The sequence below is a fragment of the Flavobacterium sp. LK-23 genome (assembly GCF_058135255.1).
On record NZ_JBYUVT010000007.1, the window covers coordinates 1 to 115,343 of the forward strand.

The 115,343-nt window shown below is 34.9% G+C and carries 103 protein-coding genes (1 of these 103 running past the window's edge); 53 read left to right on the forward strand and 50 right to left on the reverse strand.

Annotated features, from left to right (window positions below):
• Positions 1 to 110: 110 nt before the first annotated feature.
• Together AC3Y25_RS12230 and AC3Y25_RS12235 are read right to left on the reverse strand one after the other, a co-directional pair.
• Complete coding sequence (locus AC3Y25_RS12230; RefSeq protein WP_489902928.1) at positions 111 to 872, reverse strand: alpha/beta hydrolase; 762 nt, start codon at positions 870 to 872, stop codon at positions 111 to 113.
• A gap of 103 nt (positions 873 to 975) precedes the next feature.
• Positions 976 to 1,392, reverse strand: a complete 417-nt coding sequence (locus tag AC3Y25_RS12235) for an OsmC family protein (RefSeq protein ID WP_095929114.1) — start codon at positions 1,390 to 1,392, stop codon at positions 976 to 978.
• 479 nt (positions 1,393 to 1,871) lie between these two features.
• On the opposite strand from AC3Y25_RS12235, the gene AC3Y25_RS12240 reads away from it, so the two are divergent.
• From AC3Y25_RS12240 to AC3Y25_RS12270, 7 genes are all read left to right on the forward strand, one after another.
• A complete protein-coding gene (locus AC3Y25_RS12240) occupies positions 1,872 to 4,430 on the forward strand; it encodes a hypothetical protein (RefSeq protein ID WP_489902929.1) in 2,559 nt (852 codons plus the stop codon).
• Between the two features lie 452 nt (positions 4,431 to 4,882).
• Complete coding sequence (locus AC3Y25_RS12245; RefSeq protein WP_489902930.1) at positions 4,883 to 5,296, forward strand: cupin domain-containing protein; 414 nt, start codon at positions 4,883 to 4,885, stop codon at positions 5,294 to 5,296.
• A gap of 397 nt (positions 5,297 to 5,693) precedes the next feature.
• Positions 5,694 to 6,680 carry an alpha/beta fold hydrolase gene (locus AC3Y25_RS12250; protein ID WP_489902931.1) on the forward strand — a complete coding sequence of 329 codons (987 nt, stop codon included), beginning with the start codon at positions 5,694 to 5,696 and terminating at the stop codon, positions 6,678 to 6,680.
• 109 nt (positions 6,681 to 6,789) lie between these two features.
• Positions 6,790 to 7,200, forward strand: coding sequence for an organic hydroperoxide resistance protein (locus AC3Y25_RS12255; protein WP_489902932.1), 411 nt, complete (start codon positions 6,790 to 6,792; stop codon positions 7,198 to 7,200).
• 102 nt (positions 7,201 to 7,302) lie between these two features.
• On the forward strand, positions 7,303 to 8,040 hold the full coding sequence (locus tag AC3Y25_RS12260; RefSeq protein ID WP_489902933.1) for a DUF1223 domain-containing protein: 738 nt from the start codon (positions 7,303 to 7,305) through the stop codon (positions 8,038 to 8,040).
• 261 nt (positions 8,041 to 8,301) lie between these two features.
• Positions 8,302 to 9,318, forward strand: coding sequence for a sensor histidine kinase (locus AC3Y25_RS12265; protein ID WP_489902934.1), 1,017 nt, complete (start codon positions 8,302 to 8,304; stop codon positions 9,316 to 9,318).
• Positions 9,299 to 10,066: a LytR/AlgR family response regulator transcription factor gene (locus AC3Y25_RS12270; RefSeq protein ID WP_489902935.1), complete on the forward strand. Its 768-nt coding sequence runs from the start codon at positions 9,299 to 9,301 to the stop codon at positions 10,064 to 10,066. Before AC3Y25_RS12265 ends, AC3Y25_RS12270 begins: the two co-directional genes overlap by 20 nt.
• 209 nt (positions 10,067 to 10,275) lie before the next feature.
• Here AC3Y25_RS12270 and AC3Y25_RS12275 read toward each other — a convergent pair whose 3' ends face one another.
• The 7 genes from AC3Y25_RS12275 to AC3Y25_RS12305 form a co-directional block, all read right to left on the reverse strand.
• Positions 10,276 to 10,671 (reverse strand): DoxX family protein, encoded by a 396-nt coding sequence (locus AC3Y25_RS12275; protein ID WP_427873565.1) that lies wholly within the window; start codon positions 10,669 to 10,671, stop codon positions 10,276 to 10,278.
• Between the two features lie 589 nt (positions 10,672 to 11,260).
• Positions 11,261 to 12,322 carry an NAD(P)H-dependent flavin oxidoreductase gene (locus AC3Y25_RS12280; RefSeq protein WP_489902936.1) on the reverse strand — a complete coding sequence of 354 codons (1,062 nt, stop codon included), beginning with the start codon at positions 12,320 to 12,322 and terminating at the stop codon, positions 11,261 to 11,263.
• Positions 12,323 to 12,328: 6 nt separating this feature from the next.
• On the reverse strand, positions 12,329 to 12,703 hold the full coding sequence (locus AC3Y25_RS12285; RefSeq protein ID WP_489902937.1) for a nuclear transport factor 2 family protein: 375 nt from the start codon (positions 12,701 to 12,703) through the stop codon (positions 12,329 to 12,331).
• Positions 12,704 to 12,723: 20 nt separating this feature from the next.
• Positions 12,724 to 13,461 (reverse strand): SDR family NAD(P)-dependent oxidoreductase, encoded by a 738-nt coding sequence (locus AC3Y25_RS12290; protein ID WP_489902938.1) that lies wholly within the window; start codon positions 13,459 to 13,461, stop codon positions 12,724 to 12,726.
• Positions 13,462 to 13,480: 19 nt separating this feature from the next.
• Positions 13,481 to 13,699, reverse strand: a complete 219-nt coding sequence (locus tag AC3Y25_RS12295) for a tautomerase family protein (RefSeq protein WP_095929127.1) — start codon at positions 13,697 to 13,699, stop codon at positions 13,481 to 13,483.
• A 12-nt stretch (positions 13,700 to 13,711) separates the two neighbouring features.
• Positions 13,712 to 14,245 carry a YceI family protein gene (locus tag AC3Y25_RS12300; protein ID WP_427873574.1) on the reverse strand — a complete coding sequence of 178 codons (534 nt, stop codon included), beginning with the start codon at positions 14,243 to 14,245 and terminating at the stop codon, positions 13,712 to 13,714.
• 85 nt (positions 14,246 to 14,330) lie between these two features.
• Positions 14,331 to 14,915: a Crp/Fnr family transcriptional regulator gene (locus tag AC3Y25_RS12305; RefSeq protein ID WP_489902939.1), complete on the reverse strand. Its 585-nt coding sequence runs from the start codon at positions 14,913 to 14,915 to the stop codon at positions 14,331 to 14,333.
• Positions 14,916 to 15,130: 215 nt separating this feature from the next.
• Here AC3Y25_RS12305 and AC3Y25_RS12310 point away from each other — a divergent pair, with 215 nt between their 5' ends.
• The 8 genes from AC3Y25_RS12310 to AC3Y25_RS12345 all read left to right on the forward strand — a co-directional run bounded on the left by AC3Y25_RS12310 (position 15,131) and on the right by AC3Y25_RS12345 (position 26,769).
• Positions 15,131 to 15,964, forward strand: a complete 834-nt coding sequence (locus AC3Y25_RS12310) for a universal stress protein (protein WP_489902940.1) — start codon at positions 15,131 to 15,133, stop codon at positions 15,962 to 15,964.
• A gap of 603 nt (positions 15,965 to 16,567) precedes the next feature.
• On the forward strand, positions 16,568 to 17,614 hold the full coding sequence (locus tag AC3Y25_RS12315; RefSeq protein WP_095929132.1) for a beta-ketoacyl-ACP synthase III: 1,047 nt from the start codon (positions 16,568 to 16,570) through the stop codon (positions 17,612 to 17,614).
• Between the two features lie 39 nt (positions 17,615 to 17,653).
• Complete coding sequence (locus tag AC3Y25_RS12320) at positions 17,654 to 18,748, forward strand: sensor histidine kinase (protein WP_095929133.1); 1,095 nt, start codon at positions 17,654 to 17,656, stop codon at positions 18,746 to 18,748.
• A gap of 5 nt (positions 18,749 to 18,753) precedes the next feature.
• The gene (locus AC3Y25_RS12325; protein ID WP_489902941.1) at positions 18,754 to 19,509 is read left to right on the forward strand and encodes a LytR/AlgR family response regulator transcription factor; all 756 of its coding nucleotides are present in this window, start codon (positions 18,754 to 18,756) and stop codon (positions 19,507 to 19,509) included.
• A 654-nt stretch (positions 19,510 to 20,163) separates the two neighbouring features.
• On the forward strand, positions 20,164 to 21,309 hold the full coding sequence (locus AC3Y25_RS12330; RefSeq protein WP_489902942.1) for an efflux RND transporter periplasmic adaptor subunit: 1,146 nt from the start codon (positions 20,164 to 20,166) through the stop codon (positions 21,307 to 21,309).
• Between the two features lie 27 nt (positions 21,310 to 21,336).
• The gene (locus AC3Y25_RS12335) at positions 21,337 to 24,492 is read left to right on the forward strand and encodes an efflux RND transporter permease subunit (protein ID WP_489902943.1); all 3,156 of its coding nucleotides are present in this window, start codon (positions 21,337 to 21,339) and stop codon (positions 24,490 to 24,492) included.
• 2 nt (positions 24,493 to 24,494) lie between these two features.
• A complete protein-coding gene (locus AC3Y25_RS12340) occupies positions 24,495 to 25,904 on the forward strand; it encodes an efflux transporter outer membrane subunit (RefSeq protein WP_489902944.1) in 1,410 nt (469 codons plus the stop codon).
• Positions 25,905 to 25,986: 82 nt separating this feature from the next.
• Entirely contained in the window at positions 25,987 to 26,769 is a 783-nt protein-coding gene (locus AC3Y25_RS12345) for a hypothetical protein (protein WP_489902945.1), read from the forward strand.
• A 5-nt stretch (positions 26,770 to 26,774) separates the two neighbouring features.
• On the opposite strand, the gene AC3Y25_RS12350 is transcribed toward AC3Y25_RS12345, so the two are convergent.
• From AC3Y25_RS12350 to AC3Y25_RS12360, 3 genes are all read right to left on the reverse strand, one after another.
• Positions 26,775 to 29,180: a histidine kinase dimerization/phosphoacceptor domain -containing protein gene (locus tag AC3Y25_RS12350; protein ID WP_489902946.1), complete on the reverse strand. Its 2,406-nt coding sequence runs from the start codon at positions 29,178 to 29,180 to the stop codon at positions 26,775 to 26,777.
• Positions 29,181 to 29,412: 232 nt separating this feature from the next.
• Positions 29,413 to 30,567 (reverse strand): DUF4291 domain-containing protein, encoded by a 1,155-nt coding sequence (locus AC3Y25_RS12355; protein ID WP_489902947.1) that lies wholly within the window; start codon positions 30,565 to 30,567, stop codon positions 29,413 to 29,415.
• A gap of 220 nt (positions 30,568 to 30,787) precedes the next feature.
• Entirely contained in the window at positions 30,788 to 31,726 is a 939-nt protein-coding gene (locus tag AC3Y25_RS12360; protein ID WP_489902948.1) for a ring-cleaving dioxygenase, read from the reverse strand.
• Positions 31,727 to 32,042: 316 nt separating this feature from the next.
• On the opposite strand from AC3Y25_RS12360, the gene AC3Y25_RS12365 reads away from it, so the two are divergent.
• Complete coding sequence (locus AC3Y25_RS12365; protein WP_489902949.1) at positions 32,043 to 33,614, forward strand: sigma-54 interaction domain-containing protein; 1,572 nt, start codon at positions 32,043 to 32,045, stop codon at positions 33,612 to 33,614.
• 104 nt (positions 33,615 to 33,718) lie between these two features.
• Here the strand turns inward: AC3Y25_RS12365 and AC3Y25_RS12370 are convergent, their stop codons facing one another.
• From AC3Y25_RS12370 to AC3Y25_RS12430, 13 genes are all read right to left on the reverse strand, one after another.
• On the reverse strand, positions 33,719 to 34,072 hold the full coding sequence (locus tag AC3Y25_RS12370; RefSeq protein ID WP_202002145.1) for a cupin domain-containing protein: 354 nt from the start codon (positions 34,070 to 34,072) through the stop codon (positions 33,719 to 33,721).
• The gene (locus tag AC3Y25_RS12375) at positions 34,072 to 34,692 is read right to left on the reverse strand and encodes an alpha/beta hydrolase (protein WP_379799653.1); all 621 of its coding nucleotides are present in this window, start codon (positions 34,690 to 34,692) and stop codon (positions 34,072 to 34,074) included. The genes AC3Y25_RS12370 and AC3Y25_RS12375 overlap by 1 nt, the downstream gene beginning before the upstream one ends.
• A gap of 151 nt (positions 34,693 to 34,843) precedes the next feature.
• The gene (locus AC3Y25_RS12380) at positions 34,844 to 35,134 is read right to left on the reverse strand and encodes a GNAT family N-acetyltransferase (protein WP_095929144.1); all 291 of its coding nucleotides are present in this window, start codon (positions 35,132 to 35,134) and stop codon (positions 34,844 to 34,846) included.
• 277 nt (positions 35,135 to 35,411) lie between these two features.
• The gene (locus tag AC3Y25_RS12385) at positions 35,412 to 36,773 is read right to left on the reverse strand and encodes a sigma-54-dependent transcriptional regulator (RefSeq protein WP_489902950.1); all 1,362 of its coding nucleotides are present in this window, start codon (positions 36,771 to 36,773) and stop codon (positions 35,412 to 35,414) included.
• A 170-nt stretch (positions 36,774 to 36,943) separates the two neighbouring features.
• On the reverse strand, positions 36,944 to 37,612 hold the full coding sequence (locus AC3Y25_RS12390; RefSeq protein ID WP_482501331.1) for a YoaK family protein: 669 nt from the start codon (positions 37,610 to 37,612) through the stop codon (positions 36,944 to 36,946).
• Positions 37,613 to 37,621: 9 nt separating this feature from the next.
• Positions 37,622 to 38,095 (reverse strand): Dps family protein, encoded by a 474-nt coding sequence (locus AC3Y25_RS12395; protein ID WP_379799661.1) that lies wholly within the window; start codon positions 38,093 to 38,095, stop codon positions 37,622 to 37,624.
• Positions 38,096 to 38,318: 223 nt separating this feature from the next.
• Complete coding sequence (locus AC3Y25_RS12400; protein ID WP_489902951.1) at positions 38,319 to 38,753, reverse strand: DoxX family protein; 435 nt, start codon at positions 38,751 to 38,753, stop codon at positions 38,319 to 38,321.
• A gap of 11 nt (positions 38,754 to 38,764) precedes the next feature.
• Complete coding sequence (locus AC3Y25_RS12405) at positions 38,765 to 40,651, reverse strand: amidohydrolase (RefSeq protein WP_202002167.1); 1,887 nt, start codon at positions 40,649 to 40,651, stop codon at positions 38,765 to 38,767.
• Positions 40,652 to 40,658: 7 nt separating this feature from the next.
• Positions 40,659 to 41,393, reverse strand: coding sequence for a M17 family peptidase N-terminal domain-containing protein (locus AC3Y25_RS12410; protein ID WP_489902952.1), 735 nt, complete (start codon positions 41,391 to 41,393; stop codon positions 40,659 to 40,661).
• Positions 41,394 to 41,659: 266 nt separating this feature from the next.
• A complete protein-coding gene (locus AC3Y25_RS12415) occupies positions 41,660 to 43,012 on the reverse strand; it encodes an alginate export family protein (RefSeq protein WP_489902953.1) in 1,353 nt (450 codons plus the stop codon).
• 83 nt (positions 43,013 to 43,095) lie between these two features.
• On the reverse strand, positions 43,096 to 43,728 hold the full coding sequence (locus tag AC3Y25_RS12420; RefSeq protein ID WP_202002176.1) for a hydrolase: 633 nt from the start codon (positions 43,726 to 43,728) through the stop codon (positions 43,096 to 43,098).
• 81 nt (positions 43,729 to 43,809) lie between these two features.
• On the reverse strand, positions 43,810 to 44,127 hold the full coding sequence (locus AC3Y25_RS12425) for a phosphoribosylpyrophosphate synthetase (RefSeq protein WP_095929150.1): 318 nt from the start codon (positions 44,125 to 44,127) through the stop codon (positions 43,810 to 43,812).
• A gap of 55 nt (positions 44,128 to 44,182) precedes the next feature.
• The gene (locus AC3Y25_RS12430) at positions 44,183 to 44,998 is read right to left on the reverse strand and encodes an alpha/beta fold hydrolase (protein WP_489902954.1); all 816 of its coding nucleotides are present in this window, start codon (positions 44,996 to 44,998) and stop codon (positions 44,183 to 44,185) included.
• A gap of 506 nt (positions 44,999 to 45,504) precedes the next feature.
• Here AC3Y25_RS12430 and AC3Y25_RS12435 point away from each other — a divergent pair.
• The 7 genes from AC3Y25_RS12435 (at position 45,505) to AC3Y25_RS12465 (ending at position 52,486) form a co-directional block, all read left to right on the forward strand.
• Entirely contained in the window at positions 45,505 to 45,909 is a 405-nt protein-coding gene (locus tag AC3Y25_RS12435) for a hypothetical protein (protein ID WP_489902955.1), read from the forward strand.
• A 293-nt stretch (positions 45,910 to 46,202) separates the two neighbouring features.
• Positions 46,203 to 47,126, forward strand: a complete 924-nt coding sequence (locus AC3Y25_RS12440) for a hypothetical protein (protein ID WP_489902956.1) — start codon at positions 46,203 to 46,205, stop codon at positions 47,124 to 47,126.
• Between the two features lie 4 nt (positions 47,127 to 47,130).
• Positions 47,131 to 49,110: a TonB-dependent receptor plug domain-containing protein gene (locus AC3Y25_RS12445; protein ID WP_489902957.1), complete on the forward strand. Its 1,980-nt coding sequence runs from the start codon at positions 47,131 to 47,133 to the stop codon at positions 49,108 to 49,110.
• Positions 49,111 to 49,298: 188 nt separating this feature from the next.
• Positions 49,299 to 49,667: a hypothetical protein gene (locus AC3Y25_RS12450; RefSeq protein ID WP_248726620.1), complete on the forward strand. Its 369-nt coding sequence runs from the start codon at positions 49,299 to 49,301 to the stop codon at positions 49,665 to 49,667.
• 175 nt (positions 49,668 to 49,842) lie between these two features.
• Positions 49,843 to 50,709: an MbnP family protein gene (locus AC3Y25_RS12455; RefSeq protein ID WP_489902958.1), complete on the forward strand. Its 867-nt coding sequence runs from the start codon at positions 49,843 to 49,845 to the stop codon at positions 50,707 to 50,709.
• Positions 50,710 to 51,044: 335 nt separating this feature from the next.
• Positions 51,045 to 52,064, forward strand: a complete 1,020-nt coding sequence (locus AC3Y25_RS12460) for a cytochrome-c peroxidase (protein WP_489902959.1) — start codon at positions 51,045 to 51,047, stop codon at positions 52,062 to 52,064.
• 173 nt (positions 52,065 to 52,237) lie between these two features.
• Complete coding sequence (locus AC3Y25_RS12465; protein WP_250835948.1) at positions 52,238 to 52,486, forward strand: hypothetical protein; 249 nt, start codon at positions 52,238 to 52,240, stop codon at positions 52,484 to 52,486.
• A 57-nt stretch (positions 52,487 to 52,543) separates the two neighbouring features.
• Here AC3Y25_RS12465 and AC3Y25_RS12470 read toward each other — a convergent pair whose 3' ends face one another.
• Positions 52,544 to 52,747 (reverse strand): hypothetical protein, encoded by a 204-nt coding sequence (locus tag AC3Y25_RS12470; protein ID WP_250835949.1) that lies wholly within the window; start codon positions 52,745 to 52,747, stop codon positions 52,544 to 52,546.
• Between the two features lie 222 nt (positions 52,748 to 52,969).
• Positions 52,970 to 54,388 carry an FAD-dependent oxidoreductase gene (locus tag AC3Y25_RS12475; RefSeq protein WP_489902960.1) on the reverse strand — a complete coding sequence of 473 codons (1,419 nt, stop codon included), beginning with the start codon at positions 54,386 to 54,388 and terminating at the stop codon, positions 52,970 to 52,972.
• A 398-nt stretch (positions 54,389 to 54,786) separates the two neighbouring features.
• Here AC3Y25_RS12475 and AC3Y25_RS12480 point away from each other — a divergent pair, with 398 nt between their 5' ends.
• The 6 genes from AC3Y25_RS12480 (at position 54,787) to AC3Y25_RS12505 (ending at position 62,947) form a co-directional block, all read left to right on the forward strand.
• Positions 54,787 to 54,990 carry a hypothetical protein gene (locus AC3Y25_RS12480; RefSeq protein WP_482501347.1) on the forward strand — a complete coding sequence of 68 codons (204 nt, stop codon included), beginning with the start codon at positions 54,787 to 54,789 and terminating at the stop codon, positions 54,988 to 54,990.
• 167 nt (positions 54,991 to 55,157) lie between these two features.
• A complete protein-coding gene (locus tag AC3Y25_RS12485) occupies positions 55,158 to 55,793 on the forward strand; it encodes a hypothetical protein (protein ID WP_489902961.1) in 636 nt (211 codons plus the stop codon).
• A gap of 162 nt (positions 55,794 to 55,955) precedes the next feature.
• Positions 55,956 to 56,399, forward strand: coding sequence for a hypothetical protein (locus AC3Y25_RS12490; protein ID WP_095929165.1), 444 nt, complete (start codon positions 55,956 to 55,958; stop codon positions 56,397 to 56,399).
• 661 nt (positions 56,400 to 57,060) lie between these two features.
• Positions 57,061 to 60,252 carry a SusC/RagA family TonB-linked outer membrane protein gene (locus tag AC3Y25_RS12495; protein WP_489902962.1) on the forward strand — a complete coding sequence of 1,064 codons (3,192 nt, stop codon included), beginning with the start codon at positions 57,061 to 57,063 and terminating at the stop codon, positions 60,250 to 60,252.
• Positions 60,253 to 60,264: 12 nt separating this feature from the next.
• Positions 60,265 to 61,689 (forward strand): SusD/RagB family nutrient-binding outer membrane lipoprotein, encoded by a 1,425-nt coding sequence (locus AC3Y25_RS12500; RefSeq protein WP_489902963.1) that lies wholly within the window; start codon positions 60,265 to 60,267, stop codon positions 61,687 to 61,689.
• Between the two features lie 328 nt (positions 61,690 to 62,017).
• On the forward strand, positions 62,018 to 62,947 hold the full coding sequence (locus AC3Y25_RS12505; protein WP_489902964.1) for an NAD-dependent epimerase/dehydratase family protein: 930 nt from the start codon (positions 62,018 to 62,020) through the stop codon (positions 62,945 to 62,947).
• 91 nt (positions 62,948 to 63,038) lie between these two features.
• On the opposite strand, the gene AC3Y25_RS12510 is transcribed toward AC3Y25_RS12505, so the two are convergent.
• From AC3Y25_RS12510 to AC3Y25_RS12530, 5 genes are all read right to left on the reverse strand, one after another.
• On the reverse strand, positions 63,039 to 63,809 hold the full coding sequence (locus AC3Y25_RS12510) for an alpha/beta hydrolase (protein WP_489902965.1): 771 nt from the start codon (positions 63,807 to 63,809) through the stop codon (positions 63,039 to 63,041).
• A gap of 8 nt (positions 63,810 to 63,817) precedes the next feature.
• Positions 63,818 to 64,357, reverse strand: coding sequence for a hydrolase (locus tag AC3Y25_RS12515; protein WP_489902966.1), 540 nt, complete (start codon positions 64,355 to 64,357; stop codon positions 63,818 to 63,820).
• Positions 64,358 to 64,460: 103 nt separating this feature from the next.
• The gene (locus AC3Y25_RS12520) at positions 64,461 to 65,498 is read right to left on the reverse strand and encodes an alpha/beta hydrolase (RefSeq protein ID WP_489902967.1); all 1,038 of its coding nucleotides are present in this window, start codon (positions 65,496 to 65,498) and stop codon (positions 64,461 to 64,463) included.
• 25 nt (positions 65,499 to 65,523) lie between these two features.
• Complete coding sequence (locus AC3Y25_RS12525) at positions 65,524 to 66,267, reverse strand: hypothetical protein (protein ID WP_489902968.1); 744 nt, start codon at positions 66,265 to 66,267, stop codon at positions 65,524 to 65,526.
• A gap of 178 nt (positions 66,268 to 66,445) precedes the next feature.
• Entirely contained in the window at positions 66,446 to 68,881 is a 2,436-nt protein-coding gene (locus tag AC3Y25_RS12530; RefSeq protein WP_489902969.1) for a histidine kinase dimerization/phosphoacceptor domain -containing protein, read from the reverse strand.
• Between the two features lie 202 nt (positions 68,882 to 69,083).
• Between AC3Y25_RS12530 and AC3Y25_RS12535 the strand changes: the two genes are divergently transcribed.
• Positions 69,084 to 71,060, forward strand: coding sequence for a sigma 54-interacting transcriptional regulator (locus AC3Y25_RS12535; protein ID WP_489902970.1), 1,977 nt, complete (start codon positions 69,084 to 69,086; stop codon positions 71,058 to 71,060).
• A gap of 87 nt (positions 71,061 to 71,147) precedes the next feature.
• Here AC3Y25_RS12535 and AC3Y25_RS12540 read toward each other — a convergent pair whose 3' ends face one another.
• Entirely contained in the window at positions 71,148 to 71,936 is a 789-nt protein-coding gene (locus tag AC3Y25_RS12540) for an alpha/beta fold hydrolase (protein ID WP_489902971.1), read from the reverse strand.
• A gap of 281 nt (positions 71,937 to 72,217) precedes the next feature.
• On the opposite strand from AC3Y25_RS12540, the gene AC3Y25_RS12545 reads away from it, so the two are divergent.
• Positions 72,218 to 73,054 (forward strand): alpha/beta fold hydrolase, encoded by an 837-nt coding sequence (locus tag AC3Y25_RS12545; protein ID WP_489902972.1) that lies wholly within the window; start codon positions 72,218 to 72,220, stop codon positions 73,052 to 73,054.
• Positions 73,055 to 73,223: 169 nt separating this feature from the next.
• Here AC3Y25_RS12545 and AC3Y25_RS12550 read toward each other — a convergent pair whose 3' ends face one another.
• On the reverse strand, positions 73,224 to 73,904 hold the full coding sequence (locus tag AC3Y25_RS12550) for a metal-dependent hydrolase (protein ID WP_489902973.1): 681 nt from the start codon (positions 73,902 to 73,904) through the stop codon (positions 73,224 to 73,226).
• A 492-nt stretch (positions 73,905 to 74,396) separates the two neighbouring features.
• On the opposite strand from AC3Y25_RS12550, the gene AC3Y25_RS12555 reads away from it, so the two are divergent.
• Genes AC3Y25_RS12555 through AC3Y25_RS12570 form a run of 4 tightly spaced genes read left to right on the forward strand, consistent with a single transcriptional unit; the run spans position 74,397 to position 79,154 of the window.
• Complete coding sequence (locus AC3Y25_RS12555; protein WP_379799711.1) at positions 74,397 to 75,851, forward strand: TolC family protein; 1,455 nt, start codon at positions 74,397 to 74,399, stop codon at positions 75,849 to 75,851.
• Positions 75,852 to 76,844 carry an HlyD family secretion protein gene (locus AC3Y25_RS12560; protein WP_489902974.1) on the forward strand — a complete coding sequence of 331 codons (993 nt, stop codon included), beginning with the start codon at positions 75,852 to 75,854 and terminating at the stop codon, positions 76,842 to 76,844.
• Positions 76,845 to 76,849: 5 nt separating this feature from the next.
• Positions 76,850 to 78,025, forward strand: a complete 1,176-nt coding sequence (locus AC3Y25_RS12565; RefSeq protein WP_489902975.1) for an ABC transporter permease — start codon at positions 76,850 to 76,852, stop codon at positions 78,023 to 78,025.
• Positions 77,994 to 79,154: an ABC transporter permease gene (locus tag AC3Y25_RS12570; RefSeq protein ID WP_489902976.1), complete on the forward strand. Its 1,161-nt coding sequence runs from the start codon at positions 77,994 to 77,996 to the stop codon at positions 79,152 to 79,154. Before AC3Y25_RS12565 ends, AC3Y25_RS12570 begins: the two co-directional genes overlap by 32 nt.
• 688 nt (positions 79,155 to 79,842) lie before the next feature.
• Here the strand turns inward: AC3Y25_RS12570 and AC3Y25_RS12575 are convergent.
• From AC3Y25_RS12575 to aspT, 4 genes are read right to left on the reverse strand one after another with little or no spacing between them, the layout of a single operon-like run.
• Positions 79,843 to 81,012 carry a porin gene (locus tag AC3Y25_RS12575; protein ID WP_489902977.1) on the reverse strand — a complete coding sequence of 390 codons (1,170 nt, stop codon included), beginning with the start codon at positions 81,010 to 81,012 and terminating at the stop codon, positions 79,843 to 79,845.
• A gap of 44 nt (positions 81,013 to 81,056) precedes the next feature.
• The gene (locus tag AC3Y25_RS12580; RefSeq protein ID WP_489902978.1) at positions 81,057 to 82,106 is read right to left on the reverse strand and encodes a type II asparaginase; all 1,050 of its coding nucleotides are present in this window, start codon (positions 82,104 to 82,106) and stop codon (positions 81,057 to 81,059) included.
• 28 nt (positions 82,107 to 82,134) lie between these two features.
• On the reverse strand, positions 82,135 to 83,781 hold the full coding sequence (gene aspD, locus AC3Y25_RS12585; protein WP_489902979.1) for an aspartate 4-decarboxylase: 1,647 nt from the start codon (positions 83,779 to 83,781) through the stop codon (positions 82,135 to 82,137).
• Positions 83,782 to 83,816: 35 nt separating this feature from the next.
• Positions 83,817 to 85,511, reverse strand: coding sequence for an aspartate-alanine antiporter (aspT, locus tag AC3Y25_RS12590; RefSeq protein WP_489902980.1), 1,695 nt, complete (start codon positions 85,509 to 85,511; stop codon positions 83,817 to 83,819).
• Positions 85,512 to 86,048: 537 nt separating this feature from the next.
• On the opposite strand from aspT, the gene AC3Y25_RS12595 reads away from it, so the two are divergent.
• Complete coding sequence (locus AC3Y25_RS12595) at positions 86,049 to 87,668, forward strand: arylsulfatase (protein ID WP_489902981.1); 1,620 nt, start codon at positions 86,049 to 86,051, stop codon at positions 87,666 to 87,668.
• A gap of 138 nt (positions 87,669 to 87,806) precedes the next feature.
• The gene (locus AC3Y25_RS12600) at positions 87,807 to 88,829 is read left to right on the forward strand and encodes an LLM class flavin-dependent oxidoreductase (protein ID WP_489902982.1); all 1,023 of its coding nucleotides are present in this window, start codon (positions 87,807 to 87,809) and stop codon (positions 88,827 to 88,829) included.
• 55 nt (positions 88,830 to 88,884) lie between these two features.
• Here the strand turns inward: AC3Y25_RS12600 and AC3Y25_RS12605 are convergent, their stop codons facing one another.
• Together AC3Y25_RS12605 and AC3Y25_RS12610 are read right to left on the reverse strand one after the other, a co-directional pair.
• Positions 88,885 to 89,289 carry a (R)-mandelonitrile lyase gene (locus tag AC3Y25_RS12605; protein ID WP_489902983.1) on the reverse strand — a complete coding sequence of 135 codons (405 nt, stop codon included), beginning with the start codon at positions 89,287 to 89,289 and terminating at the stop codon, positions 88,885 to 88,887.
• A 122-nt stretch (positions 89,290 to 89,411) separates the two neighbouring features.
• Positions 89,412 to 91,787, reverse strand: coding sequence for a TonB-dependent receptor (locus tag AC3Y25_RS12610; RefSeq protein WP_489902984.1), 2,376 nt, complete (start codon positions 91,785 to 91,787; stop codon positions 89,412 to 89,414).
• Positions 91,788 to 91,911: 124 nt separating this feature from the next.
• On the opposite strand from AC3Y25_RS12610, the gene AC3Y25_RS12615 reads away from it, so the two are divergent.
• The 4 genes from AC3Y25_RS12615 (at position 91,912) to AC3Y25_RS12630 (ending at position 95,934) form a co-directional block, all read left to right on the forward strand.
• On the forward strand, positions 91,912 to 93,552 hold the full coding sequence (locus tag AC3Y25_RS12615; protein WP_489902985.1) for a histidine kinase: 1,641 nt from the start codon (positions 91,912 to 91,914) through the stop codon (positions 93,550 to 93,552).
• Between the two features lies 1 nt (position 93,553).
• Positions 93,554 to 94,249, forward strand: a complete 696-nt coding sequence (locus AC3Y25_RS12620) for a LytR/AlgR family response regulator transcription factor (protein WP_489902986.1) — start codon at positions 93,554 to 93,556, stop codon at positions 94,247 to 94,249.
• 133 nt (positions 94,250 to 94,382) lie between these two features.
• The gene (locus AC3Y25_RS12625) at positions 94,383 to 94,787 is read left to right on the forward strand and encodes a putative quinol monooxygenase (RefSeq protein WP_489902987.1); all 405 of its coding nucleotides are present in this window, start codon (positions 94,383 to 94,385) and stop codon (positions 94,785 to 94,787) included.
• Between the two features lie 172 nt (positions 94,788 to 94,959).
• Complete coding sequence (locus AC3Y25_RS12630) at positions 94,960 to 95,934, forward strand: GNAT family N-acetyltransferase (protein WP_489902988.1); 975 nt, start codon at positions 94,960 to 94,962, stop codon at positions 95,932 to 95,934.
• A 104-nt stretch (positions 95,935 to 96,038) separates the two neighbouring features.
• Here the strand turns inward: AC3Y25_RS12630 and AC3Y25_RS12635 are convergent, their stop codons facing one another.
• On the reverse strand, positions 96,039 to 96,827 hold the full coding sequence (locus AC3Y25_RS12635; RefSeq protein WP_489902989.1) for a polysaccharide lyase: 789 nt from the start codon (positions 96,825 to 96,827) through the stop codon (positions 96,039 to 96,041).
• A 645-nt stretch (positions 96,828 to 97,472) separates the two neighbouring features.
• Between AC3Y25_RS12635 and AC3Y25_RS12640 the strand changes: the two genes are divergently transcribed.
• The 3 genes from AC3Y25_RS12640 to AC3Y25_RS12650 all read left to right on the forward strand — a co-directional run bounded on the left by AC3Y25_RS12640 (position 97,473) and on the right by AC3Y25_RS12650 (position 100,901).
• Positions 97,473 to 99,023, forward strand: coding sequence for a vitamin K epoxide reductase family protein (locus AC3Y25_RS12640; protein WP_489902990.1), 1,551 nt, complete (start codon positions 97,473 to 97,475; stop codon positions 99,021 to 99,023).
• Between the two features lie 104 nt (positions 99,024 to 99,127).
• The gene (locus AC3Y25_RS12645; protein WP_427873650.1) at positions 99,128 to 99,310 is read left to right on the forward strand and encodes a hypothetical protein; all 183 of its coding nucleotides are present in this window, start codon (positions 99,128 to 99,130) and stop codon (positions 99,308 to 99,310) included.
• Between the two features lie 232 nt (positions 99,311 to 99,542).
• Positions 99,543 to 100,901, forward strand: a complete 1,359-nt coding sequence (locus tag AC3Y25_RS12650) for an NAD-dependent succinate-semialdehyde dehydrogenase (RefSeq protein ID WP_489902991.1) — start codon at positions 99,543 to 99,545, stop codon at positions 100,899 to 100,901.
• Positions 100,902 to 100,960: 59 nt separating this feature from the next.
• On the opposite strand, the gene AC3Y25_RS12655 is transcribed toward AC3Y25_RS12650, so the two are convergent.
• Complete coding sequence (locus tag AC3Y25_RS12655; protein ID WP_489902992.1) at positions 100,961 to 101,563, reverse strand: hypothetical protein; 603 nt, start codon at positions 101,561 to 101,563, stop codon at positions 100,961 to 100,963.
• A 201-nt stretch (positions 101,564 to 101,764) separates the two neighbouring features.
• Here AC3Y25_RS12655 and AC3Y25_RS12660 point away from each other — a divergent pair, with 201 nt between their 5' ends.
• The 3 genes from AC3Y25_RS12660 (at position 101,765) to AC3Y25_RS12670 (ending at position 104,821) form a co-directional block, all read left to right on the forward strand.
• The gene (locus tag AC3Y25_RS12660) at positions 101,765 to 102,463 is read left to right on the forward strand and encodes a DUF1826 domain-containing protein (RefSeq protein ID WP_489902993.1); all 699 of its coding nucleotides are present in this window, start codon (positions 101,765 to 101,767) and stop codon (positions 102,461 to 102,463) included.
• Positions 102,464 to 102,599: 136 nt separating this feature from the next.
• Entirely contained in the window at positions 102,600 to 104,024 is a 1,425-nt protein-coding gene (locus AC3Y25_RS12665; RefSeq protein ID WP_489902994.1) for an amino acid permease, read from the forward strand.
• A gap of 170 nt (positions 104,025 to 104,194) precedes the next feature.
• Positions 104,195 to 104,821 (forward strand): MEDS domain-containing protein, encoded by a 627-nt coding sequence (locus AC3Y25_RS12670; RefSeq protein ID WP_489902995.1) that lies wholly within the window; start codon positions 104,195 to 104,197, stop codon positions 104,819 to 104,821.
• Between the two features lie 64 nt (positions 104,822 to 104,885).
• Here AC3Y25_RS12670 and AC3Y25_RS12675 read toward each other — a convergent pair whose 3' ends face one another.
• Together AC3Y25_RS12675 and AC3Y25_RS12680 are read right to left on the reverse strand one after the other, a co-directional pair.
• Entirely contained in the window at positions 104,886 to 105,164 is a 279-nt protein-coding gene (locus AC3Y25_RS12675) for a type II toxin-antitoxin system RelE/ParE family toxin (RefSeq protein ID WP_095929197.1), read from the reverse strand.
• Positions 105,157 to 105,402 (reverse strand): ribbon-helix-helix domain-containing protein, encoded by a 246-nt coding sequence (locus tag AC3Y25_RS12680; RefSeq protein ID WP_095929198.1) that lies wholly within the window; start codon positions 105,400 to 105,402, stop codon positions 105,157 to 105,159. The genes AC3Y25_RS12675 and AC3Y25_RS12680 overlap by 8 nt, the downstream gene beginning before the upstream one ends.
• Before the next feature lie 366 nt (positions 105,403 to 105,768).
• On the opposite strand from AC3Y25_RS12680, the gene AC3Y25_RS12685 reads away from it, so the two are divergent.
• Entirely contained in the window at positions 105,769 to 106,788 is a 1,020-nt protein-coding gene (locus AC3Y25_RS12685) for an META domain-containing protein (RefSeq protein ID WP_489902996.1), read from the forward strand.
• A 439-nt stretch (positions 106,789 to 107,227) separates the two neighbouring features.
• Here AC3Y25_RS12685 and AC3Y25_RS12690 read toward each other — a convergent pair whose 3' ends face one another.
• Complete coding sequence (locus tag AC3Y25_RS12690) at positions 107,228 to 108,082, reverse strand: restriction endonuclease (protein ID WP_489902997.1); 855 nt, start codon at positions 108,080 to 108,082, stop codon at positions 107,228 to 107,230.
• Positions 108,083 to 108,287: 205 nt separating this feature from the next.
• Here AC3Y25_RS12690 and AC3Y25_RS12695 point away from each other — a divergent pair, with 205 nt between their 5' ends.
• The 4 genes from AC3Y25_RS12695 (at position 108,288) to AC3Y25_RS12710 (ending at position 111,231) form a co-directional block, all read left to right on the forward strand.
• Complete coding sequence (locus AC3Y25_RS12695) at positions 108,288 to 108,992, forward strand: hypothetical protein (protein ID WP_489902998.1); 705 nt, start codon at positions 108,288 to 108,290, stop codon at positions 108,990 to 108,992.
• 16 nt (positions 108,993 to 109,008) lie between these two features.
• The gene (locus AC3Y25_RS12700) at positions 109,009 to 109,515 is read left to right on the forward strand and encodes a hypothetical protein (protein ID WP_489902999.1); all 507 of its coding nucleotides are present in this window, start codon (positions 109,009 to 109,011) and stop codon (positions 109,513 to 109,515) included.
• 207 nt (positions 109,516 to 109,722) lie between these two features.
• The gene (locus tag AC3Y25_RS12705; RefSeq protein ID WP_489903000.1) at positions 109,723 to 110,136 is read left to right on the forward strand and encodes a DUF3010 family protein; all 414 of its coding nucleotides are present in this window, start codon (positions 109,723 to 109,725) and stop codon (positions 110,134 to 110,136) included.
• A gap of 3 nt (positions 110,137 to 110,139) precedes the next feature.
• The gene (locus tag AC3Y25_RS12710) at positions 110,140 to 111,231 is read left to right on the forward strand and encodes a protein kinase domain-containing protein (RefSeq protein ID WP_489903001.1); all 1,092 of its coding nucleotides are present in this window, start codon (positions 110,140 to 110,142) and stop codon (positions 111,229 to 111,231) included.
• A 56-nt stretch (positions 111,232 to 111,287) separates the two neighbouring features.
• Here AC3Y25_RS12710 and AC3Y25_RS12715 read toward each other — a convergent pair whose 3' ends face one another.
• A complete protein-coding gene (locus AC3Y25_RS12715) occupies positions 111,288 to 111,701 on the reverse strand; it encodes a helix-turn-helix domain-containing protein (protein ID WP_489903002.1) in 414 nt (137 codons plus the stop codon).
• A 289-nt stretch (positions 111,702 to 111,990) separates the two neighbouring features.
• Between AC3Y25_RS12715 and AC3Y25_RS12720 the strand changes: the two genes are divergently transcribed.
• Positions 111,991 to 112,551, forward strand: coding sequence for a hypothetical protein (locus tag AC3Y25_RS12720; RefSeq protein ID WP_489903003.1), 561 nt, complete (start codon positions 111,991 to 111,993; stop codon positions 112,549 to 112,551).
• Between the two features lie 103 nt (positions 112,552 to 112,654).
• Here the strand turns inward: AC3Y25_RS12720 and AC3Y25_RS12725 are convergent, their stop codons facing one another.
• From AC3Y25_RS12725 to AC3Y25_RS12740, 4 genes are all read right to left on the reverse strand, one after another.
• Positions 112,655 to 113,575, reverse strand: a complete 921-nt coding sequence (locus AC3Y25_RS12725; RefSeq protein WP_489903004.1) for a hypothetical protein — start codon at positions 113,573 to 113,575, stop codon at positions 112,655 to 112,657.
• A gap of 162 nt (positions 113,576 to 113,737) precedes the next feature.
• Positions 113,738 to 114,529 (reverse strand): glucose 1-dehydrogenase, encoded by a 792-nt coding sequence (locus AC3Y25_RS12730; protein WP_250835994.1) that lies wholly within the window; start codon positions 114,527 to 114,529, stop codon positions 113,738 to 113,740.
• 59 nt (positions 114,530 to 114,588) lie between these two features.
• The gene (locus AC3Y25_RS12735) at positions 114,589 to 115,167 is read right to left on the reverse strand and encodes a TetR/AcrR family transcriptional regulator (protein WP_489903005.1); all 579 of its coding nucleotides are present in this window, start codon (positions 115,165 to 115,167) and stop codon (positions 114,589 to 114,591) included.
• A 102-nt stretch (positions 115,168 to 115,269) separates the two neighbouring features.
• Positions 115,270 to 115,343: the 3' portion of a VOC family protein gene (locus AC3Y25_RS12740; protein WP_489903006.1), read on the reverse strand. 340 nt of this gene lie beyond the right edge of the window; only the last 74 of its 414 coding nucleotides appear in the window; its start codon lies off the right edge, out of view; its stop codon occupies positions 115,270 to 115,272.

A 115,343-nucleotide genomic window follows, 5' to 3' on the forward strand; every position in this document is an offset into this window, starting at 1 on the left:
TGTTATTTCTCATCGCAACAAAATTTATTAAAGTTAAATTTTGTTACCGAATTATCTAACCTTTACAGAAATGACAATATTGTGGATAGTTTAGAATTCACCATTCACCATTACTTAGACGCTTCAATAATCACATTCGCCACTTTCTCTGGTTGAGAAATAAATACCACGTGGCTACCTTTAATTTCAGTGATTTTGGTGTTAGAACGTTTGTACATGGCGTACTGAATACTCGGAACGATACTTTTATCTTCAGTCGCTACGATTCCGTAAGAAGGTTTAGTTCTCCAAGCGGCTTTAGTTATCGGAGTTAAAAAACCTTGCGCATGAAAAGCGCCTTGCGAAGCATACATAAAATCGGCTTGTTCTTTGCTCAAGTCTCCCGCAAAACCCGCATGGAATTTAGCTTTGTCATAATACGCAATTCCTTTTTCATCTGGAGGCAATACACCATTTTCTGGAGCTGGAGGAGCAGTTTGCAACCATTGAACAGAATTTTCACCATTATCAGGCTGTAAAGCCGCTACATAAACCAAAGCTGCTACTTTAGGATGATTTCCAGCTTCTGTAATTACTGTTCCTCCCCAAGAATGTCCAACTAAAATAGTGGGTCCGTCTTGTTTGTCTAAAGCTAAATTTGTGGCTTTAACATCATCTTCTAAAGAACTCAACGGATTCTGAACGATGGTTACATTATAGCCTTTTTTAGTCAAAACTTTGTATAAACCTTGCCATCCAGATCCATCTGCAAATGCACCATGAACCAATACGACATTTTTAATTTTAGGATTAGTTTGTGCGTTTACGTTTGTGAATGCCAAACTAAAAATTAGTATTGCGAATGCTAAAAAGCTTTTAAATATTGTTTTCATTTTATTTAGATTTTAAATTTGAATAGAAATTTCAATTTTGAAAATTCCAAATTCCAATTTTCCATTCAGACTTGGAATTTGGGATTTTTGTATTGGGATTTATTTAAAGTAAAGTGATTGATAAAGTAATCTCAGTATTCAGCAATTTAGAAATTGGACAAATTTCTTTTGCTTTTTGAGCGGTTTGCTGAAACTCTTCGGCAGAAATTCCAGGTACTTTTCCAGTCAATTCTAACTGAATTAAGGTTATAGTTCCGTCTTCAAAAGTTACTTTAGCCGTTGTGTCTAAATCTTCTGGAACGAAGCCAGCCTCAGATAATAAAAAGCTTAACTGCATAGTAAAACACCCAGAATGTGCCGCTGCGATTAATTCTTCAGGATTGGTTCCAACACCTTGCTCAAAACGAGTTTTGAATGATAATTGGGCATTATCTAAAGTTGTGCTTTGTGTACTGATGGTTCCTTTTCCTTCCATTCCTGTACCTTTCCAGTTTGCGTTTGCTCTTCTTGTAAATTTCATGATTTCTATTTTTTAAAGTTATTTTTTAAGATGTTCAAATCATTTCTTTGATTTTGATGAGACAAAGGTATAGGGAAGGTGTTTATTAATCAAATTAATAATTTTTAGTAGTTATAAAAATAATTTATAACTATTGATTAGATTGAGGTTAGAACACAAAAGACTTTAAATAATAATTTCACAAGAACTTCCTTTTGAAAATGACTGCCCTAGCCCTGATAGTAGCGGCATCCTTTTGTGGCGGGGTTCGACACAAAAGATATAGCGGATAGCAGGAAATAGCTTCTAATTAATATCAATGCTTCATTTTATAAAGGCAGATTAAAATCTCAGTTCAAGAAAATAAGGATCATTTAGCTTATTTGGTTTCAAATTATAATGTGAAACAAAGTAAGTGGCTGATTTTTAGTTTTATTTATGCGGTGAATTTAATTTTATACGAAAGAATTTTATAAGACGATCGAGAAAATAAGTTTTCAATGAATAATCTAACTTTTAAATTTATGAGAAATGCTTTTCTAATATTTGGAGTTTGTTTGAGTGCAATTTTGTTCTCCTGCAAAAAAGATAAAAATACTGAGCAGTCAAGTTCTGAAACTGGAAAGTCTGAAACTGCCGACTCTACATTAATTGCAGATCGTGGTTGGCCTCGCGAAGCCGAAAATAACGGGACAAAACTGGTTTATTATCAGCCTCAGGTAGACGATTGGAAAGATTTTAAAGAAATTACTGCTAGAGTGGCTTTTTCGCTGACTCCAAAAGATGGAAAACAGGTTTTGGGTGTAGCTTCTCTAAAAGCGGAAACATTGGTAGACAAAGACAACCGAAGCGCTTTTATAAAAAATCTTCAGGTAACCGATGTGCGATTTCCTGCTTTAGACGAAAAGAAAGTTCCTGAAATGGAAAAGCTGTTTAAAGAAACATTGCCACAGAGCGGAGATCCTATTTCCGTAGATCGCATTTTGGCAGATTTAAGTCATACCAAAAGTCCGCCAAAAGGAATTGCGGCTAAAAACGATCCTCCTGCGATTTTTTACAGTACGAATCCATCGATTTTGCTTATCGTGCAAGGCGAACCAGTTTTGGTGCCTGTAGAAAAATCGGATATTCAATATGTGGTAAATACCAATTGGGATTTGTTTTTTGATAAAACCACAAAAGATTATTATTTATTGGTGGAGAATATCTGGCTGACTTCGAAAAATATTGCGGGTAAATGGACAAAAACAACCCAATTGCCTGCGGGTTTAAGCAGTCTGCCTTCGGGTCAGAATTTTGATGATGTTAAGAAAATGATTCCGCCTCCGTCTTCTGGTGGAGCTCCAGAGGTTTTCTACAGCAATAAACCTGCAGAGTTGATTGCGATAAACGGAAGTCCGAAATTCGTTAAAATTCCAGGGACGAAATTGTTATACATTGACAATACCGAGAATGATATTTTTGCCGATGAAAACAAAGGTCAGTATTATGTATTATTGTCAGGAAGATGGTTTAAGTCAAAAGAGTTAACTGGACCATGGAGTTATGCCAGTAATAGTCTTCCTGCCGATTTTGCTAAAATTCCTAAAGATTCTCCGCGTGCCAATGTGTTGTCATCGGTACCTGGAACGCAGGAAGCTAATGATGCGGTAATGTTATCGCAGGTTCCAACAACGGCTATTTTAAAGAAATCGGATGCTGAAGCGAAAGTAAAAGTATCGTATGATGGTGGAACACCTCAATTTAAACCAATCGAAGGAACCAAAATGCAATATGCAAGCAATACGCAAGAGAAGATTATAAAAGTGGGAGATTTGTATTATTTGTGTTTTCAGGCGGTTTGGTTTATGTCGACAAGTCCGAACGGACCTTGGAAGACATGCGATTCTGTTCCGCAAGAAATTTATACGATTCCGCCAAGTTCGCCAGTATACAATGTAACGTATGTAACGCAAACTACAACCGATACAACGGTAGAAAGCAGTGCAACAGCAGGTTATTTGGGTGCTTTTATTATTGGTGCTACATTTGGCGCGATATTGACTTATGGCACAGGATGGTATTATCCGCCTTATATGTATTACGGCGGACTGTATCCAATTTATCGTCCGTGGCCTTATGCGTATGGAGGAGGAGCGGTTTATAATCCGTGGACTGGTGGTTATGCAGCTGGAAGACGCGTTTACGGACCTTATGGCGCTGCTGGAACTTCGGCTTGGTATAATCCTGCAACGGGAAGATATGGGCGTTCAGCAAGTGTTCAGGGTTGGTATGGCGGGCGCACTGCTGCAAGTACTTATAATCCGTGGACGGGTAATTATGCGAGAACGAATCAAGGGCATAATGCGTATGCACAATGGGGACATTCGGCTGCTACAAACGGAAATCAGTGGGCGCAGACAGGTCATATTACAACGCGACGAGGAACAGCAATTGGTTATGAAACTTCGGGCGGAAATAAAGGTGTAATTACGCATAGAAGAGGCGGAGGAACTACGATTCATACCAATAATAATGTGTACGCTGGTCACGATGGACATGTTTATAAAAGAGATGCCAACGGAAACTGGAGTCATTATAATAATGGAAACGGTGGCTGGACGCAAGCCGGAACTTTGGGTTCGTCCAAAAAAGCGGGCGATGCGATTCAGCGTAATAAGCCCAATCAGGGAATTGGTGCAAATGGCGCGGGAGAACGAATTCAGCGTGACAGACCTAGTGAAGCACTTGGGGCGAATGGGGCAGGAGAGAGAATTCAACGTGATAATTTGCCAAAAGCGGGTCAAAACCTAGGAGGCGAAACCCGAATAGGAGACGGAATTCAGAGAGATAATTTCCCTAAAGCAGATCAAACCCTCGGACAGCCAAATAAACCGCTTGGAGAAGCTGGTCATCCAGATGTTACAAACGATCTTAATCGATCAGCGCTTTCTAGAGATCGCGGAGAAATGCAAACGCGTAATTTCCAAAATATCCAAAGAGATGGAGGCCATTTTAATGGTGGAGGTTTTGGCGGTGGCGGTTTCAGAGGCGGAGGCGGCTTTAGAGGAAGAAGATAAAAGTGAAGGTTAAATTTAATTCAGAAAATCAGGATGGTGGTAAAACACTAATCCTGATTTTTTTTTGCTCATTTTGCCACAAAGGCAGGAAGTCACAAAGGCTTTACATGCTGTTTATTTAATCGCAAAGAGCGCAAAGGTTTACGCAAAGCACACAAAGATATTTTTAGAGTCAAACTTATTATAAGTATTGAGAACACAAAGCTGTGAGAATAAAACTTTGCGACTTCGCGTCTTTGCGAGATTATAAACTTCGCGAACCTTGCATAAATCCTTGCGCTTTTTGCGGTTAATCTCTCAAACATTTTATCTCTCAAAATTCACAACTCACGGCCTGTCCATTTCACCTTTGAGTTTGTCCGTTTCAACTATTTTCTGATTTCGTATGAAGGGTTATCGAAATACTTTTGACTAAGAAATTAATGAAAACAAATAATTTAAAATCAGAAGTTATGGAAACGAAAAAACAAAAAACATGGGTTATAATCGCAATTATTGTTTTAGGAATCATTGCCTTTTTAGTTCCGAATCAAATTACAGCACAAACAGGCGTTAAACGCATCGATTTGCAAAAACACGATCTAAGCGTTCCGGGACGCGAAATGGTTCAGGCACGAATCGATTTTGACGGACATTCGGCTTTTGGGAAACATTCTCATCCGGGCGAAGAAGTGATTTACGTGGTTGAAGGTTCGCTGGAGTATCAGATTGAAGGAGAAAAGCCGGTGACACTAAAAGAAGGCGAAGTACTTTTTATTCCAGCGGGTGTGGTGCATTCGGCTAGAAATAATACAAATGCGAAAGCATCAGAACTGGCGACTTATATTGTGGAAAAAGGTAAGCCAATACTTGTAATGAAAAAATAGTTTCAAGTTGAAATGCGAGTAGTTTTTTAACGCAAAGTGCGCAAAGGATTTTCGCAAAGGACGCGAAGTTCTGTTTAAGAAGAATGCCAATAGACATTAAGTTCGCAAAGCTTTGTGTGAATGTTGGGCTTTTTAATCTCGCAAAGTCGCGAAGTCGCAAAGTTTTATTTATACAGCTTTGTGAACTTAAAAGAAACTTAGTTTCAACTCAAAAAAATCTTTGTGATCTCTGCGAATCCTTTGCGCCCTTTGCGTTAAAATTATCTCAAATTAAAGCCTGTCCATTTCAACCTAAAGTTTGTCCACTTCACCTTTTTTTACCTTTTAAAACAAACAATGTCAAGATACCTTTGACGAAGAAATTAACTGATAATCAACTAATCAAAAATAAAAAATTATGAAAACACTATCCAATATTCTAATCGCTATTCTTTTTATGAATGCAGCTTTCACTCAAGCACAAACTTCAAAACAAAAAACAATTGAAGTAAACAGTTCACTAGGAACTTTAAAACAAATTAATGCCGGATTATTAAACGTGGGCTATACTGAAGCAGGTCCATCAAACGGAACTCCAGTAATATTGCTTCACGGCTGGCCTTATGATATTCACAGTTATAATGAAGTCGTTCCGATCTTAGTCGCAAAAGGTTATCACGTTTTTACACCATACTTACGCGGATTTGGAACTACGACTTTTTTTTTGAAAGATACTTTCAGAAACGGTCAACAAGCTGCTTTAGCCAGTGATATTATCGCTTTTATGGATGCACTTAAAATTGATAAAGCTGTAATTGGCGGTTTCGACTGGGGAGCGAGAACTGCGGTGGTAGTATCGGCACTTTGGCCAGAACGCGTAAAAGGTTTGGTTTCAGTAAGTGGTTATTTGGTGGTGAATCTAGAAGCAAATTTAAAACCGCTTCCTCCAACAGCTGAGTTGGGATGGTGGTACCAATATTATTTCGCAACCGAAAGGGGAAAACAAGGTTACACTCAAAACACTTACGATTTCAATAAACTAATCTGGAAAATCGCTTCTCCGTTATGGAATTTTGACAAAGCAACTTACGATCAAACGGCTCAATCTTTTGATAATCCAGATCATGTAGCGATTGTGATTCACAATTACAGATGGAGACAATCTCTAGAAGCAGGTGAAGCTAAATACGATTCTTTAGAAAAACGTTTGGCAGCAAAACCAGAAATTAAAGTGCCAACCATTACAATAGGAAGTGATTTTGACGGCGCTTTCGCGGATGGAAAAGCGTACGCCAACAAATTCACCGGAAAATACGAACACAGAGTTTTAAAGGGAATCGGACATAATGTTCCGCAAGAAGATCCAAAGGCGTTTGCACAAGCGATAATTGATGTCTCTAAGTAAATTCCAATTTTTAAATCCCAAATTCCAAATTCAATAGCAATTGCAATAGCAAAAAGCAATATCAATAAACATTTCACTTTTTACAAATAACATTTTACACAAAAAAATCATGGAAACAAAAGTTTTATACACAGGGAAAACACATACAACAGGCGGTAGAGAAGGGGCTTCTCAAAGTTCAGACGAACAATTGAATATCAAATTAAGCGCACCAGGATCTTCACGTCCAGGAACAAATCCGGAGCAATTGTTTGCTGCGGGATGGTCGGCTTGTTTTATTGGAGCTTTAGGAATCGCAGCTTCTAAACTTGGGGTTCGACTTCCAGCCGAAACTGCTGTCGACGCCGAAGTAGATTTGTGCGTAACAGAAGGAGAATATTCTCTTCAGGCAAGATTAAATATCAGCCTTCCTGGAATTGATACTCAAACGGCAGAAACTTTGGCGGCGCAAGCGCATCAGACTTGTCCATATTCTAAAGCAACGAGAGGGAATATAAACGTTGAGATTAATATTCTTTAATAGTTTTAAGTTATGAATTATGAGTTATGAGTTGATGCGATAACTCAGCTCTCAACAAACCTGACAGGGTTTTAAAACCTGTCAGGTTTAATAAATTTAATTATGAAAAAGATAAAAATTTTAAATGGATTTATAATGCTGTTTCTTTTAATTGGAAATAGCGTTTTGAGTCAGAACTCAGATAAAAAAGGTTTTGCACTTTTAGAATTATATACTTCCGAAGGCTGTTCGAGCTGTCCGCCTGCTGATGAATTGCTTGGAAAAATTCAGAATGAATACAAGGACAAGAACGTTTATGTATTGGCTTATCATGTAGATTATTGGGACAAGCAAGGCTGGAAAGATATTTTCAGCAATGCTGATTTTACCAAAAGACAATACGATTACGCAAAATTTATGGGAAAAGAACCGATTTATACGCCTCAAGTAATCATTAACGGAAAAACTGATTATATCGGTTCTCAGGAAACTAGTCTCAGAAACGGAATTAAATCAGCACTTTCAAAGCCAGTTTCGACGAGTTTAAATTTAGAGGCAAATCAAAATGAGAATTCACTTTCTGTAAATTATAACGTCGAAGTCACTTCAAAAAACAGCCGTTTATTGCTTGCAGTTGTTCAGAAAGAAGCCAAAAGCAATGTAAAAAGAGGCGAGAATGCGCATCGGGTTTTATCGCATTATCAAATTGTTCGTAATCTCCAATCTGTAGATTTAAATAAAGCCAAAAAAGGAACAGCATCAATTCGTCTTCCTAAAAATTATAATGCGCAGGATTTCGAAATCATTGGTTTTGTTCAAGATATGAATTCAGGTGCTATTTTGGGAGTAAAGAAGGCTTAGTTTTTTATTTCACGCAGATTTAAAGTGATTTTAGCAGATTTTGCAGATTTTTTTTGATTCTAGTTTTCCGCCCTGTTTGTCATCCCGAGGAACGAGGGATCTCCGTGAGTAGCTCTACAAAATGAGAATAAAAAAAACTTTGCGCCTTAGCGACTTTGCGAGATTAAAATTTATCTGCGCATATCTCCTAAAATCAGTAAAAATCTGCGTGAAATCTTTTTCAAATAAACTTATCTTTGATCATAACTAACCAATTACAATATGGAAAAAACAAAACGTTTTCAGGTTTCGCTCAAAGTCATTTGGGGAAGTTCAATTGCATTGGCGGTCATGGCTTCGATACCTAAATTATTTGATGCCGATTCTACACCTGGAGACCTTATTATAAATTCTTCGATTACGTTGTTATTCTCCCTTTTTATATGGTATTACAACATTTACAGTTTACCAAAATTTTCTGCTAATCATGCCAATAAAAGCCTTTTTAACTGGAAGCTTTTACTGAGTGTTATTCTAGGGATTGTCTTAATGGTGATTTTGGTAATCGCGCATCAGGAACTGTTTCAGGTTTCAAAAATGGATGCACCAATCATGTTCGAACTTCGCGGAGTTTTAATCAACTTGATTGTATATATGTTCCTACATCTGCTTTTTCAAAATTATCAGACACAGCAAATGGGAGTTGAGCTAGAACGCACAAAAGCTGTAAACCTTGGCGCTCAATACGAATTATTGAAACAACAGGTAAATCCGCATTTTTTATTTAATAGTCTGAATACGCTAAAATCTATGGTCGATATCCAAGATCCGCAGAGTTCTGATTTTATCTTGAAATTATCCGATTTTTACCGTTTTACGCTAGAAAGCCGAAAAATGGATTTGATTCCGTTGAGCGAAGAAATTCAGATTCTGGATTCGTATGTGTATTTGCTGAAAGCGCGTTTTGAAGACGGATTTGTTTTAGAAAATGAAATCGATCCAAAGCAGTACGATTCGGCAATTCCACCTTTTACTTTACAATTATTAATTGAAAACTGCATCAAACACAATGTTGTTTCTTTAGATAAACCTCTCACAATAAATCTTTATACAGAAAATGAGTTTTTGGTAGTTGAAAATAAAATTCAGCTCAAAAGAGGCGCTGTGTCTACAGGTGTTGGTTTAGATAATATCAATCAGCGTTTTATGCACCTGATTCATAAAGAAATTGAAATTGACAAAGACGAAACTACCTTTAAAGTAAAAATACCACTAAATTATGACTATCATAATAATTGAAGATGAAGTAAAAACGGCCAAAGCACTTGGTCAATTAATTCTGAGCATCAGACCCGATGTTCAGATTTTGTCTTATATACAAAGCATTGACGGCGCAGTAGATTATCTTTTAGAAAATGATCAGCCAGATCTTATTTTTATGGATATTCAACTAGCAGACGGTCAGTGTTTTGAGATTTTTAAGAATGTTGAGGTTTTGTCGCCTGTCATTTTCTGTACCGCTTTTGATGATTATGCCATCGAAGCATTCAAATCAAACGGAATTGATTATGTTTTGAAGCCTTTTTCAAGAGAAAGCATTTCGCAGGCTTTAAAGAAAGCGGGAGAATTGAAAAACTTCTTTCAGAGAAATAAAAAAGTAATGCCCGATTTTGATTATTTATTGACCAGAAATGGCGAAAATAAAGGAAAAAGCAGTTTTTTAGTTTTCAAAAACAATAAATATCAGACGGTTTTAACCGAGAATATTGCGTTTTTCTACATCAAAAATGAAACGCCGACAATTATGACTTTAGACAAAAACGAATATCCGTTAACGCAGTCTTTAGATGAGATTCATAAACTTTTATCGCCAATTCAGTTTTTTAGAATCAACAGACAATATTTGGTTAATTTTTCGGCTATACGAGAAGCAGAACATTATTTCTCGCGAAAAATAATTGTAAAACTAAGTGTGCCAACAGAAGAAAAATTATTGGTAGGAAAAGAAAAAGCAACGGCATTTTTAAGCTGGTTAGAAAACCGATAAAACCAATTAATTTATCTTTTTTCAGACAAACTAATTGGCTTGATTTTACAATCCTGGAAACATAAAACAGCTTATAAAAAATAAAGCTGAAAGTAAAAAACAGAGAATTAGAATGATCTTTTTCATTGTGATTTATTGTAGAGAATTAGACAAAAAATAATAAAATGCCTAATATCAATTATTAGGCATTTTATTTTGATATATTTTCTTTAGTTTATTTCTGATGGAGTATAAGTTGCGGTGTATAATTTTCTATACATAGCATACGTAACACTTACCATTACAAAGGCAATAATGGCATCGGTTGCTGCGCCAAAACCTAAAACGGCAATTTTGGAAAAGAAAGCAAAGATAATATCGAAAAATACACCTGCGAAAACCCATTCTTTCAATCGTAATAATTTGTTCGGAATTAAAAGCGTAATGACACCTGCTACTTTAAAAACGCCAAGGATATAAATAAAATGTGCTGGATAACCTAATTGCTGTGTAATACCCCAGACCAATGGATTATTTGTTAATTCGAAGAAACCGCTTGCGCCAAACCATAAAGAAGTTAATACTGCGCCTGTCCAATAGATAATTTTTGTTGTTTTTGAGTTCATGATTTTGATATTTAAAGTTATTTAACGGTACAAATGTGCGTTGAAAGCCTTAAAAACGAAATCGAAATTATGTTGAAACGGACAAACTTCGGGGTGAACTGGACGCTGCTGGGCTTGGTATTTTTTAACGCAAAGTTCGCTAAGGTTTTTTTAATATTAAATGCTGGAGATTTTAAGTTCGCAAAGCTTTGTGAAGAAAATCGATGTGTTTTTTAGCGCAAAGTTCGCTAAGGTTTTTTTTACACAAATGCTGGAGATTTTAAGTTCGCAAAGCGATGTGAACAAAAAAGATATGAAATTCTCGCAAAGTCGCAGAGGCGCAAAGTTTTTTATTTGTTAAAGCCATAGATTAAACAGATTAAAAGGATTTATCTCTCGCAGATTTGGCAGATTCATTGGGATTTTTTAATATTAAAAATATAATCTGCTCAATCTGCCAAATCTGCGAGAGGTAAAAAACTTTGCGACTCTGCGACTTTGCGAGATTAAAAAAGTTTAAGCACAAGCTTAACAGCTAGTAAGACCTTTGCGAACTTAAAATCTCCAGCATTCATATAAAAATAACCTTCGCGAACTTTGCGGTAAAAAACTACACTGACATTTCAGCAATTAGAGCCAGCATTAATTCGCTAGCTTTATGGTATTTTAAATTGCTTGTATTTTGTCCTGACCAAAAACTAATCATGTCGGTTCTTCCTTGAGCGAGTGCGGCTACTTTTAAAGGGGCGATTAATTTGGTTTGAAGAGGAAAAGGAAGTACTTCCGTTTCAAAAGGAACAGCGTCAGAGATTTTATTGCTAATCATTCGGCCCATCCTTCCTGTAAGCGATTTTGAAACCGTAGTTGGAACATTCGGATGAGTAAACAGCATTTCTTTATGAACAGGCGTCGCGCCCGATTCATCTGTGACCATAAAAGCAGTTCCTAATTGTACAGCATCGGCACCTAAAGCCATTGCTGCTTTTATTCCTTTTGCGTCTATGATTCCGCCTGCTGCAATGATTGGTGTTTTGGTTTTAGCTTTTAATTGCTGTACAAGACTGAATAATCCTGTAAAAGAATCTTGTGCCGGTTTTAAGAAAGAAGGTCTGTGTCCGCCCGCTTCAAATCCTGCAGCGATAATTGCATCTACTTCGGCATCTTCTAGCGCAAGCGCTTCTTCTAAAGTTGTTGCCGCGCCAATGGTTTTTATGCCTAGTTTTCGGCTTTCTTTCAGTATTTCTTTTGACGGAATTCCGAAAATAAAACTGAAAACAGCGGGTTTCAGTTCGAATAAAACTTCTACTTGTTTTTCAAATTTAGAAGGAATGTTCGAAGATAAATCAGGAAGCGGAATCCCTAATTCATCAAAATACGGTTTAAAATTCTGTTTTATCTTTTCCAGTTTTTCTGGAGGATAATTTAGAAGTTCTTTGTCCACATCATTAACCCATAAATTGATATTGTAAGGTTTAGAAGTAGCAAGTTTAATTTCTTTTCCAGCTGCTCTAATTTCTTCAGGTGTGAGTGTGTAAGCGCCATAACTGCCTAATCCGCCTGCATTGCTTACAGAAGCCAATAGAGCGGCAGTTGAAAAACCACCGCCCATTGGACCTTGTAAAATTGGATACTCAATACCTAGTAATTGTGTTATTTTGGTTGAATTCCACATTGTATTTTAATTTACTTTAGTTGCTAATTTGTTACTGATAACCCATTTGCCATCAACAACGATAAGGCTTAAAAGGTCATAATAATTATACTCGAATATCGGAACTTGAACTTTCGCGACAGCGGTATTATTGATAATTTCTAAAGATAGGATTTTCATTTTGAATTCTTCTCCCAATTCCTGTGGACTTTTACGGTTTTTTACGCCTTCCAGATATTGATTTATGGTTTTAAAATGAGTTTCCCCATTAATATCAAAACCAACAATTGCCTCTTGATGAAAAACACTTCGCAATAAAGGAACATCACCAGTATAAATTCCGTTAAAATAATTCATAAGCACAGCTGTAATCAGAGCTGCATTTGTGCCAAAATTTTCCATGATTTTAAGTTTTGAAGTTATCAGATGCTGTGTCCAGCAACGTGTCCGCCGTCTAAATTAATGATTTCGCCAGTTACAAAATTGCTTTCGGCCAAATAAAGAGCCAATTGCGCCACATCGTGGGTTTCTCCAATGCGTTTCAATAAATGTAATCCTGCCAAACTATCGGCATTATCGACACCTGTTTTAGCTTGAAGCGGACTTCTAATAATCCCTGGAGCAATCGCATTTACTCTAATATTGTTTTTTCCGAATTCTGCAGCAAGTTGTCTTGTAAAGGCATGAACGCCGCCTTTGCTAGAAATAGGCGCAGTTGCAGGAAATCCGTCGATGGCATGATCTACTAAAACAGTTCCGATGTTAATAATAGATCCTTCACCTTGTTGCAGCATTTGTTTTACAGCCGCTTGACTTGTAAAATAAGTTCCTTTTAAATTAATGTTTAAAAAACGATCTAAGTCTTGTTCTTCAACATCTAAGAAAGATTGCGGCTGGAATATCCCCGCATTGTTTACCAATACATCAACACTTCCGAAACGGTCTAAAGCAGTTTGAACCAATTCTTTTCCAGTAGCAATACGACTTACATCGCCGTGTACCATTGCAAGTTGATTTGCATGTCCTAATTCTTTAAAAGTAGTTTCAAGATTCTGCAAATTGGCAGAATTGATCACCACATTGTAGCCTTTTTCTAAAAATAACTGAGCTATTGATTTACCGATGCCTGTTGAGGCACCGGTTACTATAATTGTTTTCATTTTTCTGATTTTAAAGTGATTATTTTTTTTGAGCTGTAATGCCTCTTTCACGCAAGACAGAAACCTGTTCACCTGCAAATCCCCAATCGTCTAATTCTATTTCTTGAATCACGATGTGTGTAAGACTGGGATCTTTGTCCAAAACATCTGTTATTAGTTGCGTAATGCCAGAAATGAGCTGCTGTTTTTGTTCTCTTGTAACACCTTCACGAGTTACTTCAATTTTTACATATGGCATGATTTCTAAGTATTAAGCAAGTTTTGCTGTTAGATTAACATCCAATTCAAATTCGTTGTAAATCAAAGTATCTCCAAGATTGGTGAAGAAATTTCCAGAGCGGAATTTCATATCATATTTGGTACGATCAATGATGATTTTACCAAAAGCTTTCAAATCGTTTTCATTTTTTTCCACTTCCAAATTGAAACCAATTGGATGTGTAATGGCTTTAATAGTAAGATTGCCTTCGATAAAATAAGCCGAAGAAGATTGTTTAGAAACAGTTGTAATGTCTAAAGATGCAGTTTTGAATTTGTCTGTAGAAAAGAAATCCTCAGAGGCCAAATGTCCCGCAAATTGCTGATTTGTTGCAGAGTCGGTAACATCAAGAATTAAGATAGAAGTAGTGTCTATAACGACATTTCCGCCACTAAGTTCGTCATTAGAAAAAGTAAAATGACCATTCTCGATATTAATTGTTCCATTGTGTTGTCCAGTAACTTTTTTTCCAATCCAGTTTACTTGACTTTCAGTATTCGAAATTTTAAAATTTTTAGTTTCCATTATTCTGTATTTTAAATTGTTATTAATTTATAGTACAAAGTAATGGCGGTATTCAAAATAGATTACGTGATGTAGATCACATTCGTCAATGCGGTTTAGAAGCGTTGTACAATCGGCTTAAAGTTTCTCTGGATACACCAAGATAAGCGGCGATTAAATGTTTAGGTACAGTATTGTATAAAGCAGGATAGAGGGCAAGCAATTCTTCGTATCTCGTTTTGGTGTCATTATTCATAAAAGAAAGCAATCTTTTCTGAGAAGCGACATAACCGCGATTGGTTCTCCATCTAAAAAAATGTTCTATTTCGTGTATTTCACTACAGATTTTCTCTCGATCCTGATTTGAAAGAGAAAGAATTTCAGCATCCGAAACACAATCTACATTAATTGTAGCTTTAGTTTTGTTGTAAAGTGCCGCATAATCAGAAGCCCACCAAGTTGGCATAGCAAACTGTAGGATGTACATTTTTACTTCATCATTGACATAAAAAGACTTTAAACAGCCCGAAACTACAAAATACTCTTTGTCAACGTCCTGACTTTCACTAATAATAGTTTGCCCTTTTTTAAAAGTTTCTGTTTTAAAATGCGAAAAGAAATAATCAAACTGTTCGTCTGTTAAGGCGACAATTTTAGAAACATGCTCTTTTAATAAAGATTTGGCATCCATTGCTGAAGTTTTAATAAAAGTAAAAGTAATAAATATTAAAACGGTCAGAGCCGATTATTTTTTTATGGTTTTTAAAGTAAGAAACAAAAAAGGAAAGGCTGTTTTTTCAGAAATGATATTTTACGGTTGAGTCGTTAAAAATGATTATTCAGTTATATAAAAAATGCTTGAAGCCTTTATTTAAGCAATTTTGCGCAAAAGCTTAATTATATTCTATGAATTCATCTCTTACTATAATCGCCGCAACAAATTTTTCTGCCATTGCCACTAATGCAGTTAATTATGCTGCTGGGCTTGCAAAAGCTACAGGAGCAAAATTGGTTTTATTTAATTCATTTTCGCTGAGTGTACACAGTGCAAACTCGCATATTACTGCAGATGCAATGCAGAAACAGATTGACAAAGCAATTTCTAGACTAGAAAATTTAGCCAAAGAAATAGCAGATTCGTTTAAAATTGAAACAGCCGCAATTTGTACCTATTCTTTTTTGGAAGATGAGCTTCCAAAAATTATCAAAGAAACCAATGCAGATGTTGTTGTAATGGGAATGGCAGAACGTTCCTTTGAACAAGAATTACTAGGAAATTCAACTACAACAGCCATTAAGAATCTTCAGATTCCCGTTTTGGCAGTTCCTGAAAATGCCCGTTTCTTGAATATTAAAAAAGTATTATACGCCTGCGATAGTTTGAGTTTTTCGGCTATTAAAAAGTTTAGCTGGATCAAAAATGCTTTAGGAGATTTTGGAGCAGAAATCGAATTTTTTAGCGTAGATGAAAAATTGGACGATTTAAAAGAAGAGCAGCACAGAATTTTAATGAATTCGAATATCGAAAAAGAATTTGAAGACGTAAAATACCTTTATAAAACCGTAAGATCGAATGCGGTGATTAACGAAATTAAGAAGGAAATCAAGAATTATGAAGCCGATTTGTTAATTATGGTGCCTCAAAAATACGGTTTTTGGGATTCTTTGGTCCACAGAAGCAAAACTAGAATTTTGGCAGCAGGGCTAGATATTCCATTATTGTCGTTTCCAAATTATTAAAGATTAATTTGTTTTAAAAACAATGATATAAAAATTACAAGGTTTTTTTGAAGAAATTTTATCAAAATAAATTTTAACAGATTTTTTTTGATTTTAGGGATTCTATAATTTTTAGTGCTTGATGCCGAATTTCAAAAATATATTTTAACATTTAAGGCAGTTTTGTTAATTATTCTTAATTGTCTGCTAGTTTCAGATTTTTTTAAATTAATTTTGTGGCACTCTAAAAACTTAAATGCAATAGGTTTTTTTATCAGTATGGCAACAGCTATAATTGGGAATTATCTACAAACTGAAATAGCATTGTATGATTTTAAAAATAAGATAAATTAAAGATTTTATTCCAAAGTAATACCGAGAGAATACTTGGTGTATATTTTTAATTTATTTTAATTGGATTTTGTATAATGTTTTCAGCTTGTTCAGGTTTTTTAAAAACAATATTTCTCAGTAAATGATATTGCCAGCAGATTTAATCGTCTTTTTAAGAAATACCACTCTATTTCCTGCATCAGTTCTTAATTGAGCTGGACTGTAAAAGAAGAGAAAAAAGTATTAAGCATTGCGTTCTAAGAGTACAAAGCTTAAAAAAAAATAAAAACAATGAGCGCAGTTATTACAGCAATAGGTGGTTTCGTGCCATCATCAATTTTGACCAATAAAAAGATTTCAGAAACTGTTGATACATCGGAGGAATGGATCATTAAAAGAACTGGAATTAGAGAACGTAGAATCGCAGACGACGACACAGCAACATCTGATCTTGCCGCAGCAGCGATTGAAAATCTTATCGAAAACTATAAGGTAGATCGCGAGGAAATAGAAGCGCTGTTAGTAGCAACAGCAACTCCAGATCACATTTTAGCGCCAACAGCAAGTATTGTTTGCGATAAAAGCGGACTTACAAATGCTTTTGGAATTGATATGAATGCAGCTTGCAGCGGATTTTTGTATGCTCTAGAAATGGGAGCAAACATGATCGAAAGCGGTCGTTATAAAAAATTAATCATCGTTGGAGCAGATAAAATGAGCTCTATCGTAGATTATGAAGACCGTAATACTTGTATTCTTTTCGGAGATGGAGCAGGAGCAGTTTTGTTAGAAAAAACAGAATCTGATGCTGGTTTGATGAAAACGATTCTAAAAACGGACGGAAGTGGTGTTTCTTCTCTAGCAGTACCGGCTGGAGGTTCTAGAAATCCAACTTCTATGCAGAGTCTTTTGCACAGAACGCATTATTTAAAACAAGACGGTGCTTTTGTATTTAAAAGAGCCGTTGCAGCAATGAGTCAAGTTTCGCAAGATGCTTTGGCAAAAAATGAACTAGAAGCAGATAAAATTGATTGGGTTGTACCGCATCAAGCAAATTTGAGAATCATTAATGCTGTAAGCGAAAGCTTGAATATTGATTTTGACAAAGTAAAAGTAAATATTGATCGTTACGGAAATACAACATCTGCAACAGTTCCGTTGTGTTTATGGGATTTCAAAGATGATTTTAAAGAAGGACAAAATGTATTGATCACTACTTTTGGTGCAGGATTTTCTTGGGGCGCAACGTGCTTAAAATGGGGCGTTATGCGTGAGAAAAATCCAACTGCTACCATAAAAGCAGACAAAAAAGAAGAAGGTGTTCTAGTAGAACACTAATAAGATAGGATTTTTCAATTTTTACAGTTGAGGGAATAAATGGGGAGAAAGAACCAAAATAAAAAAACAGGCAAGAATTTTTTCTATAAATACTACAGGGTTATAGTAATTCCAGCCGTGTTTTTGGTCTATCTTTCGTCCTATTATTTTCTAAATCCATATAGGAATTTTGAAGAGGAAGGTTTGCTCGATTTAGATCAGACCTTCGATATCTTCATCATTTTGCTTTACTGCGCCATCCTTACAGAATTAACTTTGTTTGTTGGCCGAAAATTAAACTACTACATAAGTTGGGAACAAAATCCAGCATTTAGAGCAATAGCACAGTTTATTTGTCTTATTGCTGGAAATATACTTTTAAACTACTTTTTTTCTTGCCTTTGGGATTATTTGTATCCTTGTACAGCTTTAGAAGAAAATGATCTCGTTACTATTTGGCAGTCTAAAATTATGGCGGCGATTATCTCGCTTTTTATTAGTGCCATTCATACCGGAATATTTCTGCTAAACAGATGGCGTTTAAACGCTATTGAAACGGCCGAATTAAAAATTAAAGCATCAGAACTTCAAGAATCGGTAACACGTTCAAAATTGGAATCTCTTAAGATGCAGTTAGATCCGCATTTTGTGTTCAATAACTTCAGCACTTTGACAGAGCTGATTTATGAAGATCAGAAAGAAGCGGCTTCGTTCTTAGAAAATATAACGAGAGTATATCGTTATATGATTTCCAATTCAAATAAAGATACCATTACTGTAAAAGAAGAAATAGAATTTCTAAATGCTTATTTTTATTTGCTAAAGAAAAGATTAGGCGATAAAATCGATTTGAAAATTGAAGTTGATTCTCCTTCTTTAGCACTTCATTTACCGCCATTAACGCTACAGTTATTGGTAGAAAATGCTGTAAAACACAATATGGCAACTTTGGCCAATCCGCTTACCATTACTGTTTTTTCTGATTCTGGTGATATTATCGTTCGAAATAACTTGCAGAGAACCGCTGGAAAAAGCTTGGCTTCAACAGGAATAGGAAATAAAAACATCGAATTTCGTTATAAAATTTTATCTGAGAGAATGCCGATTTTTAATGAATCAAGCAGCTATTATGAGGTACGTCTGCCATTAATTTAAGAGTTATGAAAATTTTAATTGTAGAAGATGAAAGTATTAACGCCAGCCGACTAAAAAGGCTGCTCGAAGAACTAGAACCCAACTGTGAGATTTTAGGAATCATTGATACAGTTGTGGATACAGTCGAATGGTTAAAATCAAACCCTTGTCCAGATTTGATTACAATGGATATTCGTCTAGCAGACGGATTAAGTTTTGCCATTTTTGACGAAATTACTATAACTTGCCCTGTAATTTTTACTACAGCATATGACGAATATGCGATTCGTGCTTTTAAGGTAAACAGCATCGATTATTTGATGAAACCTATCGAAAAGAACGAATTGGAGTTTGCCTTAAGCAAATTTAAATCTTTAAATAAAAACGAATCCAGCGTGACTAATATCGCCGGAATTCTAAAAGAACTGATTGAAAAACCAGTTTTCAGAATGCGCTTTTTAGTAACCTATCGTGACGGCTATAAAAGCGTAGACGTTTCCGATATCGACTTTATATATTCGGAATTCAAAACCAGTAATTTATTCCTAAAATCAGGCGTAATTATTTCGATTCCACAAACCATGGAAGAACTGGAGCAGGAATTAGATCCAAATATTTTTTTCCGCGCCAACCGTCAGTTTTTCATTCGTGCAGAAAGCATCAAATCTATTGCGAACTACTTCAACGCAAAACTCAAAATCCAATTAAAATTAGATCCCGAACGGGAGGTAATCATCAGCAGAGAAAAAACACCTTTTTTTAAACAGTGGATGGATAGGTGAGAAAGATGCTAAGGTTCTGAGATGCTGAGATTCTGAGCTTTTTTGTTTTGCCACGAATTTTTGTCACGAATTTTGCCACGAAGGCACTAAGACGCGAATTTTTTTTTCGCCACGAATTCACGAATTTTTTTGATACGAAGATGCGATTTTTTTTGCTACAAATTCCACGAATTTCCGCTAATTTTTTCCTGTGTTTATGATATTTTGCTCTCATTTTTGTCATTTCGACGAAGGAGAAATCTCCACAAGTAGCTCCGCAATCTATTGCCAATCTTTGTAGAGTTTCTCGCGGAGATTTCTCCTTCGTCGAAATGACAAACGTTGCGTTTTACCAACTTGGCGATAAAAATTCGAGAAATTATCTGCAGTATTTCACACAAGAATTCAATTAGAGAAATTCGTGAATTCGTGGCATAAAAAACTTCGCGTCTCAGCGACTTTGCGAGATTCCTTTTCATTTATTCTTTAAAAAACTTTTCGCCTTAGTGTCTTCATGACAGAAAAAATCTTAGAATCTTAGCATCTTAGCTACTCAGAAGCTTTAAAAAACCATCCGTTTCGGTATCAAAAAATGTCGTTTGGGTAAAGTTCTTCCCTAAAAAACGGGTTTTGATCTGTTATTTTGCGCCCAAATTTGAGGTAATTCATTTAAAAATGAAAAGTAAAATGACAAAACAGTATTTTAAAAATAATAAAGCAATTGGCAGGATTGCAATTTTATTAATAACCATTTCCCTTTCTTCATGCGGAAAAAGCGGAGAGGCACAAATGGCTCCTCCAAAGCCAGAAGTAGACTTTCTTCAGACTAATTCGGCAACAGGAGAAGTAGAAAAGAAATATCCAGGAACAGTTGAAGGTACTGTAAACGTTGACATAAAAGCACAAGTATCAGGTTATTTGGAAGCCATTTATGTAAAAGAAGGAGACTATGTAACCAAAGGACAATCTCTTTTTAAAATAAAAGGCGATGTTTACGCCGAGCAAGTAAACAACAGCCGTGCAGCTTACAAAAGCGCTTTGGCCAATCAGGCAAATGCAAAACTAGAAGTAGAAAAAATCAAACCTTTGGTTGAAGGGAAAGTTTTCTCAGACATGCAGTTAAAAACAGCACAAGCCAATTACGAAGCCGCAACTGCACAAGTAGCACAGGCTAAAGCCGCTTTAGGATCATCTCAGTTAAATGCCGATTTCTCTTTGATTAAAGCTCCTGTAAGCGGCTATATTAGCCGTATTCCAAACCGTATCGGAAATTTGGTTACGCCAAATGATGCCGTTCCGTTAACGACACTTTCAGAGATTAACAGTGTATTTGTATATTTCTCTTTAACAGAAGCAGATTATCTGGCTTTTTCGAAAGACGCAAAAAACAATCAGACCGTAAGTTTAATTATGGCTGATGACAGTGAATACGATCAAAAAGGAAAACTAGAAGTAGCCAGCGGGAACATCGACCGTGCAACGGGAACAATTCCCCTAAAAGCTATTTTTCCAAACCCGAAAAAAGAATTACGTTCTGGAGGTTCGGCAAGAATTGTCTTAAACAAAAGTTTATCATCTGTCATTACAGTTCCAATGGCGAGTGTAAAAGATATTCAGGATAAATTTTTTGTTTTTGTTCTAAAAGAAGGAAACAAAGTAGGCATGGTTCCAATCGAGATTGCAGGAAGCGCAGGAGCAGATTATTTTGTAAAATCTGGATTAAAACCTGGAGATAAAGTGGCACTCAATAACATCGATGTCCTTTATGATGGTATGGAAGTCGTTCCAAAAATCGCTGCTAAAAACGCGAGCAGTAAATAATTTTTCATTCAATAAAATAACATTTCCATGTTAAAGAAAATAATAGACAGGCCAGTATTGGCCACAGTTATCTCTATTGTACTAGTTATACTGGGGATTATAGGTCTTACCCGATTATCGGTAACACGATTCCCAGATATTTCGCCACCAACAGTTATGGTAAGCGGTTCGTATCCAGGAGGAAACAGTGAAACCGTTATTCGTTCGGTAGTAACGCCTTTAGAAGAGCAGATTAACGGAGTTGAAAATATGCAGTACATTAAATCTACTGCCAGTAATGATGGATCTTTCTCGATCAGCGTCATTTTCAAGCAAGGTGTAGACCCAGATCAGGCTGCGGTAAACGTGCAGAATAGAGTGCAGCAAGCCACTCCAAAATTGCCTCAGGAAGTTATCCGTATGGGATTAACGACTTCGAAACAGCAAAATAGTATGATTGTTATCTTCAACTTGTATACAGATGATAATAACAAATACGATGAGTTGTTTCTGCAGAACTATGCCAATATCAACTTAGTACCTCAAATGAAACGTGTTCCAGGAGTAGGACAGGTTCAGATTTTTGGGCAAAAAGATTATTCGATGAGAATCTGGCTGGATCCTCGTAAAATGGCCAATGCAGGTTTGGTTCCGTCAGATGTTACTCAGGCCATTGCAGAACAGAGTTTAGAATCGGCTCCAGGTAAATTGGGAGAAGAATCTTCGGCGGCATTAGAATATGTAATTCGCTACAAAGGAAAAAAGAACAAGCCAGAGCAATATGAAAATATTGTGGTTAAAAACGTTGGCAGCAATGTTTTGAGACTTAAAGATGTTGCAAGAGTAGAATTTGGTTCTATTTCGTATAGCGGTGACAATAAATCGAATAGTAAAAACGCCGTTACAATGGCCATTTTACAAACTTCGGGTTCAAATGCTAATGATATCGAAATCGGAATCAACAAAGAAGTAGAACGATTGTCTAAATCTTTTCCTCCAGGTATCAAATACGTTAACGTAATGAGCACCAAAGAAAGATTGGATGAAGCCACAGGTCAGGTAAAATCGACTCTTTTTGAAGCCTTTATTCTGGTATTTATAGTAGTATTCATTTTCCTTCAAGACATTCGCTCGACGATCATTCCAGCTATTGCAGTTCCGGTTGCGATTGTGGGAACGTTTTTCTTCCTTTTGGTTTTCGGATTTACGATTAACATCTTAACGCTTTTTGCGTTGGTATTGGCAATTGGAATTGTGGTCGATGATGCGATTGTAGTTGTCGAAGCGGTGCACAGTAAAATGGAAGAAGACGAAGGAATTTCGGCCAAGGAAGCGACACACAGCGCCATGGCAGAAATCACGGGAGCGGTAATTTCGATTACTTTGGTCATGTCGGCGGTATTTATTCCGATTGGATTTATGACAGGATCTTCGGGGATTTTCTATAAACAGTTTGCTTACACATTGGCTATTGCGATTATTATTTCGGCTGTAAATGCTTTAACATTAACGCCTGCATTATGTGCGCTTTTGCTAAAGAATCACGGATCTAAACATGGTGATCACGAGCACAAAACTACTTTTAAAGACCGCTTTTTCGTTGGATTCAATACAAGTTTCAACAATTTAACGGGTAGATATATTAAAGGTGTACGTTTTTTAATTGGAAGAAAATGGATTGCGGCTGGTTTAGTGGCTGGAATTACAGCACTTGCCGTGTACATGATGACATCAACACCAAAAAGTTTTGTGCCTCTAGAAGATGATGGTTTCATGGTATACAGTTTATCAATGCCACCAGGAACGGCTTTGGATCGTACAACAGCTGTCATTCAGAAATTAGAAAAAGAATTAGCTCCTATAGAAGCGATTGATGTAAATACGAGTATTACAGGATTCAATATTTTGAGTAATAGTGCCAGCCCGGCTTATGGTTTAGGTTTTATCAAACTGAAGCCGAAAAAAGACAGGGGAACAGTTAAGGATATTGAGGAAATCATGAATATCGTAAGTGGAAAACTGGCTAAAATCAAAGAAGGTCAGATTATGGTTTTTAGAATGCCTCCAGTTGAAGGATTTGGGGTAACAAGCGGTGCTGAAATCGTGTTGCAGGACAGAATGGCGAGAAGTCCAGAAACTTTAAAAGCCATGTCTGATAAAGTAATCGGGCAGATTATGCAGCAGCCTGGTGTTCAATATGCGTATACGACTTTTAGAGCCGATTATCCGCAATTGGAATTGGAAGTTGACGAAGACAAAGCGCGTCAAATGGGCGTAAATATCAAGGAGCTTTTAGGAAATATCCAGACGTATTTTGCAGGAGATCAATCGGCTGACTTTTCGAGATTTGGTAAGTTTTACCGTGTGAATGTAAAAGCGGATGGTATTTTTAGAATGGATGAAGATGCATTTAATGAAATTTTCGTAAGAAATGCCGATATGCAGATGGTTCCAGTAAAATCAATTGTGAAGTTCCACAAAGTATACGGACCAGAATCGGTAAACCGTTACAACCTTTATAATTCGGTGAACATTACAGCTATGGCATTGCCAGGTTATAGTAACGGACAAATTATGGGAAATCTGGAACAAGTTTTAGATAAACTTCCATCTGATTATACGTACGAATGGACAGGTTTAAGTTTGGAGGAAAAAGCAGGAGGAAGCCAGACAGTTGCCATTTTTGGGTTGTGTCTATTGTTTGTATTCTTCCTGCTTGCTGCTCAATACGAAAGTTATTTATTGCCACTTGCCGTATTGCTTTCTATTCCTACAGGAATTTTAGGAGCTTTCGCCGGAATCAAAGCGGTTGGTCTAGATAACAATATTTATGTTCAGGTCGGATTAATCATGCTTGTCGGACTTCTAGCTAAAAATGCCATTTTGATTGTAGAATTTGCTTTGCAGAGACGTCTTGCTGGATTGACGATAGTTGAAGCTGCAATTGAAGGTTCCAGATCAAGGTTACGACCAATTATCATGACTTCGCTAGCTTTTATTGTAGGTATGATTCCGCTAATGTTTGCTTCTGGAGGAACTGCAGTTGGAAACCGATCAATCAGTGTGAGTGCAGCTGTCGGAATGTTTAGCGGTGTTGTACTGGGCGTTTTTGTGATTCCGTTGCTTTTCATTATATTTCAATATTTACAGGAAAAAGTATCTAGAAAAAAGATCGCAACTCAAGTTCAAACGATAAAAGAATAAGAATGAAAACATTATATAAAATCGGAATGGTTTTACTTACCGGAGCGATCATGACATCGTGTGTGGTAGGCAAAAAATATTCTCGTACAGATTTAAATGCTCCAGAAAAGTACCGCGAAGAAGTCGCGGTTACTGGAGATACAGTTTTGCTTCCGTGGAAAAACTATTACAAAGATCCTTTGTTGGTTGCTTTGATTGAAAAAGCTTTAGTCAAAAACAATGAAGTTATCATTGCCATGAAAAGCATGGAACAGCTCGACCTCAGTTATAAACAAGCCAAATTATCGTTATTACCCACACTAGATTTCGATGCTGGAGCGAGCCGTTCTTATCCATCAAAAAATTCTTTGAATGGATCTTTGAGTCAACAGTTTATTGGTAAAGATTATATGGATGACTATAGCGCTAATCTTCGTCTTTCTTGGGAAGTCGATATTTGGGGAAAGGCAGCCATGCAGAAAAGAGATGCTAAAGCGGCTTATTTTGCTCAAAAAGAAAACCTTTCAGCATTAAAGACTCGAATTATTGTTCAGGTAGCGCAGTCTTATTACAATCTTTTAGGTTTAGATGAACAGCTGAAAATTGCAGAAAAAAACATCGAACTGAGTACGAATACTTTGAGCATGATGCAATTGCAATACAAATCGGGTTCTATTAGTTCTTTGGCAGTAAACCAAACTGAGGCTCAGAAAAAAACGGCTGAATTGCTAGTGCCTTTAGCGAAAGCGAATATTGCGGTTCAGGAAAATGCTTTGCAGATTTTATGCGGAGAATATCCAGATAAGATTGAAAGAGCTGGAAATATTGATGCTGCCGAAGTTTCGGTACTTTTTCCAACAGGAATTCCAGCTTCACTTTTAAGCAGAAGGCCAGATGTAAAAGCGAGCGAATATGCGGTAATGTCTGCCAATGCTAAAACGGGATTAGCAAAAGCAACGATGTATCCGACTTTAAGTCTGAGTCCGTCGATTGGTTTGAACTCTTTTGAATTTGAAAACTGGTTTAATTTTCCAGGTTCTGTTACCAAAACCATTGCGGCCAATTTAGCGCAGCCTATTTTTAGAAAAAAAGCCTTGCGAACAGCTTATGAAGTTACGGTTTTAGAACAAGAAAAAGCGGTTGTGCAATTCAAACAGTCTTTTATAACAGCAGTTGGCGAAGTAAATGATGCCATGTCTAGATTGAAATATGCAGACGAACGCATTGTTTTAGCAAAAGATAAAGCAGAGTCGTTAGATAAAGCGACTTCAGATGCTTCTTTGCTTTATAAGAGCGGAATGGCCAATTATCTTGAAGTAATCGCAGCGCAGAACAGTTCGCTTCAAAACGAATTGGATTTGGTAACCATAAAACTCGAAAAACTGAATGCAGCAATTAACCTGTACCGTGCCTTAGGAGGCGGAGTAGAGTAGTACTTAATTTTTCTTAATTCACCATTGCTATAAGAAATTATAGAGATGGTGAATTTTCTTTTGAATTGATTTTATCTGATTTATGGACAAAATTACTTTTACCCGATCAGAACTTTATAGCTTAGTTTGGAAATTTTCAATTCCGCAGATTGCAAAACATTATGAAGTTTCCAGTATGGGAATTAAAAATGCTTGCGAAAAAATGAATATTCCGCTTCCCAAAAGCAGACACTGGATTGGACCCGCATATAAGAGGAAAAATGTTCCTCAACTTTCATTGGATTTTAAAGGAAATAATGAAATTGCCATTTTAAAAAAGACGTACGAAATGCAACTTCGAGTTCCTTCAAAATCTACACCTTTGCTTGATTTGGCTCAAAGTATAAAAAACGATGTCGATGCTCCGTTGACCATTAGCGATAAGCTAGAAAATCTGTTTGAGATTATTACGGCAACCAAGCAATATTGGGAAGACAAAACTTTAAATCAAGATATTCAGCCAGATAAATTGGAGATTTTGGATTTAAATGTTTCTAAAGAAAATCTGAGTCGAGCTTTGCTGTTTATGAATGCTTTAATCAAACTGATTCAATATCGCGGACATGAATTTAGAAAAGGCCTTGATGGTTTGGATACCATCGTCTTTAAAAATGAAAATGAAATAAAAATCGATTTGAGAGAAGCGCAGAAAAGAATAACCAAAACAGGTTTAAGAGAAACTTCTGGCTACATTTTTACAGGCGATTTCATTTTTAGAATTTCAAGAGGATCTAATAAAAAAGAATGGCGCGATGGCAAGATTACTTTAGAAAATAATCTGGCATTAATTATGGCTAAAATAGAATTAATGGGCGCCGAAGATTAATTTTTTTATCTAAATTCCTTTTTAAATACTAACTCAAAGCTAAGTCCATTTTCATTTTTAATCGCTAAATCTCCTTCAAGTGTATTGCTTAAGCCGTTTATAAGTGTCATTCCGAACGAATTGCTATTTTGCAACTCTACAATATCCTGTATGCCGATTCCATTATCAGAAATAAATAACTTATAGCAGTTTTCTGAAATCTCAGATAATGAAAGTCTGATAATGCAATTTTCGGTATCCTTGAAAGCATATTTTATCGAATTGGTGATTACTTCGTTGATAATTAAACCCAATGCAATAGCTTGCGAAATATCCAATTCGATCGCATCAATTTTCACTTCAAAATGAATGTATTCGGCATTAAAAGACTCTTTTAGATACTCAACCAATTCGTTGCAGTAATCGGGCATATCAATCATAGAAACGTTGTCTTCCTTATATAGTTTTTGATGGATCAATGACATCGCATAAATTCTGTTTTGGCTGTTTTTTATGGTAGAAATCGCCAAATCATCTTTTAAATAAGAAGATTGAGAATTAAGCAGACTAATGATAGTTTGAAGATTGTTTTTTACCCGATGATGAATTTCTTTCAAAAGCCATTCTTTTTCTTCGACCAAACGCTCCAATTTTACATTTTTAAGCTTAATTTCTTTTTCTTTTAACTGAAGTCGGCTCGTGCTGCGCTGTTTTATTTTGGCTCTGTTGTACAATAAAATAATGATAATCAGCAATAAAAATAAACTGCTTATAGAGATTATATTTAAAAGTTTGGACGAATGCAATTCACGTTTCTGAAGATCGGTCTGCTGTTTTAAAGATTTTATATTTTGAATTTTGGCACTTGTTTCAAACTTGAATTTCAAATTTTCATAATCAAGGTTTTTACGCATGTTATCCATCGAATCTTGAATTCGAGTATAGTTTCTCATGTGTTCGATCGCAGAGAAATATTTTCCATTTAAGGAATCAATTTTGAATAAAGTAAGTTCCAGAACATAACGGTTAAAACCCTCTGTATGATGAGTTGTAGTAAGAATGCGATTAGTTATTTCTTCTGCTTTTTTTGGCTTATGAATTTTGACATAAAACAGCGCCATAATCGAAGTACAGGTCGCGACATCTTTGCGCGTTTCTGCTGAATTTAGTTTTTTTGCAAAAAAATCAAGTTTTTCATAACAAGCTTCTGCTTCTTTCAACTTTCCTAATTCTTCATAACAGCGCGCCTTAAGCTGATTCAGGATCATATTATCCAAATCATTTTTTGGAGGGTATTTTTTAGAGTTGCTTTCCAGATATTTTAATGCTTCTGAATATTTAGAATTATCCATTAATGCCCTTACAGAACCAAAAAAACTTTTGTACCAAGTCCCCGCATTAATTTCTCTTTGATTGTATTCAATTCCTTTCTGATAAAATTTAATAGCATCATCATAATAGCCCGTGCTGTTGTAAATATTGCCGAGGCGTATGTAAAAACTATCTGCAAAAGCATAATCTTTTGTTTTCTCCATTGAGCTAACGCTCCTTAAAGCGTAATATAGCGCATCTTTAAAATTATTGTTGAATAAATCGATATACGAAATAGTCGTTTCGGTATATTGTGTGTATAGAAAACCAATTTTTTTCTGAAGATTAAGACTTGTAAGGAGTTCTTGTCTGGCCAATTTCATTTTACCAGTCCAAAAATGAACCGGAATTATTTTCATATAGGTTTCAAGCTCTTTTTCTTTGTTGCCTAATTTTTTATAAATAGCCAAAGCCTCAGCCAGAATAACTGCTTTTTCTTTGTTGCTATCTGGCATAAACGTACCTTGATTGTCAATAGCTTCTGCTAGTATTTGTTCGTTTTGTGTTTTTCTTGCGGCATTAACCAGTTGCGAAAAAATGGTGCTGCTGAGTTGTGGTTTGTCTGCTTGGTAATAATATTTGGCAAGAAGATATTTGGATTGAAAATGCCACTTTTGAATTTTGGATTTTTCTGCCAGTTTTTGGGCTTTATTAATATACAAAAGCGCATTTTTTAGATCCTCTTTTTTTGTGCCAGCTTTAAAAAGGTAAAAGCTCCCAATTTGCAAGGACAGTCTAATTTGATCGATTGTATTTAATCTTGGCAATAGCAATTCTGCTCCACGAGCGTAATTATTGGTAATTAAATTATTTCCGGGAAAGTTAGATCCGTCATTAAAACCTTCATCATTGGCAAGCGTGTACGGAAGTTTGTGTGCTTTGCTAGCCAAAATCATCGCGCTGTCAATATCTATCGAACCTTGATTAACGTTCCGAAGATAAATAGCGACATTATGCAGCATCAATCTATCTTTCTGAAGCTTAAGTTTATTGGTTTCGTTTTGGCTAAAAGTGGTTGCGGTAAAGAAAGTTAGTAAAAGTAAGAAAATTACTTTTTTCATGTTTAGGATTGTTTGGAGGAGTAAAACTAAGGGATTTAAAAGTGTTTAAAAAACATTTTTATAGATAATTTATTGCTCCGAAAAAGAATTATGTGATGAAACGATTATAAAAAAAGCTGTCTAGAATGTAGACAGCTTTTTTTATAATCATTTCATATACTTTTTGAGCGAATGCACTTATCTCTTTTTAAATTGTAATTCTTGCATGGCTTTTTTGTTACATGTTTTTTGATCAAAAATACCAAAACGCTCTACTATGAATTTGATTATACACATATTCTTCACTAAAAGATTCAATAAAATAATCGGCTGTTTGGGGCGCAAAGCCTTCAACATTTTCTACCAGAAAATCCTTATTCGTTGCTATGTACTCTTTTGTTGGTTGAAGACCCAATGGATAAAAAATCATTTCACCATCAAATCCACACCAAGTGTCAAAATCAACCATTTTAGCTTCTAAAATTAAATGGAGATCAATTGCCTCTTTATTTTTACTAGCAAAGTAACTAAACGTTAAAAGGTCTTCACACATACAATCAAATTCTCCTAGTTCATCATCTCTTCTGTAAGCAATAGCGGTTTTTAATAGATATCTTGATAGTTCGGTATTTTTGTAATTTTTGACATAACCAACAAATTCATTTCTTTCAGGTTGGTCACTGTAAATTAGCAATTTCTCAAAATCTGCTTGGTTGATTGCCTTTTTATGGTTAAATTCTGAAATTATTCCTTCTACAAATGGTGAGCGAAATGCTTCAAGAATTGAAAATTTCTTTTTTAAAGCGCTGTTGACTTCAATTATGGATTCATTCATTGCGTAAAACCATTCGTCTCCGCTATCAATTTTCGCTTTTTGTTCTTTAACAAAAGCAGTAATATCTTGGATTGATTTTATGAACTCGTTGTTGAACTTTTGTAACGCCTCATTTTTAATTCCGATTTGAACGGCTCTACGTTTTAGCTTTTCTCCTTTAAAATTGTGGTCTGGATCCCATTGAATTCTTACATCGCTACTATTTAGATTTTCTCGCCATGTTGATTCATCTCCATATGATTCGTCGTAGCTTGTCAAAACACCATAAGCAAGAAGTTCTTCGAAACCTTCAAAAGTCATCTCAATGGCCAAAATTCGACTTTGGTTGCTGTCTTTTTCTGCCCAATCACTTCTGTACATCATCCACAAAAAATTGGGTTTTATCCACGTCATTCTTTCGAAGCTGTAATCTGTTCCTCCGAATTTTTGATTTTTTATGGCATAATCTGCAATGCTATCATTGAATGCCTGATATACAAAAATATTGGAGCCAGTTTTTTGTCCGAGTATAAAATTTCCTTCTTGTGGAAGTCCCTTTTCATATCTGTGATGTTGAATTGTTTTTAGGTTCATTTTTATTGCGATTAATACAAATGCGTGTTAGGTTCATTTTTTATATTGGGCAGGTAATCCTAATCCAACTCATTTTTTAGATTACCCAAATATAAAATGTTTTCCTATAAAAAGATATAAACCCCTTCAATATAACAAATAAAAAAAGCCATCCCATTCAGGACAGCTTTTTCAAAATATAGTTGTGTGTTTCGGGATTAACCCTAGTTTTATTTTTAAATTAATTAATTTTAACCAAATGCTCTTCAATAGCAGCTCTTTGAGATTCGTATTGAGCTGGAAGTTTTAGGTTTTGACCTAATTCTTCTAAGCTTTCGTCGACTGTAAATCCAGGATTATCTGTTGCAATTTCAAACAAAACTCCGCCTGGTTCTCTGAAATATAGAGAGTGGAAATATTGTCTGTCAATTTGCGGAGTAATCTGCAATCCGTAGTCTTCGATTTTTTCTCTGAATTTCATTAAAATTTCATCGTTTGGTACTCGGAAAGCCACGTGGTGAACAGTTCCGTTTGCATTTAAACCGCGTTTTTCTTCCGGTAGTTCTACCAAGTCAACAATTGAAGCATTTTCTACAGCATCTGTAGCATAACGGTAACGGTTTACATCTTGGTCAATCAATTTATAACCAAAAATATCAGTTAAGATAGCCGCAGTTGGTTTAACGTTGTTTAAAGTCAAAGTTATGTTATGAAAACCTTTTGTAGCCACATCTGCTTTTACTTCGTCAGTTTCCCAAGCTTTTCTGTTATCGTCTGTTTTAGATTCGATTAATTCCAATTTTAATCCGTCTGGATCTAAGAAAGTCAAATATTTTTCACCAAACTTTTCAGCTGGTTTATTGTAAATTACGTTGTATTTTTCGAAACGTTTTTGCCAAAAATCAAGACTTCCTTTTGGAACAGAATATCCAATTTCAGTTGCCATTCCAGAACCTTTTCTTCCTTGCTGAATTCCGGCTCCCCAAGGGAAAAAGGTTAAGATAGTTCCTGCGCTTCCTACTTCGTCACCAAAGTAAAAGTGGTACGTTCCTGGATCGTCAAAGTTCACTGTTTTTTTAATGAATCTTAATCCTAAAATTTTTGAATAAAAGTCAAAATTGCGTTTAGCGTCACCTGCAATTGCAGTAATATGGTGTAAGCCTAAAATTTTATTTTCCATGGTATTTTTTATATTAAATTGTTATTGATTTTTCTTTTACAAATTTACGGCGGTTATGCTTCTGCATCGATTAACCTAGATTAAGAAATAAAAACGCACTGTTTTTTGAAAACATCAAAAGCAAATCAAATAACATTCCGATTTAATAAAGGCTTTCAAAACAAGGCTTTGGGAGAAGTACAAGATTTTAGAACCTACGATATATCGTAATTTTATGATTTAAAAATGGCATATTTAGAAAATCTATACTTGTTTACTAAATGCTATTCCTTATTTTTACGCTATCACCGCCAAAATACCGCAATAAATACCGTTTATGGAAAAGCCTATAGATAAAGCTGCGATCGCAATAAACCGATTGCAGGAAAGAGAAAAGGAACAAATGATTATTATGTCTATTTGTACAGCACTTTCTCGGGCTTTAAACAAAAAGGAACTAGAATCTGTTGTGAACGGAATATTAAAAGATAACTTCCAATTTGATGATTTTATTTTGGCTTCTTCTGATGAAAGCAAAGGAGATTATTTCATTTTTCATTCAACAGATCAAGATGTAGATTCAAAAAGTTATGCTATAAATGATGGTTTTTTTGATGATTGCCTTAATTCTGCTGATATAGTTTCTTTCGATTTATCAAACTCAAAGCATCCAGATTACATTAAGAGCATTTATAAAAAAGGCTCTAAAAATGCGTTTGGAGTTGGGCTTCCTTATATAGAAGGAAATCGAAATGTGCTTTTTCTTTTTTTTAAAAATGCTAAAACTTTCAGCAGAGAATCGAATCGCGTTTTGAAAGGAATTGTGATGCAGCTTTCTATTACAGTGAGAAACATTATGCTGACGCAGCAAAATGAAGATACGCTTGCTGAGTTGCAAATATTGAAGCAAAATATTTTAGGAAAGAAAGAAAAAAACATTCAGAAAAAGGAAGGTTTTCACGGAATTATAGGAACTAGCGATGCTATGAAAGACGTTTGTGAATTGATTGCTCAAGGAGCCTCTTCAAATTCTACGGTTTTAATTTTGGGAGAAACAGGAACAGGAAAAGAACTTGTAGCTAGTGCAATTCATAATTTATCTGAAGTTTCCAACCAAAAAATGATTAAGGTAAATTGCGCCTCAATTCCTGAAAATTTAATCGAAAGCGAATTATTCGGTCATGAGAAAGGCGCTTTTACAGGAGCAACCGAACAAAGAATTGGTAAGTTTGAGCAAGCCGAAAACAGTACGATTTTTTTAGACGAAATAGGAGAGCTGCCATTAGAATTGCAAGGTAAGCTGCTTCGTGTTTTGCAAGAAAAGGAAATTGAACGGGTTGGCGGAAACAAAAGCATAAAAGTGAATGCGAGAGTGATTGCCGCAACCAATAAAATACTTGAAAAAGAAGTTTACGGCGAGCGTTTTAGAAGTGATTTATATTTTCGATTGAATGTTTATCCGATAAAGCTTCCTGCTTTACGCGACCGTAAAGAAGATATTCCGGTTTTGGGACATTTTTTCTTGGAAAAGCATGCCACAAAAATGGGAAGAAATGTAAAACGGTTTTCTAAAAAAGTACTCAACAGTATGATGACTAACGCATGGCCTGGAAATGTACGTGAGCTAGAAAATATGGTAGAAAGAAGCATCTTGTTTGCCAAAGATGAAAAGATCAAAGAAATGATTTTTCCTGAAATTGTAATGGCTAGCCCAGATACTTTAGTCAATGAATTTTATACCAAAACCCTTCAAGAAGTAGAGAAGGAGCACATTCTAAAAGTCATAAAAAAATGCAACGGACGAATTTCAGGTCCGCAGGGCGCAGCTGTTTTACTCGGTTTGCCGTCTACAACATTGACTTCTAGAATGAAGAAGCTAGGAATTAAAAAAGAGCATTTTTTGGATTGATTTTTTTGACAGCGTAAAACTTTGTCAAAGTTTTAAACTTTGACAAAGTTCGACAGAACTTGAAACTTTGAACCTGAAACTTGAAACCTGAAACTTGAAACTATTTAAACCAACTTTATAAAAATAGATTTTCTCAGTTTAGGTTCTATATTTTTGGTTTTGTGACCCTTTCCTGTAGTATCTTCTACCAATAAAATAGAGCCTGTATTGAATGTTCTTTTTTCTCCTAATGAAGTTTCAATTTCTACGCCTCCTTCCAGCAAAACAATGTATTGGCGATCTGGAGCATTATGAAAATCGTAATCGTAAGAAGGACTAACTTCTCTAAAAACGATAGATTTGACAGGTTCATCATCAGATAAAAATCCGATATCGCCATTGTTTTTCAACGGAACTTCAAAGTCTTCAAAATGACTTTCTCCATTGGCATCGCTGTAAACACGAGTTATCGTAATCATTATTTTTTATTAAAAATTAATGCGTTGGCACAATTTATTTCGTCTTGGCTGATCGTATGTCCCATATTTGGGTAGATTTTTTTAGTAACATCTGCGCCCATTTTTTCCATAAGCGCTTCAGTCTCATTGACTCTTTCTACAGGAACGTGAAAATCGGGATCGCTTGTTCCGATAAAAACAGGTGTGTTTTCGAAGTTTCCTGAATAATGATTTTCATAAACTTGATCACCAATTAATCCGCCTGTGAAAGCTACGACACCGCCATATTTTGCAGCATTTCTTGTAGTGAATTCTAAAGCAAGACAAGCACCTTGAGAAAAGCCTAAGAAATAAATATTCTCTTTTTCGATTCCGTTTTGCTGTATAGCGACCACAACTTTATGTATGGCTTCTAATGAATTTGAAAAGGATGGCTCGTTTTCGTTCAAAGGAGCTAGAAACGAATACGGATACCAAGTTCTATTTTCTGCTTGAGGCGCAACCAATGCAAAGTCATCTACTTTAAGATGTTTTGCAATCGAAAGAATATCATGAGCGCTAGCACCGCGTCCGTGAATTAGAATCAGGGCTTTTTTAGCTTCATTTAAAGGAATACCATCTGTTAAAATATCTGTATTCATAGTTTTTTGTTTTAAATTATTAGAACAGCGAATTAATGTTTCACGCAGATTTAAAGAGATTTTAGCAGATTTTGATTTTAAAGAATCTGCATTATCTGCTAAATCTGCGAGAGAAAAATCGGTCATCAGATTTACTCCACTTTATCAAGAATTATTTCTTCCAGATATCTTCGTATTCGTCCGGATGTCTTTTAAATTGCGCGTGAACGTAAGGACAAAGCGGTAAAACTTTCAGGTTATTGGCACGTACATAAGAGACCATTTCTTCTAAAAGTTTCTTAGCATAGCCTTTTCCTTCTGCTTCTGGTTCAACTCCTGTGTGGTAAACCGTCAGTAAATCTGGTTTAATGCTTACAGTCATTTCTCCTAGTTTTTTATCATCTACATAGAGATTAAAAGCACCATGTTTTTTCTCGTCTAATTCTAGTTTTATTGTTTCCATATATTTTGTTTTTTATAGCTTGTGAAATTTAACCGCAAAGTTTGCTAAGTCTTTTAGCTTTTGATTGCGCAAAAAATTTACGCAGAGTTCGCTAAGATTTTTTTTAAAGAACTTAAGCTAGATCTAAATATTGAGTTCGCAAAGGTTTGTGCGGATAAAACTTTGTCTACATAAAGCCTTTGCGTACTTTTAATTTTCAATTAATCTTTATCAAAACTTAGCGTACTTTGCGTAAACCTTAGCGAGCTTTGCGGTTAAATCTGCGGTTAAATAAAATTTAATTATATCCTTGTTTTATACCTAATTTTTTCATTTTTGAATACAAAGTCTGCGGTTGCAGTTTTAAAAGTTCGGCAGCGCCGCCGATACCCGAAACTTTGCCATTGCACATTTGAAGCGCATTCATAATATGTTCTTTTTCCATTTCTTCCATCGACTTTATTTTATCTGTACCGATTTCTAAAGAGACAATAGGGGCAATGGAAGATAAATCAAATTTTTCAATTTCGTTTGTTTTGGCGAGAAGTACATTTCTTTCAATCAAATGTTCTAATTCGCGTATATTTCCTGGCCAGCTATAATTTTTTAATTGTTCTAAGGCTTTTGCGCTTATACTGTTTACGTTTCTTCTCGAAATTGTGGCATATTTTTTCAGAAAATAAGTAGCAAGCATTTCAATATCTTCTTTTCGTTCTCTTAAAGAAGGCAATTGTATCGGAAACACATTTAGTCTGTAATATAAGTCCAATCTAAAGCGGCCTTCTGCAACTTCTTTTTCCAGAATTTTATTGGTGGCCGCTACAATGCGAACATTAATCTTAATTGTTTTATTGCCTCCAAGACGCTGAATTTCTTTTTCTTGAAGAACTCGTAATAATTTAACTTGAGAGTCAAGAGGTAATTCTCCAATTTCATCTAGAAAAATAGTTCCGTTATTGGCTTGCTCAAATTTACCGATTCTTAACGCATTGGCACCTGTAAAAGCGCCTTTTTCATGTCCAAAAAGCTCAGATTCTATTAAAGATTGAGGTAAAGCGGCGCAGTTTACCACTACAATCGGATGTGAGTTATGTGCCGAAAGTTCGTGTATGGCGTTTGCTGCTCTTTCTTTTCCTGTACCGCTTTCGCCTAAAATTAAAACAGAAGTTTCAGTTGGAGCTACAATTTTTATTTTTTCAATGGATTCTTTTAGTAGAGGACTCTGACCAATAATTCCTTGAATTTCTTGAGTTTCTGGACTCACATAAGCCGCTGCCAAATCTTCTTTTTCTTGATTAAATCGATATCTGGCAATATCAAGCATGACCACAAGATCTTTTTCTCTAAAAGGCTTTACCATAAAACCGTACGGATGTGTAGCTTTTACAGCTTCAAGTGTACTTTGATTGGTATTTGCTGAAATATATAGAAAGGGCAGATTTTTTTGGCGAAGTTCCCAAGCGAGATCAATTCCAGTCAATTGGCCTTTTAAAATAATATCTAACAGAATCCAGTCAGGGCTTTTTTCTTCGATTAATTTTCGAGCCTGAGCTACTGAGGCAGCAATACCAACAACTTGATAACCCGCTTTATGCAGCATGATTTTTAAATCATTTGCAACTATAAATTCATCTTCAACAATTAGTAGTTTCTCCTTCATTACATTGTTTGTATAATTTCAGAATTTTCAGGAATAGCCAAGAATTTGGAGTTTTTTAGAAATTTCTTTTTGGATCGATTTTAGAATTCCCTTTTGAGAAAAGGGAACTAAAATCATTTTTTAAAGATACTATATTATCAGAAATCTGCAATCCGAAAATGTGGGTTTAACTAGCTTTTTCGGTGGTATAAATAGCAAATAATCATGGCTGCTCCGGGTAGAATTAGAGTTCCTAATCCGAAAAACTTTCCTGCAACTGCTCCTAGAAAACATCCAACAAGAAATCCGATTAAGGTTATAAACTGTTTTTTAAAACTTAAAAGAACTTCTGCATCTTTAAACCCATTTTTTAATAAACTTCCTAAATCAAGAGAAGCTTGGGTCACATTTCCTGTCATCATAGTGGTTGGTCCGTAGGTTTCTTTAGCATAAAGTTTTCCAAAAGCATTCTGAAGCCCCATTGCAAAAACTGTTGTCATAGCAACCGTATACATGGTCCATTGTTCGAAGTTTTGCAAATAGCCAAAAACGTATGATGCAATACCGCTTAAAACCAATATTATGCCTTCCCAAAATAAAATGGTGTAGCGATTGGTTGCTTTTAGCGCAATTCTTCCTCCTGTAATTACCGCAATAATGAAAACAGGAAAAGTAAGCAGTTTTACCCAGGCATGAAGGTCTGAACCTTTTACAATCTGATAGGCAAAAACGATAAAGTTACCTGTTACGTGCGCCGAAAATATCGAATCGGCTGCGACAAAAGTTACGGTATCGCAATACCCTGCTATTATGGTAAGAAGCAGGGTTACGTACCAAATATTTTTTTGTTGAATTTCCATAATTTGTTTTTAGTTTAAATGTGCACGAAGCATCCATGCCATTTTTTCATGATTTTCTACAAGACCGGTGATAAAATCGCTAGTTCCTGCATCTTGCCATTCGTTAGCAATAGGATTAATATTCTCTCTAAGATAAATAATAATGCTTTCGTGATCTAAAAGCAATTCTTTGATAAAACCATTACTGTCGTTTTTCTCTTTTAATTCTTCTGTTAAATGTGTCAGCGCTAGAAAATCTTTTAAAGTCGCTGGAGTATAGTGGCCTAAAGCTCTAATTCTTTCTGCAACCGTGTCTACAATTTCGTCAATGGCGTCGTATTGCTGTTCAAAGAAAAGGTGTTTGTTGTAGAAATCTGGGCCTTCAACGTTCCAATGCGCTCTTTTTGTTTTGGTATAAAGTACGAATTCGTCTGCAAGAATTTTAGTTAATACATCAACAATTTTTGAGATGTTTTCTTGCTTAATTCCGATGTTTGTTTTCATTTTTAAATTAGGTTTAGTAAATAATATTTATGTTGAGGGTAATTAAATTAACACATAGAAACATAGATTTTTCTTGTTTTTGGAAAAGAATAAAGAAAGAAACTAGTTTCTAAAACATAGTTCTTTGCGAGAACTTTGACAAAGTTGAAAAAGCTATGAGTATTCATGCAAGTGAAACGCCTTTTTACTCGCTTCAAAAAACTATGTTTCTATGTGTTAAAAATTAATTGTTTAGTAACGATAATAAATAATAATCAAGTGAATACGTTCCTGCGCCTAGGGCAAGAAGCAATAGTAGAGATAAAGTGTACATGTATGGAACGTCACGCACTTCTAGTGAATCGTTTCTATGAACCACGAAATACCCAATTGCAGTTACACCAATTGTTGGGAGAACGGCAAGACGTGTTCCAAGTCCAAGAATAATGAAAAACGGAATTACAGTATCTGAAAATGTTGCAACTAAACCGTTTAATTTTTCGGGCAAATGCAACGGATTTGGAACGTGTTCTTTTTCTCCATTTTGAACTCTGAATTTCTTCATTCCATGTACCCTAAAGAGCTCAATCGCCAGCAGCACTCTAAATGCTAAAAGCGCTGCGTTGTTGAATGAATTTCCTAAATCGGAATTCAATATTTGTTTTATAATTTCGATCATATTTTTAAAATTTAGAAAGCAAAACAAGAACAGCCCAAAGCGCCCCAGAATGCGTTATAATTGTTTACTGGAACATTGCTCATTCTCGCAGCATCGTGATTGTGCAAATGAACATCGCAACTTCCGGTGCAGCTGTGAATTTGTGAAGTCAGTTTTGGTTTTGCATCTGCTTTTGCATTTTTTTCAATTGCACTCTGGAAACTGCTTCTCGCAGGATATCCGTTATAAATGTTGGTTGGCGACCAATCTGGCAAAATCGGAATGTGAGGCGGTGAGAATGAAGAAAAATCTCCATTAGCATACACAATTTTTCCGTCCACAATCGTTAGATCGGCTTCGATTTTTTTGATGTCTTCGTCGTCAATGGTAAAATAATCACGATCTAAAACCACTAAATCGGCAAACATTCCCACTTTAATATCTCCTTTTTTAGTTTGTTCCTGCGAAAACCAAGCGCTTCCTCTGGTGTACAATTCTAAAGCAGTTTGTCTGTTCAATCTGGTTTCATTGTATAATTGCAATCCTCCAATAGTTTTTCCGACGGTCATCCAATACATAGAAACCCACGGATTGTAACTGCTTACGCGTGTAGCGTCTGAACCTGCACCAACAGGAACTTCCATTTCAATCATCTTTTTGATTGGCGGCGTGTTTTCGGCAGCTTTTGCTCCGTAACGATCGGTGAAATATTCCCCCTGATAGGCCATTCTGCTTTGAACTGCAATACCACCTCCCAAAGCTTTTACACGTTCGATGTTTCTTTCGTCAATCGTTTCTGCGTGATCAAAAATCCAAGGAAGTCCGTTGAAAGGAACATCTTGATTGATCTTTTCAAAAACATTCAAAAACCTTGTAATGCTTTCGTTATAAGTCGCGTGAAGTCTAAAAGGCCAGCGATTTTCTACTAAAAGGCGAACTACTTTTTCTAATTCAGCTTCCATGTTTTCAGGAAGATCTGGTCTTGGTTGAAGGAAATCCTCAAAATCGGCTGCAGAAAAAACCAACATTTCACCAGCTCCGTTATGACGGTACATATCGTTTCCTTGATATAATTTTACGGTGTCAATCCAATCGGAGAAATCCTCAAATTCGTGTTTTGGTTTTTGAGTGAAAAGATTGTAGGCAATTCTTACGGTCAATTGTTTCTTTTCGTTCAATTCGTTAACCACTTTATAATCATCTGGAAAGTTCTGAAATCCACCTCCAGCATCAATAACGCTTGTAATTCCGAAACGGTTCAATTCTTTCATAAAATGACGCGTCGAATTAATCTGATGCTCGTAAGAAAGCGTCGGACCTTTAGCCAAAGTCGAATACAAAATCATTGCATTTGGAGTCGCAATAATAAGTCCTGTTGGTTCTCCGTTGGAGTCACGTTCAATATGTCCTCCTGGAGGTGCAGGCGTATTTTTGTTGTAACCAACGGCTCTCAGCGCTGCTCTGTTCATAATCGCTCTGTCGTACAAATGCAGAATAAAAACAGGAGTATCGGGTGCAATCGCATTGATTTCTTCTAAGGTAGGCATTCTTCGTTCTGCAAACTGAAATTCTGACCAACCGCCAACGACACGAACCCATTGCGGATTTGGAGTGCGATCTACTTGCTCTTTCAACATTCGAAGCGCATCTGCCAACGAAGGAACGCCATCCCAACGTAGTTCAAGATTATAATTTAATCCACCTCGAATAAGGTGAATATGCGAATCGTTGATTCCAGGAACAACTCTTTTATTCTGAAGATCAATTATTTTGGTTTCCTCAGATGCAAAATCCATGATATCGCTGTCATTTCCTACTGCAATAAATTTTCCGTCTTTTATGGCAACAGCTGTAACGTTTGGAGTTTCAGCGTTGAAACTATGAATTTTCCCGTTGAATAAAATTAAGTCTGCTTTCATAGTTCGATTATTTAGCGTTTAATTTGGTAATTGCTTCTTTTATTCCTTCTCCGGCAACCGTATAAAAAGCTGGGCCAGCAAGCAAGATAACTTTTGTTAGAGGCTTATAATCTGTTAGCTTTTTTTCTTTTAAATAAGATTGAGTTCTATAAGCTTCAAATGAACCTAAAACTACATTTTTGGCTACTAGAGCAGTTGGAGAATCGATTCCTGCATCTTTAATATCACTTGCAAACGAATAGTTTGAAACCCCTAAACGTAAAGCTTCGCGCATGGCAGTGCTTCCAACACTAATCATTAAATCGGGTGTAAATTTATTACGGTCTCCCAATCCGATTAATAGTAATTGTTTGGATGCTAAAGTTCCTTTTGGAGGTGTAATCAATAAAGTTTCAAGAGAATGACCAGTAAATCTGCCGCTTTTGCGTAATTCTGTAATAATGCCTTTTAAAGCGTCGTCTAAATGCACCATTCCGTTTAAGTTGGCAGGAAGGGCAGGAGGGTTAAAAATATCACCTTCTGTATATTCAAAAACGCAGGCAACTTGCAAGTCAGCTTCTGCTGCAGATGGTCCTTGAACCAATCCGTTTACTGCAATTCCGTCTACTTTCCCCCAAGTTACCGTAGAACCGATTGAAGCTGTTTGTGCAAAAGCATTGTTGCTAAGAGAGCCTGCAAATGCTGTGATTAGAAGTATTAGATGGGAAAATCTAAAACTATATTTTGAAGTGTTTGTTTTCATTGTTAAGGGTTTAGTGTTGTTAAAATTTTTTAAACACATAGAAACATAGATTTTCTTTACTTTGAAAAAGAGTAGAGAAAGAAACTAGTTTCTAACACATAGCTCCTTTAACGATTTGTGAGAACTTTGTCAACGTTTAAAACTTTGACAAAGTTTGTAATTCAAATAGCGCCAGTACATCTTCTATGTGTAGTATTGCAAGTGAAACGCCTTTTTACGCCTCAAAAACTATGTTTCTATGTGTTAAAATTAATTTATGTATTTGATTAAAATTTGAATCCAAGACGGGCATTAAAGAAAACTCCGTCTTTTGAGTTCGGAATCATGTCATCGATAAAAGCGCCTGTTTTGAAGTACTGAATACCGCTGACAACCGAAATATATTTGTTTACGCTATAGGTAAAATTGGCGAGATAGGCAGTTCCGATATATCTTTCGTCAGAATCGCTTCCGCGAAGATTTAAAATTCCGCTTGGCCTATAAACTCCGTCTTGTGTTGAAAATCTCCAGTTTAAAACCACATCGACCTGCATCTTTAGCTGTGGCAATAAATCCATCGTAGCATACGGATGAATATCGATAAGGTTTACTGGTCCAACTTGCGGACTAAAACCAAAATATCCTCCTTTTGGATACAGCGGATTAAATGTTTGAAGATTTCCGTTGCCTTGATTTTTATCTCCTGAGATATAATCGTTTCTAAGATTTATGGTGGGTTTAAATTTTACGTTTTCAAACATATACCCAATATCTACAGATCCAGTCCAAGCATTGATATTTCCTGAGCCAAAAGTTCCGAATTGATAGGCTGCTTCAAGGTTGTAAATAAAACCGCCACCGTATTTCCATAATCTTGAACCGATTGTATGCCTTCTTTCGGGAGCAATTCCTTCTTCAAAAACAGATTCATCTCTTCTGAATCCGAGATAATACAGATCAAGATTTCCTGCTTTTGGAAAAATTATTTTAGAATAGGCTCCCCAAAGGTTAAGCTGTTTAGACATTTTATTATCAAAAACACCGTTGTGAACCGTGTCGGCCATCATGGCAAAGGCGTCAACTGATACTCTTGACGAAGTATACATTAGTTTTCCTCCTGTAAAATAAAGCCTCGTATTTGGACCTTCTCTAACAGAAATTAGCCTTCCAGAACCATAATCCAGTTCTTGTCTTCCAGCGCGGACGGTTATTTTTTTGTCTTTTTGCTGCCATACATTCACATCTACAAAAAGATTCTGTACATTCAGCTGATCTTCGTCTATACCGCGAGCGCCATTTACTCGGCCATCTTCTAGGGCGCTTCTCAATTGGGCAAATATTCTAACACGTTTTCCTAAATGCACATCGGCATGAAGATCGTAACGCTGCAGTAAGAAATTGTTGTGTCCAATATTGAATCGTCCCCAGTCTTCATTGTTGAAATCAACATATTCATATCTGGCTTCGCCACCAATTGACATGTAAACGTCTTTATCTTGATTTAAGGGAATGAACTTTAATCGTTCGTAAAAGTTTCTATTTGAATCTTTTAAGAATTCATAATTTTCATCGTAACGGAGCAGCTTAAAACTTTGAGCCGATGCCGTGTTTCCTATTAAAAGAAAAGAAACAATACACATGAAAAGGATTTTTGATAATATGGATTTTGATGATTCCAACATAATGAAGCGTAAGAGATTTATAATAAAATGAATTAGTCCGATTAGTGTTTCAACATGTTATGTGCATAGTGAATTCCAATTCCGTAAGAACCGCCATATTTTTTCATTAAAGAAGTAACAGGACCGTAAGTTGCTTCGCGTGCCCAGTCTCTTTGAAGTTCTAATAAATATTGGATAGAAGTTACCGGAATCGCTCCAGCTTGAATCATTCTTTGTACAGCACGTTCGTGAGCTTCAGCAGTAACATCACCACAAGCGTCTGTAATAATGTACACTTCGTAACCTTCTTCGATTGCAGACAATGCAGGCCCTACGATGCAAACGCCCGTCCAAAGTCCAGCAAGCACAATTTTCTTTTTGTTTTTTGCTACGATAGCTTTATAAGCATTTTCGTCTTCCCAAGTATTCATGCTAGTTCTGTCAATGTACCCAGAAGTAGCAATTGGATAAAATTCTTCTAATTCTGGAAAAACAGGTCCAGAAAAGCTTTCTTCTGCAACTGTAGTGACAACTGTTGCTACGTTAAAAATTTTCGATGCTCCAGCAACAATTGCCACATTCGTGCGTAATTCGCTTACTGGAATATTGTGCGTTGCGAAGGCCATTTGTCCTTCAAAATCGATTAATACTAATGCGTGATTATCTGGTGATAATAAGTTAACTGATGGTTTCATACTATTTATTTTTAAGATTTTTAATTGGTTAGGCTAATGAAATACAATAATCATTAGCGATATTTCGTGTTTTTTTAAAGATTAATGCGTAGACAATTTCTTAATCATTTCAGAAGAAATGGAGTCGGCATAAATTCCAAAAGCGCTAGTTAAAACACCTTTGATATTGTAGATTTCAGATTTAATCCCGTAGACAATATCTTCATCTCCTGGATCGGTATCTCCTTCAAAACGGAATAAATATTCGATTTTGAATTCTTCTGGCGACATGCTCTGCGTATTGTTATTGTAGCGAATACAGTTAGAATCCAGATTAAAGTTTTCTGTAAAACCTTGTGTACTCAACCATTGCAAAGCTTCTGTAACCGTATCAAAAGAGGGTTGTTGGAAAAAACTCATAATGTGAGAAGATTAAACTGCCTGTAAATAAACCTTTACAGGCAGTGGTTATGGATTATTTGATGAAATCTAGAATATCGTTGTTGATCGTTTCTGCCTCTGTTGTAGGCATACCATGAGGAAATCCAGGATAAGAAATTAATTTTCCCTTTTTCAACAATTTTGCCGCTCTTGGTGCTTGACCATAAGGAACGATTTGGTCATCTTCTCCGTGCAATACTAAAACTGGAATATCTAAACTTTTTAAATCCTCTGTAAAATCAGATTCAGAGAATGCTTTAATCCCTTCGTAGTGAGACAATACAGAACCCATCATTCCTTGACGCCACCAATTTGCTTTGATGCCTTCTTGAACAGTTTGCCCTTCTCGGTTCCATCCGTAGAAAGGAATAGGGAAGTCGTAGAAATATTGTGCTCTGTTGAATCCTGTTCCTTTTCTGATTTCGTCAAAAACTGACAATGGAACTCCTTCTGGATTAGATTCGTTTTGAATCATTATTGGCGTAACTGCGCTTATGATTACCGCTTTTGCAACACGACCTTTTCCGTATTTTGCAGCGTAACGAATTACTTCACCACCACCTGTTGAATGTCCAACATGAATAGCGTCTTTTAAGTCTAAAGCTTCAGCCAATTCAGCGATATCAGATGCGTAAGTTTCCATGTTGTTTCCTTCAGAGGCTTGACTAGAACGACCATGTCCGCGTCTGTCGTGTGCAATAACTCTGTAGCCTTTTTGAAGAAAAAACATCATTTGTGCATCCCAATCGTCACTTGATAAAGGCCATCCGTGGTGAAAAACAATTGGTTGTCCTGTTCCCCAGTCTTTGTAATAAATTTGTGTTCCATCTTTTACTGTAAATGTGCTCATGATTTTTTGATTTTAGGATTAATTTTATTTTGAAATATTTGAATACTTAATGATTATGTTTAATTTTTTAACAAATGGTTTAATAGATATTCAGTGTTGTTATGTTTCTGATGCAAACTTATTACGGAAAAGTATCTGCATCGGTTAACCTAGATTAAGAAGTGAAAAATGATGTTAAAAAATTTAGTTTATCGGAATCTTTCCTAGAGAAATTTGCTTTTTCTTTTCTACAAAAAGCTGGATCTTGACCTGAAAATGGCTGTAGTTTTGGTTTCATAAGGTGTAGCATTTTTAATTGATTTAGTAGAATGCCATTACTATTGCCAATTAACGTGCCTTATTCGCAGTGCCTTTATTTTAAGGGGCTTGTTTAAAAATGGACGTTTTTTTATTTACGATATTTCGTTATTTTATGAATAGTCCGTTTTTTGTACATAAAATGGATCTGTCTTTTATTAAATAAAAAATCGGAATTAGTTAAAATAAATACAAAATAGTATGTACTTTTGCCACCAAACTATTTGAACAAGCACTTGAAAAGGTTAATCATCATAGCACTTTCTATTTTACTTATGTCGCCATCTTTTGGCAGCTTGTTTATTTATGCTTCTTTTAAAATCAATCAGAAAGAAATTGCGAAAACGATTTGCGTTCAGCGTAAACAAGCTTTTAACAGTTGTAACGGTCGATGCGAACTTCAAAAAAGCATTAAAAAATATTCTGATAATGAACGAAAAATGCAAGACAGTCTAAAAGACAAATTAGAGCTTGTGTATGTTCAAAATACTGCTGAAATCACTTTTGGCGCAATTCCGGTTATGGAATCAAAAAATAACACTTCAATTTTGTTTGAGAAGAAACCAATCGGTGCTTCCAATCTTACTTTTCATCCTCCTCTCTACACAGTTTAGAGATCAACATTTAGTTTTAAATTCCAATATTTTAAATTCCAAATTCCAATTCTGAAATTGAATGGTTTGGTTCACTTGCTGGGATTAAAAATTCTAAGTTTAGGCTAGGATTCTATAATTTATTATTCTAAAAACTGATTTTGATCTTCTTTGTAAATGAAAAGGAAAACTCTTCCATTTTTATTTACGTTGCCATTCTTTTAGCTCATTCACAGCATTTTGGCTCTTTTTTTGGTATTCAGAAAATTATGGCAGGGTGCTATATTTTTAAACGTTTTTTATAACATCATCAAATGAAATCTTTTAATTTTTGGATAATCGCACTATTGTTTGCGGTTACTTCCTGTACAATTGATAAAACAGATTACGAAGCTGAAATAGGTTCTGAAGTTCCTGAAAATCTAGAATTTAAAGAAGCCACATCTCTTACAAGCGGTAACTATAAGATTAGTATAGAGGCTTTAAACGGAACTTTTTATAAAGGATATAATGAGCTTCATTTTAAAATTATCAATACTCAAAATAATCAAGAATTGACGACAGCTGCAGTAACTTTTTTACCCATAATAAGTAACGCTGATGGAAGCAAAAGTTATTGTCCGCACGAGTATAATGTGTTATATGATTCTGCCAATAAATACTACAACGGTTATGCTGTTTTTACGGGAGAAAGCACTACAACAGCAAGCTGGAAATTGTACATCAGTTTTACCGCTGATAACCAAAAGTATGAGATCAATAAAGATGTTAGTGTTGAAAAACAGAACAATAAAAACCTCAATATGACTGCTTTTGCAGGAAATGACGGCGAGCAATATGTAATTGCCTTGATTTCTCCTCAAAAGCCTACAGTTTCAGAAAACGCTTTGGTTGCTGGTGTTTACAAATACAACAAACCAATAACTCCAGCAGGAACTTTTCCAGATCCGTCGCAGTTTTCTTATTCTAAAGTGGTGGGATACACTTTAAAGTTAGATCCTAGAATGCCAGAACCTTCTATGGGAAATCATTCTTCGCCAAATAATAAAGATTTGGTACAGGAAAATGATGGTTTGTATCACGGTGTTGTTAATTATACGATGACAGGAAACTGGACCTTAAACTTAATTATGATGAACCAAAACGGTTTAATCGTAAAAGGAACTATAGTTCCAACCGATCATACGCCAGGAGTAGAAGGCGTGAAAAGTGAACTTTATATTGATACTTTATTTTAAAAACATGAAATATATTATAATGCTGCTTTTCTTGGTTTTTTCAGTTACAGCTCAAAATCAGCATGCACATCACGATAGCATAAAAAACTTAGAAGAAGTAACGGTAAAAAACGCGACGAAAAAGAAAATAGAAACCGAGATGAAAATGGCTGTTTCTGTTGATGAATTTTTGTCTTCATCTGATAATATTAGTTTTATAAAACGCGGAGCTTACGCTTGGGAACCTTTATTAAACAACATGAGTACAGAACGTTCTACGGTTACCATTGACGGAATGCATGTTTTTGGCGCTTGTACCGATAAAATGGATCCGATTACGTCTTATGTTGAAAGTAATAATCTGGCGGCAGTAGATATTAAATCGGGTCAGGAGGGAAGCTTGCATGGAGCAACTGTTGCGGGAAGTATTGATTTAAAAAGAAAAAGCACGCCATTTGGACTTCAAAAGAAATGGAATGGAGCGTATCAAACAGGATTTGAATTTAATAACAAGCAATTTTTCAATTTAGGAAATATTGCTTATTCAGGGACAAAATTTGTGGCCGACGGAAGCATTTCGTATCGTACGGCCGATAATTATTACGACGGAAACAACAACGAAGTAAAGCATTCTCAATACAATAAATTCAATACTTCGTTAGGTTTGGCTTATAAAACTAGCGATTTATCATCGGTTAGATTAGACGCGATTTTTGATGTGGCAAAAGATGTGGGTTATCCCGCTTTGCCAATGGATTTGTGGCTTTCGCGAGCGCTAATTACTTCGGCTTCTTATAAACAATTGTTCGAAGAAGGTTTGGTTAGAGTGGTGGACACTAAAGTATATTTTAATGCCATTGAGCATTATATGGACGATACAACACGACCAGAAAACTTGGTTCACATGGATATGCCGGGTTGGAGCACAACATACGGATTGGTTTCGAAAGCGAATTTGAAAAAGAATGATTACTCTTCTGAAATTCAGCTGAATGCTTACGATAATTTGTCTATTGCAGAAATGCGCATGTATCCGCAAGATCGAAGCGAAAGAACGATGTTTGCTTACAGCTGGCCTTGGGTTACCACTCGTTATGCTGGACTTTCTATGAATAATTCTTGGGACATTTCTGAAAAAAGTCAAGTGCATTTGGGAGGCTCTTTGGGAGTGAATTACAATTATTCTAAATATGTAGAATTCAATTGGATTTTTCATCCAGGAGCACCTCAGGAAAAAACGAGATTTCTGCCAAGTCTTAATGCTGCCTATAACTTAAATATTGATCAGTTTAATTTTTCTGTCGGAACGGGTTATGGCCATAGAGCGCCTTCTGTTTCTGAGGGTTACGGTTATTATATCTATAATAGTTTTGACCGTTATGATTACATCGGAGATCCGAATCTAAAAAATGAAATTTCGTATGAAGGAAATGCTAGTGCAGGTTTTAAAACCGAAAGATTAAGCATTCAAGGAAAAGTCAACTATTTCTATATTCAGAACTATATTATTGGTAAAATCCTGAGCATGGGAAGTCCGATGAATTATCAATCGGTTGGAGTAAAAGGGTATACGTCATTAGATTATGCAACGCTTTTAAATATGTCTGCCAATGTGAGTTACGATATTTTAGAGCATCTACATTGGAAAGGAACACTTACCTATGCACGCGGAATGGATAATAAAGGAGGAAATCTGCCTTTTATACGTCCGTTAAGCTATTTGACTTCTATTCATTATATGTATAAAAATTTTGGAATCCAGACTTCTGTAAATGGTGATTTTGAACAGATTAATTACAGTCCAGAATATGGAGAAGATCAGACAGCGTCTTATGCCATTTGGAATATTTCTGCCGATTATTCTTTTAAAATAAATAAGGTGAGAAGCACAATACAAATTGGTGCAGAGAACGTATTAAATGCGTATTACAGTACTTATGCTGACTGGGGAAATATCCCGAGAATGGGACGTAATATTTTCACTTCTTTAAAATTGAATTTCTAATCTGTTTAGTAAAATTAAATTGAAACATATAGAAACATAGTTTTTTTAATGTTGAAAAGAAAAAAGAAAAAAGAAAATAGAGAATAGAAAATAGAGAATAGAAAGAAACTAGTTTCTAACACATAGTTCTACGACAACGTTTGTCAGGATGACAAAAATGTGCATAAAAAGGATAATTATAATTAAAAATGAAAAAAGTTTTTAGTATCACAATGACGATTCTGTTCCTACTGGTTTCTTTCCAGCAGGCACTTATCGTGGTGCACTTTAAACTGAATCAAGTTGCTATAGAAAAAGAATTTTGTGTTAACAAAGCCAAGCCAGAATTGCAATGTCATGGTAAATGCCATTTGAAGAAAGAACTTCAAGAATCGGAAAAAAACACCGATTTGGAATTGAGAAGCATTAGCAAAAAGATCGATATTGCTTTAAACACAACTATTGAATTTCAGGTTCCACTATTAAAAACTATAACATCCAAGAAAGTGTCAATCTACAAAGAATCGGATCGACTAGAACCTTGCCTTGAAATTTTTGTACCGCCGCCTATTTTATAATCTTCCTTTCGATTAATAAAATAGCCATTTCGTTAGATTGAATTTTAACATGTAGTTTGCTATGTGAATTTAAATTAGTGAAACGCCTTTTTTAAGTTTAGAAAACTATGTTTCTATGTGTTAGAATAATTTAGCTCAATGGTTAAAAATCAGTACAAAAATTAAAATCATAAAAATGCAAAATTTTAAAAAATACCTTTTATTATCAGTGGCCGCTTTGGCATTTGTTTCATGCTCAAACGATGACGATGCTCCAGCAGCAAACAATGTAACGTTGGAATTCAACAATACGTTCAAAGATAAAACCATTGTTTTGGGAGATGCAACTTCAGCATCTGCGTCTACAAATACTTCAGCGGTAGGACAAGTGCATCATTTTTCTGAAGTAAAATATGTGATTAGTAATATTCGTCTAATAAAAGATGACGGAAGTGAAGTGCCTTACAACGTAAATGATTTAGACAAAGGTGCAACAGTAATCGATCAGGCAAAAGCAGCTTCATTAAGCTATGTTTTGAGCAATGTACCTTCTGCATCATACAAGCAGATTAAATTTGGTTTGGGTATTAAAACAGAACAAAATACGCTAGACCAAACAAGATTTCCTAAGTTTTACGCAGCAGCTGGTGCCAACGACACGGCAATGATGTGGGAATGGGGAACAGGATATCGTTTTACAAAAGTAGAAGGCTTTTATGACACAGACAATAAAGCCCTATCTATTCATACAGGAAGTACTGTTGCGGGTACTGAAGGGGCTTACACACAAGGTGTAAATGCATACAGAGATATTACGCTAAACCTTACTACAAACGCAACTGTGGGTAAAAATGCTCCGAAAATCAAAATTAAAGCTGATTTCGACAAATTGTTGAGCGGAAAAATCAATACAATTACGTTGTCTACAGGAACAGGAATGGGCGATAATGCAACTCCAAATGTTCATACTGCAGCGCAAATGGTAAAATTTGTAGATAATTTAGGAGGAAACGGAACAAACGATATTACAGGAATGTTTTCTGTAACTAGTGTAGAAAACTAAATTAACTCTTAGGTTTTAAAGATTAATTGCCTCCATCTTTAGATGGAGGCAAATAAAATTTGCGCAAATAAGGCTTTAGCCTAGCTAATTTACATTTCTAAAATCCCCTAGTTAAAACTAGCGGCTATTGGAAAACTTTAATCAAGCAAAAATCAAATTTAATTTGCTAAAATCTTTTAAAATCTGCGTGAAATATTTTTGCGAATAGATTTTTTCACGCAGATTAAAAAGGATTAAAGCAGATTTATACAGATTAAATTTAGTCTAAATGTTGTAAAAATATTTCAGAGCCGTCTGAAATTTTAAAAGACGGCTCTATTTTAAAATTCATTAAAATGAAAAAAATAGTTGGCTTTATCCTAATGGTGCTCTTTTTTACTTCTTGTAGCAGTAGTGATTCTGACGAGACTTATTTTGATAATCCTGAGCTTTCGTTAAATATTCCGACTGATTTTCCTGAGGTAAATAGTTATGTGAGTTTGAACAAGCCCACAAAATATGGTGCCGAATTAGGCGAAAAACTTTTCTCAGATAAAAGATTTAGTAAAGACAATACCATTTCGTGCTCAAGCTGTCATATCCAAGCGAATGCTTTTGCAGATCATAATGCGCGAGCTATTGGAATTGAAGGAAGAGTGGGACTTAGAAATGCGCCACCGCTTCAGAATTTGATGTTTTTAAAATTCTTTAATTGGGATGGAAGCAGATTGCAATTAGAAACCCAGCCTTTGGTTCCTATTATAACTCACGAAGAAATGGATTCTTCGATTTTGGAAGTTATTGGAAAAATTAAAGATGATGCTTCGTATAAAGAGATGTTTAAAAAAGCATTTGGAGATCAGGAAATTACACCAGATAGAATTTATAAAAGTATTGCTCAGTTCGAATACACCTTAATTTCTGCTAATAGCAAATACGATAAAGTAAAACGAAAAGAAGGCCAATCGTTTACAGAAAGCGAAGCGGCAGGCTATGCCACATTTCAGCAGAAATGCGCTAGCTGCCATAGCACCGAATTGTTTTCAGATCAGAGTTTTAGAAATATTGGATTTCCTTTAAACACAGATTCTAATGAGGCAGGACGAGGCAGAGTTACCGGCATTCCGTCTGATTTTATGAGTTTTAGAGTTCCGAGTTTACGAAATGTCGAATATACAGCACCTTACGGAAGTTTTGGTCAGTTTGCTACCTTAAGAGCTGTTTTGGATTATTTTGATACTGGAGTCTTAAGTGCAGAGAATTTAGATCCTATTTTTAAAAATAATGGCAATAGAATTCCGCTTACAGAACAAGAAAAAGAGAATCTTCTTGCATTTATGAAAACCCTGAGCGACAAAGATTTTACAGGAAATTAGCTTGAAAAGTATTGATTTTACTGATGTTTTGCCTTTCTTTTTAAAAAAGAGGAAAATGTTTATAATATGTTGATAAATAATACGTTGCGAACTGTGTTAAAATCTGATTTCGATAGATTAAATGTTTTAAATTTATAACTGAATGATAGTTAATTATTTAAAAATTTTTGAATATGGAAAGAGCTATAAAATTACAGGTTCGCAAAGAACTTGACGGAAAACAAGAGGTAAACATTATTAAACTAAAAGGAAGTTTAATAACCAAAGGCTACACAGAAATTATCCATATTAGCGACAAGGACGATGAATTCTACATTAACTCTTTTGCAACCAAAACAGAAGCAAGTAAAGAGGTAAGAGAATTTATTTTGGATTTTATAAACAAAGAAAATTTAAGCAATACAATCAGCGTTCTAGCCTAATAGATAGAATAGCAAGATTGTATTGCTTAAATTATATACTTAATAAGTAGCTTTTAGTTAAATTGCATTTGTAAAACTAGTATTTTGATCCAGGTAAAGATGCTGATCTTTTAAAATTTCATCTGGTTTCTCGTCCCAATCTCCCCAATCTCCTACATAAGTTTTACGAAATATTAATTCATTATTATCACCATCACAAACCAAAGTTCGGCCTGTACAGGTTTTATTGTTTGGACTGAAATTTATTTGTGTATTATTCATGGCGCAACTATTTAATTGTTTGTAAATGAGATCATAAAAGTAAAAAGATCGCGTCAGAATCAGTTATAAAAAAATATTAAATTGTTGTTTAATTCCCATGTATATGACTGAAAAATAACTTTATACAAAAAATGCTAAACAATAGGTTTAGCATTTTTATTGATCTCCAATTTATATTCTTTACTCTTTATTCTATAATCTTTATTCTATAATCTTTATTCTTTACTCTTCACTCCTTTTAGAACACCTCCCTCGCGGTTCATCACCTTCTAGAAGTATAATTTCGGAATGTAAAAACTGAGCGGCATCAGCAGAACCTTGTACTTTCGTGGCACTGCGTTCAAGCATTTCAGCTTCAAAATCATTTAATACACATTCTCTCAATCCTCTTTCTTTCCATTTGGACTTAGCGTTACAGCCTTTCGAAATTTTTCTAGCCAATTTTAAAGCATCCAACAAAGCCTGATTGGCACCTTGACCTTTAAACGGACTCATCGGATGTGCCGCATCGCCAATTAAGGTAATATTTTGATTCTTTTCTAATAATTCAGAACTCAACAACTCGCGATCATAAACCGGATATCCAGAAATTAGATTTTCCTGTGTTGCCTGTAAAATCTGAGGAATAGGAGTATGCCATTGCGTTCTTCGGCAGGCTTCTTCTTTCAAGGCTTTCGGTCCTTTTGCACTTAGTTCTTTGGCCTCTTCTTCAGACATCGGAAAACTCAATTGCCACATGACAGAATCTGCAGTATAAGGCATTATATAAATACGTTCATTTCCGTTGGCAGTCTGAAATATCGTTGCACCATCTAGTAAATCACTCGAAAGCCCTTCGAGCGAACTTAAAGGACAAATTCCTAAGATTACAATGCAATCCAAATAACGGAGCGGTGTTGCTTCCTCGCCAATTATTAGCTTTCTCACGGCACTGCGAATACCATCAGCACCGACAACAAGATCGGCTTTTGCAGTTTTTATTTCGCCGTTTACCTGAAAACTTAACTCTACACCATTTTCAGACGTTGCAAAATCTATTAATTGATGTCCCCATTGGATAGTATTGTTTCCTCCCAGTTGCTCTAATAAAGCTAAACGAAGCGATTGTCTTGCGATATGTATATTGGTGCGTTTTGTAGGCGTTTTAATCGCGGTTTCCAGCCATTTTCTGGTTCCCCATTCGCCTAATATTTTTCCTTCGGTATTGTGTACAATATGTTTTGTAGAAATCACACCTCCTAAAGAAGTAATTCCTAACCCTTTCATAGCTTTACTGGCTTGCTGTAACGTAAGTCCGTAACCCTGAGATCGGGCATCAAAGTCGCTATCTCTTTCATAAATCGTAAACGGAATTCCGCGATGCAAACAGGCCACTGCTAAAGCAACTCCGCCAATACCAGCACCAATTATGGCAACATGCGGTTTTGTGAGATCGGGTTCAAGATAATTTTCAGATTGCATTAATCCAGACCCAGAACAATTTGTGCATAAATGCAAATGTGCCTTAGGACGTATTGGAGCAATATTACTTTGCTTGTTCTCATATAAAGCCAATTCCGTTTTATAAAGGCGTTGCGCTTTTTTACTGAGTCCGCGATTTATTTTGCCCTGTCCTTGGCATTCATGGCATATAGTCCACATATTCTGTTGTATAACTTACTTTGAGTATTGAGGCAACAAAGTTAAGCTTAAACTATTTGATTTTCAATCTTGAGCTTTTATAATTGTCATATTATTGATCTTGAGTGTTCTATTAAAAGGATCAATACTAATAATGATGGCGTGTAAGCTCATGATTTTTAAAATTTAATTTAAGTTGCTGTATCCTAATAATGTGCCAGTTACAGTTTTGTAGTGTTTATTACCTTTTATAAAAATAGAAAAGATAGGAAACAGCGATATTTAGCAGATTTTCGAAATACAGTAAATAGGTGAGATATAAATAGGAGCAGTTTTATTTTATAATTTTTAAAAATGATTATATAAACCAAACCAGTGTATTTGAGCTAATTTTAATAATCATTTAAAAACTAGGAATTATGGAGAAGAATAATCAAACCCAGAAAAACCCGAATCCTAAACAACAGGGTGGAGGAGATCATCGAAACGATACGAGAAAACATCAATATAAAGATCATGACGAAGTTTTGACAAATGATGAAAACTATGATGTTGACACGAAAAAGTTTAAAGGCACAGAACCTGAACTCGATGATAAATTGAATAACGAAGAAAAAAAATAATACAGAAACGTCTCAAAGTTTATTTGAGACGTTTTTTTTGCGCTCAGAAAACACTTTTTTTTAATAGATAAAAGTAAAGAAGTAAAAGTATGGTTGGATTTTTATAGATTTGTAAAAATCTAATACAGTTTTTCAAAAAATAATTGAGAAATAATATATAATAAGGCATGAAATCGGTTACTTCATTTTTTTTACTTCTAATGTTTGTTTGTTCAAGTTCGTATTCGCAATTGAGTTCAGACAAAATATTTGAAAGTTTTAAGCAAGGTGAACGTACAAATTGTTCATCGATAGCATTTATTAAAGCTTCTTTAAATGTGTACGGATTGGATAATCTATTTGAAAGCGAAAAACTACACAATAATTCTTATAGGATTACGCTAAAAAACAATGCAACCTTTAATTTGGACAGCAGTGAAGTTACTAAAGCTAGAAAATCTGCAGGTTTTGTTTATATTAAAGATAATTGCGACAGCGAAAAAATACGTGATTATGCTATTTTAACGTATGCTGTTATGGCAAAATACATGCAGATTATCGATAAAGAACCCACTTTTGAGAAAGCTTTGGAAGAATTAGAAGAAGGCACTGTATACACTCCAACCATCTACAAATATTTAGGATTTAAATTAGGCAAACAAATTCAGAAGTTAAAAAGAGAATCTGGAAGCGAATATTGCGGAGTTGTAGCTTGGTCTAAAGCTCATGCTGTTTTTGTTTGCGAAGACTTTATGGATTACTACGGAAACAAGAAAAGCATTTGGATCAAATATCCAGGACGTTTTAGAATCATTAAGTCTTAAAAAAGAACGATTGGAATATCGTAATTTGTAAGCGTTTTATTTCTATTTTGCTAATAACATTAAAAGATTATTATAATTTTAGTAAAAAGGACTTCCAAAAATTGCATTTTAAGTTAATTTATATATTTTTGTTTTTATTCAAGAACCAAATCTATTAAGAAAATGAAGAGTAAAATTATTTTATTATGTGCACTTTTCTTCTTGACGACTGCCGCTGTTTCTGCACAGGCAAAAAACGCACCAAGAAGTATCATTAGTACAACAGCTTTAATCCGTAAATACCACGATCAAAAAGAATTAAGCGGTATGCAAAAAGGAGAGCTTTTAGAATTGTACATTGAACGTATTAAAGTTCTAGTAAAAACACTTCCTTACATTGCTTTGGTTACTAAACCAGGTGTTACAATGGCAGATCTAGGTATTCCTGATACGGCTGATAACAAAAAAATCTTAGATGGTCAGGCGTTAGGTACAACTAGTTTCTTAGATACTACAGTAGAGTTTCAGAGAAAAATGATGCCTTACTCAGATAAAGGAAATCTTATTGCAGCCATTTTATTTTATGAAACCACATTGAAATCGCTACACGAATTCAACGAGCTATAATAAGTTAGAAATACAAAAAATAGAAACTCCAAGGTCTTATGATCTTGGAGTTTTTTTTTGGTTTAAACTTTCTTGAATTGGAATTTAAAATAGCCAAAAAAGGTTTTCTAATTTTAAGATTTTAGTACAATTCTTATAAAACCATAAAAGCGCCTGTTTTTTATAACTTATTTGTTTTTAGTTGTTTATGGTTCTCCATTTAAAAAGGTTAACATTTTTTTTGCAAAAAGTTTAATTAAAATTTGGGGAATAATATTTTTAATTTACTTTTGTTCTATCAAATTAGTAGAGTTTAAAATATAAGTTAAAAGCCAGAGATTAGAACCACGATATTTCATTCCAAAATAAGCAAAAAGCATTCGGCAGTTTTCGTCCCTATGCATTCTACGGTTAAAATTCCTCTTTTTTAATTCATTATAAATTTTAAAAAGTACAACAATCCCGAATAGGGGTTAAAATTTTATAGGCCAATTTAAAAGAATAGTAATCCAAAAAAAAGTAAAAATGAAAAAACGAATGTGCTGCAGATAAAAAGAAAAAACCATTTCTGTTGCAGCAGAAATGGTAGAAGCTTAAAAAGAAATTGTCATCTCTAAAAGGGAAAGCTAGAATAGCACAAAGCGCTCTAAGCTCGCCTTATTTATTAAACTAAAACAAAGTAATGAAAATAAAATTAAAAAGATATGCTTGGCTATGTATTTTGTTGATTTCCATAGGAGTTAAAGCTCAAGAGACAAAGCCGCTAATTCAGTCTAAACTGGAAGGAACAGTTGTCGATGCCGTTACAAAAGAGCCTATTATTGGGGCTTCGGTAACGATTCAAGGAACTACACATGGTGTTATCACAGATACAGATGGGAAATTTTATTTCCAAACAGGGCAAAAATTCCCTTATGTGCTTTTAGTTAGTTATTTAGGATATAAAAAACAAGAAGTTGTAGTAAACAAAAACGATATTACGATCAATCTTACCGAAGAACAAAATGCTCTATCTGAAGTAGTTGTTACGGCACTTGGAATTTCAAAAGAAAAGAAATCTTTAGGATATACAACTCAATCAGTAAAAGGAAAAGAATTGGCAACTACCAAAGAAACCAACTTCTTAAATGCTCTTTCTGGTAAAGTAGCGGGTGTGCGTATTACCAATTCGCAAGGAGATATGGGATCTTCTCGTATTATTATTCGTGGAGAAACTTCTATTGCAGGAAACAACCAACCGCTTTTTGTGGTAGATGGAGTTCCTGTAGATAACTCTCAATTGAATTTTGGTGGAGCTACTCGTGATTTCAGAAATGCAATTGCGGATTTGAATCCACAGGATATTGAAACTTTGACTGTTTTAAAAGGGCCAAATGCCGCTGCTCTTTACGGATCGCGTGCTGCTCATGGCGTTGTGCTTATTACGACAAAATCAGGAAAAGGACAAAAAGGAGGATTTGGTGTTACTTTTAATACGGGCCTAACCGTTTCTCAAGTGGCTACTTTGCCTTCTTTCCAAAACACTTTTGGACAAGGTTCTAACGGAAGATTCAGCTACGTAGACGGAAAAGGTGGAGGAGTTAATGATGGTGTTGATGAAAGCTGGGGACCAAGAATGGACGGACGCCTTATTCCGCAATTTTACTCTAAAGGAGAAGCAGTTCCTTTTATTGCGCACCCAAATAACGTGAAAGATTTCTTCAACACAGGACTTACTTACGATAATAGTGTTTCTATTGCAAAAGCTAACGATAAATCAGATTTCCGTTTAGGTGTAAACAATCAAAAACAGCTTGGGACTGTACCAAACAGTGAAATCAACAAAACCAACTTTTCTATTAATACTAATTATCAGATTTCTGAAAGTGTAAAAGTTGGGGTTAATGCCAATTATATCGCTACAAATGCTCCTCAATTGCCAGGTGGTCCATCTGGTGGTCGTGCGGCTGGGGTAATGCTTCAGTTTCTTTGGTTCGGACGTCAGGTTGATATTAATGAATTGGAAAAAGATAGAAATACCAACTGGAATAACAGCTATTACAGCAACCCGTATTGGAACGCTTATTATAATACAACAAGCCAACAGCGTAACCGTTTAATTGGAGATATCCATTTAGATGCGAAATTGGCAGAAGGATTAAACTTCAGATTCCGTACAGGAGTTGATTATTATAACGATAGAAGAAAATATACTATTAAATATGGTACAAATGGAACTCCTTTCGGATCGTACGCAGAAGATGCTTACACTGTAAATGAGCAAAATACTGAGGGTATATTTCAATATACAAAACAGCTTAATGATGATTTTACTGTAGATGCACTTGCGGGATTCAACATTCGTAACCATAGCGATGCCAACAACTATCAGAAAGCGCCTCGTTTAGCGGTTCCAGATTTGTATACTTTAACAAACTCTAGAGATCCGTTAACATCATCAAACTCATTATCTAGATTGAGAGTTTACAGTGCTTACGCTTCTGCTCAGTTTGGTTTTAGAAACTATGCTTTCTTGAACGTTACGGCTCGTAATGATTGGTCTTCTACATTACCAAGCAGCAACCGTTCTTATTTCTACCCATCTATTAACGGTAGTGTGGTTTTAACAGATGCATTAAATATTAAGAGCAGTACATTAGATTTCTTAAAGCTTCGTGGAGGATGGTCTGAAGTAGGTAACGATGCAGATCCGTACCAATTGGCTACAGTTTATAATTTCCAAACGGCATTTGACGGAAATCCGATCCAGACTTCTTCTCAAAGAAAACTGAATGAAAATTTGAAACCAGAAACAACACGCTCTACTGAAATAGGTGGTGAAGCTTCTTTCTGGAAAAACAGACTTCATTTTGATATAGCGTATTACAATACCAATAGTTTCGATCAGATTTTAGAAATCAAAACTACAGCAGCAAGCGGTTATACTTCGCAGTTAATCAATGCAGGTAAAATTAATAATCAAGGTATTGAAATACAGTTGGATGGAAATCCTGTGCAAACAGAAAACTTTAAGTGGAATGTTGCGGTGAATTATTCTAAAAACAAAAGTAAAGTAGAAATTCTAGATTACGCAGGAGATATTAAAAACTATACTATTGGTACTTCTGGAGGTGTAGATGTATTGGCGTCTGTAGGGCAAGCTTATGGAGCACTATACGGAACAGCTTACGAGCGTGATGCAAGCGGAAATATTGTGGTAGGAGCAAATGGTCTTCCAAAAGCAGATCCGACAAAAAAAGTGTTAGGACATTATACTCCAGATTATTTAGCTGGTCTTACGAATACTTTGACTTACAAAAATCTTGAGCTTTCTTTCCTTGTTGATGCTAGTGTCGGTGGAGAACTTTTCTCAGGAACAAACAGAACAGGTAACTATACTGGGGTTTTAGCACAGACTCTTCCAGGGCGTGGTGCTGAAAATGGTGGTTTAAGCTACTATTATCCAGGAAACAATACCGCTAATCCGAAAACTTTGGTAACAGGCGGAGCAGCTCCAGGTGGTGCAACAATTTATGATGACGGAATGATTTTCGGAGGTGTATTTGCAGACGGAACTCCTAATAATAAAGTGATTAGCGCACAAGAATATTATAAAGCATCATACAATATTAGCGAAGCTTACATCTATAGTTCAACTTTCGTAAAAATGAGAGAGATAAAACTGACTTATAATTTTAATAAAAAGCTGATTAAAAAACTAGGATTAGAAGGAGCAAGCGTTACTGCTGCTGGCCGTAACTTATTCTTTATCTACAAAGATGCTCCAAATATTGACCCTGAAACGGCTTTCAATACTGGAAATGCGCAAGGATTGGAAAGTTTAGCTTTACCAACAACTAGAAATTTCAGTTTAAACCTTAACGTTAAATTTTAAAAACTCGGAATCATGCTAAAAAAACTATCATATACAATACTGTTTGCATTGACACTGAGCTCTTGCAGTGATACTTTGGACGATATTAATAAAAATCCAAATGCAACTGAAACCCCTCTTGCACCATATCTTTTAACTGGTACTTTAAAGCAAAGTGCCGATTTGTACTGGGGAGATGCAAATAACTTTAACTCGACTTTGCTATTTGTGCAGCATTGGGCTAAAATTCAATATACAGAACCAGATCGTTACGATGTTTCTAATGCTTCTTTCACGACATTGTGGGATAAGGGATATTCGACTCTAATTACAGATTTGAATACGATTATAAAATTTCCAGATGCTCAGGCAAACTCTAACTATAAAGGTATCGCCTTAACGTTGCGTTCATGGGCCTTTTTATTGCTGACAGATGCCTACGGAAGCATTCCGTACAAAGAAGCGGGTCAAAATGTAACGCCTGCATATAACACACAAAAAGAAGTATACACAGGATTGCTTGACGATTTAAAACAAGCGCAATCTTTGTTAAATCCAGCAAATGGTTCTGTTACGGGTGATTTGGCTTATAAAGGCGATATCTTGAAATGGAAAAAACTGGTAAACTCACTTCGTTTGCGTATTGCGCTGAGAATTTCAGACAAAGAACCAGGTTTGGCAAAACAAGCAGCTATAGACGCTACAAGCGATGCAGGAGGATTAATTGGCAGCAACTCCGAAACCTTCCAATTTGTATATACCAGTTCGCCACAGCAAAATCCAGCTTCGGCTTGGTTTGAAACTAGAGATGATTTCCGTATTTCAAAAACTATGGTCGATCAATTATATGCATTGTCTGATCCTCGTTTGCCTGTTTTTGCACAATTGCCTTCAGATGCAAGTGTAGGGAAATATGTTGGAGGTGCAAACGGCTTATCAAATAGTGATGCCAATAGCCAAGGTTTTGCTAAAACATCAAAACCTGGAACTTATTTCTTAACATCGGCTTCTCCAGCAGTAATTGCTTCTTATTCAGAGACATTATTTAATCTTGCAGAAGCAGCAGCCCGCGGATATATTTCGGGAGATGCAGAACAATATTATAAAAATGCTATTACAGCATCTTTGAATCAGTTTGGAATTACGAATGCGACTACGATTTCAACTTATTTAGATCAAGCAAGTGTGAAATATGATGCATCAAATTATGCTAAATCTATTGGTACACAAAAATGGATTTCTTTCTTCGGACAAGGTTTAGATGCTTTTACAGAATGGAGAAGATTGGATTATCCAGTTCTTACAGCTGGTCCTGCTACTGTTTTGGACGGAAAAGTTCCTTCTCGTCTTTTCTATCCGGGTACAGAACAATCACTAAACGGTGCTAGTTACCAAGCAGCTGTAACGGAACAAGGAAAAGATTTATTGACAACCAAATTATGGTTTGATGTAAAATAAAAAATGTTGTTGTTTTTTTGAGTTAAAAAAAAGCCCTGTATCTTAAATGATACAGGGCTTTTGCTTTCGCATTTCTACATAGTTCAATTTAAAAAAGCAAAAAAGTTATAGAATTCAGTAACAAAACTTTCTTTGATTTTACTAATAAGAAAGACGGCAAAAATGATATGTTTTTTTGTTGTAATTTAGAAATAAATTAACTGATTTATAGGTTCTAAAATAGCAATAAAGTAGAATATAAATGAGTTAGAGCTTATGAGACTTGTTGCAATTTCTACAATAAATACAAGTGTTAGAAAAAATAAAGCAATTTAAAAAGTTAAGCAGTATGCAAACTATATTAGGAGCCAACGGACAGATTGGAGAAGAATTGGCCAGAGAACTAAAAAGAAATTATACCTCAGATATACGAATTGTAAGCCGTAAAGCACAAAAAGTAAATGATACAGATACCGTTTTTTCGGCAGATTTAACGATTAAAGAAAAAGCAATAGAAGCCGTCAAAGGCAGTGAAATAGCCTATTTTACATTAGGTCTTCCAATGGATACTGACTTATGGGAAAAACAGTTTGTGCTGATTTTAAGAAATGTTATTGAAGCCTGCAAAATCAATAAAACGAAATTGGTCTTTTTTGATAATACTTATATGTATCCGCAAGACAGCAGAGTGCTTACCGAAGAAACGGCCTTTGAACCTGTCGGCAGAAAGGGAGAAATTAGAAAAGAAATGGCTGAAATGGTGCTAAGCGAAATAAAAACGGGACAATTGGAAGCCGTAATCTGTCGTGCGCCTGAATTTTATGGACCTGCCAAAACGCAAAGCATTACCAATACTTTAATCTTTAAGGCTATTAAAGAAAATAAAAAACTAAAAGTGCCTTTGAAAGACTCTAAAAAAAGAAGCCTAATTTGGACACCAGACGCAAGCCGTGCCACAGCTTTAATAGGCAATACACCAGATGCTTTTGGGCAGACGTGGCATTTGCCAGTAGATGAAAGCCATCTTAATTATAAAGAATTCATTGCCTTAGCTTCTGAAATATATGGGAGAGAACTAAAATATAAAGTTATTCCAAAGTTTGTTTTTACCATTGGTGCATTTTTCAGTAAACAAGCAAAAGAACTGCAAGAATTGCTTCCAAGATATGAGCATGCCAATGTTTTTGATGATTCAAAATTTAGAAAGCGTTTTCCAGATTTTGCTGTAACAAGCTATAGAAGCGGAATTGAAGAAATAAAAAAGGAGCAGAAATCTTAGTGAGAATGGTGGTTTGAAAGAAAATTAAAAATGCTAGATCCAAAAAGATCTAGCATTCTAGTACATTTTTTAAAGTTGAAATATATAATTTCTATAGCGATTCATACCAATCTAAAATATAATCGGCAACACTTTCCCAGCCCGGTTCTCCGCAAATAAAATGGCTTTTGCCATCAAATATTTTTAGATCGACACGACCTCCATTTTCTTTATATCGGCTGGCAATTGTCTCCGTTAAACTAGGAGGGAAGATATGGTCGTTTCCGCCGCCAATAAATAAAATAGGTTCGTGCGGTTTTTTGAAATTGATATTGGAGAAAGAATTCAAAACCAATTCTCTACTGACTTTATAGCTTTCAGGCACTGCGAATTTCTCAAAAGCAATGCTTTTTTGCGATTCCGGAATGGTATTAAAAAAAGCATAATCATACCATTTTCTGCTTCCCATAAAATATTTGCTTGTAGAGAAAAAACCAAAAGCCGGTATTACTGTTTTTAAGGTTTGAAATGGCGGAAACACATTTTTTGGAGGCGCTCCATCAATGCTTACTCCAGCCGCCGCTTTACCTAATTCAACCAGTTTTAAGGTGGCCATGCCAGCCATAGAATGTCCAATTACCAAAGGTTTTTCTGGTAAAGTGTCTATTAATTTGCTGATAGCCGTAACAATATCTATAAATCCAGTTTTGATAAGGTCAGGATGGACTCTGGCTCTCAATTCCGCGGGAACTCCTTCGTGTCCTGGATTTGCTGGAGTATAAACCGTATATCCTTTTTGTTCATAGTACTTTTTCCATTCTGTCCACGTTTTGTCGTTCACAAAATTTCCATGAATGAGTACAATAGTTTTCGATTTTGACATGATTCTTTTTATTTGATTAATGTTAGAATTTCTTTAAAAATTTCCCGTCTCGAATCTTTTACAAGTTCATAAAGGCACATTTCAACATTGGTTACTGAAGCTCCTTTGTGCTGCAGTTTTTGCAAAGCAATTACAATGCTTTCCTCTGATCTGGAAGAAATACAATTGGCTACAACTTCGACTTCAAAATTATAGGCCAGTAATCCTATTGCCGTTTGATACACACAAATATGGGCTTCTATACCGCAGATTAGCCACTGCTTTCTGCCAGAATCTATAATCGCCTGTTTAAAGGTTTCATTATCCAATGCATTGAAAGAAAACTTCTCAATTGGTTTCTGATCCTGAAATAGCTTTTCTAATTCAGGTATCGTTGCGCCAAGTCCTTTTGGGTTTTGTTCGGCCCAAATTATCGAAATTGAAAGTAATTGACAGCCTCGGATAAGTTTTTCCAAATTAGCGGTTAGCTTTTCGCTGTTGTGCACCATTCGAGCAAGTTTTCCTTGAACATCAATTACAATCAATCCAGTTTTTTCTTGTACAAGCATAACGACTTCTTTTAGGTTGTTTTTAAGAATTAAATTTACAAATTTATTTGTTGTAAAATATTTGTATACAGAATGTTATGTTTGTTTTGTTGAAGAATTAATCTTACTTCAAATACTTTTTAAGTTCTGCTGCGGCTTGAATAAAAAGTGCTTTTGTCTGCGGAATTTCAGCTAAACCATTCAACAATCCAAAATCGTGAATGACGTCGTTGTAGCGAACAGTTGTAACTACAACTCCAGCATCACTCAATTTACGTCCGTAAGCTTCTCCTTCATCTCTTAAAATATCATTTTCAGCAACCTGAATCAAAGTAGGAGGAAGGCCTTTTAGCTGAGATAAATTGGCTTGCAGTGGCGAAGCGTATATTTCTTTTCTTTTGGAAGGATCTACGTATTGATCCCACATCCATTTCATTAAAGAATCGGTCAGAAAGCGCTGTTTGCCATATAGTTTATACGATTCTGTTTCAAAATTGGCATCGGTTACAGGCCAGAAAAGAATCTGCACTTTATAGAGCGGCGTTCCTTTTTCTTTCGCCATCAAAGCACTCGCTGTAGCGAGATTTCCACCTGCACTGTTGCCTACGATTCCTAATTTACTTCCATCCACATTGATTTCGCTTCCATGCGCAGCAATCCATTTTGCAGCTGCATAAACCTCGTTTACAGGCTGAGGATATTTGTGTTCTGGAGCCAGAGAATAATTGACAAAAACGCCCACATAACCCGTTAAAACGCTTAAATCTCTAACCATTCTTTTGTGCGTAGGATAATCGCCCAACACCCAACCGCCGCCATGAATGAACATAAAAACAGGCAGTTTTCCTTTCGCGCCAGCGGGACGAACAATATTCAGCTTGATTTTATAACCGTCAGCTGTAATTTCTTTTTCCGATTCTTCAATTCCAGACAAATCAACTTTAAAAGCATTTTGTGCACCGACCAATACATTTCGGGCGTCTGCAACCGGAAGCGATTCTAATGGAGCTCCTCCAGAATTTAGAGGTTTTAAAAATGCTTTTACGGCTGGAGTCAAATGCGGATCTGTAGCATAATCGCCTTGCGCATAACCTTTTGTTGTTAAAGTGTTTAAAATTATATAAGGGATAAAGATCATTTTTAAGAGAATTGATTTTTTCATTGTTTTTAAGCTTTAGAATTATGTTTTATTTTACAGAATAAGGCAATGAAAGATTTCCGCTAGCAACAGTATAAACTTTGTATACTCCGAGCATTGGCTTAGAACCTTCAGAATCATGCGAACCGCCAGTGCCTGTGCTAACTTCCATATAGCAGCTTACGGCGTCAAACTTAAAATTGGTTTTGTTGTTGATTCTAAAATCGGGTACGATTACTTTTATAGAATTTCCTTTAGCCACGATATTAAAACCTGGGCTATCCATATACATTGCCATTCCAGGATTTGTTGGGGGCAGAACTACATTTGGATCTCCTTTTGTAAATTCTCTAACCGAAAGTCCGCCGGCAACACGTTTGTCTTCCACTAACAAAACCCAGTGTGCATGCCAGATTAAACCATCATTTAGATAATTTCCATCAAGATTTTCATCCCAAAGCGGAGTGTCTTCAAAATCGGGATGAGAAGTAAGTGCAAGTGCTACTATTCCTTCGGCTTGACCGAAACCAATATCAGAAGATTTTAAAGTAGTCGGAAAAACATAGGCCAAAACTGGCGCACCATTTAGTTGACCAACTGGTTTGGGCATTGTTTTTCCTGCAGTTCCTTCTACTTTAATGTCCCAAACCGTAAGGCCTAAATCTGCTTTATGAGTTATTGTGGCCGATTTTATTTTAAAATCACTGTTATTGTAGGAACTGCATTTATCGCAGGCTTTTGCAGCGCTAAAATTTAGAAATAAAATGATGATTAGCAATATTGATTTTTTCATAATAAATTGGTTTTTAAGGGTTAACTTCCCTAGAAAACCAATTTATAGGCCATGGCAATAAAAGCTTTAATATTACGGTTTTAGCGCTTTTTATGGAGATTAAAAGCGCTATATTTCGCTAAACCCATTTCTATTCGTGAGATTTCGCTACAAAAGAAATTAGGTTTTGTTTTTTATACTATCTTCTTTTTTCATTGATTGGAAACTCTTTAGAGAATTCTATTTTAAGAATTGTTCCGTTATTGTTTTCCATAGAAAAAGTCGCATCCAAATCATCGCTAAGGCCTCTTATTAGACTTAAGCCAAACGAATTGATTTTTTTGTTGCTGAAGTTTGCATCAAAGCCCACTCCGTTGTCGGCAATTGTCAAAAGGTATTTGTCTTCGGTTGTCGCTTGGAGCGTTACATAGATCATTCCTGTCCTGTTGTCTGGAAAAGCGTATTTTATTGAATTGGTAATCGCTTCGTTTAAAATAAGCCCAAGCGGAACGGCCTGTGCAACATCTAATTCGAGCGGATCAATTTTAAGTTCAAAGCGAATACGTTGTCCAAGCGAAAAAGATTCTCTCAGATATTCGACTAATTCTTTGATGTAATTGGGCATATTGATTGTCGAAATATTCTCTGAACTATATAGTTTTTGATGAATTAACGACATAGAATGAATGCGATGCTGACTGTTTTTAATGGCCGACAACGCCATATCGTTCTCCAAATAAGCCGATTGCGAATTAAGAAGACTTATGACGGTTTGAAGATTGTTTTTTACGCGGTGATGGATTTCTTTCAAAAGCCATTCTTTTTCATCTAACAAATGTCTAAGATTAATGTTCTTTTGATTGATTTCTTTTTCTTTGAATTCCAATTCAGCATTCGTTCTCTGTTTAAGGCGGTATCGATTGTACAATAAACCAAGAAAAAGAACCAATAAAACCAAACTCCAGATGGAAAGCGTATTTAATAATTTTGATTTTTTTAATGCCGTTTGCTGTAAATCGGTTTCTTTGTCTAATTGTTTGATTTTTTGTTCTTTATTTTCTGTTTCATATTGAATTCTAAGCTCTTCAATTTGTTTGTTTTTAGAATAATCTAAAAGAGAATCACTGAATTTTTTATACAATTTATGATGTACCAAAGCCGATTTAAAATCCCCATTTAGCGAGTCCAGTTTATACAAAGACATTTCCAGCGCTTCCGAATTGTAGTTCTTGCCATATTTTTTGGAAAGCGCTTCGATTTTATCAATGTAAATTTTTGTTTTTGCCAGATTTTGGCGATTCGCATAAAATAAAGCAATAGACGAATAGGTATTGCATAGATCTCGATAAGTCTGCGGCGATTCTAAAGCATCTGCAGCTTCTCCGGCCTTAATAAAATATTTTTCAGCCGTACCATAATTTTTAATTCGCCAATAACAATTTGCGTAAGCATAATTCATAAGCATGTTGTCAAATTTATTTGGAGGCGGATAATGGCTTGTTATAGAATTCATATATTCTATGGCTTCTTTGTTTTTTCCTTTAAAAGACAAAGATGCTGTCGCAGTTATAAAACTCTTGTACCAACTGCCGCTGCTGTAAACATTTTGCCCATACTCAATACTTTTTTTAGCCATTTTCATAGCGTCATCTGTATGTCCCATCTGCAAATAGATTAAACCTAACCGCATATAAAAGATATCTGCAAAAGTGTAATCTTTGCTAGATTCCATTGTTTGCACACTCTTTAGAGCATAATACAAAGCACTTTTCATGTTAAACTGAACGGCTTCTATATGGGCAATTGTTGTTTCTCCAAATTGCTGCTGTCTAAAGCCGATTTTTCGCATATCGGCAATGTTTTGATAAAGTATTTTTTTGGCATCATTTATTTTTCCGTGCCAGAAATAAATGGTGCACAGTTTTGCTTTTGTTTCCAGTCTTTTCTCTTCAAGACCTAGCGTTTTAAACAACGCTTCGGCTTCTTTTAGAATTTTCTCTTTTTCAGGATCTAAGTCGTATTGATAGCTCGCTTGGTTGAGTAATGCATGTGCCAGTGCTGCTTTATCATTTTGTTTTCGGCACTCGTTTACAACCTGCAAAAAGCATTTTTTGCTTTCAGGATAATTGTTGATTTGGAAATAAAACTTTCCTAAAAGCATGACACTTTCATGTTGCCACTTTTGTATTTTTAGCTCATTGCTGATTTTTACCGCGTCAGTGATATAAAGGTTAGCGTTTTTTAAATCGTCTGGTTTTGTAAAAGGTTTGAATAAATAAAAGATTCCCAATTGTAGCGCCAGTTTTATTTTATCAGCACTTTTGGATTTCAAATAAAGCTTTTTGGCGGCATCAATATTTCCTTTTTCAATTAGATCATTTCCAATTAGATAAGAACCATCATTAAAACCTTCATCATAAGCTAAAGAAACAGGAAGTTTATAGGCCTTGCAGGTTAAAACTACAGAACTATCCGCATCTATAGAGCCTTGATTTGAATTGTATAAATAAGAAGAACAGGTGTGAATTAATAGACGTTTCTTTTTTAAGTCATAATTTGCTGTTGCAGGGTGGTTTTGTGCCTGAGAATTAATTGTAATAAAAAACAGCAGACAAAACGAGTAAAGTAGCTTCATGGTTTATTAGAATTAAATTTAGTAGGTTTTGGATTAACAAATATAGGAAGAAACAATTTTTATGTTTTGAAAAATAATATGAAAATTACGGTTAATTGTGATTTTTATTTATCTAAATTTGGAAACGACTAATTTTAATTGTGATAATTAACTATTTTTGTATCAATAAATTAAGTGCAAGATAGATAAAAAATACCCACTTATGAAAAATTCTCCCGATAACGGATATGAAACTGTTGCTGCTAGTTTGAAAAAACGAATTTTAATTGTAGAAGATCAATTTATTGAAGCTCACGATTTACAGTTAATTCTCGAGAAAGCAAATTATGAAGTGATCGGAATCGCGCGGTCGGTAGAACAGGCATTGGAACAAATTGAAATTGAAAAACCAGATTTGGTCTTCTTGGATATTATGCTCAAAGGAAGCCGAAATGGTATTGAGTTGGCGCATATTCTTAAAGAGAAATATATTGGCTTCATATTTATTTCTGCCAATTCAAGTAAAACTGTATTAGATCAAGCTAAAACTACTCATCCTTATGGGTTTATCGTAAAACCTTTTCGAGATCAAGATGTGTTAACGACTCTTGAAATTGCATTTTACCGTCAGCAATATAGTTTAGAAAGTCAGCTACTGCAGCAGTTTCAGCTTCAGGCGGCCATTACAGAAATTATAAATTCAAACCTAAAGAAAGAGGAGGCGTTATTGGCATTTGCAAAAGCGGCTCAAACTTTTATTCCTTTTGATTATTTGGAAACCGGTTTTGTCACCTCGACACATTATGATAACATCGGAATTGTCCGCAGAAATTTAGAACAATATCAAATCATCAATTTGCAGAAACTTTCGCAAGTAGCGGTATTGTCAGAAAAGGAAATCAACGAAACTTACAGGAAATCTAAAGTAGATAAGAAACCTGTAATTTATAGCGAAGAAGCGTTGATTAACAACCTGCAAGAAGCGCCAATTAAAGCTTTAATTGCACACAATTTTGGTATCAAATCTTACTTGGTTTTTCCGCTTTCAATTGCCTCGATCCAGAGCTATCATTTTACTTTTTACAGCCGTAGCCTTACTGTTTATTCTCAAGAACACTTACGATTATTAGGTTCACTCGAAACGCTTTTTCATCAATTTATTGCTAAAATTTATTCGAAAGAAGATTTAAATCTGCCTATTAAAAAAACGGAAATCAAAAGCACAATTTCTCCCGTAAAGACACAAGAAGGTTTTGAAGGGATTATTGGCAACAGTTCGCAAATGGGCACAGTTTTTAATTATATTCGGAAAGTTTCGCCTTCAGATACTTCGGTTTTGGTTTTAGGAGAAAGCGGAACAGGAAAAGAAAAAATTGCGCAAAGCATACATGCTTTATCTCCGAGAAAAGACAAGCCTTTGGTTATTATTAATTGCGGTGCTATTCCTGAAAATCTTGCCGAATCATTGCTTTTTGGACATGAAAAAGGGGCTTTTACAGGCGCTTTGGACAGACGCATTGGTAAATTTGAATTGGCAGATGGAGGAACTATTTTTTTAGACGAAATAGGAGAGATGTCTCTCGAATTGCAGGTAAAGCTGCTTCGTGTTCTGCAAGAAAGAGAAATTGAGCGTGTGGGCGGCACTTCGTCAATGAAAATAGATGTTAGGATTATTGCTGCAACCAATAAAAATTTGGAAGAAGAAGTGGCGGCAGGACGATTTAGAATGGATTTGTACTATCGTTTGCATGTTTTTCCGATTATGGTTCCGCCGCTAAAAAAGAGAAAAGAAGACATTCCAGATTTAGCCAATCATTTTATAGCAGTGTATAGTGAGAAAATGGGTAGAAAAGCGCCCATTCTTTCCGATTTTGCTTTGCAGCAGATTCTAAATTACAATTGGCCAGGAAACATTAGAGAACTTGAACATGTAATGCAGCGCGCCATTTTGCTGACAGAAGGAAATACAATTAAAGAAATTGAACTTTCTATGTCTTCCAAAATACATCCTGAACCGGCACAAGAATCATTTTCGATAAAAACGATATTAGAAAATGAACGAGATTATATTTTGTATATCCTTAAAAAATGCAACGGAAAAATTTCTGGTGCTGGTGGCGCTGCCGAAATTTTAGACATTCATCCGTCGACTTTAAATTCTAAGATTAAAAAACTGGAAATAAAGAAAGGGATTATTTAGCAGATTTTTTGATTCCGTTTTTTAGTCATGTTTAAAGATATAGCCCGTGGTTTCCACCACGGGAACACAAAAACAATCCGCAATCCATTAAGAAATTTTCTTTAGCCAATTGGCGATAAACTCAGCTATAGTCTGCCAGTTTTCTTGATTTATACTCAAATGATTGCCATCTTGAAATTCTTTGTAACAAGTGATAGAATGAAGGTTTTTATATTTTTTAAAGTTTAAATTATTTAAAGAAGCAGGAACAAAAGCATCTTGTGAACCCGCTACAAACAAGAGCGGATTGTGTTTTTTCTTGAAATCAATCTTAGCTGATTTGGAATAAATGTTTCGTATAACTGATTTAGATTCGGGAATCAATAGAGCTTCGTAAGCTTCTTTTTGCTTTTCAAACGGCATTTGGTTCGCAAAATAGTATTGCCATGTCTTAAAAGACATTAAAAAGGTCTTATTTGTTGGACTAAGACCATCGGAAAGATTCCAAATTGCTTTATAAAACGAAAAATTAAAATGCATAAGATTGCCAGGCGGAATAGAATTGATGCAGATTCCGTGCGATCCCAATTCTTTTTGAAGAAGTAACTGCGTTAGAAGTCCGCCATAGGAATGACCTATTAAAATTGGTTTTTCAGGAAGCTTGTCAATGATTTCAGTATAATAATCCAATAAGTTATCTAAACGGATTAAAGCAATTTTGGACTCTGAATGGTTTTGTCTCAAATCGACTGCCAATTCGTTTTTGTAAAGCCAAGGCGGAGCAACCGTTTTATAGCCTTCATTTTCAAAAAAAACAATCCATTCTTTCCAGCAAGCATGGCTGATGAATGTTCCAGTAATAAACATAATCGTTTTTTTAGTAGATAAATACATCATATCGAAGCTGTTAGATTAATGTTTTGAAAAGAGTACTATTTCATTTACAAAAAACAAAAGGAATGCCTTTTTTATAAAGTATTGATTCTAAAAGCATTGTTTGTAAAACAGATTTAGGAATTATTATATATCGTTAAAAAGAAGATTGGATTCTTGAAATATCATAATTCTTTAGTATACGAATAATCGTTAAATGCTTTATTGTTAGTGTTCTGCGTTTTGGTTTAATCTTTGTCTACTTGATGAAAACGAATATTGATTTCAATCTTTAACTTATAATTATGGAAAAAATTTATGACGCAGAGACACGTTTTGCCGATTTAGGCGATCGTAAAATTGCTTATCGTTCTTATGGCAAAGGAAAAGCAGTAATTTTTGTGAACCGTTTTAGAGGAACACTAGATACTTGGGATCCGTTGTTTGTGGCATCGATGGCAGAAAAGTTCAACGTTATCGTATTTGATTATTCTGGAATTGGCTCTTCTACAGGAAGTCTTGCTCCAGACATTACCGTTGTAGCCAAAGATGTAAAAGATTTGGCAGATGCCTTAAAATTAGATTCGGTTGTTGTTTTAGGATGGTCTTATGGTGGGTTGGTGGCACAGACGGCAACTTTGCTTTATCCTAATTTGGTAACGCATGCCGTTTTGGTAGGAACGAATCCGCCGGGAGAAAACAAAGTTCCTATTGAGCAAGCTTTTTTTGATGCCGCACTCAAACCTTTAAATGATTTTGATGATGAAATTGTGCTGTTTTTTGAACCAAAATCAGAATCAAGCCGTTTGGCAGCAAAAGCTTCGCACGATAGGATTCATAAAAAGATAGCCGTAGATAAAATTCCTTCTACAATGGATGTTTTTCAATTGTATTTTGGCGGAGGAGATACTTTTAGAGAAGATGCTTTAAACTTTAGAGAACAATTGAAAAAGACCAAAACTCCTATTCTGATTATTTCTGGAGATCATGATATCAGTTTTGCCGTAGACAATTGGTATCCAATTATCAACCAAATGACAAATGCTCAAATGATTGTGTATTCGGCAACAGGACACGGACCTCAGCATCAATATCCGGAACTTACCGCTCAATACATCATTAATTTTGTGGAATACATATAATTTGAAGTTCATCAGCAAAACTTCATTATATGCAAAAGGAATAGTCTCAGCAGCTATTCCTTTTTTTTATGAAAAAAATTTGGTGTTGTTTTCTGTGGTCTTTTTTTATAAAATGATATTTCGCTAAAACCCACATTTTAGCGAAATATAGCAAAGAAAAATAACCAATTTAAATCTCGATGGTCGTATTTATTTTAGGTAAGAATAATTGAAAAGAAGCTTTATTAAACTCCTCTAAAGCTTTTTGATGGTCCATTACAATAAATCCAAAAGTATCGTAATGAACGCCTAATATTTTGTTTACCCCAACGAGTTTTGCGGCTTCAATAGCTTCTTCGATTCCCATTGTGAGACCGTCGCCAATAGGGAAATCAGCAAAGTCAAGTGGGGTAAATTTAGGAATCAGTTGCATATCCAAAGTCAGAGCCGTATCGCCGCTGTAATAGAAATTTCCATCTGTTGTTGTAAGCACAAAACCACACGCAATTCCGCCGTAAGAGCCATCTATAAAACTGCTAGGATGCTGAGCTATCACACACTTTACAGTTCCGAAATCAAAATCAAACTTTCCTCCTGGATTAATGGGATGTGCATTTTCGATTCCGTTTTTCAATAGCCAATTATAGATTTCAAAATTTCCGAGCACTTTTGCGCCCGTATTTTTGGCAATTCGCTCTACATCGAGAATATGGTCATAATGCGCATGAGAGATAAAAATGTAATCTGCCTTTATAGCATCTACATCAACCTCTTTGGCTAATTCGTTTGGCGTAATAAAAGGATCAAAAAGAAGGTGTTTTTCGCCAGCATAAACAGAAAAACACGAATGTCCGTAGTAAGTAACTTTCATGGTAAAATGTTTTAAATCAGTTAATTATGATAATTATTTTCAAGAAATGTGCCAGTGGGGAATGACGTTATAAAAGCAAAATTATTAAGAACTGAGTTTAAATGCTCCAGCGGAGCAAAATATTTATAGAGTTCCATTTCGCATCTACAAAAAAGCTCCAGAGGAGCGACATAAAAAATGGTTTCAGATAAGGAGATTGCAATTACACTGATTTTCCGTAAATTAAAATAGCACTTATAAAATAAAATCTTTATCTTTAACTAGTTGGTATATTGGCTTGTACATGATTTTTGCTGGTATACTTTTTTTCGCTGTTTAAGTTAAGGACCCCAAATTTTCGTAAGCAGTATATTCTAAATAAATTTAAACCATTTCAGAATTTATCTGAATAATAAGTTTTTATCTCATTTCTATTTTATCCTGCAGTTTTTAATTAAACAGCAAAGAAGTCGCTAGTTAAAAGTAATTTCAAATCATTAGAATATTATATAGATGCATATAAAACTACAATTTCTAAAGCTTTTTATTTTGTTTTGTCTTTTTGTATCCTGCTTGGAAACAAAAGCGCAGACCACTTCTCTTGAAGAATGTTTTTCTATAGCACAGCAAAATAACATTACCATCAAACAGGCAAAATCTGCATTGAAGACAGGCGAATATAATCTTCAGGCAGAAAAGAAAGGCTATTTGCCTAAAGTAGATCTTTTATCGAGTTATTCTTATTTGAGCAGTCCGCTTACGATAAACTTGCAGACCGTTAAAGACGGAATCGTTGAAGGTTCATCACAGCAAAGTGTGAATACGGCAAACGAAATTTATCATGAAATTACAGGAAACAATTTATCGCAGGCAGCACAGGATCGTATTTATAATACTTCAAAAACGGTTATTGGAGGCATTTATCCAGACTATAATCCTAGTTTAAGCAAACAGTCTTATTTTGTTGCAGGAGTGGGAGTTCGTCAGCCTATTTTTCTTGGAAACAAAATAAACTCGAGTATAGATCTGGCTCAATCGGTTGCTAATTCGGCGGGAATTGGTGTTGAGATTGCTGGTAAAGAAGTTAATTTTTTAATTGCAGTGCAATATCTTAGAATATTGTACCTCAATTCTTTAATTAAGAAACAGGAACAGATTGTAAGTGCTTTAGACAAAAATAAAAATTATGCCGAAGAATTGGTCAAGAATAAAATACTGCCTCCATACCAAAAAAATTGGACGAATGTGGTTTTAATTCAGGCGCAGACTCAGTATAACAATATCAAGATGGAAAAACAAAATGCACATCTTGAACTTAATAAACTGATGGGAGTGGACCTTGACGCTGCAATAGTGATTTCTGATACTTTAAAATATACCGAAATCAATCTAGAGAAACCTATGAATGAGTATTGGCTTACAAACCCGGTTTACAGAATTGCAAACAACAAGATCTCTTATGCAGAAACTGCCGAAAAAATCAGTAAATCATTGGCTTTGCCTAACATTTTTGCCATTGGGAATTACAATTTATATCAGAAAGACTTACCCGTTTCTATTCCCGATTGGTTTGTAGGGCTGGAATTGCAATGGACTTTGTATAACGGACAGACCAATAAAAGGACTTTAGCCGCAAAACAGTTGATAGAAGAAGCGAAACTAGGAGAAGAGAATTCCAGTTTAATGCTTCAGGTGCAGTCGAGGGTGGCAAAGAACAAAATGACTTCATTGCAAAATGATGTTATGGCTATGGATGCAGCGAGAAAGGAAGCCAATACAACAAGCAGTTTAATAACCAAGAGAATGAACAATCAGCTCTCGTCGCCAAAAGATGTTAATGATGCTTTATTGATAGAAACAGAAATAGAAAAAGGGTATTATACCGCTGTTTTGGGATACTATCTGGCATTAGCGGAATATTTTAATAGTTTAGGAAATCCAAGTCAAATAACGCAATTTATTAAATAGATGAAAGATATATTTAAAAACTACTGGGCGCTGATTATTCCAATCTTTGTAGTAATAGCAGGACTGATTTTTTTCTTAAAAGACAACAATAAAGAAGATGATAATTTTATCGGAATGGTCGATGCAACAAGTGTTGATGTTGCGGCCGAATTTCCAGGCAGATTAGATTCGTTATTGGTAAAACAGGGCGATACCGTAAAAACAGGACAATTGCTGGCTGTACTTCGATCTAACGAAATAAATGCCATAAAAGCTCAGGCACTATCGGCAATTGATGCGGCAAAAGGACAGCAAGAACTGCTTACACAAGGAGCAAGACCAGAATTGATAGAAGCGACTTCTAAACTGTATCAAATCAGTCAAGAGCAATATAAATTGTTTAGCACGACTTATGACCGTATGGAACGATTGTACAATGAAGATGTGATCTCGGGACAGGAAAAGGATGTTTTCTATTTTAAATTTCAAGCGGCAAAAAAGGAAATGGAAACCGCTCAGTTAAATCTGCAAATGCTCAAAAATGGTACAAGACCTGAATTGCTAAAAACCGCAAATGCTATCGTAAAACAAGCAGAACAAGCTTATGAACTAACCAAAGCGCTTGGAGATAATACGAGAGTTTATGCTCCTGCAGATGGCGTAATTTCTAACTTGGTTACGCATCAGGGCGAAATTATTTCTATTGGGTATCCGATTATGACCATAGAGAAAAAGAACTCAACGATAATTAAGTTTAATATCCGACAAGACAAATCAAATCTGCTTAAAGTGGGAAGCAAGACAGCAGTTAAAGTTCCAGGTTGCGAGCCAGAAACGTTTGATGCCATTGTGCATTCTATTGCGCCTACCTTAGAATTTGCCAATTGGGTTCCGTCCAAAGATAAAGGAGAATTTGAATTGAGAACTTTTACAATAGAAGTGAAACCCGAAAACCTTGCACAGATTAAAGGCCTTCGTTCTGGTATGACTGCTTCTTTAATTCTTCCTCAATGATTTTGATGCTGAACATAATTATTAGAGAGTGGAAGCGCATTCTAAGTCTAAAAGTATTTTATTTGGTAATGCTTGTAGTTCCTTTCGCTTTGTTTTTCTTCTATGCTCTTATTTACCAAAAACAAGATGCCAAGAATTTAGCATTTGCAATTTGGGACGAAGATCAAAGTGCCATAAGCCGAGAGCTGATTTTTTTATTAGAACAAAAAGAAACGTTGCAGATTACGAGAAGAGTAAGCAGCGAAGCCGAAGTTAAAAAACTGATTCAAGAAGGTAAAATATTGGGTGCTGTACATTTTCCTGCCAATCTGCAGAAGAATATCTATAGCCGTCATCCGAGTAATGTGACTTTGTACACCAATGCCGCTGCGCTTGTTCCTGCTAAGTTAGTTTATAAGGCTGTCGCCGAAGTTGTAATTACAGGAAGTACAGGGGTAATTTTGCAGAAACTGGTAAAAACGGGAATGAAATCTGATCAAGCCATGGCGATTGCAAATCCGATTAGTTTGAGAACCTATCAGCTTTATAATCCAACTTACAATTATCAGGAATATTTGGTTCCGGGATTAATAACAGTCGGAATGCAGATGATTCTGATTATCAGTTCTATGCTGGCTTTAAATTATGAGTGGGTTACAGGAACGATGCACGAACTGTACGATTCATCAAAAGGTTCTGTTGTTGCTGTAATTGTCGGAAAAACAATAGCGCATCTCGCCATCAGCTGGATTAATTTTATCATTATTACAGGAATTATTTTTACTTTTTTCGATATCGGGGTTCCCGCAGCTACGGGAAAGTTTTTTGTACTATACACTATGCTTTCTTTAGCCTGTATTGGTATCGGGATGTTTATATCGGCTTTGTTTAAAGATGTAATGCTTTCGGGAGATGTTGCTCTTTTTTATACTTCGCCCGCTTTTGTGTTCAGCGGATTTACTTTTCCGAGATGGGCAATGCCTTGGTACGATCAGTATTATGCACTTATTATGCCTTATACCGCTTTTTTAGACGGATTTTTTAAGGTGTATTATATGAATTTGCCTTTAAGATATGCTCAGGGAGAATTCGCCAAACTCTTGTTGTTTTGCTTGGTAATGTATCCGACGGCAATGTTGTTGTTTAAACGTCAATTTAATTCGATTAAAGATGAAAAAGAAACCGCAACAATCGCTGATTAATCTCTTTTTGAGAGAAGCTTCACAAGTAGTAAAGGATCATAGTTTGCTGCTTACGCTTCTTATTGCTCCTTTGCTGTATGCTTTTTTTTACGGAAGCATTTATATCAATAAAGAAGAATTTGATGTAAAATTGGCTGTGGTAGATGATGATGGTTCGAGATTGTCACGTTTATTACAGCAGAATATAGATGATTCCCCAATTGTAGAACTGATTCATTTTTCGAATTTGGAACAGGCAAAGGAGCAGATGTATCAAGGCAATTGCCAAGGATATTTTTATATTCCAGAGGGAACAGAAGCCAATTTATTGAGTTTAAAACAAAGCAATGTAGTATTGGCAATCAATGCCGCGAGGTTTCTGCCTTCAAGTGATCTGCTGTTAAATGTACAGCAGATATGTTTGACCGTTGGAGCAGGAGTGCGCCTTCAATATTATCAGAAAAAAGAAGGCATGAGTACTACCATTGCTATGGAGAATGTGATGCCTGTAAATTTAGATTATCGCCCTTTATTTAATGAGAGATCGAGTTATGGCGCATTTTTATTGCCAGGATTGTTAGCTCTGATATTACAGCAGACCTTATTAATTGGTTTGTGCGAAAGTGTAGCAGGCGAGCGTCAGAGTTCTCGTTTACGAGAATGGCTCGGTTCGGGTATTTCTAATGGTATTTGGGGCAAAGGATTGTTTTATCTGATACTATTTGCTTCGTATGGCTTTTTCTTTTTAAATGTAAATTACAAACTCCTCAATTTACCCATGAGAGGCAGCGGATTTGAATTAAGCTTATTGTTGCTTTTGTTTATTGTTACTTTAATTCCTATGGCGCAGTTTATAGGTTCGCTGTTCAAATCGCAATTACTTTGTTTGCAGATGATGGCTTTTTCAACTTATCCGATTTTCTTGATTACAGGATACAGTTGGCCATTTGAATCGCTTCCGCTAGCATTGCAGTGGCTGTCTAATCTTTTACCTACAACGCCTTTTATTGTTTTGTATACCTCCATTGTACAATCGGGTGCCAGTTTATGGGATAATCCGTCTGTTTTATTGCATCTTATTCTGCTTTTTGCTTTTTATAGTACGATTTGTTTTATTCGTTTAAAATATTTGACGGTAAAAAAGTTATGAGTTATGAGTTATGCGTGTTGCCTAATCATTACACAATATATTCAAACATAGCCCGTGGTTTCAACCACGGGGAACTGGGATACAGGTAATGCGTATAAACCAGTTATTAATTTGAATTGGCTCCAGCTTTAGCTGGAGTTTTATATAAAGGGAATTAGAATGGCTTTAGCCAAAATTGCGCAATTTGGCTAAAGCCTTATTCTTGCGATTATTAAATACCTCCAGCTGAAGCTGGAGGCTATTCATAAAAAAGGTTATGAAGTTATGAGTTATGCGTGTTGCCTAATCATTACACAATATATTCAAACATAGCCCGTGGTTTCAACCACGGGGACACGGGTGAAATGTTTATAAACCAGTTATTAATTTGAATTGGCTCCAGCTTCAGTTGGAGTTTATATAAAGTAAATCAAAATGGCTTTAGCCAAAAATAGCGATTTGATTAAAGCCTTATTCTTACGATTGTTAAATACCTCCAGCTAAAGCTGGAGGCTATTCGAAAAGAAGCTTAACTTAAAGCATTTTAAATTATTCTTAAATCTGCCTAATCTGCTTAATCTGCGAGAGAATAATAAAATAGTTGCTAAAATCTATTTTGAATCTGCGAGAGAACAAATTAGAAATGCTGGAATAAATCGTAAAACTCGATTTATTCCAGCATTTCTAATGGAGTTAATTATTTAAAATTTTATAATACAACTAGAGGCGAAATTATACCAATCATAATTCTTCCAGTGGTGCTATTAGATTGCCCTAAACTTGTTTTTGAATAATCGCTGTACTCATAAAAACGAGCGACATAAGTAGCAAAGAACTTTAAATTAAAGTTTTTAATTGGATAAAATTCTACTGTCGGAATAACGCCCCACGCGGTACGGATTCGGCTAGAGCTGACATTTGGATCGGGTATATCTTTCCATGAAGCCGTGCTAACCATTCCAATTGCCGAAATTTTCCAGTTTTCATTCAATGAATATACAGTTCTCAGCCAATGTTCGATATAATATACATTTTCTGCCGCATGATCTAAAACCGTGTCTGGAATTAAAGAAGTCACAACTCCTGTTCGATCCAGATCTTCGCTGCTCCATTTGAAATCATATTGAAAAAGCCATTTTTTGGTTCGAAACTGATTTCCTAATGCCGTATAATACATATTTACGGGGTGTCCATTTTTTGAAGCTTCCTGAAAAATACTGAAACTGTAAATCGTTTTAAATTTTCCATCTAAAAAACTACCGTTCCAGTTTCCAACATAGGCAGCAGGGAATTTCGCTTCTTCTACATTTGGCACATTTTCATAGAGTTCAGGAAAGGTTTTGGTTCGAGAATTTAAAATCTGAGCAGAAAAAACATGATCCTTATTGAGTTCCCAGTTGAACTGAACTCCAGTTAAAAAGTTATCTGAATTATCGACAATATCATTGTACTGATAAATGTCAATTGGATTCATGTCAAACTCATAACCACCCCAGTTTGCGGTCATTTTTCCGATGGCAATACTTGTCCTGTTGGATATATTATACCCAATAAAAGCCAAGTCTGTAGAACTGCTGATATTGTCTGTAGACTGTGGTTCAGTCTCTTTGGTATATCGGTCTCTAAACCTAAAAAATACTTTATCCTTATACACTTTCCCTTTTACTTCCAATCTAAATTGGTTCACTTCAAATTTACTGCTAGTATATTTTCCGTCTTCAATATAGCTGTTAAAACCAACCTGAGTATTGAAAATTAAATCGACATTATTGAGCAAATCAACTTTGGTTGCTTTTATTAGGGGAGTTTTATGATTGAGAACGGTATCAGTCTGTTTTTCCTGCTGGGCATAGGCACCAGCGGCTAGAAAAACACTCAAAATTATTGAAGTTAAGATACGCATAGTTTACAATATCAAATGGTTTAATACTCAAAGAAGTATTCTTGGAGTTTTTTACTGTCTGTAGTTTGGGTAAGTCCCAACATTAATAGAATCCTCGCTTTTTGAGGAATTAAATCATCTGCGACAATAGTACCAAGCTTTTGATCATCGGTTTCGTCAAATAAAGTAACTCTTCCAGACGGTACTCTAGAAGCTCTTGCAACGGCAATTCCTTTTTTAACAGCGCTAGCCGCAGCATCAGAGTTTACTTTATTTAGATTTCCGTTACCTAAGCCGCCAGTTACAATTCCTTTTACTCCAGAAGCTACATACGCATTTATGGCAGTTGCCGGCGCATCAGCGTATAATTCGACAACAGCTACTTCTGGTAAAGTGTTTAAGCCTGTAATATCAAAAGGAGTATTTTTATTGGTTTTTCTAATCGGATTTTCATAAAGAGAAACTTTTCCGTCATAAACCTGTCCGATTGGACCGCTGTTTGGAGCTGTAAAAGCATTTAAGTGAGTAGTGCTCGTTTTTACAGCATTTCTTCCCGTAAAAATGTATTCATTAAATACCAGTAAAACACCGCTGTGTGCTGCTTGTTTAGAAGCTGCTAAAGTTACGGCATCATATAAATTCTTTGGACCGTCTGCGCTTATGGCTGTTGCTGGACGCATAGATCCGGTAACGATTACAGGTTTATCAGATCTTACGGTCAATGATAAAAAATAAGCTGTTTCTTCTTGCGTATCGGTTCCGTGTGTGATTACGATACCATCGGCTTCATTATTTTTATAAATTTCGTTGATTCTTTTATTCAGCTTAATCCAAATCTCGACAGTCATGTCCTGACTTCCTACATTTGAAATCTGTTCTCCAGAAATTTCGGCAACTTTATCAATTCCTGGAACCGCTGCGATTAAATCTTTTATAGGCAATTGTCCCGCAGTATAAGCAGAGCGATCTGCAGATGCGCCTTGTCCGGCAATTGTTCCTCCAGTTGCAAGTATCTTAATTCTAGGTAATTTTTGAGCATAAATACCTGTTACCAATAAAACGGACAATAATAAAGTAAATAAATTTTTCATAGGTTTAATATTTTAATTTAAGCTTCTATTATTTTGTTGAGTTTTCCCAGCTGGTTACATATTCCAATAAAATTTTACGGATATTTTTTCCAAGTATCAGATAACTATCCGTTGGAAGATTGGCAAGTGAAACTCTGATACTCCATTCAGGTCCTGCGAAACCGCCACCGTTTAAAAGTACGATTGCTGTTTTTTCTGCCAAGCGGAACAATACATCAACGGGTTCAAAATTTGTTTTCAGCCAATTGGCAAAATCATCCCCGTGAAAGTGTTTTGCCGCCACCATAATATCGATTTCAGAATAATATCCTGCACGCATTGGATCTTCTAGAATCGGAACTTCTAATCCTTCCCATAACAAGCTCAGGCGTTTGTGAATAATAGACTGTGTAAGGGTTTTATAAACATCCTGAGTATCCAATAAACAGAATGCAGAAAAAAGCATCATTTGAAATTGCTGAGGTAACGATAATCCTGCTGTGTGGTTTAAGGCAACTTGTCGGCTATCAGCTACAAGTCTGTCAATAAACTTGATTTTTTCTGGCTCTAATGTCAGAGAAGAATAACGATCGTGCAGTTCTTTTTTAAGTTCTGGACTTAAATCGGCAATTTTTTTATCGAAAATATTGTCTTGATGAATGGCAATCGTTCCAAGTCTCCAGCCTGTACAGCCAAAATATTTTGAGAATGAATATACCGTGATCGTATTTTGTGGAATAATAGCCATTAATGATCTAAAATTATTAACGAAAGTTCCATAAACGTCATCTGTAATCACCATCAAACCTGGGTTATGATTTTTTACGATATCAGCAATATAATTAAGTGTCTCAGTGCTCATCGCCGAAGATGGCGGATTGCTTGGGTTTACCACAAAAGCCACTTTAACCGCAGGATCTTTAAGCTTATCTAATTCAGAATTTGGATATTGCCAAGTATGGAATCCGTTATCGCCAACTCCGCTTGCTTCTACGTAAACGACATCAAATTTGTATCGATCTAATTCAGGAATTTCTATATATGGCGTAAAAGTAGGCGTAAGCAGTGCTATTTTATCTCCACGTTCGGTAAGGTGATTTTGCATAAGCGAATCAAAAATGTAACACATTGCAGCAGTTCCGCCTTCAACAGCAAAAATATCATACTTGCCCTTGTCGTTTCCTGCACCGCACATTTCTTGTACCAAATAATCATGAACAATAATTTCGATCTGACTTAGCATACGATCTGGAACAGGATAGTTAAATCCGATTACAGCTTCTATCCATTCACGAATCCACGCATCGCCATCAAAATCGTGTTTGTCTACACCATAATGATAGGTTTTTTCTAAAAGTGCAGCAGCAGGAGTATCTTTATGTTTCAATAAAAAAGCTTCAAAACGAGAAGCCACTCCGCTTTTGTTTTGTACAATTCCTGCTAGAATGCCTTGTTCTTCCATAACATTACGGCATTCTTCTAATGCAAATTGTCCAAAAAGGAAAAAAGCCTCTCTAGGAACTGTAGCAATCCAGTTCGGATTTCCTCTTCCGGCATTAAGTGTAATCGCTGTAGATTTAAGCGCACTTTCATCTGCCAAATGAATTAATTCATTTTTAATTTCAAATGGGCTGAGGGTCTGAAGTGTTTTTTCTACCTCTCTTGATGTTTTTATTTTTGAAATATCAATTGCCATAACTAAAATGTTTAGAGATTATATAAAAAATTCGACTAACTCATGATTAAAATAATGACGACGCCCCATATAATGAGTAGCGTATTACCAACGGCATAGGTCACGGTATAACCCAATGCAGGGGTTTTGCTTTTTACGGCATCTTGCAAAGCTCCAAGGGCGGCAGTAGTTGTTCTTGCCCCGGCAGCACATCCTAAAGTAATAATAGGATGGAATTTGAAAATGTATCTTCCTATAAGAAGTCCGAGTATTAGCGGAATGGCTGTTGCTGCAGCACCCGCAATGAAAAGCCCCCAGCCAGCTTCTTGAAAACCTACAATAAAACTTGGTCCTGCTGTAATACCCACTACAGCTATAAATATGTTTAATCCCACATTATTCATAATCCACAAAGCAGGCTCTGGAATTCGCCCAAAAGTAGGATGCTGACCTCTTAGCCATCCGAAGAAAAGTCCAGATATTAAGGCACCACCACTGGTACTAAGGCTTATTGGCACTCCGCCAACTTTAACGGTTAATGCTCCAAGTAATCCTCCCAGTACTATTCCTAAACCAACAAAAGCCATATCGGTAGAGTTTGTAGGGCGGTCTGGATAGCCAATATGTGTCGCAACTTGATCTACGTCTCGTTTAATTCCAATTAGTTCGATCATATCTCCTTTTTGAAGAACAGTATTGGGTAATATGGGCATCTGGATTCCAGCTCTTTTTAAAGATCTCACGACAACACCATGCATGTATTTTAAATGGCGTAAATCGGCAAGGGTTTTATTTATTACTTCTTTCTTTACAACGAGTACACTTAATACTTCTACTGGAAAATTTAGAAGTTCGATATCTAACACTTCTTTTTCATTTACAGCAACGTAATTCATCATGTATTCTCTTCTTCCGCCGAGTGCAACAACATCATTTTCTTGAATTACAAATTCTGGAGAAGCATCTATAATTTCTTTTCCTCTTCGGATGCGCTGTATAAATAAGCGTCTTTTATTTCTTTCCAGCTCATTTTCAACTTCTGCTACTGTTTTGTTATTAGCATAAGAGTTTGAAGAGATTTGATACGCATTATATATTACACGATCATAAGCAGAGGCAATACTTGGATCATCGCCAATGGCATCTCCTCCAAGCTGAATCTCGAGTTCTTTTGCTTTTTCGACTAAATTACCGCCTAATAACTTTGGACCAAGAGAAGCCAATAACCAAGCAGAACCTGCAGTTCCGAAAATATAAGTTACAGCGTATGCAACTGGAATTTTGTTGATTAATGCTGCTTTTTGATCGGCAGGAATACTAAGCTGATTGATAGTGTCAGACGCGACACCAATTACCGCAGATATGGTTTGAGAGCCTGCAAGCATTCCAGAGGTTAATCCCATGTCGTAGCCCATAATTTTCCCTATTAGATACGGACAGATCAAACATAAAACGCATACTACTGCGGCATAAAGCATTTGAGGCAGTCCGTCTTTTTTTAAACCTCCAAAAAATTGGGGCCCGACACTGTATCCAACAGCGAAAAGAAACATGAGAAAAAAGACCGATTTTACATTGGGAGAAATGACAATGTCTAATTGTCCGACTAAGACTCCGACAAGCAAAACACTGGTAACCGTTCCTAAAGAAAAGCTTCCTATTTTAAATTTTCCGATAAAATAACCTAGTGATAGCGTGAGAAAAATTGCTAGTTCGGGATAATCTTTTAATGTAGTAATAATCCAATCCATAATTATTTGTTTTTAGTTTAGATATATCAATAATTGATTATAAAAATCGAGGAGTACGAAAAGATATGGGAGAGGCGTTTAGGAAGGAATTTTTTAAGCCATTCAAAAATATGTCATAAAGTGAGAATAATTGCATAAAATGACAGGTGGAGATGTTCCAAATTATAATATGAAACAAGAAAACTTGCAACTTAACATTTTGATAATTAAGATATTTGCTCTAATTGTCTTTGTTTTTTTAGAAATTTAAACAAATCTCACTTAAGCTTGAAAAAATATAATAAGGTGAAAATTTATAAATCAAGCAGCGGTTTTAAGAATTAAATTTTAAGAAAGGTTTATTTAGAAAATTTATATTCTCGTTGCATATTATAATTTGCAACCACTTTAGAAAAAACGGCTCTCTTATTAGCTGTAATTTAGGTTATCAAAAAAGTTTCTCATTCTGGAATTCTTTGAGAAGTAAAAAAGGCTATTTCTTACTGCACTTTTTTGCCAAGATTTTAAACAACTCATATTTAATTAAAATTTAAAACCATGAAAAAAAATGCCTTAAAATTAATTTTTGCAGGTCTGTTATGTTGCACTGTCATGGGAAGCATAAACGGACAAAACAAAAAGAAGCCTAATATTATTATGGTAATTTCTGATGATACTGGCTGGGGAGATTTGGGAGTGTATGGCGGAGGAGTCGGACGCGGAATGCCTACCCCTAATTTGGACAAAATGGCTAAAGAAGGAATGCAGTTTTGGTCTTTTTACGGACAGCCAAGTTGTACACCAGGAAGAGCTGCGATGCTAACAGGGCGTATTCCGAATCGAAGCGGTATGACTACCGTTGCTTTTCAGGGACAAGGAGGCGGATTGCCCAAAGAAGAATGGACATTGGCTTCGGTGCTTAAAAAAGCCAATTATAAAACCTACTTTTCTGGAAAATGGCACCTTGGAGAAGCAGACTATTCGATGCCGATTGCTCATGGTTTTGATAAAATGCAGAATGTAGTGCTTTACCATTTGAATGCTTATACTTATGCTTTCCAATCTTGGAATCCAGAGATGTCTTCAGAGATGCTAGAACTTTTCAAAAAAGTGACTACAGGTGTACTTGAAGGTGAAGCAGGTGGAAAAGCCCGCGAGGTAAGTAAAGTAACCGAAGAGAATATTGCTGAGCTGGATATGATGATGGTAGAAAATAACTTAAAGCAGCTTGATGAATACGGAAAAAGTAAAGATCCGTTTTTTATGTGCATCAATTTTGCTAAAAACCATCAGCCAAACCTTCCTTCAAAACAATTTGTTGGCAAATCTCCAGGTAAGAGCAAATATTCAGATGCTGTTGTAGAAATGGATTACAATGTAGGGCGTATCATGGATAAGATTCGTTCTTTGGGTATTGCCGAAAATACTATTGTTATTTACACAGTAGATAATGGTGCTTGGCAAGATGTGCATCCTGATTCTGGATATACTCCTTTTAGAGGTACAAAAGGAACCGATAGAGAAGGAGGTAGCCGTGTACCTGCAATTGCTTGGTGGCCTGGACAAATTGAAGCAGGAAGCCAAAGCCATGATATTGTAGGTGGGCTTGATCTTATGGCGACATTTGCCAGCCTTGCTGGAGTAGAACTTCCTAAAAAAGACAGAGCTGGTGCCGATATGGTTTTTGATAGTTATGATATGTCAAACGTGTTGTTTAAAAAAGGAACACCACTTCGCGACAAATGGTTTTATTTTACAGAAGCCGAATTATCGCCAGGTGCTGTACGAATCGGAAAATTCAAAGCAGTATTTAATACCCGAGGAGATAATGGTGCTATTGCCGGAAGTGACGCACCAGGACAACAGCTTGGTTGGCGAGGAGATGAAACCTACGTAGCGACAGTCCCTGCTATTTATAACTTGTGGCAAGATCCCCAAGAACGTTATGATTTGTTTATGAACAGCTGGACAGAGAAAACATGGACTGCAATAATTTTTAATCAAGCTATTGCTGATCTGATGAAAACGTATGCTCAGATTCCTCCAAGAGCGCCTCAGAGTGAAACTTTTACGGGTGAAATGCAGATTGAACGATATAGAACTATCGAGCAAGTGAAAAAAATGATGAATGAAAAGAAAGTTAATCTTCCTCCTTTAAGCGTAGACCCTAAGCAATAATTAGAAAATTAGAAGGCAAAATTATCTGCTTTGATAATTTTATAGATAAGCAAAACCATGTACTTTTCAAGAAAAGACATGGTTTTCTTTTTCTTATTAGTTATCCGTATATTTGAGAGAATAAAAAATAAAGCCATTATGAAGAAAATAGGATTTTTATCATTTGGGCATTGGGCTAATCATCCGTCATATAAAACTCGTACAGCGGCAGATACATTGTTGCAATCCATTGATTTAGCAGTGGCTGCTGAAGAAATAGGTATAGATGGTGCTTATTTTCGAGTACATCATTTTGCACAGCAACTGGCATCGCCTTTTCCTTTGCTTGCGGCAGTAGGAGCGAAAACAAGTAAAATCGAGATCGGAACTGGCGTAATCGATATGCGTTATGAAAACCCATTGTACATGGTAGAAGATGCTGGATCTGCCGATTTAATATCGGAAGGTCGTTTGCAGTTAGGAATTAGTAGAGGATCACCAGAACAAGTTATTGACGGTTGGAGTTACTTTGGTTATGAACCAGAAAAAGGAGAAACGGATGCCGATATGGGCCGTAAAAAAGCACTAGAGTTTTTGGATAAACTTAAAGGAGAAGGATTTGCAGAACCAAATCCGTATCCAATGTTTCCGAATCCGCCTGGATTATTGCGTATTGAACCGCATTCTGAAGGATTAAGAGAAAGAATCTGGTGGGGAGCGGCGTCGAATGCAACGGCGGTTTGGGCTGCCGAAAACGGAATGCATCTTCAGAGTTCTACGCTTAAGTACGATGAAAACGGAAAACCTTTTCATGTGCAGCAAGCCGAACAGATAAGATTGTATAAAGAAGCTTGGAAAAATGCAGGCCATCAGCGTGAAGCGAGAGTTTCGGTAAGTCGCTCGATATTTGCATTGGTCAATGAGCAGGATCGATATTATTTTGGCGGACAAGCCAAAGGCAATGATAGTTTTGGTTATATTGAGCAAGACAAAAGAGCCATCTTTGGTAAAAGCTATGCGGCAGAACCCGATAAACTAATTGAAGAACTTGCTCAAGATGAATCTATTCAAGAAGCAGATACTATATTGCTAACTATTCCGAATACCATTGGTGTAGATTACAATATTCATATTTTGTCGTCTATTTTAGAACACGTTGCACCTGCATTGGGCTGGCGATAAGTTTTGATAGAAAGAATGAAAAAAGCCCTCTGTTTATAGAGGGCTTTTTTATGATTTAATTTTCATTCGCAGTTTTATACTCTTCATCAGTAACAGGATTGAGCCAAGTTACTTGAGTATCTTCTTTAAAGTTAGTGATTGCCACATGAACCATTGTAGTTGTTGCGCTAGCACCATGCCAATGTTCTACATTTTCGGGAATATTGACTACATCTCCTTTTTGAATGATTTGAGCAGGTTTGCCTTTTTCTTGATAAAGTCCATGACCTTCAATAACCAACAGAACTTGACCTTTTGGATGTGTATGCCAGTTCGTTCTTGCTCGAGGTTCAAAAGTTACGCTGCCTGCTGAAAACTCATTGTTCTTGTCTCTTGCAATCAAAGGCTTCAAAAATGCATTGCCTGTAAACCAATCTTTAGAAAGACGTTCTCCTTTTGGAAATATTTCTGTTGAACTCATACTATTTTTTTTAGAATTACATGCAGTTAAAAGTACTGTGAATATAATGATTATTTTCTTCATTTATTTCTGTTTTATACTACAACTTCTTGTTTTTGTTTTTCTTGGCTATTGTACGAACATCAATCTCTATTAGCATCATTGGCTTGTCGAATTGCTTTTGCATCGGTTAGATTGAAACGATAGACAAAACTCAAGCGATATCTCGCTGCATTTGGAATGCTATTATCTTTAATGACATAATCGGTTCCCGTTGTAACGCTTTTGTATTGGCGAAGATTAAAAGCATTGGTAACATCAAAAACAATAGTGGCTTTATCTTTAAGGAGGAGTTTGCTAAACCCGAAATCAATTGATTGTAATGCTTCGCTGGTAATTTGTGCATTGCGTTTTTCTCCACGAAAGTTATAACGGCCTTGAAAACTAAATTTAGCAGGAAGTTTAATCTGCGTGCTTAATCGAGCAGTAAAGTTTTGACTGCTATAATCTAGGTTTTCGTCTCTATAACTTCCTTTTTGTTTGAAGTGATAATAATTCATTTCGGCATTAACCTGAAGCCATTTTAACGGATTGTATAAGGTCGATAGTTCAATTCCGCTTCTTATTTCGTAATCAATATTTATGGGTGTGGTCAGAAAGATATCATCTTGACGATACGTATAATCTTGAATAAAGCCTTTTTCGTATTGATAATAAAGCGAAGGATTCAAAGTAAATGTTTTCCAATTTTTAAGAAATGCCATTTCAAATGCATCTGTGTAGGAAGGATTTAAATCAGGATTTCCGATATATTGTGCATTTAAATCGGTGACTTCATTGAAAGGGTATAAAGCATATAAGGACGGACGTTTAATGCGTTTACTGTAATTTAACTGTAATGACGAAGCATCAAACTTATAAGCTAGATTGACAGTAGGAAAGAGTTTGTTATAGTTTTTTTTATCGCTATACGCATTTTCTACATCTTTAATGGCAATATCTGTAAGCTCGGCTCTTAAACCCAACATATAACTAAACTTGTTGATTTTACTGCTAAATTGCGTATAAGCGCCCGTAATGGTTTCGTCGTAATTTAAATCATTATCAATGTTCTGATAAACGATCCAATTATTGTCCTGTTGTTCTTCTGCCAGATAATTGCTTGTAACCGTTCTGATTTCAGTTTTTAATCCAAATTCCAAAGTAGAAAGACTGTCAATTGGCTGAATAAAATCGGTCTTAGCCAGAAAATCTTTGCTGTTTCCTACAGAGCTTGTTCTAATGCCAGGATAAACCATTGTGTCTGGAAGCAAACGCTGTGTAGAAAGATCCCATTTTTTGTCGCTGTTCCACCAATCGTATTGAACGTCAATAGTCCATTTTTTTGCTTTCTGTTGGAATGTTCGTGTATAATTAAACTCAATTTGACTGTAATCCCGTTTTTCCAATGATTTTCCGTGTCTTGTCAAAAGACTATCAGCTGTGATATTACCTTGATCACTATCGTACTGATAACGCAAATCGGTTTTATCATTATCATGCGTGGCATTCTTTAAAAAAGCAGCCGTTATAGTTTGATGTTCATTAATAAAATAATCGGCCCCCATATAAAGCAATTTTCCATCGTCATGACGATCTTCATTCTGCACGCGATGCATGTAATTTGGAGAAGTGGTACTATTAGTTACCTGATCGGTGGTGTACAAACCGACATAATCGCTAGAACGAATACTGAAATTGGAAAAAATATTGATTTTGTTTGATTTAAAATTAAGGCTCGGATTAAGACGACTATCATTTGGCGAGCCCGCAACCAATCTAACCTGACCGCTAAAACCACTTTTTTTGTTCTTTTTCAATATAATATTAAGAATCCCCGCAGAACCCGCAGCATCATATCTTGAAGAAGGATTGGTAATAACCTCAATTCGTTCAATCTGATCGGCTGCAATCTGATCAAGCGCATTGCTTTGGGTAAGTCCAGATTGTCTTCCGTTAATTAAGATCAAAACATTACTATTTCCACGAAGACTTACCGTTCCCGCAGCATCAACAGCGACAGATGGAACTCCATTTAATACATCGTGAGCAGAACCATTTTGCGAAAGCACATCTTTACCCACTTCAAAAACCTTTTTGTCAAGTTTTAAACTAACATTCGATTTTTGACCGCTAATTTCAACTGCTTTTAATTCTATTGCATTGGTAATTAAATCAATTGTTCCCAAATCAATTTTTTGTTTTCCTGCAATTAAAGATTGCGTATGATTTTGATACCCCGTGTAACTAAACGAGATAGTGGTCGAAACATTTGGAGCTGCTTCAATAGTAAATAAACCAAGATCGTCTGTTATGGCTGTGGCCAATGTTTTTGAGCTACTATCTTGTATGGTTACCGTTACATAAGGCAGTGCTTCTTTTGTAGCGCTGTCTTGAACTTTACCAGAAATAATGGTTTGCTGTCCTATTCCTAAAAATGGAATAAATAGAATTAAGGTTTTGATTATTAGAGATTTCATTTTGATTGATTTTGTTGTACAAGATTAATTCATAAAAGAAAGCACCGTTTTCGAAAACATTCAAACGGCTCTATAAGCTTCTCAAAAGCATTTGGCAATTCGATATTTGTTCTATCTTTATCTCATGTATAAATCTTACTTTTTTATCGTTTTACTTCTTCTCATGTGTACCTCTTGTAACTATTACAAAGAGTACGTTACAACCGATGTAACATATGATGTTGATTACGATCATCAGAAGATGGATTGGGGTAAACCAGATAGTTCGAGTTTTAGATTTGAAACAGATGTTGAAATACAAAAACCAAAAAATACTTCCCAATCGTTAGGGCTTCAAGTAAACGCCTTTGGTGCTTTTGATGTGTATTGGGATGGAGTTTTAATTGGGAGAAATGGTCAAATGGCAAAATCAGATCGTGTTGAGGTGCCAGGAACAGAAACCTCTTATTATCAAATACCAAACAATTTGTCTAAACTCGGGAAACACACCGTTGTTTTAATGGGTTCGCAAACCTACAATAGAGAAGCACAGCGCGGTATCGATGTAAAACTTAAAGATTATCTGCAACTTCAACGTTCACCGCTTATCGTGGTTTCTTTTATGAATATTATGGCAGGTGCTTTTCTTATTGCAGGCATCTACTATTTTTTTCTCTATCTCAATAGTACCCGAAAAGAACTGGCCGTTTTGCTCTTCGGAATTATTTGCCTGCTTTTCTTTTGTTTGCTCATTATCGAATATGTCAAATATTATCTCGACATTCCTTATAATGAATTTTATACTCGATTAAAGATTATCGGGTGGCTCACTTTTGCTGTTTCAATGCTCATACCGTGGTATTTTATGTTGCAGTTTGAATTTAAAAGAAAGAAACTAGTGCTGTTTTTTTTGTTCATTGTCCTTTTAGCAGTTTATATTGGCTATTATGGTCATTATGATATTTCGGCTGCTTATTTTACTATAACAGCTCGTTTCTTTTCTATTGTAATTGCTATTGAAGCCGCTATTAGAAAAGCAAAAGGCGGACTTATAGTTGCGGCGGGTTTATTGGCAGGAGTAGTGGTCAATTATTTTATGTTTTATGATTTCGGATTGTTTATAGCTTTTACCATTTTGGTGCTTTGCATGCTTTATCTCCATACGATACGGGCAAAAGCAATAGAAGAAGCTCATAATGCATCATTGCTGCTTTCTTCCAGATTGCAATTAGAACTAATTAAGAAAAATATTCAGCCACATTTTCTTCGAAATACTTTAACCTCGCTGATTGATTGGATTGAGGAATCGCCTAAAGAAGGAGTTGTTTTTATTCGCGCTCTGGCGGAAGAATTTGATATAATGAATGATATTGCCGAAGACACACTTATTCCAATCAGACAAGAGATTGATTTGTGCCGAAGACATTTGGAAGTAATGTCTTTTCGTAAAGAAATATGTTATGAATGGCAGGAAGAAAGAATAGACGAAAACGAAACGATTCCGCCAGCTATTTTTCATACCATAATAGAAAACGGAATTACGCATAGTCTTCCTCCAAAAGAAGGCTGTATTGTTTTCTGTTTAAAATTCGCCCGAGAGAAGCAATACAAAGAATACACTTTATTGACTTTAGCTAAAAATAGACAAACTAAAAAAGATAAGCGAGTAGGAACTGGATTTAAATACATCGAAGCCAGACTAACAGAAAGTTATGGCACCAATTGGTCTTTTGATTCTCATGGTGTAGAAAAAGGGTGGGAGACCATCATTAAAATTTTTGATTAAGATGAAAATACTCATAATTGAAGACGAAGCTCGTATTGCCAAAAGAGTAGAAAGAATGACACGTGATTTTTTTGACAAAGATGTGCAAATTCTCCTTTCTGATTCTCTCGAAAGCGGATTGATAGCGATTGAGAATAATCCAATAGATCTTTTGCTATTAGATTTAAATCTGAATGGAGAAGACGGATTTGAAATCTTGCAGACTTTTGTGGCAGGACCGTTTCAGACCATTATTATTTCTGCCTATACCGATAAAGCCATTACAGCTTTCAATTATGGAGTTTTGGATTTTGTACCCAAACCTTTCGATCAAAACAGATTGGAGCAAGCCTTTACGCGTTTTACGGCACAGGGAAAACAATCAGGCGGAGATGTTCGTTTTTTGGCAGTAAGAAAAGCAAAGACATTTAGACTCGTGCCAATTAATGAGATTCTATACATTAAAGGGGCAGGAATTTATACCGAATTGCATTTGGCAAATAACAAAATAGAATTGCACGATAAATCGCTTGAAGCTTTAGAAAAGCTGCTTCCCGAAACATTCGAAAGAATACATAAATCCTATATTCTCTGTTGGGAACAAGCAGACAAAATTGTGGTAGAAGCAGGAGGAAAGTACAGCATACAGCTAAAAAACGGTGACTTACTACCCATTGGACGTTCGAAATATAAAGAGATTAAAAACAAGCTGATTTAGTAAAATATTTCAATTTTAAACTATTAGCCAAAACAATTATACAGCCAAATCTTTATATTTTCAGTATATTTAAACGCGCTAGTAATGGATTAAAACTAGAGTAATTATAAATTCAAGACAAAAGAATTAATTTATGAATGTATTTTGGAATAAAATTAAGGTATCGTTTTTATTTACTTTTTTCTCACTTGGTATTATGGCACAAAATAAAGATCAAATGGTTCGCATTGCAGAAGTTGAGATAATGCCTGATTATCTTGAGCAATACAAAGCTATTCTTAAAGAAGAAGCAGAGGCATCTATTAGATTAGAGCTTGGAGTGATTGCTATTTTTCCGATGTTTCAAAAAGACCATCCTAATCAGATAAAAATATTAGAAATTTATGCTAATACTGAAGCATATCAGTCTCATTTAAAAACGCCTCATTTTTTACTTTACAAAACATCTACGCTTAAGATGGTCAAGTCGCTAAAGCTTAATGATCTTGAGGCTTTGGATGTTGAGACCATGTCGGCGTTGTTTAAAAAATACCAATAGATGCGAGTCGACTTTTAATTTTTGGTATTTATTTTTTAATGTACTTTAACGAATTGTCAAAAAAAGGAGCGTAATGCAAAAAACGCATTAACAAATTAAAAAATAGCATTTTTGCGCATTAGGTTTTTGTCTAGTTTTATCCCTAGAAAACACAACTACAAAGAACCATAAAATGATAATAACCCAAAACCTTTTAATAAAACCTTACAGAATAGAAGATTCGGAATGCTTTTTTAAAAGTATTACCAACAACAGCGAATATTTGTATGATTACTTTGCAAACATGATAAAAGTGAATGATAGCTTAGAATCAACAAAAAAATATCTGGAGCAGAAAGAAAGAGATTGGCAAGAAAATAAAAGTTATGCTTGCGGTATATTTTCAAAAGAAAACCATGAATTTATAGGCCATATATCGGTACGGGAAATCGATTGGAGAATTCCAAAAGGCGAACTCGCTTATTTCATTTTAAAAGAACATAATGGTAATAATTATGCTGCCGAAGCATTAACGGCTTTTAAAAACTGGTGTTTTGCAACTAAAAAGTTTAATAGACTTTTTATGAAAATTGCAGAAGAAAACGCTGCAAGCATTAAAGTAGCCGAACGTTCTGGATTTGTATATGAAGGACTTCTAAAAAAAGATTATAGAAAAAGAGAAGAAGAATTGACGGATATGAAAATATACGGATATACGGAAGATTTGGAACTTGTAAGAACGACTTCTCAAAATGTAGATTTCGCCAATTTAATTGTAAAACTAGATGAGAATTTAGCAAGCCGAAATGGCGATATGCAAGAATACTTCAACCAATTTAATAAGGTTGATGCCATTAAACATGTCATTATTGCTTATATCAACGGAATTGCAGTGGGCTGTGGAGCAATAAAGCAATTTGATAATGACTCTGTTGAGGTAAAACGCATGTTTGTTTCCGACGAATACAGAGGGAGACGCATAGCATCTAAGGTTTTGAATGAGTTGGAAAACTGGGCTAAAGAATTAGGTTATGCATCGGCCGTTTTAGAAACCAGCAATGTGCAAACAGAGGCAGTTGCATTGTACACTAAAACATATACTGTTATCGAAAATTACGGACAATATGCTGGAATAGAAACTAGTATTTGCTTCAAAAAGCAATTGTAGAAAGCTTTTAACTAATAACAACTTCGATGCTTTTATGGTAATAAAGCATCGAAGTTGCTGGGTTTATTTTTTCGGTTCAAATGTTTTTTAAAGTGCGTTAAACACTATAGAGCATCCCAAGATGCACTAGGATAGTAGATAGAGCTTGTTACAGGAGCTGTCCAATAGCTTTGGCTTCCTCCACGGAAAGTGTGAAGGCTCACTGCATTTACATTTCGCTTAGCATCGTTGGTTACCCAGCGAATTTTTTCGTTCAATATCTCTGTACCGTTCACGTAATACTTTACATATCCGTCAGTATTTGATCCTGTATTTAACTTCACAGATATCTGGCAATTATAAGTAACACCTTCCTGTATGTAATATTTCTTTCCGAAATCATTACCGTATTGTCCCGGCTGATCTCTATAATATACATAAGGCTGAAGATAAGCGCCACTTCCTTTAGCCGTATTAGAACCGCTTGGGCAATACCACATAAACCTTGCGCTACCGCCATTTCCATCCCATGCAGCATCACCACCCGTATTTTGGTCACCAATTAAGATACCATATCCGCATTTTCCGCCTCGGCTCCAATAAAATCCATTGTTAAATTTCATTTGAAACCAAACGGTATAAACGCCTGTAGACCAAACACCATACGAGGTACACAATCCGCCTGGGCAAGATAAGGTGTTGGTTTGTAATGTGATTGTTCTTGCGCCAGCCGTTCCTTTTGCTGTTGTACCGGCTTGTATGGCAGAATTATTTGAAACAGTGTCTCTATTCGCTATTAAGGCAGTATCTTTTTTAGCAGTTTCAGATACCTCTAAATCTTGTTCCTTTTCGCAGGAATAAAACACTAATGTTGCAGTAGCTAGCATACAAGATAATTTTATGATTTTCTTCATTTTTTAAATTTTAAGGTTAGTAAACAATTAATAGTTAGTAAAATAGATAGTAGTATTTGAAACCGAAAGTGTAAAGTTGATTATTAATAATTTATACAAGGAGTAATAAAGTACGTTTTTACGTACACAGAAATCCAGCGTGTCTATTTGTTGTATACTCAAACAGATAAGATTGATATGGACAAGTTTTTCGGAACAAGGAAAATTGTCGATAGAGTAGAAATCAACTTAAAAAAAATGAAGGAAAAATGAGGCTGTTTAATTTTTTTTGATCCAAAAAAGTTTTGGCACACTCAGAATCTTGAGATTTCTTTGATAGCTCTGACACAAATTTTAACTTTTTTGAGATCCAAATTTTGACAAATGTCTAAATAGGCAGGTGCTCAATTTGAAGAAAACTAGGGCAATTTTTATGACTACTGTAAAATTTAATTATACCTTAAAATCCTAAAAAAGACCGATAAATGCTTGGATTGTTTATATTGAGGATATGTTAATGTTTGTGTAGATATAGTGTTTATATTGCATTGTTTTGTCGAAATTATCAAAAAATATGCCAAAATGTACTATTTTTTTTACTGAAAAAGCTTGCTTGTTTTGAAAGATTTAAATTACATTTACAAGAAACAAACATAATCTTTAGACATGGTACAATTAGTTCAAAAGTATTTAAGCATCAATAATTATAAAGATCAGACAGAAGAATTCGAAGACCTATTTCAATCTCATCCTGATTATCCCAGTCTATTTGCCATTACCGACACTTTTGATTTATTATCCATAGAAAATGTTGCCGTAAGAATTCAAAAAGAGCAATTCTCTGAATTGCCAGATTCTTTTTTGGCTGCATATAAAAATGATATCGTCTTAATAACCAAAAACGGAGATTTAATAGACATTGAGTCAAAAAATGAAGGGAAGAAAAGTTTATCTTTTGATGATTTTACTCAAAATTGGGAAGGCATAGTCACAGTTATTGAGCCAAATGATAGATCAAAAATTGTAAGCCTAAAAACAAACTCAAATTGGTATTCTTATAGTTTGGCAATTCTTGCTTTAGTAGTTGTTTCATTTGTTTATAACAGCTATGGCATTAGCGAAATTTTATTGCTTTTAACCTCAATTGCTGGTTTTGTTTTTAGTGTTTTTATTGTCCAAGAAAAATTGGGTGTAAAAAGTGAAATAGTTTCTAAATTCTGTAATATTAGCCCAAATGCATCTTGTGATTCTGTAATTGGTTCTAATAAAGGAGAAATTAATAAGTGGGTCAACTTCTCTGATCTGCCAGTACTCTTTTTTGGCGTTAATTTAATTGCAATATTATCTAATCCTTCTGGATCAAGTCTTGTAATTGGATTGTTGAGTCTTGTGTCTATACCTGTAATATTATATTCTATTTATGTACAAAAATGGCAACTTAAAAAGTGGTGTTTGTTATGTTTGACAATTTCCTTTATCATAATTTTTCAAAGTGCTGTTTTTGTTTTTATGAGAGAGTCATTTGTTTATAATTCATCTAGTCTTTTTTCTTATTTGTTTTCGATAATACTGATAGGAGCTATTTGGTTAAGTATAAAGCCTGTTTTAATAGGTAAAATGAAAGCAGAAAAAGAAGTAAGTAAACTGAAAAAATTTAAAAGAAATTACAAGATTTTAAATTTCTTGACTAAAGAAATCCCCGTTTTGGCTGGTTTAAATAAATTACACAGTCTGAAGTTTGGCAATATTGATGCTGATGTTGAGCTTTTAATTATAATAAGTCCTGGCTGCGGGCATTGTCATAAAGCTTTTGCTGATTCCTTAGAATTAATAACCAAATATCCTGAAAAAGTGTCTTTGAATGTTTTGTTCAATGTTAATCCAGAAAATAATGATAATCCATATAGAATTGTGGTAGAGCGATTATTGGAAATTAACTATACAAAGGAACATTTAGTTTTAGAAGCAATTTCAGATTGGCACATAAAAAAGATGGGATTGGATAAATGGCTTGAGAAATGGAATGTGGGGCCTATTGGTATGAAAGTAAATCAGCAAATAGAATTGCAATACAATTGGTGTTTTGAGAATCAGTTTAATTATACGCCTGTGAAAATTGTAAACAATCAAATGTTTCCTAGTGAATATGAATTAAATGATTTAAGATACTTTTTAAGTGATTTATCAGAAGAAAAAAGTTTGAGAAAAGTGGTTTGATAATAGTATAAAAATATATAAAAAATTCTTGCGCAAGAATAGACATAAACTTCAAGTGTCTTTAAACCGATTGAGGTATTAACTAATATTAAAAACTATATGCTATGTTAAAAAACATCTTAAAGTTAGACGGTGTTGCTGAGCTAACTAAAACTGAAAAAAGAAGTGTAAAAGGAGGTTTAGCTTGTGTTGGTGGGGTATGTCCAAAACCAGGTAATTATTGCTGCTATTTAGGAGATAGTGGTGAAGCTATTTGCAGACTTAATGGCACAAGTTGTCCAGGATAAGAATTTCAAATTCCTGTTATATTTCAATTTAGGTGCTTTAACATAATGTAATATAACTATTGAAAAAAGAATTTCTAACATCAGAATATCAGAAGAGACTGTTTCGGCAGTCTCTTTTTTGGTTCTAAAAGGAGACTTTCATCAAAAAAAACATCCTTTACACAATTTAAAAACTAAAAATAAATTGTACCTTTTATATCGTTTTTAAATAAATACGATAAAAAATAATGTTATGATAAAGTCTATAAATCCTTATAATCAAGAGATTGTCTATGAAGTTGCTGAGTTTGATAGGAAAGAAGTAGAAAATGCAATTGATAAAGCGGATGCTCAATACTCGATTTGGAAAGAAATTCCCTTTTCTGAACGCTCACTATTAATGAAAGCCGCTGGTCAAGAGCTACGAAAAAATGCACGCGAATACGCCGAGGTGATTACCCAAGAAATGGGAAAACCGATTACTCAGGCATTGGCAGAAGTAGAAAAATGTGCTGCTTTATGTGATTATTATGCTGAGAATGCTTCAAAGATGCTTGCCGATAAAATAATAGAAACAGAAGCCCATAAAAGTTATGTAAGCTACGAACCAATAGGAATTGTTTTAGCCATTATGCCATGGAATTATCCTTTCTGGCAAGTGATGCGTTTTGCAGTTCCAGCATTAATGGCTGGAAATGTTGCCGTTTTAAAACACGCCAGCAATGTGATGAAAAGCGCCATGAGCATTGAAAAGATATTTGATCGAGCAGGCTTTCCTGCAGGATGTTTTACTAATTTGCCCATAGGAAGTAAAATGGTAGAAGAAATCATTAAAAATCCTAAAATTAAAGCAGTTACACTAACAGGAAGCGAAGCCGCAGGAAGAGCCGTAGCTGCAGTTGCTGGAAATGAAATAAAGAAAACAGTTTTAGAGTTAGGAGGCAGTAATGCTTTGGCGGTTTTTGCAGATTGCAACTTGCAGAAAACGGTTAAAACCTGTGTGCAAGCGCGTTTTCAGAATGCGGGGCAAAGCTGTATTGCCGGAAAACGTCTTCTAGTAGAATCGTCTATTGCAGATGAGTTTACAAAAGCTTTTATCGAAGAAGTTGGCAAACTTCGTTCGGGCGATCCTTTGAGTGAAGAAACAACAATAGGAACAATGGCAAGAGTGGACCTTGCTGAAGAATTGGAAAAACAGCTTCAAGATGCATTGGATAAAGGCGGTGAAGTTTTATTCGGAGGTAAAAGAAATAAGGCTTATTTTGAACCGACTGTTATTGGAAAAGTGACGACAGATATGTCGATTTTTAAAGAAGAAGTTTTTGGTCCATTAATTGGAATCACGACTTTTAAGGATGAAAAAGAAGCTATTGCACTTTCCAACAATAGTCCATTCGGACTTGGCGTTACCATTTTTACAGAAGATTTCGAAAAAGCATTCCGATTAGTACCCAAATTTAATGAAGGAGCAGTATTTGTTAATGAACTGGTAAAGAGTGATCAGAGATTGCCTTTTGGTGGAACTAAAAACTCCGGATATGGCCGTGAACTTTCGCAAGATGGCATTCAGGAATTTGTAAACAAGAAAACGGTTTATATTAATAAATATTAACAGGATTAAAGAAAGGTGTTTGAACTTCAAACACCTTTTTCAATTTTGGGAATCCTACTTTACGGATTAATTATGTCTGAGTCCGGAAGGTTAAAAGATCCGTCTGTGACTTCTACTGCTACTCCTGATTCTAGATTTCGAACTTTTCCAGAAAAGGTGCCTTTAATTCCGTTTTTACTTATAGATTCAATTTTTACTATAAAAACGTCATCGGCAGCTCGAGTACTATACAAAATAGTTCCGTTTGCGGTTTGAACAGCATATCGGGCCACCATTTCTAATTCTGCTGGAGTAGAATAAGTGCCTGCGGTGATGTTTCCTCCAATTTTCCAAATTTCAAAATCTAATGATGGAGGAAGTTGCTCACCAGCAGTTTTAGGATAAGGCGCTTCAGATCCCCCGAGTATAATATACTCAAATCGATTATCGTTGCCAGCAGCCTGAAAGTTGGCATTATAAAAATTTATTTTACGACCATCTAGAGTGGCTTTAAAATAATAATCAGATTCATTGTTATTTGATTCACTATCACTGCTTGAACAAGCCGAGAAAAGCAAGGTTAAAATGGAAACGTAAAAAAGCTGTTTTAAAAAACGAGCTGTTTTATTTTTTAAAGAAAATGATTTCATTACTTTAAAACCATCAACATTAGTATCTATCATTCTATATTTTTTTTTTAGTTCATAACAAATTTACCAATGCAAGATGCAGTAAACAATACCTGATTTCATGGTTATTTGCTATTAAAAAGCAGTAGCTTTTCTTTAAGAAAAGAGCGCAGCATCAAATAAAATTAAATGCATAAAAAGGTAAGAAGCAACTGCTATTGCCTATTTTTGCAATCGATTTAAAATATCCAAACTATGAATAAAACATTTTCTTCCAGTAACCAAATTGGTGTGGTCTCTACTTTTTCTGAGCTTATAAGTACTGATTTTAAGGAAGAAATGAATGCATTATGTTGGTACAGAAATCTGGATGGCGATTTTAAAGAGATTGTGAATCAATTAAGTTTAAAAGAAAATATAACAGAAGTTGCTCCAGAAGATTTAATCGCGCTCCAATTATCTGAAAAAGGAAATAGAGCCAGAGAAATCATTTTAAACGATTTGCAATTATTGACTGAATTTGGCGCTTCGCCCTCTCTTAATTTATTGAAGTGCTACGAGCGAGATGACGAATTTGATTTCATATCTACAGATGTATATTCGTTTCATGTTGATCGTTCGCCCATTGCAACCGATACATTTTTGTGCACTTACCACGGAACAGCAAGTGATATTATTCCTAATTCGCAGGCAGAACAGAAAATTTTAATTCCAGAAATTCGAGCAAAATTAAAAGAACTGCATGATGGAGCAGAGGAAGAATTCGAAGATTTTTTAAAAGAGAATTTCTTTGATTTGCACTATCAGTTGCATGAAGACGCAGAACCTATCAATTTACAACAAATGCACCTTTGGCGTTTGGCTGTCGATCATCCAAAACAACAAGTGAAGCCTTGTATTCATAGGGCTCCAAAAGAAAATGATGGAGAATATCGGTTGTTGTTGATTTGCTAGTTCAACGGCTAAAAAAAGAATATTTATATTTAATTATAAGAGAAGTGACAAAACGATGCTTTGTGTGATTGCTTTTTTAACTTATCTTCGCTTTTTATACATTCTGAATACATTTAAATACCTTAAAACAAAATCTGTGAAAAATAATCATGATGCTGTAGAAGAGAATCAGCTTAAACGTGGACTAACTAACCGACACATTCAGTTAATTGCCTTAGGCGGATCTATAGGAACAGGTCTTTTCCTTGGTATTGGTCCAGCGGCCGTATTAGCAGGGCCATCTGTTATTTTAGGATACGCCATTGCCGGAATTATTGCTTTCTTTATTATGAGACAACTGGGAGAAATGGTGGTCGAAGAACCTGTATCTGGAAGCTTTAGTTATTTTGCCTATAAATATTGCGGTTCTTTTGCCGGTTTTGCATCAGGTTGGAATTATTGGATTTTGTATATTCTGGTAAGTATGGCCGAACTGACAGCCATTGGAGTTTATGTGCAGTTTTGGTGGCCCGAAATTCCCCTTTGGGCATCCAGTTTATTTTTCTTTCTGGTTATTAACGCCTTAAATTTTGCCTCGGTAAAAGTGTACGGAGAAACAGAATTTTGGTTTTCAATTATAAAAGTGGTTGCCATTATTGCCATGATTCTTTTTGGTACTTATCTGCTAATTAGCGGAACAGGAGGAGAGCACGCTACGATTCATAATCTATATAACGACGGAGGCTTTTTTCCAAAAGGGATTTTTGAAAAAACGGGAAATGGCAGTTTTCAAGGTCTATTGTCAGCAATGGCTTTGATTATGTTCTCTTTTGGTGGATTAGAACTTATCGGAATTACCGCTGCTGAAGCAGAAAATCCAGAGAAAAATATTCCCAAAGCTACCAATCAGGTTATCTATAGAATTCTTATATTTTATGTGGGCGCATTGGTCATTTTATTTGCTTTGTCGCCTTGGAGACAAATTACGACAGACAGCAGTCCGTTTGTAATGGTTTTTCAAAACTTAAACGGAATGGAATTTGAACTTTTTGGCAACAAAATATTTTTTACAAGCCTTATCGCCAATGTGCTTAATTTAATTGTATTAACTGCCGCTTTATCTGTTTACAACAGCAGTGTTTACAGTAACTCGCGTATGTTATTTGGTTTGGCAGATCAGAATAGTGCTCCTAAATTTTTAAAGAAGTTAAACAAACAATCAGTTCCAGTTAATGCTATTTTAGTTTCTTCGTGTTTTGCCGCTATCTGTATTTTAATAAACAAAGTAATTCCAGAAGAAGCTTTTAGTATTTTAATGTCTTTAGTCGTGTCTTGCTTGGTAATTAACTGGGTTATGATTTCGTATACGCATCTGCAATTTAGACGTGCCAAAGACAAGGAAAATACCAAAACGAAGTTTGCTTCTATATTTTATCCAATAAGCAATTACATCTGTTTCGCGTTTTTATTGGGTATTTTAGCCATTATGTGGATGACGAATATGGAAATATCTGTAGAATTAATTCCGATTTGGCTGGGGATTCTTTTTGTGTTTTATAAAGTTTTTAAAACGAAAGAATAGGCATCATTTAGTATAGTATCATTATTAAGGCATTGATTATTAACGTAGGGTTGATTTTCGATGCCTTTTTATATTCGGAAAATTGAAATAGCAAATGGTATTTAAAATTTTAAAATGTAGTACTTGTGTAAGCAAAAACTTATTGCGATATTTGAGTTATGAACAATCAAATGTCTTTTTCGGTATGTGGAGAATCATTTGCGTCTCCAATGCATATTTGTGGTTTTTTCGATTCGAGAGAACAACAATATGAAGTCATTATTCCTTATATTTTGGAGGGACTGGAAACGAATGATAAAGTGATTAATATCCTTGAAGGAAATCGTCACGGTGAACATTGTCGTTGTCTGGCAGATAATGGAATATCTATTGCTCAAAAACTTGCGAGCGGCCAATTGGAAGTGCTAGCTTCTGAAAATACGTATATCAAGGACGGCGAGTTTGCTGCCGAAAAAATGTACAAAACACTCGAACAGACTTTATTATCAGCTTCAAGATCAGGATATGATAGTGTAAGGGCGTGTGGAGATATGATTTGGGCTCTTAAGAATCTGCCAGGAACTGATGAACTTTTAGAATATGAAGCCAAATTAAATCTGTTAACCCCACAACATGCAGTTTCGCTAATTTGTATGTACGATGTCAGCAGTTTTAGCCCAAGCACACTTACTGATATATTGCTTACGCATCCTTATGTTATAAAGGATGGAAAAATCAGCAAAAATCCACATTATGTAGAGCCTTTAGAATTTATTTCTAATCTTTCGAATTATCGATCTGATAAGCTTAAGTCTTAAGTAATTATTTTTAGATCCATCACTTGAATATACGCGCAACGATAACGCGTAAATTTGAACTGCTTTAAAAGTCTTGCCTTCCAATAATGGTAATAATCTCTATCCGATTATCTCCATTAATTTGGTAGTAAATAGTGTCAACACCACAAACACAATAACGATATCCTATTTTAATGTGGTCAGCAGATGGAAATAAAAAAGGATTTTCCTCTATTTTTTCAAAACAATCATAAAACATATTGAAATAGCTGTCAGCTTGATTAATGCCAAACTTACCAACACCATAATAATAAATTCTTTTTAAATCTTCTTTGGCTTCGCTACTTAAATAATAGCTATACATCAGGCAGACCTTTTTTAAATTCGGCTAACATTTCTTCTCTAGTTTGCTTTTTTGCAAAACCGCTTTTTTCTCCCTTATCTATTTTAGCTCTTACAAACTCATAATATTCTTCTTGCGAACGAGCTTGCTTAATCAAATAGTTGATAGCTTCGCTTTTACTGCTAAATTCTTCTGTATTAACCTGATTTTTCAACCACTCGTCATTAGGAGTAGTTAATGATATACTTTGTCGTGTCATAATAATACAAGTTTTTTTTATTGGTGTAAATTTACACCAAAAATTTTGAAATGAAAATATTTATGAATTATTAAAGTTTGTAAAAGTTTGCCTACTTTTACAATAGAGTGGCATTTTCAAGCTTAAAAAAGCTAAAAATCCTGCTAAAACATCCTTAAATGTAATAGAAAGTAGAATTTTTGCTTAACTAAAAAAAAGTAAATTGATTATCAATACCTAGCAATTTAATTGTTAAGGAAAAAGCCGAATTTAAGGCTGATAAAAAAAAGTTAAAAGCATTCTTTATTTTATAATGGCACAATTCATGCCTGCAAAAAAAACATAAATAATCTGAATACTTAATCGGTATTCTAAAAAATTAAAATGATGAAAAGATTTAAATGTATGTATGTTTTTGTGGTAGTATTAGTATCAGCATTTACATACGGTCAGGAAAGTTTAAAAATGTTTGTAAAAGAAAGTAAAGTGCCATGTCAAGGTGTTGCTCCTATGGAATGTCTGCAAGTGAAGTACGATAAGGACAAAGAATGGCAACTTTTTTATGATCATATTGAAGGTTTTAATTTTGAAAAAGGAAATCGATATGAGATAATGGTAACGAGAACCAAAAGATCAGAACCTATTCCGGCGGATGCTTCTTCTTACCAGTATAAACTGAAAAGTATTATTTCGAAAACGCCTGTAAATACCGAAAAAGGCATTTACAATACCAAAATGATTTTAACGCAGTTAAACGGGAAAAAGATAAACAGCGGAAAAGCATTTATTACCATTAACGATGAAACGGGTACCATAAGCGGTAAAAACGGATGTAATAATTTTAACGTAAAATACACGAAGCTTTCTGCGAAAAATCAAATTAAGACCAATTCTCCAATGGGAACTTTAATGGCTTGCAACGACGAAAGCATGAAATTAGAACAAGAATTTAACGCTGCAATAACAAATAAGAAGTTCAAAATTGTAAAGAAAAACAATACTGTACAGTTTAAAAAAGCGAAGAACAAAGTGGTTATGGAATTTTCTATTCCAACTCAAGACCAACTTTGGAGTTTTATCGAAAAAAATAACTGGAAACTAATAGCTCTAGAAAATGTTGGACAGGATTACGGTAGAGCTTCTATTAAGTTTAATGTAGAAGAAAAGAAAGTGAGCGGAAACACAGGCTGCAACAACTTCTCTGGAACTTATGAAACCAACGATGATCGTATTTCTTTTAATAAAGTAGCATCTACAAGAATGGCATGTATTGGTGAAGCAAACGAAACAGAGCAAAAAGTATTGGCGTATTTAAACAATAAAGACCTGCGTTTTGATGTAGCAGACCAAACGCTTAATTTTTATCTTAACGATAAATTGGTCATGATGTTTGGCATTACAAAATAAAGAAGTTCTATAAGTCGTCTTAAAATAGAGGATGATTTATGAAAGATAATTATAAAACCAGTGAAGTTGATTCACTGGTTTTTTTTATGGATAATTAGTTTTAAAGTCTGAAATTCGATTACTTCAGATTTCCAAAGAGTTCAACTGAAATGCTGCGCAAATGTCTCTGACTTTGCGCTTTTTTTACACTTGTGAATTAGTAAAATTTATAAAAGTCTCCCGACTTTTTACAATTATTTTTTAGTGTTGTTTTTTATTCTTTCTTTATCTATAAATTGCATTTAAGAGATTGAGTTTTAAAGTCTGAGACTTTATGACTTTTACGTTTTATATTTGAAAAATGGCGCAAAGTCAGAGACATTTGCGCAGCTCTTGTGAGGTACACTTTGCAGAGCAGGGGTAAATTTATTGTTTTTATAATAAATACTCCAACTTGATATTATTCTATTTTACCCAAATATTGAGCAATCAATCCACTTTCAGAAATAATAAAGGTTTGTTCTTCGAAAATTTTTTTCATTATTAGCCATACATTATCTACAATTGAAAATGTGCTATTTTGACTTTTATCCTGAACAGTTAATAAGCCTGTGTAAGTAATACTTTTTATTTTTTGTATACTGTCTTGAAAGCGTAGGTTTGAATTTTCGTATTCATACGTTTTAGTTACTGTTTTAAAAGGTTTCTGCTTATTTATATATTCTTTGAATACCATTATTTCATCAAACAATCTTGTTCTTTTTCCATTAGCTTGCTCGATCAAAATATGATATTGGTAGTTTTCATCTATCTCTATTAGATTATTATCTAAATCCTTTGCGATAATATTAATTACTTCTGGACTTTTGATATTCATTTTAATATTTACTCGTAGATCAAAAAAATGAAATTCTTTTTGTAATTCGTTATCTTCTTCGCCAGTTTCTCTTAGATGAACAATTAATATGTTACAGTGCTTAGCAAATTGTTGAGCATCTGGAGTATAACCACTTTTAGACACTATAATTCCTCTTTCTATATCAGTATCATTGATAATCGCTAAAAGCTTCATTACGGTTTCTTTGGTAACTTTTTTATTCCAATATTTGCATTCTATTGCAGTTCGATAAGTGCCGGTATTGTCTGTTTCTGAAGTTAATACGTCAATCTGATGTTCTACTCCTGATTTGCCTTTAATTTTACAGGTATGTCCATATCCTTCAATATTGATATAATATTTTTGCCCTAATGTCTCATAAATATATTTTGTGATAAATTCATAGGTTTTCCAGTCAATTTTGCTTTGATCTTCCATTATCTTAGAATTTGTTTAAGTGTCAATGATATAAGATATAGATGTTTTAAATGCTAATTTACAACAAATAAAAACTTGAAAAGTATCTGATTTTGATATAATTATATTTGTAATGTTATAGATAACTGAAAATTTTTACAACTGCGCAAAAAGATTGCGTACTACTGAAATATCTTTGCCTTATAATTGATTAAATCTAAATGAAATGATAAATAATATAGAAGCAAAACGTGAAACAGCAAAATTGGGTCTTCAAACTTTCTTCATGGATGTTGAAAATAATTTCCACGACAGAATTTCAGATGAAGCAATCCATATTTTTGAAAAAAAGATTAGTGATGCTAATACTAAAGATCGATCTGATGAATATGAAAGAGGAGATTATTCTGGTTCGACTATGGAGATATATTTTATGGAACAGGAGTTAAAAGCAATTTCAGAAATGAAAATTATTTATGCTTATAAGCATTTTGAAAATAAACTAAAATTTTTATTAGGTGCTGCTTACGGTGTTTCGAAATCAAAAATGTTTAAATGGGAGTTTGTGATTGAATTTTTGAAAGAAAAAAATATTGACATTAAAAAATTAAATTGCTATAAAGAAATAAATGAATTGCGAAATTTAAATAATTGTATAAAGCACTCAGATGATATCAAGAACGATTCAAGAGTAATGTCAATACAAGAGTTTAAAGAAAAGCCAATTGTTCTATATGAAGATCTTTTAGCTTTTTATAAACGAATTGAAAATGCTCCTTCTGCTTTTATATATTCATTGTCAGATTATATATATAAAGATTTATATGTTTTTGATGAAAACAGAATTAATCAAGAGGCAGAAAAAATCGCTCTTCGGATGACTGAATCTGAAGCATCAATTTTAATTGAAAAACTTAAAGAGAAATATTAATATTTACACTCATATAATGCACAATTTTGAAGATTTAATATACCGAAGCACAGCATTTACATTAGATTCGTTGGAAGAAACTAATGCGGAAATTATTGAAGCACTACAAACGAGTGCTTCAACAATTCATGTGAAAAATTTACAAATGATCCAACTTCAAAAGACAATATTCGCTATTGGAATGTTCTCTATGTTTGATGCGATATTACAGGACGAGTTATCGTGTAGAAATGGATTTGAAGGAGCCAAGAAAAAACTTAAAGAAAAGCAAAAATTTGAACTTCTCAATCGTTTTGAAGATTTCATATATGCCATAAATGTGTTAAAACATGGTGAAGGAAGAAGTTATGATGCTTTAGTCTCAAAACATCCAGATTTACCATTTAGAATAAAACTTAAGGGACAAAATTTCTTTGAGGAAGGAGATATTTCTGAAATCAATACATTAATAGAAGTAGATGATGATTTTGTTTTAAACTGTGCTAATTTGATTGAAACTGTTTTAAATGAAATTAGAAACTAATATTAACATTTATAAATTTAAATAGAAAAATTCTATAATTGGGATATACATGTATAGCATTACAGAAATTCTTTTCTTATTTTAAAAAAAAACTAATTTGCCAATTAAGATTTGCAATTATGGAAAACCATAAAATAGAATAAAAAGAGTTTGATATGTTTGGGAAATAAAATTTGACAAAAAAAATAACTAAATAAAAATTGATTTATGAAAGTATGCGCAATCGAAATAAAATCCAATAAAATAATTTTTGTTGTTTTGGAAAAGGATTCAAATAATCAAATTACAGAAAGTACAGGTAAAGTAAAATCTATTATACTTGATGATGATCATAATCACTCTCAAGTAATTGATTGTATAGAAACTATTCATTCTCATTTTAATTCGCTAGAAGTCGATAAAATTGTAATTCTATCAAGAAGCTCTAAAGGTCAATTTTCATCTTCTGGAATTTCTTTTAAGTTAGAAGGTTTCATTCAAGCTTATAAAAATAAGCCTGTCGAATTTGTTTCTCCAAAAACGTTAAGTGCTTTTTATAAAAAAAATACTTTTGGTATAACTCCACAATTTAGTTATCAATCGGACGCATCAAAGTTGGGGTATTACATTTTAAATTCTTAAATAATGGGTGACGAAAACGTAGACGAAATAATTAAAGATTTTATATCATTGCAAAATGACATTGTAATTGATAGATATTCTGATAGTGGTGCAAATGGAGAATTATATTTTGGAGAAAGAGAGTTATTATCCGATAGAGTTGCATTAAAGTTTTATTATTATAATAAAGATGTTTCAACTCATAATGAACCATTAATTCTTAAAAGCATTGAGCATCCAAATATTTTAAAAATTTATGATGCAAAAATAATTCATCAGCAATATGCTTATTTTCTAACTCCTGAAATTAGCGGTGGTGATTTGAAAAATTTTAAAGACAATAATGTTGTAAGTCTCTATGATGCTATAAATATCACACAAGGAATATTGAATGGTTTGAGTGAACTACATAGAAATCCAAATAATTTACTTCATAGAGATTTAAAACCTAAAAATATCTTGATAGATCAAGAAACTAAAATACCTTATATAGCAGATTTTGGTTCAGTAAAATTTATCTCAAATACAGAAAACACAGTGGTTGCATCAAAATCTACGCAAATTTACAGACCAAATGAATCCGTTCTTCAGAATGTTTACGGTAGACAATCTGATATCTATCAAGTTGGTATAATTCTTTTTCAGCTCTTAGGGGGGAAGTTTCCAGAAGCTCCCTTTGATTGGCTAGATGATAAACAAAAATCTAAATTTTTAAAAATTTCAGGATCTGACTTTGAAAAATGGCAATTTATAGATTCCGCAATTGACAACTTAATAGTAAAAAATAAATTACTTGATTATGATTCTTTACCACCATATATAAATAATAAAATTAAGGCGGTAATAAAAACAGCTACTCATAAAGATTTAGATAGAAGATATTTTACGTGTTCAGAATTTATTAAAGATCTGTTTGATTTGAAGAAACTAAATAAAGATTGGTGGATAGACAATGAGGAAATTTATGCTAATAAAGAAAATAAAAAACACTACAAAATAAGCGAAGATAAAAAAGGATATTGTTTACAAGTGAGTAAGAACCAAGTAAATTGGACAAAAGATAATAAACATAATAGAACATTAGAATCGATTATAAGTCGGATACATAAAGATTAAGTAGCAAAAAAGAGACTCAAAAGTCTCTTTTTGTTTTGTTATATTTTTGTAAATAACTATTTCCCAATCAATTTCTCAAGCCTCGCCATCATTTCATCTTTCTCCTTCAACATACGCTCGTACAAAGCAATTTTTTCTTCATGTATTTGTACAATTTTATCTATTGGATTAACAGTAGTACTTACATGTCCAGAATTATTACCAACAGCTATTGCTCCTTCATGAAAAGTATTTGAAATAATATTTATCGCTTGTTCCTCATCAAAATTCTGAAAAGCTTCAACAGGAATTTTCAATACAGCTGAAATTTGTTTCAGTAGGTTTTCTTCAATTACATCTTTTTGCTCCAGCATCGAAATTTTCTTTTGGTTCCAGTCTTCGCCCAGATCATAAGCCAAAGCTTCCTGCTTTATGTTAAGCATTTCTCTAAAACGTTTTACGTTTCTTCCCTGATGTATTTTCTGTTCCATACTAAATATCAATTTTTCTAAAAGATCAAAGATAAAGCCATTTGGGCTAAATATCATGCGTTTCAAAGATAAAAAAATATCCTAAAAAAGAGTCTTTTTTGTCAGAATATTATACCGTATTTTGTTTGTATTTAAGTCCAATATTTTCTGGTATAATGCCGATGTAATATGAAAATAGTACAATGAAATTGGACTATATTGAATATACAATCGGTATTATATCTGTATTTGGAATATTTTATTCTTTTAAAATAGAAGAATTTAGCTACATAAATTAAATCTATTGACTATGAAAAAGAATAAAATGTCCTTCGAAACCAGCTTTTGGGCAGGAAATATAGAAGGAAATCCATTTAAGGTAATTAATGCCTTTTTTGTCTATGCAGATCTCGATTATTATAAACAGACTTTAAGCGAAGCGACTATTTACTGTTATAAAACAAAAGTCTACAAACAGGACAATCCTTCAGATGTTTTTATTTTGTACTCGGTTCTTAAATCATTCCTCAGAGTTTGTTACTGTTTAAAAGAGAGAAGCAAAAAATGGAAGGTCAAAGAATATTTGGCGCAAGAAAAAGCTTTTCATCTTTCTTCTTTAACTAAAGAAGAATACGATAACCCTTTTATAGTATTTCAAAATGCATTTAATGAAAAAACGCTCCAAGAGTTTGAATTGTTTCTATATCAAGTTTTAGAGCTTTCATTGTCGCCTTATGCCGCAGATCCAGATCCTGACTTGATGACGCCTTATATTCATGTAATCAAAATGCTCGATGCATCAGAATTGATAAGAGAAAGGGGAGTAGAGAAAATCAAGAAAAAGATTCCAATTGATGCTGTAACCCAATAAAGCGAAAGCAATTTGATATCGATAATTTAGTATATTTAACAACCAAAATTATTCATGGATTTTTAGGAATTTTACAAAATCAAATTTTAATTTTTAGCGCATATTAAATACTGTTAAGTCTTACCGATAAGCTTTTTAAATCTTGTTCGAGAGAGCGAACAGTGGCTTGCAGTTCATTTAGCATATTGGCTCTCGAAGATAAATCATCTGCGGAGTAAATTCCGCCATCATAAAAAAAGAGTTTTTCGGTTTGAGCATCTATTTTTCCATCAAAATTGTATTGCAGCCATCTGTTTTTAATACTTTCCTGCAGATCATTTTTTCCAGAATTGCTAAATTGTTTTTCGTTTAGAATCGCCCAGATAGAGTTGGGGTATGCGCCGTTAGAATTATCATTGAACCAGATATTTCGCAACAGATTTCTTTCTAGTTTTAAGTTGATTTTTTTTCCTTTAGGGGCAATAGTCAACGCTCCTAATCCGGCACTCACTAATCCGCCGCTGACACCAACAATATCACTGGCATTATTGTTCTTTATTAAAACAGTGGCTACAGTAGTTAATGCGCCAATAGTTACAGAAGCAACCGTAAGATTTCTAGTTTTTTTATTGTTGATATCGTTCACAAAATTGGCTAGTTTATCGATACGTTCGCCATTACAATCTAATTCTGATGCCAGTGCATTTATCTCTATGCTGGTAAGAATTAAACGATCGGTAATTTTTTGTTTTAAAACGAGTCTCTTTAAAGTGTCTTTTTTGGTTTGAAGATATTCTGAAAGATAAGATTCAATACCAATAGCCTTGCTTATCAGGATATCATGCTGCGATAAATTAGCTTTTAGGATACTGTCGTTATTGGACGATTTATTCGGGAAAATTTCGAGTTTAGAATAATCATATTCAATGGTAGGCTGGCAGTAATTGCTGGTGAGATAATCAATTTTTGGACTATTCAAAACGGTTGAACATGAGGATACAAAAATAGATATAACGAATAAAATAAATATTTTACGCTGCTTCATATTGATTTTGTTTAACATTAAAAATACGAATTAACTTTTTACTGTTAAAAAAACATTGCATTAGAAATAGAATTTGTGAAGGCTTAACCTAAAAAAATGAATATAAAAAAAAACGGATTACAGGTTATTCCGTAATCCGTTTCTAAATAAAAATGTCTTGATTTAAGAATTACCATAAAGGTTTGATTCTCCTCCATCAATAGCAATGGTCTGTCCGTTTACATATTGGCATTCATCGCTAAGAAGAAATGCAACAAGGTTACCTACATCTTCAGGTTTCCCTAATCTTCTTGTAGGGTTTCTTTGTGCGTACGTTGTTTCAGCAGCTTTAGGGTCGGATGGGTTTACCTGTTTGAAAGCTTCTGCCACCATTGGCGTAAGTATAGCTCCAGGCGCGATTGCATTGGTGTAAATTCCATCTTTACCATATTCTATTGCCGCATTTTTGGTCATACCCGAAACGGCATGTTTACTTGCTACATAAGGCATCTGATTAATAACCCCTCTGATTCCTCCTACAGAAGCTACGTTTACAATTTTTCCTCCGCCGTTTTTCTGCATTACCGGGATCACATATTTTAGTCCGTAATAGACACCCATAAGATTGATGTCAATTACTTTTTTAAATATATTGATGTCATAATCCACTATTGAAGCCTGTTTTCCTTCGATACCTGCATTATTGTAGAAGCCATCGATACGGCCAAATTCTTCAACTGTTTTGTCTACATAATTTTTGACAGCCTGTTCGTCTGAAACGTCAGCGATTATGGTTATGATTTTTGCATTTGGAGCAACTGAATGGATTTCTGCTTTTGCTTTTTCGAGTGCTTCGGCATTGTAATCTACAATTGATAGATTGGCTCCTTTTACTGCTACTGCTTTACTTGCTGCTAGTCCGAGCCCCATAGCTGCTCCAGTAATGATAATTGTTTTGTCTTTAAAAATGCTCATGATATATAGTATTAAAATATGTTAATTGAAAAATTATTCATTTAAAATTAAAAAAAATGCTAGCTTATACCTCTCCAGACCAAATCAAAGCAGTCATCGATGAGCTGCTGGTTTAATGGAAATAACTTTTGTATGATTCCTGTAGAGCAGGAGCGTACCGCACCATCAAAAAAGCTGATGAGCATAATGGCATCCAGTGCTTTTATAATTCCTTCTCGCTGTCCTTTTTCGAGAAGATCATAAAGAGGTTTGTTCTGTTTTTCGTACTCGGCAAGTTGTTTGGAGAAGTTGAGCTGTATATAGCCAGACTGTTGATATTGGTCGATAAATACGGTTTCATCATAATGGTTTAGCCTGTAGTTAAGCATATTGATATAAATCTGCTTAAGTGATTGCCTTACGGGTAAATTAATGTCAAAGTCACGATACATGGCCTGCGTCATTTTATCCTCTACAGCGGCATAGGCCAATTGTACCACCTCTTCTTTGTTTTTAAAGTAGATGTAAAGGGTTCCTGCCGCAACTCCGGCCGTTTTGCTTATGCCAGAAATGGTCACGCTTGCTAATCCCTGTCTGCCTGTAAGTACATATACAGAATTCAAAATTTTCTCTCTTTTATCTGGATCTAAAGGTCTCATATAGTAAAGTTAAATGAAAAATTATTCATTTAAATAAAGTTGTTTGAATTATAACTTTTCTTTAACTCATTTTGGGTAGTATTCTCAATTACTAGTATTTTCTCATAATTCATAGCCAATCTCCCATATATGTCCAAAAGGATCTTTTAGCTTTCCAATTCTCCAGTCTTCTTCGG

Coding starts and splice junctions, on each gene's coding strand:
- AC3Y25_RS12440 (WP_489902956.1), top strand. CDS start 46,203: ATGAAATCTTTTAATTTTTGGATAATCGCACTATTGTTTGCGGTTACT.
- AC3Y25_RS12555 (WP_379799711.1), top strand. CDS start 74,397: ATGCATATAAAACTACAATTTCTAAAGCTTTTTATTTTGTTTTGTCTT.
- AC3Y25_RS12270 (WP_489902935.1), top strand. CDS start 9,299: ATGACTATCATAATAATTGAAGATGAAGTAAAAACGGCCAAAGCACTT.
- AC3Y25_RS12255 (WP_489902932.1), top strand. CDS start 6,790: ATGGAAACAAAAGTTTTATACACAGGGAAAACACATACAACAGGCGGT.
- AC3Y25_RS12260 (WP_489902933.1), top strand. CDS start 7,303: ATGAAAAAGATAAAAATTTTAAATGGATTTATAATGCTGTTTCTTTTA.
- aspD (WP_489902979.1), bottom strand. CDS start 83,781: ATGGCAATTGATATTTCAAAAATAAAAACATCAAGAGAGGTAGAAAAA.
- AC3Y25_RS12325 (WP_489902941.1), top strand. CDS start 18,754: ATGAAAATTTTAATTGTAGAAGATGAAAGTATTAACGCCAGCCGACTA.
- AC3Y25_RS12640 (WP_489902990.1), top strand. CDS start 97,473: ATGGTACAATTAGTTCAAAAGTATTTAAGCATCAATAATTATAAAGAT.
- AC3Y25_RS12720 (WP_489903003.1), top strand. CDS start 111,991: ATGAAAAAGAATAAAATGTCCTTCGAAACCAGCTTTTGGGCAGGAAAT.
- AC3Y25_RS12500 (WP_489902963.1), top strand. CDS start 60,265: ATGCTAAAAAAACTATCATATACAATACTGTTTGCATTGACACTGAGC.
- AC3Y25_RS12635 (WP_489902989.1), bottom strand. CDS start 96,827: ATGAAGAAAATCATAAAATTATCTTGTATGCTAGCTACTGCAACATTA.
- AC3Y25_RS12385 (WP_489902950.1), bottom strand. CDS start 36,773: ATGAAGGAGAAACTACTAATTGTTGAAGATGAATTTATAGTTGCAAAT.
- AC3Y25_RS12380 (WP_095929144.1), bottom strand. CDS start 35,134: ATGGAAACAATAAAACTAGAATTAGACGAGAAAAAACATGGTGCTTTT.
- AC3Y25_RS12600 (WP_489902982.1), top strand. CDS start 87,807: ATGAAGAAAATAGGATTTTTATCATTTGGGCATTGGGCTAATCATCCG.
- AC3Y25_RS12330 (WP_489902942.1), top strand. CDS start 20,164: ATGAAAAGTAAAATGACAAAACAGTATTTTAAAAATAATAAAGCAATT.
- AC3Y25_RS12530 (WP_489902969.1), bottom strand. CDS start 68,881: ATGAAGCTACTTTACTCGTTTTGTCTGCTGTTTTTTATTACAATTAAT.
- AC3Y25_RS12540 (WP_489902971.1), bottom strand. CDS start 71,936: ATGATGTATTTATCTACTAAAAAAACGATTATGTTTATTACTGGAACA.
- AC3Y25_RS12610 (WP_489902984.1), bottom strand. CDS start 91,787: ATGAAATCTCTAATAATCAAAACCTTAATTCTATTTATTCCATTTTTA.
- AC3Y25_RS12280 (WP_489902936.1), bottom strand. CDS start 12,322: ATGTGGAATTCAACCAAAATAACACAATTACTAGGTATTGAGTATCCA.
- AC3Y25_RS12490 (WP_095929165.1), top strand. CDS start 55,956: ATGAAGAGTAAAATTATTTTATTATGTGCACTTTTCTTCTTGACGACT.
- AC3Y25_RS12535 (WP_489902970.1), top strand. CDS start 69,084: ATGAAAAATTCTCCCGATAACGGATATGAAACTGTTGCTGCTAGTTTG.
- AC3Y25_RS12275 (WP_427873565.1), bottom strand. CDS start 10,671: ATGAACTCAAAAACAACAAAAATTATCTATTGGACAGGCGCAGTATTA.
- AC3Y25_RS12695 (WP_489902998.1), top strand. CDS start 108,288: ATGATAAATAATATAGAAGCAAAACGTGAAACAGCAAAATTGGGTCTT.
- AC3Y25_RS12690 (WP_489902997.1), bottom strand. CDS start 108,082: ATGGAAGATCAAAGCAAAATTGACTGGAAAACCTATGAATTTATCACA.
- AC3Y25_RS12430 (WP_489902954.1), bottom strand. CDS start 44,998: ATGAGCACATTTACAGTAAAAGATGGAACACAAATTTATTACAAAGAC.
- AC3Y25_RS12240 (WP_489902929.1), top strand. CDS start 1,872: ATGAATAATCTAACTTTTAAATTTATGAGAAATGCTTTTCTAATATTT.
- AC3Y25_RS12560 (WP_489902974.1), top strand. CDS start 75,852: ATGAAAGATATATTTAAAAACTACTGGGCGCTGATTATTCCAATCTTT.
- AC3Y25_RS12350 (WP_489902946.1), bottom strand. CDS start 29,180: ATGAAAAAAGTAATTTTCTTACTTTTACTAACTTTCTTTACCGCAACC.
- AC3Y25_RS12340 (WP_489902944.1), top strand. CDS start 24,495: ATGAAAACATTATATAAAATCGGAATGGTTTTACTTACCGGAGCGATC.
- AC3Y25_RS12410 (WP_489902952.1), bottom strand. CDS start 41,393: ATGAAAACAAACACTTCAAAATATAGTTTTAGATTTTCCCATCTAATA.
- AC3Y25_RS12565 (WP_489902975.1), top strand. CDS start 76,850: ATGCTGAACATAATTATTAGAGAGTGGAAGCGCATTCTAAGTCTAAAA.
- AC3Y25_RS12470 (WP_250835949.1), bottom strand. CDS start 52,747: ATGAATAATACACAAATAAATTTCAGTCCAAACAATAAAACCTGTACA.
- AC3Y25_RS12700 (WP_489902999.1), top strand. CDS start 109,009: ATGCACAATTTTGAAGATTTAATATACCGAAGCACAGCATTTACATTA.
- AC3Y25_RS12515 (WP_489902966.1), bottom strand. CDS start 64,357: ATGCTTGTACAAGAAAAAACTGGATTGATTGTAATTGATGTTCAAGGA.
- AC3Y25_RS12725 (WP_489903004.1), bottom strand. CDS start 113,575: ATGAAGCAGCGTAAAATATTTATTTTATTCGTTATATCTATTTTTGTA.
- AC3Y25_RS12505 (WP_489902964.1), top strand. CDS start 62,018: ATGCAAACTATATTAGGAGCCAACGGACAGATTGGAGAAGAATTGGCC.
- AC3Y25_RS12400 (WP_489902951.1), bottom strand. CDS start 38,753: ATGATCGAAATTATAAAACAAATATTGAATTCCGATTTAGGAAATTCA.
- AC3Y25_RS12360 (WP_489902948.1), bottom strand. CDS start 31,726: ATGGAAAATAAAATTTTAGGCTTACACCATATTACTGCAATTGCAGGT.
- AC3Y25_RS12460 (WP_489902959.1), top strand. CDS start 51,045: ATGAAAAAAATAGTTGGCTTTATCCTAATGGTGCTCTTTTTTACTTCT.
- aspT (WP_489902980.1), bottom strand. CDS start 85,511: ATGGATTGGATTATTACTACATTAAAAGATTATCCCGAACTAGCAATT.
- AC3Y25_RS12710 (WP_489903001.1), top strand. CDS start 110,140: ATGGGTGACGAAAACGTAGACGAAATAATTAAAGATTTTATATCATTG.
- AC3Y25_RS12355 (WP_489902947.1), bottom strand. CDS start 30,567: ATGAACCTAAAAACAATTCAACATCACAGATATGAAAAGGGACTTCCA.
- AC3Y25_RS12510 (WP_489902965.1), bottom strand. CDS start 63,809: ATGTCAAAATCGAAAACTATTGTACTCATTCATGGAAATTTTGTGAAC.
- AC3Y25_RS12480 (WP_482501347.1), top strand. CDS start 54,787: ATGGAGAAGAATAATCAAACCCAGAAAAACCCGAATCCTAAACAACAG.
- AC3Y25_RS12485 (WP_489902961.1), top strand. CDS start 55,158: ATGAAATCGGTTACTTCATTTTTTTTACTTCTAATGTTTGTTTGTTCA.
- AC3Y25_RS12705 (WP_489903000.1), top strand. CDS start 109,723: ATGAAAGTATGCGCAATCGAAATAAAATCCAATAAAATAATTTTTGTT.
- AC3Y25_RS12670 (WP_489902995.1), top strand. CDS start 104,195: ATGTCTTTTTCGGTATGTGGAGAATCATTTGCGTCTCCAATGCATATT.
- AC3Y25_RS12570 (WP_489902976.1), top strand. CDS start 77,994: ATGAAAAAGAAACCGCAACAATCGCTGATTAATCTCTTTTTGAGAGAA.
- AC3Y25_RS12250 (WP_489902931.1), top strand. CDS start 5,694: ATGAAAACACTATCCAATATTCTAATCGCTATTCTTTTTATGAATGCA.
- AC3Y25_RS12415 (WP_489902953.1), bottom strand. CDS start 43,012: ATGTGTATTGTTTCTTTTCTTTTAATAGGAAACACGGCATCGGCTCAA.
- AC3Y25_RS12525 (WP_489902968.1), bottom strand. CDS start 66,267: ATGAAAAAATCAATATTGCTAATCATCATTTTATTTCTAAATTTTAGC.
- AC3Y25_RS12650 (WP_489902991.1), top strand. CDS start 99,543: ATGATAAAGTCTATAAATCCTTATAATCAAGAGATTGTCTATGAAGTT.
- AC3Y25_RS12290 (WP_489902938.1), bottom strand. CDS start 13,461: ATGAAAACAATTATAGTAACCGGTGCCTCAACAGGCATCGGTAAATCA.
- AC3Y25_RS12595 (WP_489902981.1), top strand. CDS start 86,049: ATGAAAAAAAATGCCTTAAAATTAATTTTTGCAGGTCTGTTATGTTGC.
- AC3Y25_RS12230 (WP_489902928.1), bottom strand. CDS start 872: ATGAAAACAATATTTAAAAGCTTTTTAGCATTCGCAATACTAATTTTT.
- AC3Y25_RS12605 (WP_489902983.1), bottom strand. CDS start 89,289: ATGAGTTCAACAGAAATATTTCCAAAAGGAGAACGTCTTTCTAAAGAT.
- AC3Y25_RS12685 (WP_489902996.1), top strand. CDS start 105,769: ATGAAAAGATTTAAATGTATGTATGTTTTTGTGGTAGTATTAGTATCA.
- AC3Y25_RS12455 (WP_489902958.1), top strand. CDS start 49,843: ATGCAAAATTTTAAAAAATACCTTTTATTATCAGTGGCCGCTTTGGCA.
- AC3Y25_RS12305 (WP_489902939.1), bottom strand. CDS start 14,915: ATGGATGCCAAATCTTTATTAAAAGAGCATGTTTCTAAAATTGTCGCC.
- AC3Y25_RS12660 (WP_489902993.1), top strand. CDS start 101,765: ATGAATAAAACATTTTCTTCCAGTAACCAAATTGGTGTGGTCTCTACT.
- AC3Y25_RS12545 (WP_489902972.1), top strand. CDS start 72,218: ATGGAAAAAATTTATGACGCAGAGACACGTTTTGCCGATTTAGGCGAT.
- AC3Y25_RS12295 (WP_095929127.1), bottom strand. CDS start 13,699: ATGCCATATGTAAAAATTGAAGTAACTCGTGAAGGTGTTACAAGAGAA.
- AC3Y25_RS12370 (WP_202002145.1), bottom strand. CDS start 34,072: ATGATTACGATAACTCGTGTTTACAGCGATGCCAATGGAGAAAGTCAT.
- AC3Y25_RS12390 (WP_482501331.1), bottom strand. CDS start 37,612: ATGGAAATTCAACAAAAAAATATTTGGTACGTAACCCTGCTTCTTACC.
- AC3Y25_RS12680 (WP_095929198.1), bottom strand. CDS start 105,402: ATGACACGACAAAGTATATCATTAACTACTCCTAATGACGAGTGGTTG.
- AC3Y25_RS12550 (WP_489902973.1), bottom strand. CDS start 73,904: ATGAAAGTTACTTACTACGGACATTCGTGTTTTTCTGTTTATGCTGGC.
- AC3Y25_RS12445 (WP_489902957.1), top strand. CDS start 47,131: ATGAAATATATTATAATGCTGCTTTTCTTGGTTTTTTCAGTTACAGCT.
- AC3Y25_RS12310 (WP_489902940.1), top strand. CDS start 15,131: ATGAATTCATCTCTTACTATAATCGCCGCAACAAATTTTTCTGCCATT.
- AC3Y25_RS12420 (WP_202002176.1), bottom strand. CDS start 43,728: ATGAAACCATCAGTTAACTTATTATCACCAGATAATCACGCATTAGTA.
- AC3Y25_RS12395 (WP_379799661.1), bottom strand. CDS start 38,095: ATGAAAACAAACATCGGAATTAAGCAAGAAAACATCTCAAAAATTGTT.
- AC3Y25_RS12375 (WP_379799653.1), bottom strand. CDS start 34,692: ATGAATACAGATATTTTAACAGATGGTATTCCTTTAAATGAAGCTAAA.
- AC3Y25_RS12475 (WP_489902960.1), bottom strand. CDS start 54,388: ATGTGGACTATATGCCATGAATGCCAAGGACAGGGCAAAATAAATCGC.
- AC3Y25_RS12675 (WP_095929197.1), bottom strand. CDS start 105,164: ATGTATAGCTATTATTTAAGTAGCGAAGCCAAAGAAGATTTAAAAAGA.
- AC3Y25_RS12615 (WP_489902985.1), top strand. CDS start 91,912: ATGTATAAATCTTACTTTTTTATCGTTTTACTTCTTCTCATGTGTACC.
- AC3Y25_RS12285 (WP_489902937.1), bottom strand. CDS start 12,703: ATGGAAAATTTTGGCACAAATGCAGCTCTGATTACAGCTGTGCTTATG.
- AC3Y25_RS12730 (WP_250835994.1), bottom strand. CDS start 114,529: ATGAGCATTTTTAAAGACAAAACAATTATCATTACTGGAGCAGCTATG.
- AC3Y25_RS12715 (WP_489903002.1), bottom strand. CDS start 111,701: ATGGAACAGAAAATACATCAGGGAAGAAACGTAAAACGTTTTAGAGAA.
- AC3Y25_RS12655 (WP_489902992.1), bottom strand. CDS start 101,563: ATGATAGATACTAATGTTGATGGTTTTAAAGTAATGAAATCATTTTCT.
- AC3Y25_RS12580 (WP_489902978.1), bottom strand. CDS start 82,106: ATGAAAAATTTATTTACTTTATTATTGTCCGTTTTATTGGTAACAGGT.
- AC3Y25_RS12315 (WP_095929132.1), top strand. CDS start 16,568: ATGAGCGCAGTTATTACAGCAATAGGTGGTTTCGTGCCATCATCAATT.
- AC3Y25_RS12620 (WP_489902986.1), top strand. CDS start 93,554: ATGAAAATACTCATAATTGAAGACGAAGCTCGTATTGCCAAAAGAGTA.
- AC3Y25_RS12520 (WP_489902967.1), bottom strand. CDS start 65,498: ATGAAAAAATCAATTCTCTTAAAAATGATCTTTATCCCTTATATAATT.
- AC3Y25_RS12320 (WP_095929133.1), top strand. CDS start 17,654: ATGGGGAGAAAGAACCAAAATAAAAAAACAGGCAAGAATTTTTTCTAT.
- AC3Y25_RS12335 (WP_489902943.1), top strand. CDS start 21,337: ATGTTAAAGAAAATAATAGACAGGCCAGTATTGGCCACAGTTATCTCT.
- AC3Y25_RS12300 (WP_427873574.1), bottom strand. CDS start 14,245: ATGGAAACTAAAAATTTTAAAATTTCGAATACTGAAAGTCAAGTAAAC.
- AC3Y25_RS12625 (WP_489902987.1), top strand. CDS start 94,383: ATGAATGTATTTTGGAATAAAATTAAGGTATCGTTTTTATTTACTTTT.
- AC3Y25_RS12265 (WP_489902934.1), top strand. CDS start 8,302: ATGGAAAAAACAAAACGTTTTCAGGTTTCGCTCAAAGTCATTTGGGGA.
- AC3Y25_RS12495 (WP_489902962.1), top strand. CDS start 57,061: ATGAAAATAAAATTAAAAAGATATGCTTGGCTATGTATTTTGTTGATT.
- AC3Y25_RS12245 (WP_489902930.1), top strand. CDS start 4,883: ATGGAAACGAAAAAACAAAAAACATGGGTTATAATCGCAATTATTGTT.
- AC3Y25_RS12450 (WP_248726620.1), top strand. CDS start 49,299: ATGAAAAAAGTTTTTAGTATCACAATGACGATTCTGTTCCTACTGGTT.
- AC3Y25_RS12645 (WP_427873650.1), top strand. CDS start 99,128: ATGTTAAAAAACATCTTAAAGTTAGACGGTGTTGCTGAGCTAACTAAA.
- AC3Y25_RS12405 (WP_202002167.1), bottom strand. CDS start 40,651: ATGAAAGCAGACTTAATTTTATTCAACGGGAAAATTCATAGTTTCAAC.
- AC3Y25_RS12630 (WP_489902988.1), top strand. CDS start 94,960: ATGATAATAACCCAAAACCTTTTAATAAAACCTTACAGAATAGAAGAT.
- AC3Y25_RS12465 (WP_250835948.1), top strand. CDS start 52,238: ATGGAAAGAGCTATAAAATTACAGGTTCGCAAAGAACTTGACGGAAAA.
- AC3Y25_RS12365 (WP_489902949.1), top strand. CDS start 32,043: ATGGAAAAGCCTATAGATAAAGCTGCGATCGCAATAAACCGATTGCAG.
- AC3Y25_RS12345 (WP_489902945.1), top strand. CDS start 25,987: ATGGACAAAATTACTTTTACCCGATCAGAACTTTATAGCTTAGTTTGG.
- AC3Y25_RS12235 (WP_095929114.1), bottom strand. CDS start 1,392: ATGAAATTTACAAGAAGAGCAAACGCAAACTGGAAAGGTACAGGAATG.
- AC3Y25_RS12425 (WP_095929150.1), bottom strand. CDS start 44,127: ATGAGTTTTTTCCAACAACCCTCTTTTGATACGGTTACAGAAGCTTTG.
- AC3Y25_RS12735 (WP_489903005.1), bottom strand. CDS start 115,167: ATGAGACCTTTAGATCCAGATAAAAGAGAGAAAATTTTGAATTCTGTA.